This is a genomic window from Pseudomonas aestuarii (assembly GCF_027988105.1).
Taxonomy (GTDB): Bacteria; Pseudomonadota; Gammaproteobacteria; order Pseudomonadales; family Pseudomonadaceae; genus Aquipseudomonas; species Aquipseudomonas aestuarii.
In genome coordinates, this window is record NZ_JAQJZJ010000001.1 from 1 (window position 1) to 112,177 (window position 112,177).

The 112,177-nt window shown below is 62.1% G+C and carries 104 protein-coding genes and 1 tRNA gene (1 of these 105 cut by a window edge); 51 read left to right on the forward strand and 54 right to left on the reverse strand.

The window, feature by feature from the left end; genetic code table 11:
- Positions 1–80: 80 nt before the first annotated feature.
- The 4 genes from PH586_RS00005 to PH586_RS00020 form a co-directional block, all read right to left on the reverse strand.
- Positions 81–1,235 (reverse strand): tyrosine-type recombinase/integrase, encoded by a 1,155-nt coding sequence (locus tag PH586_RS00005; RefSeq protein ID WP_271345718.1) that lies wholly within the window; start codon positions 1,233–1,235, stop codon positions 81–83.
- Between the two features lie 255 nt (positions 1,236–1,490).
- Complete coding sequence (locus PH586_RS00010) at positions 1,491–1,871, reverse strand: hypothetical protein (protein ID WP_271345719.1); 381 nt, start codon at positions 1,869–1,871, stop codon at positions 1,491–1,493.
- A complete protein-coding gene (locus PH586_RS00015) occupies positions 1,849–2,379 on the reverse strand; it encodes a hypothetical protein (RefSeq protein WP_271345720.1) in 531 nt (176 codons plus the stop codon). Before PH586_RS00015 ends, PH586_RS00010 begins: the two co-directional genes overlap by 23 nt.
- A gap of 62 nt (positions 2,380–2,441) precedes the next feature.
- On the reverse strand, positions 2,442–2,726 hold the full coding sequence (locus PH586_RS00020; protein ID WP_271345721.1) for a hypothetical protein: 285 nt from the start codon (positions 2,724–2,726) through the stop codon (positions 2,442–2,444).
- A gap of 463 nt (positions 2,727–3,189) precedes the next feature.
- Between PH586_RS00020 and PH586_RS00025 the strand changes: the two genes are divergently transcribed.
- Positions 3,190–3,546 carry a hypothetical protein gene (locus tag PH586_RS00025; RefSeq protein WP_271345722.1) on the forward strand — a complete coding sequence of 119 codons (357 nt, stop codon included), beginning with the start codon at positions 3,190–3,192 and terminating at the stop codon, positions 3,544–3,546.
- Positions 3,547–3,731: 185 nt separating this feature from the next.
- On the opposite strand, the gene PH586_RS00030 is transcribed toward PH586_RS00025, so the two are convergent.
- The 9 genes from PH586_RS00030 to PH586_RS00070 form a co-directional block, all read right to left on the reverse strand.
- Positions 3,732–5,384: a hypothetical protein gene (locus PH586_RS00030; RefSeq protein ID WP_271345723.1), complete on the reverse strand. Its 1,653-nt coding sequence runs from the start codon at positions 5,382–5,384 to the stop codon at positions 3,732–3,734.
- Positions 5,385–5,562: 178 nt separating this feature from the next.
- Positions 5,563–7,506 (reverse strand): DUF3732 domain-containing protein, encoded by a 1,944-nt coding sequence (locus tag PH586_RS00035; protein ID WP_271345724.1) that lies wholly within the window; start codon positions 7,504–7,506, stop codon positions 5,563–5,565.
- Positions 7,503–7,988 carry a three component ABC system middle component gene (locus PH586_RS00040; RefSeq protein ID WP_271345725.1) on the reverse strand — a complete coding sequence of 162 codons (486 nt, stop codon included), beginning with the start codon at positions 7,986–7,988 and terminating at the stop codon, positions 7,503–7,505. The genes PH586_RS00035 and PH586_RS00040 overlap by 4 nt, the downstream gene beginning before the upstream one ends.
- 4 nt (positions 7,989–7,992) lie before the next feature.
- Positions 7,993–9,207, reverse strand: coding sequence for an ABC-three component system protein (locus tag PH586_RS00045; RefSeq protein WP_271345726.1), 1,215 nt, complete (start codon positions 9,205–9,207; stop codon positions 7,993–7,995).
- A 489-nt stretch (positions 9,208–9,696) separates the two neighbouring features.
- A tRNA-Phe gene (locus PH586_RS00050) sits at positions 9,697–9,772 on the reverse strand.
- Between the two features lie 206 nt (positions 9,773–9,978).
- Positions 9,979–10,251, reverse strand: coding sequence for an oxidative damage protection protein (locus PH586_RS00055; protein WP_271345727.1), 273 nt, complete (start codon positions 10,249–10,251; stop codon positions 9,979–9,981).
- Positions 10,248–11,327 carry an A/G-specific adenine glycosylase gene (mutY, locus tag PH586_RS00060; protein WP_271345728.1) on the reverse strand — a complete coding sequence of 360 codons (1,080 nt, stop codon included), beginning with the start codon at positions 11,325–11,327 and terminating at the stop codon, positions 10,248–10,250. The genes PH586_RS00055 and mutY overlap by 4 nt, the downstream gene beginning before the upstream one ends.
- Positions 11,324–13,555, reverse strand: a complete 2,232-nt coding sequence (locus tag PH586_RS00065; protein WP_271345729.1) for an AsmA family protein — start codon at positions 13,553–13,555, stop codon at positions 11,324–11,326. The genes mutY and PH586_RS00065 overlap by 4 nt, the downstream gene beginning before the upstream one ends.
- A 108-nt stretch (positions 13,556–13,663) precedes the next feature.
- Positions 13,664–14,770: an NAD(P)/FAD-dependent oxidoreductase gene (locus PH586_RS00070; RefSeq protein ID WP_271345730.1), complete on the reverse strand. Its 1,107-nt coding sequence runs from the start codon at positions 14,768–14,770 to the stop codon at positions 13,664–13,666.
- Positions 14,771–15,281: 511 nt separating this feature from the next.
- Between PH586_RS00070 and hisB the strand changes: the two genes are divergently transcribed.
- The 7 genes from hisB (at position 15,282) to PH586_RS00105 (ending at position 20,237) form a co-directional block, all read left to right on the forward strand.
- Complete coding sequence (gene hisB / locus PH586_RS00075) at positions 15,282–15,875, forward strand: imidazoleglycerol-phosphate dehydratase HisB (RefSeq protein ID WP_271345731.1); 594 nt, start codon at positions 15,282–15,284, stop codon at positions 15,873–15,875.
- Entirely contained in the window at positions 15,876–16,514 is a 639-nt protein-coding gene (gene hisH / locus PH586_RS00080) for an imidazole glycerol phosphate synthase subunit HisH (protein WP_271345732.1), read from the forward strand.
- Entirely contained in the window at positions 16,515–16,775 is a 261-nt protein-coding gene (locus PH586_RS00085) for a DUF2164 domain-containing protein (RefSeq protein WP_271345733.1), read from the forward strand.
- A gap of 37 nt (positions 16,776–16,812) precedes the next feature.
- Positions 16,813–17,550: a 1-(5-phosphoribosyl)-5-[(5-phosphoribosylamino)methylideneamino]imidazole-4-carboxamide isomerase gene (gene hisA / locus PH586_RS00090; RefSeq protein WP_271345734.1), complete on the forward strand. Its 738-nt coding sequence runs from the start codon at positions 16,813–16,815 to the stop codon at positions 17,548–17,550.
- 91 nt (positions 17,551–17,641) lie between these two features.
- Positions 17,642–18,412 carry an imidazole glycerol phosphate synthase subunit HisF gene (gene hisF / locus PH586_RS00095; protein ID WP_271345735.1) on the forward strand — a complete coding sequence of 257 codons (771 nt, stop codon included), beginning with the start codon at positions 17,642–17,644 and terminating at the stop codon, positions 18,410–18,412.
- A 238-nt stretch (positions 18,413–18,650) separates the two neighbouring features.
- Entirely contained in the window at positions 18,651–19,406 is a 756-nt protein-coding gene (locus tag PH586_RS00100; protein ID WP_271345736.1) for a substrate-binding periplasmic protein, read from the forward strand.
- A 75-nt stretch (positions 19,407–19,481) separates the two neighbouring features.
- Entirely contained in the window at positions 19,482–20,237 is a 756-nt protein-coding gene (locus PH586_RS00105; protein WP_271345737.1) for a substrate-binding periplasmic protein, read from the forward strand.
- Between the two features lie 217 nt (positions 20,238–20,454).
- On the opposite strand, the gene PH586_RS00110 is transcribed toward PH586_RS00105, so the two are convergent.
- From PH586_RS00110 to gpmI, 3 genes are all read right to left on the reverse strand, one after another.
- Positions 20,455–21,762: a S41 family peptidase gene (locus PH586_RS00110; protein ID WP_271345738.1), complete on the reverse strand. Its 1,308-nt coding sequence runs from the start codon at positions 21,760–21,762 to the stop codon at positions 20,455–20,457.
- Positions 21,763–21,796: 34 nt separating this feature from the next.
- Positions 21,797–23,047 (reverse strand): murein hydrolase activator EnvC family protein, encoded by a 1,251-nt coding sequence (locus PH586_RS00115; RefSeq protein WP_271345739.1) that lies wholly within the window; start codon positions 23,045–23,047, stop codon positions 21,797–21,799.
- A 137-nt stretch (positions 23,048–23,184) separates the two neighbouring features.
- Positions 23,185–24,720 carry a 2,3-bisphosphoglycerate-independent phosphoglycerate mutase gene (gpmI, locus tag PH586_RS00120; RefSeq protein ID WP_271345740.1) on the reverse strand — a complete coding sequence of 512 codons (1,536 nt, stop codon included), beginning with the start codon at positions 24,718–24,720 and terminating at the stop codon, positions 23,185–23,187.
- A gap of 139 nt (positions 24,721–24,859) precedes the next feature.
- On the opposite strand from gpmI, the gene PH586_RS00125 reads away from it, so the two are divergent.
- Genes PH586_RS00125 through secB form a run of 3 tightly spaced genes read left to right on the forward strand, consistent with a single transcriptional unit; the run spans position 24,860 to position 26,064 of the window.
- Entirely contained in the window at positions 24,860–25,273 is a 414-nt protein-coding gene (locus PH586_RS00125) for a rhodanese-like domain-containing protein (RefSeq protein ID WP_238040433.1), read from the forward strand.
- A 1-nt stretch (position 25,274) separates the two neighbouring features.
- A complete protein-coding gene (gene grxC, locus PH586_RS00130; protein ID WP_271345741.1) occupies positions 25,275–25,529 on the forward strand; it encodes a glutaredoxin 3 in 255 nt (84 codons plus the stop codon).
- Between the two features lie 43 nt (positions 25,530–25,572).
- A complete protein-coding gene (gene secB, locus PH586_RS00135) occupies positions 25,573–26,064 on the forward strand; it encodes a protein-export chaperone SecB (RefSeq protein ID WP_271345742.1) in 492 nt (163 codons plus the stop codon).
- A gap of 91 nt (positions 26,065–26,155) precedes the next feature.
- Here the strand turns inward: secB and trmL are convergent, their stop codons facing one another.
- Positions 26,156–26,617, reverse strand: a complete 462-nt coding sequence (gene trmL, locus PH586_RS00140) for a tRNA (uridine(34)/cytosine(34)/5-carboxymethylaminomethyluridine(34)-2'-O)-methyltransferase TrmL (protein ID WP_271345743.1) — start codon at positions 26,615–26,617, stop codon at positions 26,156–26,158.
- Between trmL and PH586_RS00145 the strand changes: the two genes are divergently transcribed.
- On the forward strand, positions 26,616–27,056 hold the full coding sequence (locus tag PH586_RS00145) for a hypothetical protein (protein WP_271345744.1): 441 nt from the start codon (positions 26,616–26,618) through the stop codon (positions 27,054–27,056). The genes trmL and PH586_RS00145 overlap by 2 nt on opposite strands.
- Before the next feature lie 360 nt (positions 27,057–27,416).
- Here the strand turns inward: PH586_RS00145 and ntrC are convergent, their stop codons facing one another.
- The 5 genes from ntrC to glnA form a co-directional block, all read right to left on the reverse strand.
- On the reverse strand, positions 27,417–28,853 hold the full coding sequence (gene ntrC / locus PH586_RS00150; protein WP_271345745.1) for a nitrogen regulation protein NR(I): 1,437 nt from the start codon (positions 28,851–28,853) through the stop codon (positions 27,417–27,419).
- On the reverse strand, positions 28,850–29,935 hold the full coding sequence (gene glnL / locus PH586_RS00155; RefSeq protein WP_271345746.1) for a nitrogen regulation protein NR(II): 1,086 nt from the start codon (positions 29,933–29,935) through the stop codon (positions 28,850–28,852). The genes ntrC and glnL overlap by 4 nt, the downstream gene beginning before the upstream one ends.
- A gap of 457 nt (positions 29,936–30,392) precedes the next feature.
- Entirely contained in the window at positions 30,393–31,007 is a 615-nt protein-coding gene (locus PH586_RS00160) for a DUF4124 domain-containing protein (protein ID WP_271345747.1), read from the reverse strand.
- A gap of 3 nt (positions 31,008–31,010) precedes the next feature.
- Positions 31,011–31,565, reverse strand: a complete 555-nt coding sequence (locus PH586_RS00165) for a DUF4124 domain-containing protein (protein WP_271345748.1) — start codon at positions 31,563–31,565, stop codon at positions 31,011–31,013.
- Between the two features lie 172 nt (positions 31,566–31,737).
- Positions 31,738–33,144, reverse strand: coding sequence for a glutamate--ammonia ligase (glnA, locus tag PH586_RS00170; protein WP_271345749.1), 1,407 nt, complete (start codon positions 33,142–33,144; stop codon positions 31,738–31,740).
- 329 nt (positions 33,145–33,473) lie between these two features.
- On the opposite strand from glnA, the gene thiI reads away from it, so the two are divergent.
- The 4 genes from thiI (at position 33,474) to PH586_RS00190 (ending at position 42,081) form a co-directional block, all read left to right on the forward strand.
- Positions 33,474–34,928 (forward strand): tRNA uracil 4-sulfurtransferase ThiI, encoded by a 1,455-nt coding sequence (gene thiI, locus PH586_RS00175; protein WP_271345750.1) that lies wholly within the window; start codon positions 33,474–33,476, stop codon positions 34,926–34,928.
- Positions 34,929–35,089: 161 nt separating this feature from the next.
- Positions 35,090–36,907 (forward strand): translational GTPase TypA, encoded by a 1,818-nt coding sequence (gene typA / locus PH586_RS00180; RefSeq protein WP_271345751.1) that lies wholly within the window; start codon positions 35,090–35,092, stop codon positions 36,905–36,907.
- A gap of 243 nt (positions 36,908–37,150) precedes the next feature.
- Complete coding sequence (locus PH586_RS00185; protein ID WP_271345752.1) at positions 37,151–40,720, forward strand: DUF2339 domain-containing protein; 3,570 nt, start codon at positions 37,151–37,153, stop codon at positions 40,718–40,720.
- Entirely contained in the window at positions 40,717–42,081 is a 1,365-nt protein-coding gene (locus PH586_RS00190) for a DUF3999 domain-containing protein (RefSeq protein ID WP_271345753.1), read from the forward strand. The genes PH586_RS00185 and PH586_RS00190 overlap by 4 nt, the downstream gene beginning before the upstream one ends.
- 52 nt (positions 42,082–42,133) lie before the next feature.
- Here PH586_RS00190 and PH586_RS00195 read toward each other — a convergent pair whose 3' ends face one another.
- Positions 42,134–42,535: a YkgJ family cysteine cluster protein gene (locus PH586_RS00195; protein ID WP_271345754.1), complete on the reverse strand. Its 402-nt coding sequence runs from the start codon at positions 42,533–42,535 to the stop codon at positions 42,134–42,136.
- A gap of 364 nt (positions 42,536–42,899) precedes the next feature.
- On the opposite strand from PH586_RS00195, the gene PH586_RS00200 reads away from it, so the two are divergent.
- From PH586_RS00200 to PH586_RS00220, 5 genes are all read left to right on the forward strand, one after another.
- Positions 42,900–44,549, forward strand: coding sequence for a histidine kinase N-terminal 7TM domain-containing diguanylate cyclase (locus PH586_RS00200; RefSeq protein ID WP_271345755.1), 1,650 nt, complete (start codon positions 42,900–42,902; stop codon positions 44,547–44,549).
- 106 nt (positions 44,550–44,655) lie between these two features.
- Entirely contained in the window at positions 44,656–45,663 is a 1,008-nt protein-coding gene (locus tag PH586_RS00205; protein ID WP_271345756.1) for a class 1 fructose-bisphosphatase, read from the forward strand.
- 3 nt (positions 45,664–45,666) lie between these two features.
- Positions 45,667–46,269, forward strand: coding sequence for a DUF924 family protein (locus tag PH586_RS00210; protein WP_271345757.1), 603 nt, complete (start codon positions 45,667–45,669; stop codon positions 46,267–46,269).
- Positions 46,270–46,340: 71 nt separating this feature from the next.
- On the forward strand, positions 46,341–46,595 hold the full coding sequence (locus PH586_RS00215) for an outer membrane protein assembly factor BamE (protein ID WP_271345758.1): 255 nt from the start codon (positions 46,341–46,343) through the stop codon (positions 46,593–46,595).
- A 10-nt stretch (positions 46,596–46,605) separates the two neighbouring features.
- Positions 46,606–47,166, forward strand: coding sequence for a lipocalin family protein (locus tag PH586_RS00220; RefSeq protein ID WP_271345759.1), 561 nt, complete (start codon positions 46,606–46,608; stop codon positions 47,164–47,166).
- A gap of 127 nt (positions 47,167–47,293) precedes the next feature.
- Here PH586_RS00220 and PH586_RS00225 read toward each other — a convergent pair whose 3' ends face one another.
- Positions 47,294–48,658, reverse strand: coding sequence for a formimidoylglutamate deiminase (locus tag PH586_RS00225; RefSeq protein ID WP_271345760.1), 1,365 nt, complete (start codon positions 48,656–48,658; stop codon positions 47,294–47,296).
- Between the two features lie 177 nt (positions 48,659–48,835).
- Here PH586_RS00225 and hutC point away from each other — a divergent pair, with 177 nt between their 5' ends.
- The 7 genes from hutC to PH586_RS00260 all read left to right on the forward strand — a co-directional run bounded on the left by hutC (position 48,836) and on the right by PH586_RS00260 (position 58,168).
- Complete coding sequence (gene hutC, locus PH586_RS00230) at positions 48,836–49,504, forward strand: histidine utilization repressor (protein WP_408636744.1); 669 nt, start codon at positions 48,836–48,838, stop codon at positions 49,502–49,504.
- Positions 49,501–50,091: a HutD/Ves family protein gene (locus tag PH586_RS00235; RefSeq protein WP_271345762.1), complete on the forward strand. Its 591-nt coding sequence runs from the start codon at positions 49,501–49,503 to the stop codon at positions 50,089–50,091. The genes hutC and PH586_RS00235 overlap by 4 nt, the downstream gene beginning before the upstream one ends.
- Before the next feature lie 488 nt (positions 50,092–50,579).
- Positions 50,580–52,265 carry a urocanate hydratase gene (hutU, locus tag PH586_RS00240; protein ID WP_271345763.1) on the forward strand — a complete coding sequence of 562 codons (1,686 nt, stop codon included), beginning with the start codon at positions 50,580–50,582 and terminating at the stop codon, positions 52,263–52,265.
- A gap of 2 nt (positions 52,266–52,267) precedes the next feature.
- Positions 52,268–53,803, forward strand: a complete 1,536-nt coding sequence (hutH, locus tag PH586_RS00245; RefSeq protein WP_271345764.1) for a histidine ammonia-lyase — start codon at positions 52,268–52,270, stop codon at positions 53,801–53,803.
- Positions 53,804–54,067: 264 nt separating this feature from the next.
- Positions 54,068–55,276: an imidazolonepropionase gene (hutI, locus tag PH586_RS00250; protein WP_271345765.1), complete on the forward strand. Its 1,209-nt coding sequence runs from the start codon at positions 54,068–54,070 to the stop codon at positions 55,274–55,276.
- Positions 55,269–56,072: an N-formylglutamate deformylase gene (gene hutG / locus PH586_RS00255; RefSeq protein ID WP_271345766.1), complete on the forward strand. Its 804-nt coding sequence runs from the start codon at positions 55,269–55,271 to the stop codon at positions 56,070–56,072. The genes hutI and hutG overlap by 8 nt, the downstream gene beginning before the upstream one ends.
- A gap of 173 nt (positions 56,073–56,245) precedes the next feature.
- Positions 56,246–58,168, forward strand: coding sequence for an autotransporter domain-containing SGNH/GDSL hydrolase family protein (locus tag PH586_RS00260; RefSeq protein WP_271345767.1), 1,923 nt, complete (start codon positions 56,246–56,248; stop codon positions 58,166–58,168).
- A 70-nt stretch (positions 58,169–58,238) separates the two neighbouring features.
- Here PH586_RS00260 and PH586_RS00265 read toward each other — a convergent pair whose 3' ends face one another.
- The gene (locus PH586_RS00265; protein ID WP_271345768.1) at positions 58,239–58,673 is read right to left on the reverse strand and encodes a hypothetical protein; all 435 of its coding nucleotides are present in this window, start codon (positions 58,671–58,673) and stop codon (positions 58,239–58,241) included.
- Positions 58,674–58,795: 122 nt separating this feature from the next.
- Between PH586_RS00265 and pip the strand changes: the two genes are divergently transcribed.
- The 4 genes from pip to PH586_RS00285 all read left to right on the forward strand — a co-directional run bounded on the left by pip (position 58,796) and on the right by PH586_RS00285 (position 62,327).
- Positions 58,796–59,767, forward strand: coding sequence for a prolyl aminopeptidase (gene pip / locus PH586_RS00270; RefSeq protein ID WP_271345769.1), 972 nt, complete (start codon positions 58,796–58,798; stop codon positions 59,765–59,767).
- Positions 59,764–60,201, forward strand: coding sequence for a D-aminoacyl-tRNA deacylase (dtd, locus tag PH586_RS00275; RefSeq protein ID WP_271345770.1), 438 nt, complete (start codon positions 59,764–59,766; stop codon positions 60,199–60,201). Before pip ends, dtd begins: the two co-directional genes overlap by 4 nt.
- Positions 60,202–60,329: 128 nt before the next feature.
- Entirely contained in the window at positions 60,330–61,679 is a 1,350-nt protein-coding gene (locus PH586_RS00280) for a cache domain-containing protein (RefSeq protein ID WP_271345771.1), read from the forward strand.
- A gap of 3 nt (positions 61,680–61,682) precedes the next feature.
- Positions 61,683–62,327, forward strand: coding sequence for a response regulator transcription factor (locus tag PH586_RS00285; RefSeq protein ID WP_271345772.1), 645 nt, complete (start codon positions 61,683–61,685; stop codon positions 62,325–62,327).
- A gap of 37 nt (positions 62,328–62,364) precedes the next feature.
- Here the strand turns inward: PH586_RS00285 and PH586_RS00290 are convergent, their stop codons facing one another.
- The 3 genes from PH586_RS00290 to PH586_RS00300 form a co-directional block, all read right to left on the reverse strand.
- A complete protein-coding gene (locus PH586_RS00290) occupies positions 62,365–62,781 on the reverse strand; it encodes a UPF0158 family protein (protein WP_271345773.1) in 417 nt (138 codons plus the stop codon).
- A gap of 93 nt (positions 62,782–62,874) precedes the next feature.
- Positions 62,875–63,468: a 2-hydroxychromene-2-carboxylate isomerase gene (locus PH586_RS00295; RefSeq protein WP_271345774.1), complete on the reverse strand. Its 594-nt coding sequence runs from the start codon at positions 63,466–63,468 to the stop codon at positions 62,875–62,877.
- Positions 63,469–63,531: 63 nt separating this feature from the next.
- The gene (locus PH586_RS00300; protein WP_271345775.1) at positions 63,532–64,260 is read right to left on the reverse strand and encodes an SDR family oxidoreductase; all 729 of its coding nucleotides are present in this window, start codon (positions 64,258–64,260) and stop codon (positions 63,532–63,534) included.
- A gap of 100 nt (positions 64,261–64,360) precedes the next feature.
- Between PH586_RS00300 and PH586_RS00305 the strand changes: the two genes are divergently transcribed.
- Complete coding sequence (locus PH586_RS00305; RefSeq protein ID WP_271345776.1) at positions 64,361–64,864, forward strand: winged helix-turn-helix transcriptional regulator; 504 nt, start codon at positions 64,361–64,363, stop codon at positions 64,862–64,864.
- Between the two features lie 233 nt (positions 64,865–65,097).
- Here the strand turns inward: PH586_RS00305 and PH586_RS00310 are convergent, their stop codons facing one another.
- From PH586_RS00310 to ubiE, 9 genes are all read right to left on the reverse strand, one after another.
- Entirely contained in the window at positions 65,098–65,805 is a 708-nt protein-coding gene (locus PH586_RS00310; RefSeq protein ID WP_271345777.1) for a 16S rRNA (uracil(1498)-N(3))-methyltransferase, read from the reverse strand.
- Entirely contained in the window at positions 65,802–66,614 is an 813-nt protein-coding gene (gene tatC, locus PH586_RS00315; RefSeq protein ID WP_271345778.1) for a twin-arginine translocase subunit TatC, read from the reverse strand. Before tatC ends, PH586_RS00310 begins: the two co-directional genes overlap by 4 nt.
- Complete coding sequence (gene tatB / locus PH586_RS00320; RefSeq protein ID WP_271345779.1) at positions 66,611–66,961, reverse strand: Sec-independent protein translocase protein TatB; 351 nt, start codon at positions 66,959–66,961, stop codon at positions 66,611–66,613. The genes tatC and tatB overlap by 4 nt, the downstream gene beginning before the upstream one ends.
- 3 nt (positions 66,962–66,964) lie before the next feature.
- Positions 66,965–67,198: a twin-arginine translocase TatA/TatE family subunit gene (gene tatA / locus PH586_RS00325; protein WP_271345780.1), complete on the reverse strand. Its 234-nt coding sequence runs from the start codon at positions 67,196–67,198 to the stop codon at positions 66,965–66,967.
- 27 nt (positions 67,199–67,225) lie between these two features.
- A complete protein-coding gene (locus PH586_RS00330) occupies positions 67,226–67,558 on the reverse strand; it encodes a phosphoribosyl-ATP diphosphatase (protein WP_238040391.1) in 333 nt (110 codons plus the stop codon).
- Positions 67,551–67,952, reverse strand: a complete 402-nt coding sequence (hisI, locus tag PH586_RS00335; RefSeq protein WP_271345782.1) for a phosphoribosyl-AMP cyclohydrolase — start codon at positions 67,950–67,952, stop codon at positions 67,551–67,553. The genes PH586_RS00330 and hisI overlap by 8 nt, the downstream gene beginning before the upstream one ends.
- 66 nt (positions 67,953–68,018) lie before the next feature.
- Positions 68,019–69,608, reverse strand: coding sequence for a ubiquinone biosynthesis regulatory protein kinase UbiB (gene ubiB / locus PH586_RS00340; RefSeq protein ID WP_271345783.1), 1,590 nt, complete (start codon positions 69,606–69,608; stop codon positions 68,019–68,021).
- Positions 69,605–70,222, reverse strand: a complete 618-nt coding sequence (locus PH586_RS00345) for a ubiquinone biosynthesis accessory factor UbiJ (protein ID WP_271345784.1) — start codon at positions 70,220–70,222, stop codon at positions 69,605–69,607. The genes ubiB and PH586_RS00345 overlap by 4 nt, the downstream gene beginning before the upstream one ends.
- Positions 70,222–70,992, reverse strand: a complete 771-nt coding sequence (gene ubiE, locus PH586_RS00350) for a bifunctional demethylmenaquinone methyltransferase/2-methoxy-6-polyprenyl-1,4-benzoquinol methylase UbiE (RefSeq protein ID WP_271345785.1) — start codon at positions 70,990–70,992, stop codon at positions 70,222–70,224. Before ubiE ends, PH586_RS00345 begins: the two co-directional genes overlap by 1 nt.
- Positions 70,993–71,220: 228 nt before the next feature.
- On the opposite strand from ubiE, the gene PH586_RS00355 reads away from it, so the two are divergent.
- From PH586_RS00355 to PH586_RS00365, 3 genes are all read left to right on the forward strand, one after another.
- Positions 71,221–71,499 carry a polyhydroxyalkanoic acid system family protein gene (locus tag PH586_RS00355; protein WP_271345786.1) on the forward strand — a complete coding sequence of 93 codons (279 nt, stop codon included), beginning with the start codon at positions 71,221–71,223 and terminating at the stop codon, positions 71,497–71,499.
- 186 nt (positions 71,500–71,685) lie between these two features.
- Complete coding sequence (locus tag PH586_RS00360) at positions 71,686–72,126, forward strand: phasin family protein (RefSeq protein ID WP_271345787.1); 441 nt, start codon at positions 71,686–71,688, stop codon at positions 72,124–72,126.
- A 10-nt stretch (positions 72,127–72,136) separates the two neighbouring features.
- Complete coding sequence (locus PH586_RS00365; RefSeq protein ID WP_271345788.1) at positions 72,137–72,847, forward strand: phasin family protein; 711 nt, start codon at positions 72,137–72,139, stop codon at positions 72,845–72,847.
- Positions 72,848–72,929: 82 nt separating this feature from the next.
- Here PH586_RS00365 and PH586_RS00370 read toward each other — a convergent pair whose 3' ends face one another.
- The 10 genes from PH586_RS00370 to PH586_RS00415 form a co-directional block, all read right to left on the reverse strand.
- Complete coding sequence (locus PH586_RS00370) at positions 72,930–73,544, reverse strand: TetR/AcrR family transcriptional regulator (protein ID WP_271345789.1); 615 nt, start codon at positions 73,542–73,544, stop codon at positions 72,930–72,932.
- A gap of 81 nt (positions 73,545–73,625) precedes the next feature.
- The gene (gene phaC / locus PH586_RS00375) at positions 73,626–75,308 is read right to left on the reverse strand and encodes a class II poly(R)-hydroxyalkanoic acid synthase (protein WP_271345790.1); all 1,683 of its coding nucleotides are present in this window, start codon (positions 75,306–75,308) and stop codon (positions 73,626–73,628) included.
- Between the two features lie 421 nt (positions 75,309–75,729).
- Entirely contained in the window at positions 75,730–76,587 is an 858-nt protein-coding gene (gene phaZ / locus PH586_RS00380) for a poly(3-hydroxyalkanoate) depolymerase (protein ID WP_271345791.1), read from the reverse strand.
- A gap of 145 nt (positions 76,588–76,732) precedes the next feature.
- Positions 76,733–78,412, reverse strand: a complete 1,680-nt coding sequence (gene phaC, locus PH586_RS00385) for a class II poly(R)-hydroxyalkanoic acid synthase (RefSeq protein WP_271345792.1) — start codon at positions 78,410–78,412, stop codon at positions 76,733–76,735.
- Between the two features lie 340 nt (positions 78,413–78,752).
- Positions 78,753–79,124: a DUF971 domain-containing protein gene (locus PH586_RS00390; protein ID WP_271345793.1), complete on the reverse strand. Its 372-nt coding sequence runs from the start codon at positions 79,122–79,124 to the stop codon at positions 78,753–78,755.
- A 74-nt stretch (positions 79,125–79,198) separates the two neighbouring features.
- Positions 79,199–80,539, reverse strand: a complete 1,341-nt coding sequence (gene hslU, locus PH586_RS00395; RefSeq protein WP_271345794.1) for an ATP-dependent protease ATPase subunit HslU — start codon at positions 80,537–80,539, stop codon at positions 79,199–79,201.
- A 27-nt stretch (positions 80,540–80,566) separates the two neighbouring features.
- Positions 80,567–81,100 (reverse strand): ATP-dependent protease subunit HslV, encoded by a 534-nt coding sequence (gene hslV / locus PH586_RS00400; protein WP_271345795.1) that lies wholly within the window; start codon positions 81,098–81,100, stop codon positions 80,567–80,569.
- 185 nt (positions 81,101–81,285) lie between these two features.
- The gene (locus tag PH586_RS00405; RefSeq protein ID WP_271345796.1) at positions 81,286–81,966 is read right to left on the reverse strand and encodes an SPOR domain-containing protein; all 681 of its coding nucleotides are present in this window, start codon (positions 81,964–81,966) and stop codon (positions 81,286–81,288) included.
- On the reverse strand, positions 81,967–83,700 hold the full coding sequence (argS, locus tag PH586_RS00410; protein WP_271345797.1) for an arginine--tRNA ligase: 1,734 nt from the start codon (positions 83,698–83,700) through the stop codon (positions 81,967–81,969).
- Positions 83,701–83,891: 191 nt separating this feature from the next.
- Complete coding sequence (locus PH586_RS00415; RefSeq protein ID WP_271345798.1) at positions 83,892–86,111, reverse strand: primosomal protein N'; 2,220 nt, start codon at positions 86,109–86,111, stop codon at positions 83,892–83,894.
- 168 nt (positions 86,112–86,279) lie between these two features.
- Here PH586_RS00415 and rpmE point away from each other — a divergent pair, with 168 nt between their 5' ends.
- The 4 genes from rpmE to PH586_RS00435 all read left to right on the forward strand — a co-directional run bounded on the left by rpmE (position 86,280) and on the right by PH586_RS00435 (position 90,133).
- Positions 86,280–86,495, forward strand: coding sequence for a 50S ribosomal protein L31 (gene rpmE / locus PH586_RS00420; protein ID WP_238040374.1), 216 nt, complete (start codon positions 86,280–86,282; stop codon positions 86,493–86,495).
- 26 nt (positions 86,496–86,521) lie between these two features.
- Positions 86,522–87,322 carry a thermonuclease family protein gene (locus PH586_RS00425; protein ID WP_271345799.1) on the forward strand — a complete coding sequence of 267 codons (801 nt, stop codon included), beginning with the start codon at positions 86,522–86,524 and terminating at the stop codon, positions 87,320–87,322.
- Positions 87,319–88,761: a M48 family metalloprotease gene (locus PH586_RS00430; RefSeq protein WP_271345800.1), complete on the forward strand. Its 1,443-nt coding sequence runs from the start codon at positions 87,319–87,321 to the stop codon at positions 88,759–88,761. The genes PH586_RS00425 and PH586_RS00430 overlap by 4 nt, the downstream gene beginning before the upstream one ends.
- Before the next feature lie 103 nt (positions 88,762–88,864).
- Positions 88,865–90,133, forward strand: coding sequence for a malic enzyme-like NAD(P)-binding protein (locus tag PH586_RS00435; protein ID WP_271345801.1), 1,269 nt, complete (start codon positions 88,865–88,867; stop codon positions 90,131–90,133).
- Between the two features lie 280 nt (positions 90,134–90,413).
- On the opposite strand, the gene PH586_RS00440 is transcribed toward PH586_RS00435, so the two are convergent.
- Positions 90,414–92,852, reverse strand: coding sequence for a penicillin-binding protein 1A (locus PH586_RS00440; RefSeq protein ID WP_271345802.1), 2,439 nt, complete (start codon positions 92,850–92,852; stop codon positions 90,414–90,416).
- Positions 92,853–93,033: 181 nt separating this feature from the next.
- Between PH586_RS00440 and PH586_RS00445 the strand changes: the two genes are divergently transcribed.
- The 11 genes from PH586_RS00445 (at position 93,034) to hemE (ending at position 108,720) form a co-directional block, all read left to right on the forward strand.
- Entirely contained in the window at positions 93,034–94,098 is a 1,065-nt protein-coding gene (locus tag PH586_RS00445) for a pilus assembly protein PilM (protein WP_271345803.1), read from the forward strand.
- Complete coding sequence (gene pilN, locus PH586_RS00450; protein WP_238040369.1) at positions 94,098–94,673, forward strand: type 4a pilus biogenesis protein PilN; 576 nt, start codon at positions 94,098–94,100, stop codon at positions 94,671–94,673. Before PH586_RS00445 ends, pilN begins: the two co-directional genes overlap by 1 nt.
- The gene (gene pilO, locus PH586_RS00455; protein WP_271345804.1) at positions 94,670–95,293 is read left to right on the forward strand and encodes a type 4a pilus biogenesis protein PilO; all 624 of its coding nucleotides are present in this window, start codon (positions 94,670–94,672) and stop codon (positions 95,291–95,293) included. Before pilN ends, pilO begins: the two co-directional genes overlap by 4 nt.
- Entirely contained in the window at positions 95,290–95,817 is a 528-nt protein-coding gene (pilP, locus tag PH586_RS00460; protein ID WP_271345805.1) for a type 4a pilus biogenesis lipoprotein PilP, read from the forward strand. Before pilO ends, pilP begins: the two co-directional genes overlap by 4 nt.
- A gap of 53 nt (positions 95,818–95,870) precedes the next feature.
- Positions 95,871–97,949, forward strand: a complete 2,079-nt coding sequence (gene pilQ, locus PH586_RS00465) for a type IV pilus secretin PilQ (RefSeq protein ID WP_271346435.1) — start codon at positions 95,871–95,873, stop codon at positions 97,947–97,949.
- A 5-nt stretch (positions 97,950–97,954) separates the two neighbouring features.
- Positions 97,955–98,473, forward strand: coding sequence for a shikimate kinase AroK (aroK, locus tag PH586_RS00470; protein WP_271345806.1), 519 nt, complete (start codon positions 97,955–97,957; stop codon positions 98,471–98,473).
- A 51-nt stretch (positions 98,474–98,524) separates the two neighbouring features.
- Complete coding sequence (gene aroB / locus PH586_RS00475) at positions 98,525–99,628, forward strand: 3-dehydroquinate synthase (protein ID WP_271345807.1); 1,104 nt, start codon at positions 98,525–98,527, stop codon at positions 99,626–99,628.
- 10 nt (positions 99,629–99,638) lie between these two features.
- Positions 99,639–101,210: an AAA family ATPase gene (locus PH586_RS00480; protein WP_271345808.1), complete on the forward strand. Its 1,572-nt coding sequence runs from the start codon at positions 99,639–99,641 to the stop codon at positions 101,208–101,210.
- A gap of 270 nt (positions 101,211–101,480) precedes the next feature.
- Positions 101,481–105,929 (forward strand): glutamate synthase large subunit, encoded by a 4,449-nt coding sequence (gene gltB, locus PH586_RS00485; RefSeq protein ID WP_271345809.1) that lies wholly within the window; start codon positions 101,481–101,483, stop codon positions 105,927–105,929.
- Between the two features lie 112 nt (positions 105,930–106,041).
- Entirely contained in the window at positions 106,042–107,460 is a 1,419-nt protein-coding gene (locus tag PH586_RS00490) for an FAD-dependent oxidoreductase (RefSeq protein ID WP_271345810.1), read from the forward strand.
- Positions 107,461–107,652: 192 nt separating this feature from the next.
- Positions 107,653–108,720: a uroporphyrinogen decarboxylase gene (gene hemE, locus PH586_RS00495; RefSeq protein ID WP_271345811.1), complete on the forward strand. Its 1,068-nt coding sequence runs from the start codon at positions 107,653–107,655 to the stop codon at positions 108,718–108,720.
- A gap of 60 nt (positions 108,721–108,780) precedes the next feature.
- Here the strand turns inward: hemE and PH586_RS00500 are convergent, their stop codons facing one another.
- The 6 genes from PH586_RS00500 to PH586_RS00525 form a co-directional block, all read right to left on the reverse strand.
- Positions 108,781–109,110 (reverse strand): c-type cytochrome, encoded by a 330-nt coding sequence (locus PH586_RS00500; protein WP_271345812.1) that lies wholly within the window; start codon positions 109,108–109,110, stop codon positions 108,781–108,783.
- Complete coding sequence (locus tag PH586_RS00505; protein WP_271345813.1) at positions 109,100–109,540, reverse strand: excinuclease; 441 nt, start codon at positions 109,538–109,540, stop codon at positions 109,100–109,102. Before PH586_RS00505 ends, PH586_RS00500 begins: the two co-directional genes overlap by 11 nt.
- A gap of 64 nt (positions 109,541–109,604) precedes the next feature.
- Entirely contained in the window at positions 109,605–110,837 is a 1,233-nt protein-coding gene (locus PH586_RS00510; protein ID WP_271345814.1) for a beta-ketoacyl-ACP synthase, read from the reverse strand.
- Positions 110,837–111,565 (reverse strand): 3-oxoacyl-ACP reductase FabG, encoded by a 729-nt coding sequence (gene fabG, locus PH586_RS00515; RefSeq protein ID WP_271345815.1) that lies wholly within the window; start codon positions 111,563–111,565, stop codon positions 110,837–110,839. Before fabG ends, PH586_RS00510 begins: the two co-directional genes overlap by 1 nt.
- Positions 111,562–112,026, reverse strand: a complete 465-nt coding sequence (locus PH586_RS00520) for a hotdog family protein (RefSeq protein WP_271345816.1) — start codon at positions 112,024–112,026, stop codon at positions 111,562–111,564. Before PH586_RS00520 ends, fabG begins: the two co-directional genes overlap by 4 nt.
- Positions 112,023–112,177, reverse strand: the 3' portion of a protein-coding gene (locus tag PH586_RS00525) for a beta-ketoacyl-[acyl-carrier-protein] synthase family protein (RefSeq protein ID WP_271345817.1). The gene runs 1,060 nt beyond the window's last position; the window shows 155 of its 1,215 coding nt (coding positions 1,061–1,215); the start codon falls outside the window, past its right edge; it ends in the stop codon at positions 112,023–112,025. The genes PH586_RS00520 and PH586_RS00525 overlap by 4 nt, the downstream gene beginning before the upstream one ends.

A 112,177-nucleotide genomic window follows, 5' to 3' on the forward strand; every position in this document is an offset into this window, starting at 1 on the left:
CCCGCGCACCGCGTGACATTGATGATCAACAAACTCCATGGAGCAGGAATGACCACTGGATGCAGTGGCCACTTTCCAGATCAGCCAGGAACAATCAAAGCACCTACTCTGCTGGAGGCATCTCGGAGATTGTCTGAGGCTAGATGGGCGTAACGCTGCGTAGTTTTATTGCTGGCGTGCCCGAGCAGGTGCTGGACCTCATAGAGTGTTGCCCCATTGTTGATGGCTAACGAGGCGAATGTGTGGCGAAGGTCGTGAATCCTGAACTGTACTACCCCGGCAGCTTTGAGTGCCCTCAGAAAGCATTTGCGTGCGTTGCTCAAGGGTTTACCTGGCTTGGTGCCTGGGAACAGATAATGGCCATTTCCTTCGTTGGGTAATTCGCTCAGCACGGCCAATGCCGTTTCACTTAGCATCACGAAACGCTGTCGACCGCTCTTGGTCATCGGCAGATGCCAAAGTTGCCTGTCGCGATCGATATGTTCCCACCGGGCCTGAAGGGCCTCTTCACGTCTTACGCCGGTCACCAGCATCAGTTTGATGGCTGTTGCTGCAATCTGGTTGTCATCTTTGCCCAATGCTTTCCATAGGCGTTGCGCTTCTTCTACGCTCAGAAACCTCTGTGATTGGTTGTTCTCCGTGTGCATACGAATGCCCTTGGCGGGGTTGTTTTCAAGGTGGCCCCAAAGGATGGCCAGGTTGAAACAGCGCTTGAGCAGCGCCAGATGACGATTAGCTGTGGCTGGGGCGCGCTTGCTGATTAGCTCGTCGTGATAGCGCTGAATTTCTTGTCGGGTAATGGTGTTCAGGGGTTTGTGGCCGAACACAGCGAAAAGGTGCGTTTTGAATTTCGATTCATCGCTGTTTGCGCTGCGTTTGCTGACTCGGGCATGAGGGACATAGTGATCATCGACGAAGCGTCGAAAGGTCATCCCTTGTTCCGTCTGATTGGCGTCTTGTGGGTCAATTCCTTTCGCCAGTAAAGCCCGATGCTGGAGAGCGAGAGAGCGGGCATCAGCAACATCTAAGTCACCATAATTCCCCAGCTTCATGCTTCGCTGGCGTCCAGCATGTCGGTAGCGCAGATAGAAGAATTTTCGGCCGTGTCGATTCACCAGGAGTTTGAGGCCTGCTACTTCTGTATCGGAGTACTCGTCTTCTCTGGCTTTAGCGGATGCGGGTTGCGGTGGCAGCGCGTCGATCACGCGCTTGGAAAAGCGAATGAGCTTGCTCATTGGACACCTTTGGGCGACACGAGGTTGGACAATCCCTGGGTCACTAAGAAGTGCGGACCCAGGGCAGTCATAGAGGCTCGTGGTTAGTGGGGGTATGGTGTGGTCGGTGGTGACCGGCGGATCGCGGCCACCTCTCCGGTTCATTTCCGGTTCTTTCGGCGACGTCTCCGGAAAGATCGTCGGGCTGTGTTGTGTGATTGGTCTGTGGCGAGACGTTGGGAAAGGGCAGGCAGTCGAAGGTGAGGGTGGCGGGAGTCAGCTGTCTTTGTCTGATCCACACGTCACCAGTCTCCGGTGTATTTCCGGGCTAAGGCTTACCTCTTTGGGAATGAGTACGGCAACGGAAGTAAGGTCGGAAAGCAGGAGTACGACTTCGTGAAAGCTGCCGTGATCTTCAACTACCTCGAATGAAGCGTCTGGATCATAGGGACTTTCCAGCAGACTTCTGACCCCCTGGAAAAGCCCCTTGTCATGCGGGTCGTCACCTACACCCCAGACAGCAAACCAGCCAAGTTCATCGGGTTGCCATTGAGTGCCGTACTCCCGATGTAACTCCTGAAATTGCTGGTGTACCCATTGGCGCATTTGAGGATCAGGAATCTGCTCGCACGCATCAATCTGACGAATCAGTAGCATCGCTCTGCTCCTCAGTTTGGGCTGTTGTTGTTTTTGGCATTGCGGTGATCGGCTTTCCGTCCAGGCGAACCTGAGCGAGTTTGCCTTTGAGGGACTGGATGCTTTTACGCCAAGCAGCGGCATCGCCCATTGCCCGCAGCTTGGTCTCGTGCTTCTCATCACGGCCGAGCAGTTTTTCTTCCAGTAATACAGCGGCAAGGAACGGAGCATTATTGCTGGACTTGCCCACGAAAGCTGGGCGGAACACTTTGCTGACGAAAGGCTCAGCCCGTTGCTGCAGTGGCTCCAGTATTTCGACGATAGCGTCCGCACTGATCCACTCGCGACTGAAATAGCCTTGGCTGCCGCTGTCTTGCAGTGCAACGTAGATCAGCTTCTTGTCAGGGGAGAGGGCCACTTGGTAGGTGATCTCGCCATCTGCGCCAACGCTAAGTTTCGGTGCTTTGCCTTGCTTCACGATCAGAAGATCCAGCAGGGTCGGTTCGGCGATGCTTTTGCTCTTGCTCATGTTGTTCTCCAAATGAAAAAGGTCACTGTCTGAGTGGCCTTTGTGCTCTGCAGGGATGTGGTTCAGTACTCATCAGGTAGCAGCATGGTTGTGCTTGATCGGTCAGCCTCGGTGATGATCCAGAATTTGGTTTTCCCCAGGTGGTAGCAGGAAAGAATCCTGGTCTCGTGATGGATTGCATACTGGTTGGCATCAATGTCGTTGGCGCAGAGGTCTCCGAAGTCGCCAGATTGATGGCGTGCCAGAAAGTCTGTGGGGTCAGTCATTTCAGCGGTGAACACCCTCAGCAGCGTGGGCGTTATGACCACATTGCCTAGTCTGAAAAGTGATGATTCTTTCGTGTCCATTAAGTACCCCAATGAAAAGGCCCCGAGATCGTCGAGATATCGGGGCCTTAAGCACGTTTAGTGATTGTTGCGTAGATTGGCGCAGCAAGATTATTTAGCCGCCTTAACTGCCTCAGTTTCGCTACAAAACTCACAAAGCAGGTCATAAGCACCAACCGCTACTTGAATTCGTGAGTCAGGGACTTTTCGGAAGATATCCACAGCGCTGGATACCCAGGGCTTTTTGCAAACACACATGGCGCTCTCCTTGATATGTCCAATTTTAGTATCGGGGCATAAAAAGAATATTTGCCGGAAAAGCCTCCAGATACAGGTCTGGTGAGTGCGTGGGTTGTTGGATGTTCAGTGTGTTTAGGGTTTCGAGTGATTCCCCTGTATTTCCTAGGCGTAATTTTATGGTCGTTATTTATTGAACAGTATTATAGGGGACTTAATCCCGGGTCCTGAATTTTTGGAGGCTCTCATGAGCTCAGTACTGTTTTTTTACGAGTTGGTTAATTCATTGGCGCGAGAAGAAGTAGATTTGATACGGCAGGAGAGGAGCATTGTCCTTAGTATTGGCCATGCTTTTCCTGAGGCGACAGGTATAGCTGTGTTTCGTAAGTTTTACGCTTTTTGCTTGCCGTCCGATGAGGCCGAGTGTTGTTCTGCAAGGCTCCAGCATCTTGGTCGATCATTGGCAAAGAAGATGCCAGGCTTGTGTCAGGAGGCTATGAAACACTATGAGTCAGAAGGTCATGCGGATAGCAATCAGTTGTTTCGAAGAGTAAAGGGGAAGAAGAGGCTTGCATTTTGTCGCGAGCAGTACAAAGACATATGATTTTTTGAATCTCCAGCATTATTGAGGTAAAGCAGACCATAGGACTCAAGTCCTATGGTCTGCTCCTGTAGTTTCAGCTTCTAGCAACCGCGCTATGAGCGGTATGTGTTGAGATGGGATGGGTGTGGCAGCGGCCCTTGAGGTCGGGATATATTATTCGTGGCAGACTGGAAGGCGTATTCGGCTTACTTAAAAAGACTCTTAAACCTAGCCAGTTGACTGCCGCGCCAAAAGTGGTTGTCTTGCACGAGTTCTAATAGCTTCGCTTGCGCCTCAGGCCGCATACCCACGATGAGATCAAATGCGTAGTATTGATCTAGGGTACGTTCAATGAGGCCAAGAAGATTTTCCTGTACGTGGTCCATGTCAATATCATTCCAAAGGTTGATCAACAGATGATCCCAAAACTCAGGGGTTTTAACATGCCCCTCATAGGCGTATGTTTCTTTGTCCGTGTATAGGTCGAGTATTAGCAGATGCCACTGCTGGCGGCGGGTGTTCCCAAACCGCTGATGTGGAGCGATCAGCTCACTTTCAAGAAAAGCCATCCCCGGTTTTACGTCAGAAAGTCTTCTATGTTCACTCCAGTTCACTTCGGAAAGTTTATCCACCAAAGAATTTAATTCTATTCCATTGCGCTCTGCTAATGAACTCAGCGCAACCTCCACGTCAGGCACGGTTCGAACCTCCCCTTCAGTACGAAAATACTTTTGTTCCAATCGGAATGTAAAGTATCTATGAGGGGTCAATCCTTCCTCCAATAATAAATAATTTCGGCTGTAGTCTGAAATGTAAAGTTTTGTCATTATGCTAGCAGATAAGATGTCGCCTTGTTTTCCTCGCTGACGCCATTCATGGCGGAGAAGATCCAAGCTCTCTGCGGTTAGAGAAAATTGAGCTATCTGGCAGTCGAGTAAGTTGAGCAAGGCTGTTGCCGAAATCGCTCCAAGCCATGACTGATCATTGAGTGATATGGTGTCAAATCCGTTATTAAGCAAGTACTGTGGAGCTAAAAGGCGCTCAAGGAAGCTGGGGTCGATTTCATATAGTGCTTGCAGTAATAATTTGCTTTCCTGTCTGGGGAGGCAATCACACCAAAGTTCCAAGACCGACTCAAACTCATTATTTTTTTTCATCAAGGGAGCAACGTGCTGGAACTGTTCATGCATTAATCTAGCAATGGAACGCCATGAGTCCAGGCCTAGACTGCTCTGAAGGGCTAGATATGAAAGTCCTTTGAATACTTTAACAACGGAGGGGTAGCTAACCATGCTTGAATTTATGGAGATCTCAGATCGTAAATTACGAAGCGTATTGTCGATAAGACGCAGAATACTTACCGGCGAGAGCTCGCATTTGCATCCAAGGATTCCATCATTGGGAAAACTAGGTTTCCAATAGGGCGCGGAGAAGGTAAAGCCGGCACCTTTCTCAATTAGTTGTGTAGTGACTTCAGATAGTGAATTCTCAAACCCAATCATTCCGTCTATTTCAAAAAATCGGCTTGCGTAGATATTTAACTTATTTAGAAATAGATCTGAACTGACGCAACGCGCTACGGGCAGCAAAAGGTTGCTCACCAAGAGAGCATGCGGGCACTGAGCAAGAAGTTTTTGAAAAAGTGAGTCTACTTGTCTCGCCCTTTGGGACTGTGGAGCTGTTTTGCTCGACAGACTTAATATCCCTGCGTGGCAAGACAATAGCTCCTCTAGCAACTGTCGCTGTTCGATATTCGGAATAGACACCGCACTAGGCGCAAGAAAGTAGTTCTCTAAGTCCCAAGCTTTAATGAAGAGCTCATAAAAGTTTGAAAAATTCAGCTCCGTATAATCAGTCACGCTTGCATTTCCCGGCAGTCTTGTTGTCACGATATCACCAGACAAAAGTAATGTTGAACTCTACAGCCTTAAATGCAGCATGGAGGATACGGGTTGATTCGATTCGCCTTCAGAAATGGTCTAAGTCATCCATTTTTAGGCAGTGGAGTGCCTAAAGTGTCGTAGGGCTCGCCGTGATTTAGCTTTCTGCTCTTTCCGGCCAGTCCAGGGGAATCAAGGCGTCGCCAGAAGCCCGGTTCCACCTTTCCCGTGTTGCTTGAACATAGCGCGGATCATCGGCAAAGAAAGCGTGTTCAATCAACAGAACCTGCAGGTCTTGCTGGGCATCGGTCTCCTTGAATAGATAATCAATGTGCTTGCGCATCGCAAGCACGTCTTCGTCTTCACTCTTCGAGGAAAGCAGGGTCTCGTCCTCGCCATGTGCGGGGTAATATGGGCGGCTTATCTGGTCGAAAACCAAGAAGCCTGGCACGGGAGACTTGGCTTCTTTGAAGTAACGCTGAAGCGCAAAAGACAGGGCGATGTGAATGGCTAGATAGTTCTGATCCGACCCCAGATCCGAGAGTCGCAGTACGACGCTTTGTCCCTTTTCGATCACTGCAATATCAGGCGGCCTGGAATAAAACTCCATTTCCACGTCGACGCATGGGGTGACTGTCGGGAGTTCGGCAATTGCCTTTGAGGCATATGCCGAGATCTTGCGGTGCGCACGATCCAGCAATACCTGGCGAGCCTCCCGGTCGACCCTGGCGTCCAACGCTTCAATTTCGTCACGAAGGACGTTGAGATCCACCGTCGCCTGACGCTCGGAAGAGCGCATTCCCAGCAGGATCGAAATTTTCCCGAGCAGATGAGCGCGGTAGCGGCCCAGCGTCTCCAGCCTCATATTCTCCTCGTTCTGTTTGATCCAGGTGCTGATACGTTCATCGACGCCCCGAAGCTGGGCATTCAACTCTGTCAGCTGGTTTTGTAGTTCCTGCTCATGCTCGACGAGGCGAGGCCTAACACCTTCCACGGCAGTGCTCTCCGATCGGATGATTGCCATCGTATTCTGCAAGGTATCGGCTATGTCGCGACCGCGGTCGGAGGGCGACTCGCAGACAGGGCAGACGTGCCCGACCTGTCGTATGTGGGAGGCAATATCAAGCTTTTCATACTGCCGGTGCACCGTCCCTTCGAAGTCGGACATTTCCAGTAGGGCGGTTTTTGCGCCCCGGGATTTTCGTCGCACAGCTTCTATGTTGGACAACAGCTCCTTACGCTGCGTGTACAGCGCAGGTAGCTCGTTTTCATTGGGATTGACCACCAAGCCGGCATTGCTGCGACGAGCCAAGCGCAGACTCTCCCTGAGGTCCTGCTCCGAGTTGGCAACAGGAAGGGCTTCAATCAATCCGCAACGCAGGGCATCCCGGAGCACCCTGGTGGCCATCTGATGAAAGTCGTCATCGGTTCCGGTCTGCTTCTGTTGCTTGCGCTCTTCGCGCTCATACTGCCGACGCAGCTCGCGCAGTCTTCGCTCGTCGATCACTGACTTTTCATTCAGGACTCGGAGGAAATAGGGCATGGTGTCGATGATGCCTTTCGCTTCGTCGGCCTGATCCAATCCGTGAAGAAGCGCCGTTTCGTTGTAAATCACATCCTTGGTTACGAACATATAAGCGGTTGCATGGCGAATCGTCGCTCGGCCCCGTTGGGCTTGACCGTCATTCGTATAGTCGATTGGATCACCAATCCCAAAGGCGCGCTCAATGAAGGCTTTACCTGCTTGTACGTTGGTAAGACCGTCGAACTTTTCCAGCGTGTTGGGTAGTCGCAGGTTGCGGCCACTTGTCACGTACATTCGAGTGCTGGTTCGCTGACCCACAGGTGGGATCACGCGACCGGTGATCATTTGAGACTCACCCGATACCCATTTGACGCCTACAGCAAAGCTGTGACGACGAACATGCGCGGGTAACTCGCATTGGCTGGAGCCGAGGCAGTAGTCGATGGCTTTGATTAAGGTCGACTTACCTGTTCCGGATGCCCCTGTGATGATGTTGACCCCAGGCAAGAGGGTAATTGTCCGGCGTCGACCTTCATTGCCTAGGAAGAAGATCTCAGAAATATTCCAGCGACTCATACAGTCAGTCCCATCATGTTGAGTGTTGTGCGTGCAGTTCCAGCGCTCGCAAGCCAAGCGCCCAGAAGCTTGGCTTGCTTGAACGCGGCTTGATTTTCCATGCTAAGCCGATTGATTGCGGCCTTGTTCGTTGCCTTTGTGCCGGTCTGCAGCTGGCCCTCTTCGGTAAGTGTCAGCAGCTGTGCGAAACAGCCGTATTGGATAGCTTCAGTGACAATGTCCATCGAGGAGTTGATGCGTATTGATAGCTCGATCTGGATCTCCGGATGTCGCTGTAACCACTCCAGCAGCCCAGTGGCCTTGTTGGTGCCATTAAATGTGTGTTCCAGATCCCCCGACAAGGCCAGAGGAAGGGCCGTATAACAGAGCACCATTTCTGGACTGACTGATTTCTCCTCCTCATAGGCCGATGTGAACGTTGCAAGGAGATAGGCGCAAAACGCCGGGTTTGTTTCTGCGTACAGGTCGTGTGCCACTTTCATCGCTTTACTCCTGTAGCAGCGTTCTGTAATCCGGATGCCAACCGACCTGGAGGTCTACAGCCAGCACCTGGTATGAGCCTCTAACGTAATAGTGTCCGGACCACCCTTGGGCTATAGGTTCAACATAGTTAGGCGCGTCATTGTGAGTCCAGCGAAGGAGGTCTAGGCCTTTCTTGCGCTTGAAATCGTCTTCCTTCTCGTGGCAATCCTCGACCAGCTGTTCATGTCGATCAGCCCAATGTTCAGTGAGCCGCACGTCATACTCGTTGATCCTAGACTTCATGCCAGGATTGCCCTTCACCCACCTCGAACGTTGCTGTTGGGCCCGCCACTGTTCTCGGATTGCCTTGGACAGATCTGTGCTGCTTCCCTCGACGAGTGAGATCTGGCGGCCCAGCATGCTGTGAGGTTGATAATCAGCTGGATGAACTGCGGACTGGAAGTCAGGCAGAAGCCGCTCCTCCTCGATTGCGCTATTGAAGACCGAAATTTCATGCTTCAACTCGGAAGCTGAGATTGCCCTCTCTCGCTTGTCACAGAGCGAATACACAACTTGCCTGCCCCACCACTCGATCAGTCGTTCAGCAACAGGCTGCCGGTGAGCAATCGGAAGCACATGAAGCTCATTAGCGACCAGCTCTTCAATTTTGGTGATATCAGGACTTTTCGGGTTGATTTGGATTCTCCGAATCAAATTCCGACAGTCCGACTCATCAAGCGCTAGAAAAGCTTTACAGCCGGGTGCACGATCTGCATGAGGCAGCTTCGTGCTGACAATTGCTGCGACTGCGCGCTCACTCATCACTCGCTCTGCTTCCTGCTTCAGCGCTTTGAGCAAGTCGGCTCGGTCGGATTGCTGATCGCACAGGGCGAGAAGGGGGGAGTTTGGGGGAATGGCACCGACTGCGACTAAGTGGAACGTTGTCTCTGCAAGCGATAGGTTTGGCAGAATGTCGATCCATACCTTGATCGTTTTCCAGAGAGCTACACAGCTCAAGGTGATGGTCGGAGGCTTCGGACTTATGGAGTGTTTGAGCTGGTAAAGCAAGTTGTGCCCATTCACCTGTAGCTCAACATCGTCGAGACGCTCTACTGCGACGGCAGCATCATCGGACCTCAGGGATATCAGGGATAGGAGCGCAAAGTGCGCCTGGTAGTAGAAACCGAGAGCTGATGCGCTGGCCTCGTGCACTCCTGTCAAATCTGGTTTGTCCGTCATTGTTCCATGCTCCTCCTGATGCGCTCAGAGACAATCCTTGGTGAAACGCCGCGGATGATACCCGAATGCCAGTGCGCTGCCGGAGCTTCGACAGAGCGGATAGTTTTCGCGGATCAATCCGGCGAGGGAGGAAGTGCTGTTTCGTGAAGGAGGCTCGCCGCGCATACCGCGTAACTTTTGCAGGGTAAATATTGCAGTAGGTACGGGTAGGCCAAATTGCCCCTCAGGAGTGCGCAGGTGAGACACGGCGGGATTTCGTGATCGGGCCGTACTTCCGCCCCCTTTTTTATCCTCTCTCGGGCGCGCCAGCTGCTCTCTGAGAGTGTTTCTTCTATTTCTGGCAGGCTGGGCTGGCAAGTAGGCAAACCCGTCTGGTGCGAGCTTGCAGGGCGGCAGAAGATTTGGTCCAGAAATGGTCCAGACGCCATAAAATCGCAGGCAATAAAAAACCCCAAGGAATCATCTTCTCTTGGGGTTTCTCGGTATTAGTGGTGCCCAGGGACGGAATCGAACCGCCGACACGGGGATTTTCAATCCCCTGCTCTACCGACTGAGCTACCTGGGCCAACGGGGCGCTATTAGACGGATTTGAAGGGTAGGTGTCAAGCGTGAGTTTGAAAAATATTTAATTATTACGGGCGCTTAGGTTCAGACGGGGATTTCGGGCGACGGGATTGCGGTCAGTCCTTAGGTGGGTATTGCTGCGCTCAACCCCCGCGGACCGACCCATCCTACGTTTCTATGCTTTGCCTGCGAGCGAGGCCTGGCGTTTTACTCGCTGGGCGGCACGTAGCCTTCGGCCTGGGCGTAGTCCTCGCCAGAGAGGAACTTGTCCATCTCGGCCTGGAGGAATTTGCGGTCCTCGGCGTTCATCATGTTCAGGCGGCGTTCGTTGATCAGCAGGGTCTGGTGCTTCTGCCATTCGTCCCAGGCTTGCTTGGAGACGTTGGTGTAGATGTCTTCGCCTTTGGCGCCCGGATAGGGTGGGCGGTCGAGGCCTGGCAGTTCTTTTTTGTGCTTGCGGCACATTACGGTGCGGGTCATGGCTGCTCTCCAGGGTTCTGTTCGGTCGCGAGTGCGTCGGCCGCGCGCTTCAGCAGTTTCTTCACCGGGGCGGCAAGGCCCAGGCGCGGCGGTGTGGCGAGGTTATACCAGAGCCAGTCGGCCTCGGCCACGGCCGATGGCGCGGCTTCGACGCGGATCAGCCAGGGTTCGATGGCCAGCTGGAAGTGGCTGAAGGTGTGGCTCAGGCCGGCCAGTTCGCGGCGCTCGCCCAGTTGCAGGGCATGGCGGTTGGCGAGCAGGTCGAGGCTGGGCAGGTCGTCCAGCTCCGGCAGGCTCCATAAGCCGCCCCAGAGGCCGCTGGAAGGCCGGCGATAGAGCAGGACCTCGCCAGCCCGGCTGGTGAGGATCGGCATCAGGGTGCGCCTCTGTGGCAGCGCCTTGCGCGGTTTGGCAATCGGGTAGCGAATCTCCAGGCCGAGCAGGTGAGCCTGGCAGCCGCTTTGCAGCGGGCAGAGCAGGCAGCTGGGTTTGCTGCGGGTGCAGAGGGTGGCGCCCAGATCCATCATCGCCTGGGTGTAGTGATTGACCCGTGTGTGCGGGGTCAGGCGTTCAGCCACCGCCCACAGTTGTTTGGCCACTTTCGGCTCGCCCGGGTAGCCCTCCTGGGCCACGTAGCGCGCCAGTACCCGCTTGACGTTGCCGTCGAGGATCGCTGCGCGCAGGCCCATGCTCAGGCTGGCAATGGCGCCGGCGGTGGAGCGGCCGATACCGGGTAGCTCGGTCAATTGCTCGACATCGAGGGGGAAGGCACCGGCATGTTCGCGCATGACGATCTGGGCGGTTTTCTGCAGGTTGCGCGCGCGGGTGTAGTAGCCCAGCCCGGTCCACAGGTGCAGCACTTCGTCCTCCGCCGCCGCGGCCAGGTCTTGCACGGTCGGCAGGGCGGCCATGAAGCGGTCGAAGTAGCCGAGTACGGTGCTGACCTGGGTCTGCTGCAGCATGATTTCCGAGACCCACACGCGGTAAGGATTGATCTCCTGCTGCCAGGGCAGGTCCTTGCGTCCGTGGCGGTCGTACCAGTCGAGGACCGCCACGGAGAACTGCTCGGGGCTCATTGCTTGAACAGGCCCTTGAGCGCGTCTTTCAGTTCGGGGCTGACCTTGTCGCCGAGCTTTTCCTCGAGCTTCTGGTTGATCTTGTCGCCGGCCAGCTTGGCGGCGACCTTGCCCATGCCGTCCTGGTCCAGGCGGCAGGCTTTGCCACCCATTTCCAGCGGGCCACGGCAGCGTATCGGCCACTCGATGCCCACATAGCGCTCGTTGACCTGGCAGGCCGGGTCGGGCATTTCACGTTGGTCGCCGATCAGGGTGATGCCGATGCGGTAGTCGAGGCCGAGTACGCGCAGGTCCAGGTCGCCATTGCCGCTGACCGCAAGGCCGGGAACCTGGACGTCGAGATCAGGGTTATGGGCTACGCCATTGCGCAAGGTCAGGTTGCCTTGCAGCGTGTCGAAGGGTGTGTCCTTGTTGCGCGGCTCGCTGCTCAGCGCCTTGCGGTTGAGGGCGGCAATGCCACGGCATAGTTGTTGTTCGAGGTCGGCGCCGACCAGGACGCCGTCACTGAGGGTGAAGCTGGCCGTGCCATTGAGTCCATCGATCCAGGCTTTCTGGCTGTTGCCGCTGGTACTCAGGTTGGCCTGCAGATCGAGCAGGCCTTTGACCGGCGAGGGCTGTTGTTCGCTCTTGAGGAAGGGCTCTACGCTGATCCGGTTCAGGTGCTTTTGCAGGCTCAGCAAGGGGATGGTCGGGCGCACATCGACTGTCGCCTTGGCGTCGAAATTGCCGCTGCCAAGCTTGCCGCGCAGCTCTTCCAGGCTCAGCAGGCCGGCCTTGCTCTTGGCCTTGAGGTTGAAGGCGCTGATGGCCTGCTGCTGGTAAATCAGCTGGTCGAGGGTCAGTGCCAGTTGCAGGTCGAGGCTGCGCAGGCGCTCGATCGGCAGCACCGTTGCGGCGCTCCAGGCGTGTTGGGTCGGGGCTTTGGGCAGCGGCGTGCTGCCGCTCTGGCCGGCGTTGGCGACGCTTTCCTTGACCTCGGCCTGGCGCGCGGCACCGGCATCCTGGCTGTCCTCGGTGGGCTTCGGCAGGTAGTGGTCGAGATCCAGGCTGTCGCCTTTCAATTGCACGCGCAGGGCTTGCTTGGCGAAGTCGGCGATGCCGATCTGGCCGCTGAAGCTGCTGTCATCGAGCTTCAGTTTCAGCTCTTGCAGAGTCAGGTTGGTCGGGCTGCCGCTGAGGCGGGTGACCATCTCGAACTGGCTCAGGGCCTTGTCATCGTTCAGCGGCGGCAGTGTCTGGCCGATGGTGGCGAGGAATTCACGCAGATTTACCGGCGCGATGGACAGGCCGCCAGTCAGTTTTGGCTGGGTATCCAGGTCGCGGATCTTCACTTCGCCGAGGGCGCGCAACTGGTTGGCTGAGAGTTTCAGACCGTTCCATTCGGCAACCTGTGCGGCCAGGTCGACCAGCAGTTGGCCTTGCAGGGAGTAGGTCAGGGTCTGGCCGTCGAAGGGCTCGCCGGAGGCTTCGCCGGAAATCTTGGCGTCTTCCAGTTGGTAGCGCTTGAGCGCGCGGTCGAAGCGCAGTTCGCCTTGCAGTTCGCTGCGCGCCCGCACGACCGGCTGATTGGTGCCGAAGAAGGCGCTGAGTTTGACCGGGATGGCTGCGCCTTCGCGGATCGCTCCGGTGGTCAGCTGGATGCTTTCGGCGCTGAATTGCTGGCCTTTCTGCGCGTCGTGGTAATTGATGCGCGCGCTGTTGACGATCAGGCTGTCGATATCCAGCTTGATCGGCTCGGCGCCTGATGGCGTGGTCGCGGGCTGGTCGGCGGCGGCAGGTGCAGGTGTTGCGCTGGCGGTTGTATTCGCGGCTGCGGCGGATTGAGCTGGGCGGCCGACATCTTCCCAGTTGCCGCGGCCTTTTTCGTCGCGCTGCAGGTTGAGGTTGAGGCCGTCGACGCGAATGTCGCTCATCTGCACTTCGCGGCGCAGCAGCGGCAGCACGCGCACCGACAGGCCGAGCAGGCGCAGGTCGGCAAAGGGCTGGTCGGGAGTGGTGGCGCTGGCCAGGGTGGCGTCGGTCAGCTCGAGGCCGAGCCAGGGGAACAGGCTCCAGCCGATGTCGCCCCTGAGGGTCAGTTCCAGGTTGGCCTTGTCGCGGGCCAGTTGGCGAATTTCGTCTTTGTAGTCGTTGGGATCGAACAGGTGGGTCAGGGCAAAGCCAAGGGCCACCAGGATCAGCAACAGCCCGAGAAAAAACAGACCCAGGATTTTGCCGAGCGCTTTCATGGACGATTCCTTGTTTCGGATAACTTGAATTGAGTCGGCGAGTATAGCGCCGACCGCCGTAATAGACCGGCGAAAGTCCGGCTTATGCATTGAATTTGCAAGCGCCTGTTACAGCGCTCGCGCCACGCGTTCGGCGATCGCCAGGCTGGCGGTCAGTCCGGGCGACTCGATGCCGAACAGGTTGACCAGCCCTGGCAGGCCGTGATCGCTGGCGGTTTGGATAAGGAAGTCGGCGGCGGGTTCCCCAGGGCCTGCGAGTTTCGGTCGGATGCCACTGTAGCCTGGCACCAGGCGCGTGCTGTCGAGGTGCGGAAAGTAGCGACGGATCGCGTTGGCAAAAGGCGCGCGCAGCTGTTCGTCGACCCGGTAATCGATGTGGTCGAGGTACTCGGTGTCCGGGCCGAAGCGCACCTGGCCGCCGAGGTCGAGGGTGGCGTGGATGCCCAGGCCTGAGGTGTTGGCCTCCGGCAGCGGATAGATCAGGTGCTGGAAGGGCGCGCGGCCGCTGTAGCCTAAATAGCGGCCGCGGCACAGGTGCAGGGGCGGGATCTGTGCGGGCGCCAGGCCGGCGGTGCGCCGCGCCAGTTGCTGGGCAAACAGGCCGCCGGCATTGACCACCCGCTGCGCCTCGAGCTGGAAGGCTTCGCCGCTGCTGGTGCCGCTGACGATCCAGCCGTCCGGGCCGGGTTCGAGGCGCTCGACGCGGGTCTGCAGGACCAGTTGAGCGCCCTGTTTCTCGGCGGCGGCGAGCAGCGATTGCAGGTAGGCATGGCTGTCGATAATGCCGGTGCTCGGCGACAGCAGCGCGGCAACGCCGTGCACGGCCGGCTCCAGTTCGGCGAGCCGGGCTTGCTCGATATATTCCAGGTCATACACGCCGCAGGCCTGGGCGTTGGCGGCCAGGGCGTCGAGCGTGTCGCGTTCGGCCGCGCTGACCGCCACCAGCAGCTTGCCGATACGCTTGTGTGCCACCTGATGCTGGGCGCACCAGGCATACAGGCGCTCGTGGCCTTCCAGGCACAGCTCGGCTTTCAGCGAGCTGGGGGCGTAGTAGAGGCCGGCGTGGATCACCTCGGAATTGCGGCTGGAGGTGTGGCTGCCGATCAGCTGTTCTGCCTCGACGATCAGGCAGCTCTGGCGCGCTCGGGTCAGGCGTTCGGCGCAGGCCAGGCCGAGGGCGCCGGCGCCGATAATCAGGGTGTCGATACTGTCCATGCGGGCTTCGTTGCCGGGGTTTGGCGGGTTTGCCTGTCGAGCATAGCAATATCCGTGAATCGGCTGGTTTGTACCTGCGGCGCTTTGGGGTGGCATCCAACGGCGGCCTCGCCGGCTAGCCGGTTCGCCCGCCTCGCGGCTAAAGCCCCTCCCGCGCTGACCGAGACAGGCCGCCGCATCGGCGCGCGCTGACGAGCCGTTTGTGGAGGGGCTTCAGCCGCGAAGGGTGTGCGCTTTTCGAGCGATCCTGGTGAGAAAATCCGCTTCGACAGGCGTATGGCATCATGCAGCAGGTGGTGGCTCATGGCCTTTTCAACGCGCGGTTAACCGGCTCTGGCTGGAGGGGGCTCGACAAAAACGGGCATGGGCTTGCCCCTGGACGCGGCGGCGCAGGCTAAGGCGTGGTTAATCATGCCAATAGCCTTGCTTGCCGACCGCCGCCGGTAGCCGCCCAGGCTCGGGGCCGCCTATAATGGCAGCCCTTTCGCACAACGATTTTGTGGAGTTGGTGATGGCCGAACGTACGGCATCCGTCGAGCGCAACACCCTGGAGACCCAGATCAAGGTCTCGATCAACCTGGATGGGACTGGCAAGGCCAAGTTCGCTATTGGCGTGCCATTTCTCGAGCACATGCTCGACCAGATTGCCCGTCACGGCCTGATCGACCTGGATATCCAGTGCACGGGCGACCTGCATATCGACGACCACCACACCGTCGAAGACGTCGGTATCACCCTCGGCCAGGCCTTTACCAAGGCGATTGGCGACAAGAAGGGCATGACCCGTTACGGCCATTCCTATGTGCCGCTTGATGAGGCGCTGTCGCGCGTGGTGATCGATTTCTCCGGTCGCCCGGGGCTGCAGATGCACGTGCCGTTCACTCGGGCGGTAGTCGGCGGCTTCGATGTCGACCTGTTTCAGGAGTTCTTCCAGGGCTTCGTCAACCATGCCCTGATCAGCCTGCACATCGACAACCTGCGTGGCACCAATACCCACCACCAGATCGAGACCGTGTTCAAGGCCTTCGGTCGCGCCTTGCGCATGGCCGTCGAGCTGGATCCGCGAATGGCCGGGCAGATGCCCTCGACCAAGGGCGTTCTCTAAATGCAGACGGTCGCTGTTATCGATTACGGCATGGGCAACCTGCACTCGGTGGCCAAGGCGCTGGAGCATGTCGGTGCCGGCAAGGTGCTGGTGACCAGCGATGCCCAGGTGATTCGCGAGGCCGACCGCGTGGTGTTCCCCGGCGTCGGGGCGATTCGCGATTGCATGGCCGAGATCAAGCGCCTGGGCTTCGATGAGCTGGTGCGGGAGGTCAGCGTCGATCGGCCGTTTCTGGGCATCTGCGTCGGCATGCAGGCCTTGCTTGAGCGCAGCGAGGAGAACGACGGTGTCGATTGCATCGGCCTGTTTCCCGGTCAGGTGCGCTTCTTCGGCAAGAATATGGTCGAGGATGGCGAGAAGCTGAAGGTGCCGCACATGGGCTGGAACGAAGTGGCGCAGACGGTCAAGCACCCGCTGTGGCACGACATTCCGGACCTGGCGCGCTTCTACTTCGTGCACAGCTACTACATCGAGGCCGGCAAGCCGCAGCAGGTGGTTGGCCGCGGCCATTACGGCAAGGATTTCGCCGCGGCGCTGGCCGAGGGTTCGCGCTTCGCCGTGCAGTTCCATCCGGAGAAGAGCCATACCCACGGCCTGCAGTTGCTGCAGAACTTCGCCGCCTGGGATGGGCGCTGGTAGATGGGCAAGGCCAAGAGCAAGCCGCCGATCCTCACTCTGACTCCGGAGCAGGAGCGTGAGGCGACCAGCGTGATCAAGCGCTTCATGGAGGTGCGTTTCGAGCTGCAGCTGGGTTCGTTCGAGGCCGCGGAAATCCTCGAGCTGTTTACCCGTGAGATAGCGCCGCACTATTACAATCGGGCGATTTTCGATGTGCAGACCGTCCTCAAGGACAGGTTCGAGAGCATCGAAAGCGACCTCTGGGCACTCGAGAAGAGCTGACCCTCACTGAATCCAATGACTTGAACAGGTTCAACCGATGCTGATTATTCCCGCTATCGATCTGAAAGACGGCGCCTGCGTGCGCCTGCGCCAGGGCCGCATGGACGATTCCACGGTGTTCTCCGACGACCCGGTGAGCATGGCGGCCAAGTGGGTTGAGGGTGGTTGCCGCCGTTTGCATCTGGTCGACCTGAATGGCGCCTTCGAAGGTCAGCCGGTCAATGGCGAGGTGGTTACCGCCATCGCTAAGCGCTACCCGCAGCTGCCGATCCAGATCGGCGGCGGCATTCGTTCGCTGGAAACCATCGAACATTACGTCAAGGCCGGCGTGAGCTACGTGATCATCGGCACCAAGGCGGTCAAGCAGCCTGAGTTCGTCGCCGAAGCGTGCAAGGCGTTTCCGGGCAAGGTCATCGTCGGCCTGGATGCCAAGGATGGTTTCGTCGCCACCGATGGCTGGGCCGAAGTCAGCACGGTGCAGGTGATCGACCTGGCCAAGCGCTTCGAGGCCGATGGCGTCTCGGCCATTGTCTACACCGACATCGCCAAGGACGGCATGATGCAGGGCTGCAACCTGCCCTTCACCGTGGCCCTGGCCAACGCCACGCGGATCCCGGTGATCGCGTCCGGCGGCATCCACAACCTCGGTGATATCCAGGCCCTGCTCGAGGCGCGCACTCCTGGCATCATCGGCGCCATCACCGGTCGGGCGATCTACGAAGGCACCCTGGACGTGGCCGAAGCCCAGGCCCTCTGCGACAGCTTCAATAAGTAACACGTAGGGCGTACTCGCCGTAGGCAGTACGCCATCGCCAACCGGCGGACTGTTCGCTTCGCTCCTGAGTCCGCCCTACGGGAACACTGCTATGGCACTGGCAAAACGCATCATCCCCTGCCTCGACGTGGACAACGGTCGGGTGGTCAAGGGCGTCCAGTTCGAGAACATCCGCGATGCCGGCGACCCGGTGGAAATCGCCCGCCGCTATGACGAGCAGGGCGCCGACGAGATTACCTTCCTCGACATCACCGCCAGCGTCGATGGCCGCGACACCACCCTGCATACGGTGGAGCGCATGGCCAGTCAGGTCTTCATTCCGCTGACCGTGGGCGGCGGCGTACGCAGCGTGCAGGACATTCGCAACCTGCTGAATGCCGGTGCGGACAAGGTCTCGATCAACACCGCGGCGGTGTTCACCCCGGAGTTCGTCGGCGAGGCGGCTGCGCGCTTTGGCTCGCAGTGCATCGTCGTCGCCATTGACGCCAAATGCGTTTCTTTGCCTGGCGAGAGCCCGCGCTGGGAAATCTTCACTCACGGCGGGCGCAAGCCGACCGGCCTGGATGCCGTGCTCTGGGCGAAGAAAATGGAAGACCTCGGCGCCGGTGAAATCCTCCTTACCAGCATGGACCAGGATGGCGTGAAGCGCGGTTACGACCTCGGTGTCACCCGTGCCATCAGCGAGATGGTCGGCATTCCGGTGATCGCCTCCGGTGGCGTCGGTAACCTGGAACACCTGGCCGCCGGTATCCTCGAAGGCAAGGCCGACGCGGTGCTGGCCGCCAGCATCTTCCACTTCGGCGAGTACACCGTGCCCGAGGCCAAGGCCTACCTGGCCAGTCGCGGCATCGTGGTGCGCTGATCGTTCGGCGTTGTCGAGCGAAGCTGGGAACGGGTCGATAGCGCGCGCCAGCGCGCTGGGTTAGGGTCTCGGCTGAAGTCTGCCGACACATACATAAATGCGTCATTGCAGGTCTTGCAAAGACCGAGTGAGCCGTATTCTCCGGGGTGCGGCTGGGCGCAGAAGGTCGGGCTGCGTATGCTGCGGCATACGGCTCTGAGCAAAATTTTTCCTGCCTTCCAGAATAAAGAGAATGTACATGTACAAGCGTCTGCTGTTTGCCCTGGCCGGTGTCGCATTCGGGCTGAGCGCTAGCGCTCACGCCGAGTTGGCGCCGGACTACCGCGTGGTTTTGCTCACCGAGAACTTCCCGCCCTACAACATGGCGAGCAATGGCAAGAACTTCGCGCAGGAAGACAACCTTGACGGTATCGCCGTGGACATCGTGCGCGAGATGTTCAAGCGTGCCGGGGTCAATTACAGCATGACCCTGCGCTTCCCCTGGGAGCGGATCTACAAGCTGGCGCTGGAAAAGCCGGGGTACGGCGTGTTCGTCACCGCGCGTCTGCCCGAGCGCGAAGCCCTGTTCAACTGGGTAGGACCGATCGGCCCGGATGACTGGGTGCTGCTCGGCAGAAGCGACAGCCCTATCAAGCTGGCCAACCTGGCGCAGGCCAAGCAATACAAGGTCGGGGCCTACAAGGGCGATGCCATCGCCGAGTACCTGATGGAGCAGGGGCTGCAGCCGGTCACCGCGTTGCGTGACCAGCAAAACGCCAAGAAGCTCATGGCCGGGCAGATCGACCTGTGGGCCACCGGCGATCCGGCCGGGCGTTACCTGGCGAAGCAGGAAGGGGTTTCCGGGCTGAAGACCATCCTGCGTTTCGACAGCGCCGAGTTGTACCTGGCGCTGAACAAGGCAGTGCCCGACGAGGTGGTACAGAAGCTGCAGGCTGAACTGGACAAGATGCGCAGCGAAGGATTCGTCGATGACATCCTCGGCCGCTATCTGTAAAACAGGACTCAGCAGGTTGGCCACGAGCCGAGCTGCCGCTAGCCATAATCACAACACATGCGAGCGGGAAGACTAATGTTGAAAATCATCAAAAGCAGTTTGTTGTTCGGCCTTCTACTCAGCGCCTGCGCGGCCCATGCCGAGTTGCCCTATGGCTACAAGGTGGTGCTGCTGACCGAGAACTTCCCGCCGTTCAATATGTCGGTCGACGACAAGAACTTTGCCCGTGACGACGGTATCGACGGCATCAGTGCCGAGATCGTCCGGGCCATGTTCAAGCGTGCCAAGATCGACTACAGCCTGAGCCTGCGTTTCCCCTGGGATCGGCTGTATCGGCTGACCCTGGATAAACCCAACTACGGGCTGTTCTCCACCACCTTTACCCCGGAGCGCCAGCCGCTGTTCAAGTGGGTGGGGCCGATCGCCAACACCGGCTGGGTGCTGCTTGCCGCGCCAGGCAACAACCTCAGCGTGGCGAGCTTGAAGGAGGCCGGGCAATACAAGATCGGCGCCTACAAGAACGATGCGGTCAGCCAGCATCTGGAAAGCCAGGGGCTGGAGCCCATCAACGCGCTACGCGACCAGCAGAACGTGCAGAAGCTGATCAAGGGGCAGATTGATCTGTGGGCCACCACCGACCCGGTTGGCCGCTACCTCGCCAAGCAGGAAGGTGTCGGTGGCCTGACCACCGTGCTGCGTTTCAATGAGGCCGAATTGTATCTGGCGCTGAACAAGGATACCCCCGACGAGGTGGTGCAGCGCTTGCAGAAGGCGTTGGAGGAGCTGCGCAGCGAAGGCTTCGTCGAGGACATGACCAACAGTTACCTGTAGGGGTTAATCGAGGCAGGCCGCAAAGAGCCCTGGGCCACTGGTGGGGTGCGAGGGTAAACCTGGGGCGGGCAGCAACCCGCTTCAGTCCAGCGGGTTCCAGCTTAGTGGTGGTGGGTGAGGCCTACTCAACCGTCGCGCCTTGCAGCCGCTGACCAGTTCAGCGCCCAGAAAAAAGCCCGGCATCCTGTCCGGGCTTTTTCGTGCCTGCGTCAGCGGGTCAATTGCCGCGCGTGATGCTCAGGCCCTTGAGCAGGCTCAGTGCCTGGCTCAGCTGATAATCATCATCCTGCGGCCGCGCTTGCTTGCTGGTTTTGCTCCGGCTGGGCTTGTCCGCGCCACCATTGCCGTTGCCCAGGTGCCCCAGCAGGTCGGCTTCCTTGATGTTGCGCTCCCCCTGTTCCTGGGTCAGTTTGGCCCGCGCGACTTCGATGTCCGGGACAATGCCTTGGGCCTGGATCGAGCGGCCGTTTGGGGTGTAGTACAGGGCGGTGGTGAGTTTCAGGGCGCTGTTGTTGTTCAGCGGCAGCACCGTCTGCACCGAGCCTTTGCCGAAGCTGTCGGTGCCCATCAGCACGCCGCGCTTGTGGTCTTGCAGGGCGCCGGCGACGATCTCCGAGGCCGAAGCGCTGCCGCCATTGATCAGCACCACCAGGGGCACGCCTTCGCTGGCATCTGCCGGGTCGGCGGAGAAGCGCAGCTCGGAGTTGGCGATGCGGCCTTCGGTGTAGACGATCAGGCCCTTCTTGAGGAAGTGATCGGTGACCTCGACCGCGGCCTGGAGCACGCCGCCAGGGTTGTTGCGCAGATCCAGCACCAGGCCGCGCAGCTTCTTGCCATTGTCCCTGCGCAGCTTGTTCAGGGCCTTGCCGACTTCTTCGCCGGTGTTGACCTGGAACTGGGTGATGCGCAGGTAGCCGTAGCTATCGTCGAGCAACTGGCTCTTGACGCTGCGGACCTTGATCACCGCACGGGTCAGTTCCACATCGAAGGGCTTGCCGCCCTCGCGCACCAGGGTCAGAAGGATCTTGCTGCCGGCTTCGCCGCGCATCCTGTCCACGGCTTCGATCATCGACAGGCCCTTGGTCGGCTGGCCGTCGATCTTGACGATCAGGTCGCCCGGCTGGATGCCGGCTTTCGAGGCCGGGGTGTCGTCGATCGGCGAGACCACTTTGATGAAACCGTCTTCCAGGCCGACTTCGATGCCCAGGCCGCCGAACTCGCCGCTGGTGCTTTCCTGCAGCTCGCGGAAGGCTTCGGGGTCGAGGTAGGCGGAGTGCGGGTCGAGGTTGCTGAGCATGCCCTTGATTGCGTTTTCCAGCAGGGTCTTGTCGCTGACCGGTTCGACATAGGCTGACTTGATGCGATCCATCACCTCGGCGAAGGTGCGCAGGTCGTCCAGCGGCAGCGGCGCCTTGTCATTCGCGATGGCAGGTACCGGTGGCGCTTCGGCGGCCTGCAGCAGCTGGGGGCCGCCAAGCAATGCAATGGCCAGGGCCAGAAAGGTGAGGCGAGACGGATGCGGCATGTCGAACTAACTCCTAGAGAGGTGAGCGCAGCGCTTATCCTTGCGTGCGGCACCATTGTGCAGGGTCGCTGGGGCGACCCTGCTGGCGAATCGCGAAATACAGCGCGGGAGTGTCTTGCCCGCCGCTGGTGCCGACTGTGGCGATGGGGTCGCCGGCGTTGACGACGTCGCCGGCGTCTTTGAGCAGGCTCTGGTTGTGTCCGTACAGGCTCAGGTAGCCATTGCCATGGTCGAGAATGACCAATAGCCCGGCACCGCGCAACCAGTCGGCGAACACCACGCGGCCGCCATGTACGGCGTGTACCTGGCTGCCGGCGCTGGCGCCGATCAGGACGCCGTCCCACTTGGTTCGGGCGTCAGTGCCGCGCGGGGTGCCGTAACGGGCGACCAGGCGGCCATTGACCGGCCAGGGCAACTTGCCGCGGGCCTTGGCAAAAGGTCCGCCATAAGTAGTGCCGGAGCTGACCAGCGGACCGTTGCTGGGGCTGCTGGCGGCCGCAGTGCTGCTGCGCTGTTGCTCGCGCGCGGCGACCAAGGCCCGTTGCCGCGCCTGTTCGGCTTCGCGCGCCTGGCGGGCCAGGGTCGCTTCGATGGTTTTCAGTACCCGGGCCAGTTGCGCCTGCTCTTGCTGGCGGGCCTTGAGTTTGTGGTCGCGGGCGGAATATTCCTGGTTCAGTTTGGCCAGGGCCAGTTGGCGTTCCTTGCGTGCCTGGGCGAGTTGCTCGGCGCGCGCGTCCAGGGTCTCTTTGTGTTCCAGCAACTGGTTCTGCTGGTTGGCGATGTCCAGCTCGACGTTGGCCAGCTGCCGCAGGGTTTCGTTGAACGTGGCCAACTGTTCCATGCGTGCTTCGCTGAGGTAGTCGTAATAGGTCAGGGTGCGCGAAAATTTTTCCGGATTCTGCTGGTTCAGCAGCAGCTTGAGGTATTCCTGGCGGCCGCTCTGGTAGGCGGCGCGGGCCTGAATGCCGATCAGCCGTTGTTGCTCGAGGCGAGCGTCATGGAGTTTTTTTTTCTCCTGATCGAGGCGCTGGATTTCCACCTCGCCGTCTTTCAGGCTTTTTTGCAGCTCCTTGACCTGATTTTCCAGCTCGCCCATTTCGGTTTCGGTCTTGCGCAGGTCTTTCTGCACGCCGGATTTGTCCTGCTGCAACTTCTCCAGCAGCTTTTTCAGCTCGGCCACGTCGCTGCGGGCCGCTTCCAGCTGTTTCTGGGCGTCGGCTTTCTCGTTGGCAAAGGCCGGCGTCAGCAGGCAGGCGAGGAATATCAGGGCAATGAGGCGAAACATGGTACTGGCGATACCTGGGCGGGAGACTGGCCTAGTATGCCTAAAAATCCAGCGGCAAGCTGCAAGTGGTAAATAGCAGGGGCGCGGCATGCCAACCGGGTGATGGTCGGCATTGCCGCGCGTGTTGCTTGCCGCCGTTAGCTCAGCTCGATAATGCTGGTGCCGGTCATTTCCGCCGGGATCGGCAGGCCCATCAGGGTCAGCATGGTCGGCGCCACGTCGGCCAGAACCCCGCCTTCGCGCATCTTCAGCTGGCGCTTGCCGACATAGATGAAGGGCACCGGCTCGCAGGTGTGGGCGGTGTGCGCCTGTCCCGTGCAGACATCCTCCATTTGCTCGACGTTGCCATGATCGGCGGTGATCAGGGCTTCGCCGCCGACCTTGTCCAGCGCCGCGGCGATACGTCCGACGCAGCTGTCCAGGCATTCCACGGCCTTGACCGCAGCGTCGAACACGCCGGTATGACCAACCATGTCGCCGTTGGCGTAGTTGACGATGATCACGTCATAACGCTGTTGCTCGATCGCCTCGACGATCCGGTCGGTGACTTGCGGCGCGTTCATCTCGGGCTGCAGGTCGTAGGTGGCGACATTCGGCGACGGGATCAGGATGCGCTCCTCGCCCTCGAACGGCTCTTCGCGGCCGCCGGAGAAGAAGAAGGTGACGTGGGCGTACTTCTCGGTCTCGGCGATGCGCAACTGGGTCTTGCCATTCTTCGCCAGGTATTCGCCAAGCACATTGGTCAGGCTGGCGGGAGCGAAAGCGCTGGGCGCCGGAATGTTCGCGGCGTACTGGGTCAGCATGACGAAGCCGGCCAGTTGCGGCAGGCGCGCGCGCGGGAAGTCCTGGAAGTCGGGTTCGACGAAGGCGCGGGTCAGTTCGCGGGCGCGGTCGGCGCGGAAGTTCATGAACACCACGGCGTCGCCGTCTTCTACCTTGACCGGCTCGCCGAGGGTGGTGGCCTTGACGAACTCGTCGTTTTCACCGCGGGCGTAGGCGGCCTGCAAGCCTTCAGTCGCGCTGGCGGCGTTGAACTGGCCCTGGCCGTTGACGATCAGGTTGTAGGCCTGCTCGACGCGGTCCCAGCGGTTGTCGCGGTCCATGGCGAAGTAGCGGCCGACCAGGCTGGCGATGCGGCCCTTGCCGAGCTTGGCGAAGGTCGTGTCGAGCAGTTCGATCGAGGCCTGGGCGCTTCTCGGCGGGGTGTCGCGGCCATCGAGGAAGGCGTGCAGGTAAATTTTCTCGGCGCCGCGCTGGGCGGCCAGTTCGGCCATGGCCACCAGGTGATCCTGATGGCTGTGCACGCCGCCGTCGGATAGCAGGCCGAGGATGTGCACCGCCTTGCCGGCACTCACGGCCTGATCAACCGCGCGAGTGATCGCCGGATTGTCGAAGAATTCGCCGTCGCGGATGGCCTTGGTCACCCGGGTGAAGTCCTGGTACACCACACGGCCGGCGCCGAGATTCATATGGCCGACCTCGGAATTGCCCATCTGGCCGTCCGGCAGGCCGACGTCCATGCCTGAGCCGGAGATCAGGCTATGCGGCTGGGTGGCACACAGGTGGTCGTAGACCGGCGTGTTGGCGGCATGGATGGCATTGTATTCGGTGCTGTCACTGTGACCGAAGCCATCGAGAATGATCAGGACCAAGGGTTTGGGCGTGGCACTCATTAATCTGGCTCGCTGTGCATGAGGGACAAAAGGCCGGGCATTTTAAGGCCTGGTAGCAGACCCGTCACCGCCGGGCGGGGTGTGGCCGACCTGTGGGGCTGTGTATACTGCCGGGATTTTACCGTCCCGGAACCACCTCATGCTTGCCAAACTGATTGAATTTGCCTCTACGCACTATGAATTGAGCGGATTGTTCGTTGTCCTGCTGGCGCTGCTGATCTTCACGGAACTGCGTAAAGGTGGGCAAAGCCTGAGCAGTCGCGAGCTGACTGCCTTGATCAACAGCGAGCAGGGCCTGGTCCTGGACGTGCGTGGGCAGAAGGATTTCTCTGCCGGTCATATCGTCGGCGCCCTGCATATTCCCTATGAAAAGATCACCAGCCGCATCGCGGAGCTGGAAAAGCACAAAGACAAGACCCTGATCGTGGTGGATGCCATGGGCCAGCATGCCGGTTCGGTCAGTCGCGACCTGAAAAAAGCCGGTTTCAACGCGGCCAAGCTGTCTGGCGGGATTGCCAGCTGGCGTGGCGACAACCTGCCATTGGTGAAGTGATATGTCTGCCGTCGTCATTTATTCCAGCGATTGGTGCCCCTACTGCATGCGTGCCAAGCAGCTGCTGGCCCGCAAGGGCGTGGACTTCGATGAAATCAAGGTCGACGGCAAGCCCGAGGTGCGCGCCGAGATGACGCGTAAGGCGCGGCAGACCTCGGTGCCGCAGATCTGGATCGGCAGCAGCCATGTTGGTGGCTGCGACGATCTGTATGACCTGGAGCGCGCGGGCGAGCTGGATGCGCTGCTCGAGGCTTAGTACCCCCTCATCTACCCAGTACCCACGACAAGAAGGCATTGCCATGACTGAACAAGCTAGCAACGGCGCGGGCGCCCAAGGCGAACAGAATCCGCAGTTTTCCCTGCAACGCATCTATGTCCGCGACCTGTCCTTCGAGGCGCCGAAGAGCCCGGAGATCTTCCGTCAGGAATGGAGCCCGAGCGTTGCCCTGGACCTGAATACCCGGCAGAAGCCGCTCGAAGGCGACTTCCACGAAGTGGTGCTGACCCTCTCGGTCACCGTGAAAAACGGCGAAGAAACCGCCTTCATCGCCGAGGTCCAGCAAGCCGGGATCTTCCTGGTCAAGGGGTTGGACGCCGCCTCCATGAGTCACACCCTGGGCGCGTTCTGCCCGAACATCCTGTTCCCGTATGCGCGCGAAACCCTCGACAGTCTGGTGGTGCGCGGCTCCTTCCCGGCACTGATGCTGGCGCCGGTGAACTTCGACGCCCTCTATGCCCAAGAACTGCAGCGCATTCAGCAGCAGGCCGGCGAGGCCGCTCCGGCCAATTGAGCCGTTGCCGCAGATAAAAAGCGCCCTCAGGGGCGCTTTTTTGTGCCGCGAGCGTGGGGGCAAGGCAGTCCGAGCCACCCGCCGGGGCCTGTCAAGGCGTGGCGAAGTCCTGTTGGCGCCAGGCCTCATAGACGGCCACCGCCACGGTATTGGACAAGTTCAGGCTGCGACAACCTTCGCGCATCGGCAGGCGCAGGCATTGTGCGGCGGGCAGAGCATCGCGTATGTCCTGGGGCAGGCCGCGGCTTTCCGGGCCGAACAGAAAGGCATCGCCGGGCGCGTAGTGCACCTGGTGATAGAGCTGAGAGCCTTTGGTGGTGAAGGCGAAGACGCGCGGCTGGCCGAGGCTCTCCAGGCAGCTGGGAAGATCGGCATGACGCTGCAGGGTGGCGTACTCGTGATAGTCGAGTCCGGCGCGGCGCAGGCGCTTGTCATCCAGTTCGAAGCCCAAGGGCTCGATCAGGTGCAGGTGGCAGCCGCTGTTGGCGCAGAGCCTGATAATGTTGCCGGTATTCGGTGGAATTTCCGGTTGAAAGAGGATCACGTGAAACATGCGCGGCTCCAAGCCTGAAGACGGCCGGTATTCTACTCCTGATCCGGGCGCGCGGCCGCGTCCTTGGGCGCGGGTGATCGGCTCCCTGGCGTTGTTCGGTTTTCTGATCGGCCTGATGATCGGCCGCATGTTTCACCCCGACCCGCTGCGGCTGGCGAGTGTCGACGTAGTGGATGAGGGGCTGCAGCTGTGGTTCAACGTCGAGCCGAAGGTGCGTAGCGGTCACCTGGACGGTGTATTTTTTCTGCGCGTCGAAAGCCTGGGTCGCGAGCGCCAGGGGCAGTTGCGCCTGCAGGGCAAGGTTGTCAATTGGCGGGTGCGGCGCGAGGGCCGGGAGTTGCTGCTGCGGGTGGTGGCGGCCCGTCCGTTGCGCGGCGAATGGCGCGCTGAGGAGCTGGACGGGCGGTGGCGGCTGACGGTCAGCCTGGCGTACGAATAAAAGAGGGGAATCCCCGGCCTGCCTGTACCAAGGCCCCCAAAACTGGAGTTGTTTAAGCATATGCAGGGGTTGTGCCAGTTTTATTACGGCGGCGCGAATCCCCGTTTTTGCTGGGCTGCAGCGCCGTCGCAGGGCGTCGGGGTGGCGGCTATGAGGGGGGGAATGTTCCTTGCCTGTGCATTCAGGTGCGCCCAGGCGCCGATTCGGAGCGCCGCATGCCAATTGGCCGTGGCGACCGCCGAGGGCGGTGCCTGTCGCGCCGCCCGCTGCACCGGCGGGGAGGCATTGCATGCGGGCTAGGGGCTGGCGGTTGCAGAAAAAAACGGGCCAGCGGCCCGTTTTTTTGTACCCGGATCGCGGTCAGGCGTCGTCGCTGTCGTCGTCTTCGGCACCGTCGACCTTCATGCCCAGTTCCTTGATCTTGCGGGTCAGGGTATTGCGGCCCCAGCCCAGCAGCAGGGCGGCGTCTCGGCGGCGGCCGGCGGTGTGCTTGAGCGCCGTTTCGATCATGATCCGCTCGAAGGCCGGTACGGCGCTGTCGAGCAGGTCCGACTGACCGCGGGCCAGGGCCTGGTCGGCCCATTGGCGCAGCGCCTGTTCCCAGTTGCTCGCCGGTGCACTGTCCTGTGGCTGGCTGAGCAGTTCCGGGGGCAGGTCGCCGACATGCACCTCGCGCCCGGAGGCCATCACGGTGATCCAGCGGCAGGTGTTTTCCAGCTGGCGCACGTTGCCCGGCCAGGGCAGGTGCTGCAGATAGTCCTCGGTCTCGCTCTTCAGCAACTTGGGTTCGACGGCCAGTTCCAGCGCGGCGCGGGCGAGGAAGTGGCGGGCCAGGGTCGGGATGTCTTCACGGCGGTCGGACAGTCGCGGGATGTGGATGCGGATCACGTTGAGGCGGTGAAACAGATCTTCGCGGAACTTGCCTTCCTGCACCAGGGTTTCCAGGTTCTGGTGGGTGGCGGCGATGATCCGTACATCCACCTTGACCGGCGTGTGGCCGCCGACCCGGTAGAACTCGCCATCGGCCAGCACGCGCAGCAGGCGGGTCTGGGTGTCGGCCGGCATGTCGCCGATTTCGTCGAGGAACAGGGTGCCGCCGTCGGCTTGTTCGAAGCGGCCGCGGCGCTGGTTGGCCGCTCCGGTGAAGGCGCCTTTTTCGTGGCCGAACAGCTCGGACTCCATCAGGTCTTTCGGGATCGCCGCCATGTTCAGCGCGATGAACGGCGAAGCCGCGCGCGGGCTGTGGCGGTGCAGGGCGTGGGCGACCAGTTCCTTGCCGGTGCCGGATTCGCCGTTGATCAAGACCGTGATGTTGGAGTGGGAGAGCCGGCCGATGGCGCGAAACACCTCCTGCATGGCCGGTGCTTCGCCGATGATTTCCGGGGTGCGCGGCTGCTCGATAGGCGCCTGCAGGCCTTGCTGCTCCTGCGCGTGCTGATAGGCGCGCTTGACCAGGGAGATCGCTTCATCGACGTCGAACGGCTTGGGCAGGTACTCGAAGGCGCCGCCCTGATAGGACGCCACCGCGCTGTCCAGGTCGGAGTGGGCGGTCATGATGATGACCGGCAGGCGTGGGTAGAGTTCGCGGATCTGCGCCAGCAGTTCCAGGCCGCTGGAGCCAGGCATGCGGATGTCCGAGACGATCACATCCGGTTGTTGCCGGCTGAGGTGGCTGAGCACGCCGTCGGCGCTGTCGAAACTCTGGGTGGTCATGCCTTCCTGTTGCAGGGCTTTTTCCAGTACCCAGCGGATGGAGCGGTCGTCATCGACGATCCATACGGTTTCACTGCGACTCATGACGGAGTTACTCCTTGTTCAAGCGGCAGGAAGATCGAGAACACGGTGTGGCCCGGATGGCTCTCGCACTCGATCAGACCCTGGTGCTGACTAATGATGTTCTGGGTTATCGCCAGGCCCAGCCCGGTGCCGTCGGCACGTCCGCTGACCATGGGATAGAAGATGGTGTCCTGCAGCTCCGCCGGGATGCCGGGGCCGTTGTCGATGATTTCCAGGCGTGCCACCAGGCGGTGGCGGATATGCCCGATAGTGAATTGACGCAGGGTGCGGGTGCGCAGGGTGATGCGGCCCAGGCGCATTTCGTTCTGCGCGCCGATGGCCTGCATGGCGTTGCGCACGATATTGAGCACGGCCTGGATCATCTGTTCGCGATCGATCAATACGTCGGGAATGCTCGGGTCGTAATCACGCACCAAAATGATGCTGCCCTGGCTTTCTGCTTCGATCAGGCTGCCGACCCGCTCCAGCACTTCGTGCACGTTGGTCATGGCCAGCATCGGCAGCTTGTTCGAGCCGAGCATGCGGTCGACCAGGTTTCTCAGGCGGTCGGCTTCTTCGATGATCACATTGGTGTAGTCCTTGAGGTCTTCATTCGGCAGCTCGCGGGCGAGCAACTGGGCGGCGCCGCGAATGCCGCCGAGCGGATTCTTGATCTCATGGGCCAGGCCGCGCACCAGCAGCTTGGTGGTTTCCTGCTTGGACAGCTGCGCTTCTTCCTTGGTGATGCGCAGCAGGCGGTCGCGCGGATGCACCTCCAGCAGCAGCAGGGTTGCGCCGCGGTTGAGGATCGGCGTGACCGCGTAATCGACTGTGAGGGTTTGGCCGGTGACGGCGGTGAGCACGGCTTCGCGCTTGTTGAACGGATGTGCCTGTTCGACGGCCTGGCGTAGCGAACTCAAGGCCTCGGCCGACTCGGTGAACAGTTCGCTGATGAATTGTCCATGGCTGCGCTGGCCGCTGACGGCCAGGAGCATTTCCGCCGCCGGGTTCATGTACTCAAGGCGCAGGTCGGCGTTGAGCAGCAGGGTGGCGGTGGTCAAGTTGTCCAGCAGCAGGCGGTGCAGTGCATCTTTGATCGTCATATATAGGCTCTGCTGAGGTTTCGCCGCGAGCCGCGTTGCGCTACCAGATAGTGCCAGGCAGCGCGCGGGGCGGCGGCAATGGGTGTTGCGTTGCCAGGTTGGCTAACGCCGACTGGCACTACTGGGCGCGCTGCCCAAAGGGAGTGAGCCGGTTTGGCATGGCCCGGTGTTTCTCGTCGGTCATTTGGCATAAACAGACTTCACTCCTATGCCTTGTGCTGCGCCAGGCGGGCCTTGGTCGCGGCCGCGACATACTGTCAGCAGACCCTAAGGCTTGCGGTGCTGCCACTGGAAAATGCAAGAAGCAAACCAAAGCCCCGAAAAGACGCGCGGAATCAGCATTGGCGACGACATGAGGGCGTATTGGTTCGGTGCTCGGGCGGACGAGTGAACCAAAACAGGGAAAGTATAGTTGCTGGTGCAGTGCGGCGCACCAATACGGTGCGTGCCGGGAGGGTCAGAAAAAGGGTACGAAGGGAATGTCTGTCTTTTCCGCGGGTTTGTCCCTGAGCGGGCATTCCAGGCGCACGCCGTAATCGTCTTTCTTGCAGGGGCTGGCCAGGCGTTTCTGGGTCAGGGGCATCCGCCGCATATGCAGCGGCTGGTTGGGGGTGCGTTCTAGGGTGCGGCCCTGGGCGTCGACGATTTCCACGGCCAGTTGGTGGGTACCACGGTCGATATTCTCCAGCGCAAAAACCGGGCTGCGTCCGCTCTCGCCTGTCGCTTGACCATCGACCAGCAAACGGTAGCCGTGGCCCGGATGCAGCGCCGGCTCGCTGGTGGCGGTGACGATCAGGTTGCCGGTGTTGTCGCGGATGGTCGCGTCGGGCTGCGGCACCAAGATCCGTAGCATCTGGTAGCTCAGCGGCGGTGCGCTGGGTGGTGTTGCTGCGGGCGGTGCTTCGTGGGTGTTGCTGTGCATGCCGTTGGTGGGCGCCAATTGGATGCGTTCGGCATTACCCTGCTGGGGCTTGTCAGTGAATACCCGATTACCCTCGGCATCTAGATAGGTATACACCTGGGCGGCTGCCGGCAGGCTCAGCAGCAGTAAACACAGCAGCAGATTACGCATGGTTCAGGGGGCCGGGTTGGGTTTTGCGGTTGGCGGGCGCAGCGCCGGGCTGCTGGTATTGACCCGCTGCACGGCGAAGGTGACGGCGGCGCTCTGTTGGATCGACTCATCGCCGCTGAGTACTTCGACCGCCAGGCTGTGTTCGCCGCGCGCGACATTGGTCAATTGCAGGCGCGGCACATTGCTGGGCTGGCCGTAAGGCTGGCCATCCAGCAGTAGGCGCAGGCGGTGATTGGCGGCCAGGCGTGGTTCGACTTCAATCCCGACGCTGAAGGTGCCGGCGTTGGCGCGCAGTGCGTCGGTGCTGGGCAGGCCGGTCACTTGCAGAAGTCGATAGGGGGATTCGGTCGTGGTTTCGCTGCCATTGCTGATCGTGGGTGTCGCCGGTGCTGGTGGTTCCACGGTGTTGGTCGGTGGCAGTTGCACGGGTTGCGCCGCCACGCCTTCTGGCGGCTGGTCGGTAAACACCGTATTGCCGTTGGCGTCGGTGTAAGTGTAGATCTGGGCGCTGGCCGGCAATGCCAAGCTCAGCAGCAGGCAGGTGAGTATCCGGCGCATGGTCAATCTCCCGATGGATGTACTGCTAAGACTTACATTGGCAGGTCGCGCTGGCAAGGGTGCTGGTGTGGCGATCGGGACTGGCGCAACAAATTGACGGTCGAGGCTAAGCGCTCGACATGCCGCCACAAAAAAGGCCACCCGTAGGTGGCCTCTTGTCTTGCTTGCCGGTTTAGACGCTGTAGTACAGGTCGTATTCCAGCGGGTGTACGAAGGTGCGGACCTTGATTTCTTCTTCGCTCTTCAGTTCCAGGTAAGCGTCGATGAAGTCGTCGGAGAACACGCCGCCCTTGGTCAGGAACGCGCGGCCCTTGTCCAGCTCTTCCAGGGCTTCTTTCAGGCTGCCGCAGACTTGCGGGATCAGCTTGCCTTCTTCCGGTGGCAGGTCATAGAGGTTCTTGTCGGCCGCATCGCCAGGGTGGATCTTGTTCTGGATGCCGTCCAGGCCAGCCATCAACAGGGCGGCGAAAGCCAGGTACGGGTTGGCAGCCGGATCCGGGAAGCGTGCTTCGATACGGCGGGCTTTCGGGCTGGACACGTAGGGGATGCGGATCGAGGCGGAGCGGTTGCGCGCCGAGTAGGCCAGCATGACCGGAGCTTCGAAGCCCGGGACCAGACGCTTGTAGGAGTTGGTCGACGGGTTGGTGAAGCCGTTCAGGGCCTTACCGTGCTTGATGATGCCGCCGATGAAGTACAGGGCGGTATCGGACAGGCCGGCATAGCCTTCACCGGAGAAGGTGTTCTTGCCATCTTTGGAGATGGACATGTGTACGTGCATGCCCGAACCGTTGTCGCCGTACAGCGGCTTCGGCATAAAGGTGGCGGTCTTGCCGTAGGCGTCGGCCACGTTGTGCACGCAGTACTTCAGGGTCTGAACTTCGTCAGCCTTGGCTACCAGGGTGTTGAACTGCACGCCGATTTCGTTCTGGCCGGCAGTCGCCACTTCGTGGTGGTGCACTTCGATAACCAGGCCCATTTCTTCCATGGCATTACACATGGCAGTACGGATTTCGTGGTCGTGGTCGAACGGTGGAACCGGGAAGTAGCCGCCTTTGACGCCTGGGCGGTGGCCCTTGTTGCCGCCTTCGACGTCCTGGTCGGACATCCAGGAACCCTGCTCGGAGTAGATCTTGAACATCGAGCCGGAGATGTCGGACTTGAATTTGACTTCGTCGAAGATGAAGAACTCAGGCTCCGGGCCGACGAATACGGTGTCACCGATGCCGGTGGACTTGAGGTATTCCTCGGCGCGCTTGGCAATCGAGCGCGGGTCGCGGTCATAGCCTTGCATGGTGCTCGGCTCGATGATGTCGCAGACCAGGATCAGGGTCGGCTCTTCGGTGAACGGGTCGAGCACGGCAGTTTCGTCGACCGGCAGCAGGATCATGTCGGAGGCTTCGATACCTTTCCAGCCATGAATGGAGGAGCCGTCGAACATCTTGCCGATTTCGAAGAAGTCTTCGTCGAGGGCATCACGTGCCGGCATGGTGATGTGGTGTTGCTTGCCCTTGGTGTCAGTGAAGCGCAGGTCAACCCACTTCACGTCGTGTTCTTTGATCAGTTGAATCGACTTCGACATGCTGTCCTCCAGGTGGATAAGGCTCGGAATGGTGAGCCCTCTATATAATTGGTGCGGCCGGGCGCGATAGTCCGCCAGGATAACCTGCCTCACAAGGGAGCAAATTGCGTGCCAGTGCACAGGAATGGGTTGAGCGGCTGAAACTCAAGCATGACGAGGCCTGCGGAAGATCAAAGAGAAATTTTGCGCACCAATATGGGTCGCTCATGTTTTCTGTGCGCCATTAAAGTGCACTGATATAGGGTGGTGGTATTTTTGGTCAAAGCTTGCTCAATTTCCGCTATAATCCGCGCCCCTGTTTTTTAGTCGTCTTGGCATGTGCTGTTTTAATGAAACTGATCGTTAAAGTCTTTCCAGAAATCACCATCAAAAGCCGGCCGGTGCGTAAGCACTTTATCCGGCAATTGGCGAAAAACATTCGTTCGGTGCTGCGCGATCTCGATCCGCAGCTGCTGGTCAGTGGTGTGTGGGACAACCTGGTAGTCGAGACTGCGATCAGCGAGGCGAAAACCCTGCAGGCGATGATCGAGCGGCTCAGTTGCACGCCGGGTATCACCCATTTTCTCCAGGTCGACGAGTATCCGCTGGGCGACTTCGACGACGTGCTGGCTAAATGCATGCACCACTTCGGCGACCGCTTGCCGGGCAAGATCTTCGCCGTGCGCTGCAAGCGTGCCGGCAAGCATGCATTCAGTTCCATGGACATCGAGCGCTACGTCGGCAGCCAATTGCGCCAGCAGTGTGGCGCCGCCGGGATCGACCTGAAGCAGCCCGAAGTCGAAGTGCGCATGGAGATCCGCGATCAGCGCCTGTTCGTTATTCATAATCAGCACCAGGGCCTGGGCGGTTATCCGCTGGGCTCACTGGAGCAGACCCTGGTGCTGATGTCCGGCGGTTTCGATTCCACGGTCGCGGCCTATCAGATGATGCGCCGCGGCCTGGTCACCCATTTCTGTTTCTTCAACCTGGGCGGCCGTGCCCACGAGTTGGGGGTGATGGAAGTCGCCCATTACCTGTGGCAGAAGTTCGGCAGTTCCCAGCGCGTGCTGTTTATCAGCGTGCCCTTCGAGGAAGTGCTTGGCGAGATTCTCGGCAAGGTCGACAACAGCCAGATGGGTGTGATCCTCAAGCGCATGATGCTGCGCGCCTCCACGCACATGGCCGAGAAGCTGCAGATCAATGCCCTGGTCACCGGCGAGGCGATTTCCCAGGTCTCCAGCCAGACCCTGCCCAACCTCTCGGTGATCGACTCGGCCACCGACATGCTGGTGCTGCGGCCGCTGATTGCCAGCCATAAGCAGGACATCATCGACACCGCTACCGCCATCGGCACCGCCGAGTTTGCCAAGCACATGCCAGAGTATTGCGGCGTGATCTCGGTGAACCCGACCACCCGGGCGAAGAAAGATCGTATCGACTATGAAGAGCGTCAGTTCGATATGGCAATTCTCGAGCGCGCCCTCGAGCGCGCGACATTGCTGCCGATCGACAAGGTAATCGACGAGCTGGGCAAGGACATCAAGGTCGAGGAAGTCAACGAAGCCCTGGCCAGTCATGTCATCATTGACATCCGTCACCCGGATAACGCCGAAGAGCAGCCACTCGAGCTGCCCGGTATCGAAGTGCAAACGCTGCCGTTCTATGCCTTGAACAGCCGCTTCAAAGAGCTGGATGCCAGTCGCCAATACCTGCTGTATTGCGACAAAGGCATCATGAGCCGTTTGCATGCCCACCACCTGCTTAGCGAGGGGTATGCCAATGTGCGCGTTTATCGTCCGGCATAAGACGCCCGGGTTGAATGGCGGCAGCATCCGCCATCGCCCTCCCGACCTGCAGGCGGGGTAAAAGCCGCTGCGCTTTTGCACCGTCTGGCCGAATTCGTATTTAGTTAATATCTGCCGCGTAGAATATGCGGCAAACCGAATCCTCTGATCGAGATACACAAGTGATCGAAAAACTACGCAACATCGCCATCATCGCTCACGTCGACCATGGCAAAACCACCTTGGTTGATGCCCTTCTGCGCCAATCCGGTACCCTCGAGCGCAACGAGCTCGACACCGAGCGCCTGATGGACAGCAACGACCAGGAAAAAGAGCGCGGCATTACCATTCTGGCGAAAAACACCGCCATCAACTGGAATGGCCACCACATCAACATCGTCGACACCCCCGGCCACGCCGACTTCGGCGGTGAAGTCGAGCGCGTGATGTCGATGGTTGACTCGGTGCTGCTGGTTGTCGACGCCCAAGACGGCCCGATGCCGCAAACCCGCTTCGTGACCCAGAAAGCCTTCCAGGCTGGCCTGCGTCCGATCGTGGTGGTGAACAAGGTCGACCGTCCGGGCGCGCGTCCGGATTGGGTTGTCGAGCAAATCTTCGACCTGTTCGACAACCTCGGCGCTACCGAAGAGCAGCTGGACTTCCCGATCGTGTTCGCTTCGGCGATCAACGGTGTTGCCGGTCTGGAACACACCGACATGGCGGAAGACCTGGTGCCGTTGTACCAGGCCATCGTCGATCACGTGCCGGCGCCGAAAGTCGACCGTGACGGCCCGTTCCAGATGCAGATTTCCGCGCTGGACTACAACAGCTTCCTCGGCATCATCGGCGTTGGCCGTATCGCCCGTGGCCGCGTCAAGCCGAACACCCAGGTGGTGGCGATCGACGTTCACGGCAAGCGCCGTAACGGTCGTATCCTCAAGCTGATGGGTCACCACGGTCTGCATCGCGTCGACGTGGACGAAGCCGCCGCTGGCGACATCGTTTGCATCAGCGGCTTCGATCAGCTGTTCATCTCCGACACCCTGTGCGATCCACAGAACGTCGAGGCCATGACCCCGCTGTCCGTGGACGAGCCGACCGTTGCCATGACCTTCCAGGTCAACGACTCGCCGTTCTGCGGTAAAGAAGGCAAGTTCGTCACCAGCCGCAACATCAAGGAGCGCCTGGAGAAGGAGCTGCTGTACAACGTGGCCCTGCGCGTCGAAGAAGGCGACACGGCTGACAAGTTCAAGGTCTCCGGTCGTGGCGAGCTGCACCTCTCGGTACTGATCGAAACCATGCGTCGCGAAGGCTTCGAGATGGGTGTCGGTCGTCCGGAAGTGATCATCAAGATGGTCGATGGCGTCAAGCACGAACCCTTTGAGAACGTCACCATCGACGTGCCGGAAGTTTCCCAGGGCGCGCTGATGGAGCAGATGGGTCTGCGCAAAGGCGACCTGACCAACATGGTTCCGGATGGCAAGGGGCGTGTGCGCCTCGAGTACAATATTCCGGCCCGTGGTCTGATCGGTTTCCGTAACGAGTTCCTGACCCTGACCTCCGGTGCCGGCATCATGACCAGCATCTTCGACCGTTACGACGTGATGAAGTCCGGCGACATGTCCGGCCGGCAGAACGGCGTACTGGTATCGGTAGCCACCGGCAAGGCGCTGACCTACTCGCTGGAAACCCTGCAGGCGCGCGGCAAGCTGTTCGTCGAGCATGGCCAGGACATCTTCGAAGGTCAGATCGTCGGTCTCAACAGCCGCGACAACGACATGGGCGTGAACCCGACCAAAGGCAAGAAGCTCGACAACATGCGTGCTTCCGGTAAAGACGAAACCATCGCCCTGGTTCCGCCGGTTCGCTTCACCCTGGAGCAGGCCCTGGAATTCATCCAGGACGACGAGCTGTGCGAAGTCACGCCGAAGTCGATTCGCCTGCGCAAGAAAATTCTTGGTGAAAGCGAGCGCAACCGCGCGGCCAAGAAAGGCAACTGATAACTCGGTTGCATGACTGAAAAGCCCCCGCCAACCTGAGTTGGCGGGGGCTTTTTGGTTTTGGCGCGCTGGCTTTTGCCCATGCAAGACGCCACCGCTGAATTCACTGTGCCTGTGAAGTGACCAGCATTCGTCTGTATTAAGGTGAGCAGGGGCGACCGATATACTGGTGGCCCGTTGCTTGAGGCGCAGGCGCGATTTGCCGCCGCGCAGTTTGAGTGCCATCGATTGGGAAGTCAGTGCATGCAATGGATCTTCATGCTGGTTGGGCTGGTGCTGGGGGCTCTGGTTGCAGAGTCGGCCACTGGCGCGGTATTGGGTGGCTTGGTCGGGCTGGGTATAGCTCAGGCGCTCAGGCTCAGGGGGCTGCAAGTCCAGAACGCCGAGTTGGCGCAGCAGCTGAAGAGTTTCGCCGAGCGCTTTGAACAGGACGCCCAGGCCATTCACGAGCGGTTGCTCAAGGTCGAACCCCGGCCTGCGGCGGCGGATGAGGCGCCAGCGGCCGCGATGGCCCACGCTGCACCCGAGCCCGAGCCCGAGCCCGAGCCCGAACTGAGCTGGGAGCTGCCGGCGGAGATTCTCGCGCCAGCCGAACCCGAGGCTGCGCCGGGCAGTCCCGACGCCTGGACCCAGGCGACGGAGCAACCGTATGACGCGACCGCTGCGCGCCAGCCGACCGAGCCGCGCGAACCTTCGCTGATCGAGCGCGCCATCGCCCTGGCCCGCGCCTGGCTGTTCGGCGGCAATACCGTGCTGCGCATCGGCGTGCTGCTGTTGTTCCTCGGTCTGGCCTTCCTCTTGCGCTACGCCACCGAAGGCATGGTGGTGCCGGTGCAGCTGCGTTACGCCGGGGTGGCGGCCAGCGCCATCGCCTTGCTCGGCCTGGGCTGGTGGTTGCGCCTGCGCAACCCGAACTACGGCCTGATGCTGCAAGGCGCGGGCATCGCCGTGCTGTACCTGACGATCTTCGCCGCCATGCGCCTGCATCCCTTGCTCGAGCCCGCGCAGGCGTTTGCCCTGCTGCTGATCGTGACCCTCTGCTCGGCGATTCTCGCGGTGACGCAGAATGCCCTGGGGCTGGCGGCCGCGGCTGCACTCGGTGGCTTTGCCGCGCCTATCCTGACCTCGACCGGTAGCGGCAACCATGTCGCGCTGTTCAGTTATTTCGTCCTGCTCAACAGCGCCATTCTGGCCATCGCCTGGTTCAAGACCTGGCGCCTGCTCAACCTGATCGGCTTCGTCGGCACCTTCGGTATCGGTTTCGCCTGGGGCCTGCGTGCCTACACCCCGGCGTTGCTGGGGAGTACCGAGCCGTTCCTGCTGCTGTTCTTCCTGATGTACGTGGCCATCGGCCTGTTGTTCGCCCGGCGCAAGCTGGCCGAGGCCGGGGCGGCGCCGCAGGCGCGCGAGGCCTTGCTGCGCTGGTCGGCGCGCCAGGGCGATTATGTCGACGCGACTGTACTGTTCGGTCCGCCACTGGTGGGCTTCGGCCTGCAGTTCGCGCTGGTGCAGCATCTCGAGTTCGCTGCCGCCTTCAGCGCGCTGGCGCTGGGCTTGTTCTACCTGGGCCTGGCGCTGCTGCTGGCCAGGCGCCCGGACGGTCGCGCCTTGCTGCTGGTGGAAACCTGTCTGGCGCTGGGGGTGGTGTTCGCCAGCCTGGCGATTCCCCTGGGCCTGGATGCGCGCTGGACCTCGGCCGCCTGGGCGGTGGAGGGTGCCGGTATCTTCTGGCTGGGATTGCGTCAGCGGCGCAGTCTGGCCCGCGCCTTCGCCCTGCTGTTGCAAGCGGGTGCGGCGCTGGCCTTTGTCGGCGAGCTGCGCCCGGGGCTGGATAGCCTGTTGGCCGGCCCGGCGCTGGGTGCGCTGATGCTCGGCGCGGCGCTGCTGTTCAGTTTCTACGCGCTGCGTCAGGCGGATGACGCTCAGGCTTCGGCCTGGGAGCGGCGTGGCTTGCCGCTATTGGCCTGCGCCGGTTTGACCTTTCTCTACCTGCTCGCGCCGCTGTGTTTCAACGCCGAAGTCACGGCGATCAGCTGGGCCTTGGCCGGCCTGGCCAGCGTGTTGGTTGGCCTGCGCCTGCAGTCGCGCGCCTTCTTGTTCAGCGCGTTCGCCGTGCAGTTGCTCGGTGGGGCGCTGTTCCTGTTGCAGCTGGATGCCGCCTCGGGCATCGGCAGTGGCGCCTTTGGCGCAGGTTGGCGCGGCTTGCTGACGGCCTCGGTGATCGGCCTGACCCTGATCGGCGGCATGCTGCTGGCGGCGCGCGATCGGCAGATCAGCAGCGATAGGCGGCTGATGCGTGGGCTGTCGGCAGTCTTGCTGGTCGGGCTGCTGTTTATCAATCTTGCGGTGCTGTTCGTCTTGCCCTGGCAGAGCGCCAGCGCGGTCTGGGGCGGCAGCGGTTTGCTGGTGGTCTGGCTCAGTCTGCAGTTACAGCAGCGCGCCGGTTTTGTCTTCGGCCTGTTGCTGCAGGTGTTCGGTGGTCTGTCCTTCCTGCTGGCCAGTCCGTTGCTGGTGGGTCAGCTCGCTAGCGAAGGTCTGCGCCCGCTGGCCCACGCCGGCTTCTGGACCCCGGCGGTGCTGGCCGTCGCCGCCTTGATTGGCGCCTGGCGTCTGCAGCAGGTGGCGCGCCTGGAACGGGACGCGACGCTGTCTGCCCGCAGCCTGCAGCGGTTGTCGCAGCTGTTGCTGGTCTGGGGCGCCGGCTGGTGGACGCTGGCACTGGTCAGCGAAATCGTCCGTTTCGCCGCGCCTGCGCTGCAGGCGTCGCTGTTGCTGCTGGGCGCCGCCTCGAGCGTGGCGCTGTGGTTGCTGGCTGCCGTGCGGGCGCAGTGGCGGAGCATGGCGTTGCTGTGCGCGCTGCTGGTGCCGGTCGCTGCGCTGATCCTGCTGTCTGCCTGGCACCTCGACTATCACCCGCTGGCGAACTTCGGTTGGCTTGGCTGGGGCGCGCTGCTCGCCGTGCATCTGCTGGTGTTGCGGCGCCTGAGCGGTCTGCTGCCGGCCGGCGCGCTGAGCGCCGTGCATGTGCTGGGCTGCTGGCTGTTCCTCGGGGTCTTGGCCCTTGAGTTGCGCTACCTGCTGTCTCTGCTGGCGGAGCACTACAATGCCTGGCGCTGGCTGGGCTGGGCGTTGTTGCCCAGCCTCTATCTGCTGCTGATGGCGGCGCCGCGGCAGTGGCCGTGGCCGGTGGCGGCGTATTCACGCGAGTACCGCCTGTTCGCGGCGGCGCCGTTGGCGTTGCTGATGCTGGCCTGGTTCTGGCTGGCCAATATCGCCAGCGATGGCGCCGCCGAGCCGCTGCCTTACCTGCCAGTGCTCAATCCGCTGGAGCTGGGGCTGCTGATCAGCCTGTTTGCGGTGTTCCAGTGGCTGCGCAGCGCCTTGACGCCACTCGGCCTAGCGACCGTGCTGCGCGGCCAATTGGCCCAGCTGCTGGCCGGTGTTTCGCTGTTTGCCCTGCTCACGGCGGCGGTGCTGCGTGCATCCCACCATTGGGGCGGGGTGCCTTACCAGTTGCATGGCCTGCTCGAGTCGATGCTGGTGCAGGCGGGGCTGTCCATTGTCTGGACCCTGATCGCCCTGCCGCTGATGATCGTCGGCCACCTGCGGGCGCGGCGCGAGCTGTGGCTGGTGGGGGCGGCCCTGATCGGTGTGGTGGTGGCCAAGCTGTTCTTCGTCGAGCTGGGCAACCAGGGTGGTCTGGAGCGCATCGTCTCCTTTATCGGCGTGGGCGTGCTGCTGTTGATCGTCGGCTATTTTGCACCGCTGCCGCCCCGGCAGCCGGTGCCTGAAACGGAGCAGGTGCAGGCATGAAAGGATATACCGGTGTGCGTGGGTGGCTGCTGGCGTTACTGGTCTTGGCCGCCCCCCTGGTGGTGGGGCAGGACAGCGCCCGCGACTATGCCGTTCAGCTACCACTGAGCCTGAGTGGCGAAGGCCCCTGGTATCGCCTGGAGCTGCCAATGGCTGTGCATATGGCCGCGCGTTACGCCGACCTGCGCGACCTGCGGGTATTCAATGGCGCAGGCGAGGTCCAGGCCTATGCCCTGACCCTGGGCAGTGCCCGACAGCACGAGACGCAGCAGGACACCGCGGTGAAGTGGTTCCCCTTGCGTGGCCCGCTGAATGCCGAGCAGAGCCCTGCTGTGCGTGTGCAGCGCAGCAGCGGCGGCACCCTGGTCGAGGTGTTGGCGGACGATGCGTCGCATGCCGATCAACAGGTTTTACGCGGCTGGTTGCTCGACGCCAGCGCCATCGAGGCGCCGCTGCAGCAGTTGACTCTCGATTGGCGCGCCGAGCATGAGGGCTTCCAGCGCTTCAGCATCGAGGCCAGCGATGACCTGCAGCACTGGCGTGCCTGGGGCGATGGGCAGATCGCCCGGCTGTCGTTTGCCGATGAGCGCATCGATCAGCGTGAAGTGAAGCTGCCGGACCAGTCTGCGCGCTACCTGCGCCTGCTCTGGAGCAGTCCCCGGCAGGCTCCGCAGCTATTGTCTGCGCGGCTGCTGAGTGCCCGCCGCGACAGGCTGGCGGCGCCCTTAAGCTGGTCGGCGGCCTTGTCGCCCAGTAGCGCCGAGGTCGGCGAATACCGCTGGGAGCTGCCCCTGGCCTTGCCGTTGCAGCGCTTGCGGGTCGAGCTGGCTGAGGCCAACAGCCTGGCGCCGGTGAGCGTCACGGGCCGGCGTGAGGGCAAGGTGCAGTGGCAGCCGCTGGCGCGCGGCCTGCTCTACCGCCTGCCACAGGATGGTCAGGAGGTGCTGCACAACGAGCTGGAGCTGCATGGCGCGCCGGTGCAGCAACTGCGTCTGCAGGTGGATGAGCGCGGCGGCGGCCTGGGCAGCGCCGCGCCGACCATCCGTGTGGCTATCCGCGCGACCCAGCTGGTGTTTCTCGCCCGCGGTAAGCCGCCCTATGTGCTGGCCATCGGCAAGGCTACTGGCGCCGCCGCGAGCCTGCCGCTGAGTACCCTGATACCCGGCTACGACGATAAGCGCTTGGCTGCACTGGGCGTTGCGACTGCGGCCGAGGCCCCGCTGCGCGAGGCGGCAGACGCCGGGCAGGTTGCAGGCTGGGACTGGAAGCGTCTGGGCCTATGGGCGGTGTTGCTCGCCGGGGTCGGCCTGCTGGTGCTGATGGCCTGGAGCCTGCTGCGGGCCAAGCCCGCCGCGCCCTGACGCAAAAAAGCCCCCGTCAGCCTGGCTGGCGGGGGCTTTTTGCTGGGCCGTTTCAGCTCAGCGCTTTTGGGATGTACGCGCAGTAGCCCGGCCGTGGACCGATCTTGGGATGGTTGCGGCAGGTGTCCGGGCGCTTGTCGTAGATGGTGCACAGGCGGGTCTTGCGATCCAGGTACAGGCAGTCGTTGTTGCTCATGCGGATCAGGGTGAAGATCCCCGACTTCTGGTTGAAGCGCTCGACGATGCCCTCTTTCTGCAGGCGTTTGGCGATATTCTTCGGTGGTTCGCCGCGCTCGAAGTCATCGACCACACCAATGCGGATCAGGTCGCCGATGCGCACCTCGACCGGCAGCGTGCAGCAGGTGGAATTGCAGCTGTGGCACATGTCGCTGGTGTATTTGGCCCAGGTGTCCAGGCGGTCGATTTCGGCGGCGGCGATCAGGTTGTTCTTCATGGGGCTATGGGCGCGTATTGGCTGGGCAGCGGGCGATGATAACGGCGTTGACGGATTTGTGAACCAACATCTGCCGGCTGGTCGGTTTTCTTGGCTGGCCTGGCCATGTTGCCTGGTTTCGGCGACAACCTGACTGGCTGTTGCGGCGACCGTGGGCCGGGGCAAGAAAACCCCTGCTAAAAATTGGCTGAAGTGCAGTATCTTTGGCGCTGACAGCAATTTTCTGGGATTTTCTCATCACCGTTTCAGGTCAGGATGGCCGCTTACACATGTCTCTTTGTCTCGCCCTGTCTGCCGTGAATCCGCTCGCACTGCTGTCGCCTCATGCATGGCCTGGTCAGGCGCAGGCTCCGTGGGTGCGGCCATGAGCATGTGTGCGGGTTCGGGCTGGGCGCTGACTGCGCCGGTAGTGCTGACCACTCTGATCTGCAGCGGCGTGTTGCTGTTGACGCGCTGGGTCAAGCAGCAGCGCTACTTCCCTGGTCGCGAGAGTTTTATCCTGCTGCATGCGGCGAGCCTCTGGTGGATGCTCGCCGCGGCCTTGGAAATGGCCGCGCAGGCCGCCGAGTGCAAGGTGTTCTGGGCGAGCATGGCCTGGCCCGGCATCCTCTCTGTGCCGGCCTTCTGGTCGATCTTTCTCTGGCAGTACGTCAATAGCGTGCGACAGCCTTTGCCGCTGCGTCACACGCTGGGCCTGGCCGTGGTGCCGCTGCTGGTCTGGCTGGTGGCTCTAAGCAACCCTTGGCATGGCTGGTTCTATGGTGCGGGGACGGCGGCGCTCTCGGCGCAGCCGGGTTCGCCGGTGCAGTACCAACACGGTCCGCTGTTCTATGCGGCGGCGGTCTACCTTTACCTGTTCATGGCCTTCAGCTTGGGCGTGGTCATCCATGCGGCTGCGTTCAGCCGCGGCGTCCATCGTCGGCATTATCTGGCCTTCGTGGTGCTCACTGCCGTGCCTTGGGCGGCCAACATCGGCTACATCGGCTTCGGCTGGACGGTTTTCGGCTTCGATCCGACGCCCTTCAGCTTTGCCTTTACCCTGGTGGCATTTGCCTGGCTGATCGTCGGCGTGCGTCTGTTCGATTTGTTGCCGGTGGCGCGGCATCTGCTGCTGGACGCGTTGCTTGACCCGGTGCTGGTGGTGGACCCGCAGATGCGGGTAATCGAGGCCAATCCGGAGGCGCTCAAACTGGCCGGCTTGAGCAAGGCCTGGCAGGGCCGCAAGTTGGGCGATTGGCCGGTGTTCGGCCGGGACTTGCGGGGGGTGATGCGGCGCCAGGATTCTGCGGGTCAGGATCAATTGCTCTCCCTGGCGAGTTCGCAGCGTTACTTTGAAGTACGCATCCGCGTGATCGAGCGTGAGGCCCGCCACGGCACCATCGTGCTCGGCCATATGCTCTACCTGCGCGATGTCACTCAGCGCCATCTCGGCGAGCTGGAGCTGGCCGAGGCGCTGGCCATCAGTGAGGACCGTCTGCGCACCATCTCCAGTCTGCATGAGCAGTTGCAAGAGCAGGCGCTGCGCGATCCGCTGACCGGTCTGTACAACCGGCGCTACCTCGACGAATTTTTCAGTCGCGAACTGTCCCGCGCGCAGCGTGAGCGGACGTCGGTGGCGCTGGCCTTGATCGACCTCGATCATTTCAAGCAGCTCAACGACGAATACGGCCATCTGGCCGGTGACGACGTGCTCAAGGGCGTGGCGCAGCACTTGCTGGATAATCTGCGCGCCTCGGATGCGGTGTTTCGAATCGGCGGCGAGGAGTTTTTGCTGATCCTGCCGGGTGTCGATCTGGCGGAAGCGCGCAAGCGCCTGGAGTCGATTTGTCTGGGGCTGGCCGCCAGCCCGCTGCCTACGCGCAGCGGTGAGCGTACGGTAACCCTGTCGGCTGGTCTGGCGCTGTGGCCCGAGCAAGGTCACGCGCTGGATGAGCTCCTGCATGCGGCCGATGTTGCACTCTATGAGGCCAAGCGGGCCGGACGTAACCGCGTGCAGGTATGCGCGCAGGCTTAGGCCGTGGCGAATACCGGGGTATGTGCTCCATCCATCCTCGGCTGGAGGCGCTACCGCTCGTATAGGGTTAAACTGCACAGGATTTCTTTCCTTCCCGGAGCTGTCCATGTCCCGCATTACCCTGAGCCGCTATCTGATCGAACAGACTCGCAGCCACAACACTCCTGCCGATCTGCGTTTCCTTATCGAAGTGGTAGCGCGGGCCTGCAAGGCGATCAGCCATGCGGTATCCAAGGGCGCCCTGGATGACGTGCTCGGCAGCATGGGCACCGAGAACGTGCAAGGCGAAGTGCAGAAAAAGCTTGATGTAATGTCCAACGAAATCCTCCTCGAGGCCAACGAGTGGGGCGGTCACCTGGCCGGCATGGCGTCGGAAGAAATGGATCAGGCCTACCAGATTCCCGGGCGCTATCCGAAAGGCGCTTACCTGCTGGTGTTCGACCCGCTGGACGGCTCATCCAACATCGATGTCAACGTATCGGTAGGCACCATCTTCTCGGTCCTGCGTTGCCCCGAACGTAATGGCGCCACCGGCGATCTTGGCGAAGAGGCCTTTCTCCAGCCGGGCACCGAGCAAGTCGCCGCCGGTTATGCGATCTATGGCCCGCAGACCATGCTGCTGCTGACCCTGGGCAACGGCGTCAAGGGCTTCACCCTGGACCGCGAGCTGGGCAGCTTCGTGCTGACCCACGATGACATCAAGGTGCCGGAAACCACCCAGGAATTCGCCGTCAACATGTCTAACCAGCGCCATTGGGAAGCGCCGGTGCAGCGTTATGTCAGCGAGTTGCTGGCCGGCGAAAGCGGGCCACTGGAAAAGAACTACAACATGCGCTGGATCGCCTCCATGGTTGCCGACGTGCACCGCATCCTCACCCGCGGCGGCGTGTTCATGTACCCGCGCGATGGTCGCGACCCGGCGATGCCCGGCAAGTTGCGTCTGATGTACGAAGCCAATCCGATGTCCTTCATCATCGAGCAGGCGGGCGGTGCTGCAACCAACGGCACCCAGCGCATTCTCGATATCCAGCCGACTTCCCTGCACCAGCGCGTGCCGGTCTTCCTTGGCTCCAAGGAAGAAGTCGAGCGCGTGACGGCCTACCACCAGGAGTGAGTCATGAGTAAACCTTGGCAGCCGTTGCTCGACTGGTGGTTCGGTACCGGGACAACGGCCGCCGAGGTGGCGGCGACGCGCTCCAAGCTGTGGTTCGGCAAGCAGGATGGCCAGGACGCCGAGGCGCGTGAGCGATTCGGCGAGCTGGTGGAGCGGGCCCTGGAAGGCAAGTTGGATGGCTGGGCCGACTCGCCGCAGGGCTGGCTGGCGCTGGTTCTGCTGCTGGACCAGTTGCCGCGGATGATCTTCCGCGATAGCCCGCGGGCCTTTGCCGGCGACGGCAGAGCCCGGCAGCTGGTGCTCGAGGGGGTGGGCGGGGAGAAAGAAGAGGGGCTGACGCCGATTCAGCGGGTGTTCGTCTACCTGGCCCTGGAGCATGCCGAAGATCTGCTCCTGCAGGACGAAGCGGTGCGCCGCTTCACTCAGCTAGTGTCCATCGCGTCGCCTGCCGAGCGCGCCTTGTTTGCCGATTATCTGGATTTCGCCGAGCGTCATCAGTGGGTAATTGACCGCTTTTCTCGCTTTCCCCACCGTAATGCCGTGCTGGGTCGGCCCTCGACCCCGGAAGAATTGGCTTTCATGCAGGAACCCGGCTCGCGTTTCTGACGTCCAATCGGGCAGCTGCTGCGGCACTGTGGCAAACTTTCTCCCCCTTTTTCCTTTCTGGAGCCTGCGCCATGTCGTTGCGCTATTTCGCCGTGTTGTCGTGCTGTGTGCTGCTGGCTGCCTGCAGCAAGGTCAATCAGGACAATTATTCCAAGCTCAAGTCCGGGATGACCAAGCCGGAGGTCGAGCAGTTGCTCGGTGCACCCAGCGAATGCGCAGGTGCCTTGGGCCTCACCAGCTGCACCTGGGGTGACGAGAAGAGTTTTGTCAGCGTGCAGTTCGCCGGCGACAAGGTGGTGATGTTCTCGGGCAAAGGTCTGAAATAAGGAGCCGAACGTGCGCGTATTCGCAGGGTTGTTAGTCGTTGCAGTGCTGGCAGGTTGCGCCAACTCGGGCACCGGAGCGGTGCCACCGAAAACCGTCGACCAGGTCGATCTGCAGCGTTATCAGGGCACCTGGTATGAGCTGGCGCGACTGCCCATGTTCTTCCAGCGTAACTGCGTGCAATCCGAGGCGCATTATCAGCTACAGGACGATGGCAGTATCGCGGTGAGCAACCGTTGTCGCACCCTCGACGGGGAGTGGCAGGAGGCCGAGGGGCAGGCGGTGCCGCAGGTGGCGGGCCAGACCGACAAGCTGTGGGTGCGCTTCGATAACTGGTTCAGCCGTCTGCTGCCAAGCGTCGCCAAGGGCGAGTACTGGGTGCTGTACCTGGATGATGACTACCAGACGGCGCTGGTTGGCCACCCGGACCGCGACTATCTCTGGTTGCTGGCGCGCACCCCGCAAGTGGCGCCGGCCATGCGCGATCAGTTGCTCGAAGTCGCGCAAGGGCAAGGCTATGACACCGATGCGCTGATCTGGCGCACGCCGGACGAGCAGTTGCCGCAACCCTGATAATCGCCCTTGAGGGGTCGTGCCGCGCACTGCAGAACCTTGCCGCTTGCCCTGGTCGGGACGGCGGCATGGTTCGGCGGCTAGCGCGCCATGTGGTGCTGGCCGGTATCCCCACGAGCTGGCGGCGTTAACCCAGCAGTTCGCGCAGCACTGCGGCAAAGGCTCTGGCGCTTTCCAGTTCGCCGGCATGCTGCCGGTCACGCACCACCCAGCACCCGCCGACCATGACATCGCTGATTTGTCGCTCGCTGCCGGCGAACAACCAGCGATTGAGCAGGGCGTCGTCGCTGGCGGTGGCGATATAGGGGTCGTCACCATCGAGCACCAGCCAGTCGGCGCGTTTGCCGACCGCCAGCACCCCCACCGGCTGGCCGAGCGCCTGGGCGCCGCCGGCCAGGGCGGCGTCGTACAGGCTGCGGCCGATCAGCGGCTGATCGCTGCGGTAGAGCCGGTTGCGGCGCTGGTCGCGCAGGCGTTGGCCATATTCCAGCCAGCGTAATTCTTCGGCCATGTGGATCGAGACATGGCTGTCCGAGCCGATGCCCAGGCGACCGCCCTGGCTGAGGAAATCCGCCGCCGGAAAGATGCCGTCGCCGAGGTTGGCCTCGGTGCTGGGGCACAGCCCGGCCACGGCGCCGCTGCGTGCCATCAGGCTGACTTCGTCGGCCTGGGCATGGGTGGCGTGCACCAGGCACCAGCGTTGATCGACCGGCGCCTGTTCATACAGCCATTGCAGGGGGCGGCGACCGCTCCAGGCCAGGCAGTCGTCGACTTCCTTCTGTTGTTCGGCAATGTGGATGTGCACCGGGCAATCGCCGGCAGCCGCGCCCAGTACGGTCTGGATCTGTTCGGGGGTGACCGCGCGCAGCGAATGAAAGCACAGGCCCAGGCGCTGTGTCGGGTGCTGCGCGATCAGGGGCTGCAGGCGCTGCTGCAGGGCCAGGTAGCTGTCGCTGCTGTGGATAAAGCGTCGCTGGCCCTGATTCGCCGGTTGGCCGCCGAAGCCGGAGTGGCTGTAGAGCACCGGCAGCAGTGTCAGGCCGATGCCGGCATCCAGGGCCGCTTGGCTGATGCGCAGGGCCAGTTCGCCCGGGTCGGCATAGGCCTGGCCCTGCGGGTCGTGATGGACGTAGTGGAATTCGGCCACCGAGGTGTAGCCGGCCTTGAGCATCTCGATATACAGCTGGCGGGCGATCACCTCGATCTGCTCGGGGCTGAGCTGGCCGACCAGACGGTACATCAGTTCGCGCCAGGTCCAGAAGCTGTCGTTGGGGTTGCCGGCGACTTCGGCGAGGCCGGCCATGGCGCGCTGGAAGGCGTGCGAATGCAGGTTGGGCATGCCCGGCAGCAGCGGGCCGCGCAGGCGCTCGGCACCCTCGCTCGAGCCGTCGACGGTGATGCTGTCCAGGCTGCCGGAGGCGCTAACTTCCAGGCGGACGTTCTGTGCCCAGCCGTGGGCGAGCAGGGCGCGAGGGGCGAAGAATGCAGGCATAATGCTTGTCCACTTGCTGGTATTTATTTGTATATACATATACAGGTGTTTGTGGCGAAGGTAAACTGCCGGTCAGGCGACAAGGAGAGACACGTGACAAAAGCATTCTCGAAGCCATCCGCGCTTGCCGGTCAGCTCAGTGAAGCACCGGCGCCGCTGTATGCCCAGGTCAAGCAGATGATCGTCCAGCAGATCCATAGCGGTGCCTGGCCGGCGCACCACCGGGTGCCCTCGGAAAGCGAGCTGGTGGAGGCCCTGGGTTTCAGTCGCATGACCATCAACCGCGCCTTGCGCGAGTTGACCAATGACGGCCTGCTGCTGCGCATGCAGGGCGTGGGCACCTTCGTGGCCGAGCCCAAGGGGCGTTCGGCGCTGTTCGCGGTGAACAACATCGCCGATGAGATCGCCGCCCGTGGCCATCGCCATCAGAGCAAGCTGATTCGCCTGAGCGAGGAGCTGGCCAGTCCGGAGCGGGCCATGGCGCTGGACCTGCGCGAAGGCCAGAAGGTCTTCCATTCGTTGATCGTGCATTACGAAAACGAGGTGCCGGTGCAGTTGGAGGATCGCTACGTCAATGCGGCGTTGGCCCCCGACTACCTCAAGCAGGATTTCACCCAGCTGACCCCCTATGCCTATCTGACCCGGGTCGCGCCGCTGACCGAGGGCGAGCACGTGGTCGAGGCGATCCTGGCCGAGCCCGAGGAGTGCCGGCTGTTGCAGATCGAGCGCGGCGAACCCTGCCTGCTGATTCGTCGGCGCACCTGGTCTGGGTCGCAGGCCGTTACCTCGGCGCGCCTGCTGCATCCGGGCTCGCGCCACCGGCTGGAGGGGCGTTTCAGTTCATGAGTCAGATGCAGCTCCTGCGCGCGGCCGACTATCCGCGCATGCCCTGGAAGAACGGCGCCGGCAGCACCCTGGAAATCGCCCGCGACCAGGGTGAAGGGCTGGAGGGGTTCGGCTGGCGCCTGTCGATCGCCGATATCGATCAGTCGGGCGGCTTTTCCGCCTTTGCCGGCTACCAGCGCGTCATCACCGTGCTGGAGGGTGAGGGCATGTGCCTGCAGGTCGACGGGGTGGCGTCGCGTCCGTTGTTGCCGTTCGATCCGTTTGCCTTCGCCGGTGACAGTCGGGTGGCGTGCCAGCTGCTGGCCGGCGCCATCCGTGACTTCAACCTGATTTATGCCCCGCAGCGCTACAGCGCGCGCGTGCAGTGGCTGGCCCTGGAGCGCTCACAGCGCCTGTTCACCTCGGCAGCCACGCTGCTGCTGTTCTGTGCAGGCGAGGCCCTGCAGGTGCGCCTGGGTGATGCCGATTGTGCGCTGCTGGGGCGCCACGACTGTCTGCAGGTCGAGCGCGGCACCGACCTGGTCGAGTTGCAACTGCAGGGTAGTGCTGCCGGCGTTTGTTGTTTGATCGAACTGACCCCGCGGTAAACCCCTCGCTTCAGATTCCTTGAGCGGACATTGTCCGCTATCGCCATGGGCACACCTTCGTCAGGGCGGCCTGTGCCTCTTCGCAGGAGGCTCGCGCCGGCGCGCTGCTTGTGCTGCTGGTCCGGCTATTTTTGCGCGGTTGGCGAGCATGTCGTCGCTTTATTTGCATATACATTGAGGGGGGTATGTTGCGGGGCGAACGGCCAAGCTCCGCCCTGGAAGGTGTCTTTTTCCGTCTGGCCGGTGCCGGGTGAAGGCTTCTATGCTGATAGGGCGTCAGGCGGTTTCCTCTAGTGCCGTGTGCCTCTGTAACGCTGCAGGGGATGCGGCGAATAGTCGAGCAGTGAATTGGCCGTGGGGCGAAGTGCGCGAGGCACGGCAATTTTCACTTGATCGTACTTGTATATACATGTTTAGATCTGCGCATGCCCAGCCGTAGTGCATGAAAATAGTCAGGCTGACGGCGGTCTTTCCCTGGAGGATTTCTTGTGAGCAACTCGACCCGTTTCCGTGATATCGAAATCCGCGCCCCGCGTGGTAATCAGCTGACCGCCAAGAGCTGGCTGACCGAAGCGCCGCTGCGCATGCTGATGAACAACCTCGATCCCGAAGTGGCCGAGAATCCCAAGGAACTGGTGGTGTATGGCGGCATCGGCCGTGCCGCGCGCAATTGGGAGTGCTACGACAAGATCGTCGAGTGCCTGACCAATCTGAATGACGACGAGACCCTGCTGGTGCAATCCGGCAAGCCGGTCGGCGTGTTCAGGACCCACAGCAACGCGCCGCGTGTGCTGATCGCCAACTCCAACCTGGTGCCGCACTGGGCGACCTGGGAACACTTCAACGAGCTGGATGCCAAGGGCCTGGCCATGTACGGCCAGATGACCGCCGGCAGCTGGATCTATATCGGCAGCCAGGGCATCGTCCAGGGCACTTATGAAACCTTCGTCGAGGCCGGCCGCCAGCACTACGCCGGCAACCTGACCGGCAAGTGGGTGCTGACCGCCGGCCTCGGCGGCATGGGCGGCGCCCAGCCGCTGGCCGCGACCCTGGCCGGTGCCTGCTCGCTGAACATCGAATGCCAGCAGAGCCGCATCGACTTCCGCCTGAGCAGCCGTTATGTCGATGAGCAGGCCAGGGATCTCGACGACGCCTTGGCGCGCATCGCTCAGTACACCCGTGAAGGCAAGGCCATCTCCGTTGCCCTGCTGGGTAACGCCGCCGAAATCCTCCCGGAGTTGGTCAAGCGTGGCGTGCGCCCGGACCTGGTCACCGACCAGACCAGCGCCCACGACCCGCTCAACGGCTACCTGCCGATTGGCTGGAGCTGGGATGAATACCGCGCGCGTGCCCAGCGTGAGCCGGCGGTGGTGGTCAAGGCCGCCAAGCAGTCGATGGCCGTGCACGTGCGCGCCATGCTCGACTTCCAGAAGCTCGGCGTGCCGACTTTCGACTACGGCAACAACATCCGCCAGATGGCCAAGGAAGAGGGCGTGAGCAACGCCTTCGACTTCCCCGGATTCGTCCCGGCCTATATACGCCCGCTGTTCTGTCGTGGTGTCGGTCCGTTCCGCTGGGCCGCGCTGTCCGGTGATCCGCAGGACATCTACAAGACCGACGCCAAGGTCAAGGAACTGATCCCCGATGACGCCCACCTGCACCACTGGCTGGAGATGGCCCGCGAGCGCATCGCCTTCCAGGGCCTGCCGGCGCGTATCTGCTGGGTCGGCCTGGGTCAGCGCGCCAAGCTCGGTTTGGCGTTCAACGAGATGGTGCGCAGTGGCGAACTGTCCGCGCCGATCGTGATCGGCCGCGACCACCTCGACTCCGGTTCGGTGGCCAGCCCCAACCGCGAAACCGAAGCCATGCAGGACGGCTCCGATGCCGTGTCCGACTGGCCGCTGCTCAACGCCCTGCTGAATACCGCCAGTGGCGCCACCTGGGTCTCGCTGCACCACGGTGGCGGGGTGGGCATGGGCTTCTCCCAGCATTCCGGCATGGTCGTGGTCTGCGACGGCAGCGATGAAGCCGCCGAACGCATCGCCCGTGTATTGCACAACGATCCGGCCACCGGGGTGATGCGTCACGCCGATGCCGGCTACCCGATCGCCATCGACTGTGCCCACGAGCAGGGCCTCAACCTGCCGATGATCAAGCCGGTCAAAGGAGCCTGAACATGAACCACCTGAATATTCTGCCCGGCCAACTGACCCTGGCCCAACTGCGTGAGGTCCATCAGGCTGCGCTGACCGTGAGCCTGGATGAGAGCGCCGCCGCGGCGATCGAGGCCAGTGTCGCCTGCGTCGAGCAGATTCTCGCCGAGAACCGCACCGCCTACGGCATCAACACCGGTTTCGGTCTGCTGGCCTCGACCCGCATCGCCAGCGCGGACCTGGAGAACCTGCAGCGCTCGTTGGTGCTGAGCCACGCCGCCGGCGTCGGCCAGCCGCTCGACGATGCGCTGGTGCGGCTGATCATGCTGCTCAAGGTCAACAGCCTGTCCCGCGGTTTCTCCGGCATCCGCCGGGTGGTGATCGACGCGCTGCTCGCCCTGATCAACGCCGAGGTCTACCCGCATATCCCGCTCAAGGGCTCGGTCGGCGCGTCCGGCGACCTGGCGCCGCTGGCGCACATGTCGCTGGTCCTGCTCGGCGAGGGCAAGGCGCGTTACCGCGGCGAGTGGCTGCCGGCGCGCGAGGCGCTGGCGGTCGCCGGTCTCGAGCCGCTGACCCTGGCGGCCAAGGAAGGTCTGGCGCTGCTCAACGGCACCCAGGTCTCCACCGCCTATGCCTTGCGCGGCCTGTTCGCCGCCGAGGACTTGTTCGCCGCGGCGCTGGTCTGCGGCGGCCTCAGCGTCGAGGCCATGCTCGGTTCGCGAGCGCCCTTCGATGCGCGCATTCACGCGGCCCGTGGCCAGCGTGGGCAGATCGACGCGGCGGCGGCTTACCGCGACCTGCTGACCGCCAGCAGCGAGATCTCCCGCTCCCATGAACAGTGCGACAAGGTCCAGGATCCCTACTCGCTGCGCTGCCAGCCCCAGGTGATGGGCGCCTGCCTGACCCAGATCCGTCACGTTGCCGAGGTGCTGCAGGTCGAGGCCAACGCGGTATCGGACAACCCGCTGGTGTTCGCCGCCGAGGGCGATGTGATCTCCGGTGGCAACTTCCACGCCGAGCCGGTGGCCATGGTCGCCGACAACCTGGCCCTGGCCATTGCCGAAATCGGCGCGCTGTCCGAGCGGCGCATCTCGCTGATGATGGACAAGCACATGTCGCAGCTGCCGCCATTCCTGGTGGCCAATGGTGGGGTCAACTCCGGCTTTATGATCGCCCAGGTTACCGCCGCCGCGCTGGCCAGCGAGAACAAGGCGCTGGCCCATCCGCACAGCGTCGACAGCCTGCCGACCTCGGCCAACCAGGAAGACCATGTGTCGATGGCCCCGGCCGCCGGCAAGCGCCTGTGGGAAATGGCCGACAACGTGCGCGGCATCCTCGCCATCGAGTGGCTCGGCGCCTGCCAGGGCCTGGACTTTCGCGAAGGGCTAAAGAGCTCGGTCAAGCTGGAACAGGCGCGCCAGGTTCTGCGCGCCAGGGTGGCGCATTACCAGCAGGATCGCTTCTTCGCCCCGGACATCGAGGCGGCCAGTGAACTGCTGGAATCCCGTTGCCTGAGCGACTTGCTGCCGGCGCAACTGCTGCCGTCCCAGGCCTAAGGCCACCCTGCCGCGCGCCCCTGCTCCGTCGCGTGCGATGGGGCAGGGGCACGCTGTGGCTATTACGCAGGATCGACAGGTCGCGCTCATGCATTCAGTCGGGCTCACGGAGCCAGTTTTGCCCGCATTACAAACGGGCAGCGATTGCCTTTGCCGAGGTGGCGGCCATGCTTGTGGTAAAGGTCATCCCGGTTCGGGTGATTGCCAGTGCACCAGGCTGCAGGCCGCCAGGCCTGATCTGTACTGCGAGGAGGAACACCCTTTATGCAACGCCTATGGCTCAACTGCCACGCCGCCACCATGGCCGGCGGGCGCTACTCGATCATTGAGGACGCCGCCCTGGTCAGCGAGGGCGCGCACATCGCCTGGATCGGCCCGCGCGCCGAGCTGCCCGCGGCCGACTACGCCGAAACCATCGACCTTGAAGGCGCCTGGCTCACCCCCGGCCTGATCGATTGCCACACCCATCTGGTGTTCGCTGGCGACCGCAGTGGCGAGTTCGAGCAGCGCCTCGAGGGCGTCAGCTATGCCGAGATCGCCGCGGCCGGCGGCGGCATCGCCAGCACCGTGCGTGCCACCCGCGAGACCAGCGAGGGCGAGTTGCTGAGCGGCGCGCTGCAGCGTGCGCGGCAGTTGTTGCGCGAGGGTGTCACCACCCTGGAGGTCAAGTCCGGCTACGGCCTGGATCTGGCCAGCGAGCGCAAGATGCTGCGGGTGATCCGCCGGCTCGGCGAGATGCTGCCGCTGACCGTGCGCGCTACCTGCCTGGCCGCCCACGCCCTGCCACCCGAATTTGCCGGCCGCGCCGACGCCTATATCGAGCTGGTCTGCAACGAGATCCTGCCGGAGTTGGCCGCCGAAGGGCTGGTGGACGCGGTGGATGCCTTCTGCGAGCACCTGGGCTTCTCCCCATCCCAGGTCGAGCGGGTGTTCCGCGTCGCGCAGGCGCTGGGCCTGCCGGTCAAGTTGCATGCCGAACAGCTGTCTTCGCTGCATGGCTCCAGCCTCGCGGCGCGCTATCAGGCGCTGTCGGCCGATCACCTGGAATTCATGGACGAGACGGATGTGATCGCCATGGCCAAGGCCGGCAGCGTGGCGGTGTTGCTGCCCGGCGCCTTCTACTTCCTGCGCGAGACCCAGCTGCCGCCGATCGAGTTGCTGCGCCGCCACGGCGTGGCGATGGCGGTGGCCAGCGACCTCAACCCCGGCACCTCGCCGGCGCTGTCGCTGCGGCTTATGCTGAATATGGCCTGTACCTCGTTCCGCCTGACCCCCGAAGAGGCCCTGGCCGGGGTCACCCTGCATGCCGCCAAGGCCTTGGGCCTGGCGGCCAGTCGCGGTAGCCTTGAGGTGGGCAAGGTCGCCGACTTCGTCGCCTGGCAGATCCGCCGACCGGCGGAGCTGGCCTATTGGTTGGGCGGCGATCTGCGCAAAAGGGTCATTCGTCATGGCGAGGAGATCACCCATGGATAACGTACTCAGCTTCAAGCGTGGGCGCTTGCCGTTGCTGATCAGCATGCCGCACCCCGGCATTCTGCTGACCCCGGTTGTGGAGGCCGGGCTGGTGGAGGAGGCGAAGGAGCGTCCGGATACCGACTGGCATATCCCCCTGCTGTATGATTTTGCCGCCGAGCTGGGCGCCAGTACCCTGGAAGCCTGCTACTCGCGCTATGTCATCGACCTCAACCGCCCGGAGGACGACGCACCGCTGTATGCCAGCGCCACCACCGGCCTGTATCCAGCCGTGCTGTTCGATGGCGAGCCGCTGTTTCGTGCCGGCATGCAGCCCAGCGCCGAGGAGCGCGCCCGCTACCTGGAGGAAATCTGGCGGCCCTACCACCAGACCCTGGCCGACGAGTTGGCCCGGCTGAAGGCCGAGTTTGGCTATGCGCTGCTGTTCGACGCCCATTCGATCCGCTCCTGTGTGCCACGCTTGTTCGAGGGCCTGTTGCCGGACTTCAACCTCGGCACCAATGCCGGCGCCAGTTGCGACCCGCAGCTGAGCGAGCGCCTGCTGGCGGTCTGTGCCAAGGCCAAGGACTACAGTCACGTGCTCAACGGCCGCTTCAAGGGCGGACACATCACCCGCCACTATGGCCAGCCCGAGCAGCAGGTGCATGCCGTGCAGCTGGAGCTGGCGCAGTGCACCTACATGGAGGAACAGCTGCCCTTCGACTACCGCCAAGACCTCGCCGAGCCGACCCAGGAGGTGCTTCGCGACCTGCTGGAGGCGATGCTGGCCTGGGGGCGCGAGCGTTACGGACGCTAGCTGCCATGCTGTGATGGAAAGCCACTTCGCGGGTTTCCCACGCGGCGTCAGGTATGAGCCGCGGCTGATGGGTGGATGCACGCGCCTCACCCATTTGGGTGGCTGTTTCGCTCGATCGGTGTGGATATTCTTTCGGGCTTGTCCGCAGGCAAGCCTAATAAGAAGGAGCATCCATGACCCCCAGCCTGAAAGTCCTGACCGCCGCCGTGTTGTTCGCCGGCCTGCCCGCCGCGACCCACGCCATGCCTTATTCACAACTGGTCATCTTCGGTGACTCGCTGAGCGACAGCGGCCAGTTCCCCGATATCGGCAGCCCTTTGCTCGGCGGTAACCCGACGGGCGGTTTGCGTTTCACCAACCGCACCGGGCCGACGTACCTGAGCAACAACAGCGAATACTTCGACGCCGTCGCCACCCAACGCCTGGCCGCGTTGCTTGGCCTGCAGGCATTGCCCTCGACGCCTATTCTGCCGCAACTGCTTACCGGCAACGCCGATGGCACCAACTATGCGGTGGGCGGCTACCGCACCGATCAGATCCTCGCCTCGATCACCGCCGCCAATGGTTCGGTGGTGAACGCCGGTGGCGGCACCATTCGTACCCGCAATGGTTATCTGCTGGATGTGCCGCGAGTCGATCCCAACGCATTGTTCTACATCAACGGCGGCGGCAACGACGTGCTGCAGTTCGTGGTCACCGACCAGGCCAGTGCTGCCGCGGCGGCAGCGGATCTGGTGGCGGGCGTCGCCGCGCTGCAACAGGCTGGCGCACGCACCATCATCGTCTCCGACCTGCCCGATGTCGGCCTGACCCCGGCGGGCTTCGTTAGCGGCTTTCGCACGGCCTGGTCGAATGCCTCGGGCCTGCTCAACGCCGAACTGGGCAACCAGCTTTCGGCCCTCGGCGGCAATGTCATTCGCCTCAACTTTCGCGGCCTGTTGAGCGAAGTGAAAAGCGACCTGGCGGCCTTCGGCTTCGACCCGCTGGTGAGCCAGACCGATGTCTGCTTCAGCGGCGCCAGTTGCCTGGCCGACCCGACCTGGGGGCTGGGCGGGCTCACGCCGAACCCCGACCGTTTGATGTTCAACGATGGTGTGCACCCGACCGCCGCGGTGCAGCAGATCAGCGCCGATTACATCTATTCGATTCTCGGCGCACCCTGGGAAGTGTCCTTGCTGCCGGAAATGGCCATGGCCAGCCTCAACGGTCATCAGCAACAGCTGCGCAGTGAGTGGCAGGCCGACCGCGGTGCCTGGCAGGCCGTCGGCCAGTGGCGCAGCTTCGTCGGCGCCAGTGGTCAGCGCCAGCAGTTCGAGCGCGGCGAGGCGGTGGCCAGCGGCGACAGCACGGGCCTGGGCGTGAATCTGGGCAGCAGCTACCGGCTGAGCGAGCAATGGCGCCTGGGCCTGGCCTTGGGCCTGCAGCAGCAGAGCCTCGAGGTGGGCGAGGCCGACTCCGAGTACGACCTGCGTAGCTACCTGCTCAGTGCCTTTGCCCAGTACCAGCAGGATCGCCTGTGGGCGGACGCCAGTCTCAGCCTGGGTCATCTGGATTACAGCGACCTCAATCGGCAGTTTGCCCTGGGCGTCAGCGAGCGCAGCGAGAAAGGCGATACCGATGGTCAGCTCTGGGCCCTGTCCGGGCGCCTGGGCTATGACCTGGCCAATGCCGATACGGGCTGGCGGGTCAGTCCGTTCATCAGCGCCGACTATGCCCGTGTGGATGTGGACGGTTATCGCGAGCGCGGTGCCAGTTCGACGGCGCTCAACTACGGCGATCAGCAGCGCGACAGCACGCGGTTGGGCCTGGGCCTGCAAGCCAATTACCAGCTATCCCCGGCGACCCAGGTGTTTGCCGAGATCGCCCGCGAGCGTGAGTTCGAGGATGATCGCCGCGACTTGCGCATGGGCCTCAACTCGGTAGCCGGCAACCGTTTCGAGCTGCAGGGGCATACCCCGGCCAGCGGCCAGACCCTGGCCGGGCTGGGCATCAGTCATGCCTTGGCCGAGGAGCTGCAACTGCGCGCGGCCTATCAGTTCCGCGGCACCGACGACCGCCAACATGGCGTCAACCTGTCCCTCAACTGGGATTGGTAAGCACCTGCCTCGGCTGGCATAAGGTTGCGCCTGCAACCTTATGCCAGCGCGGTGCCAGTTTCGACTGGCGTCATTCCCAGCGCAAACGCGCCAGCTGCCATTCATCGCCTTCCCTCCACCACTCCAGCCTGACCGCATAGTGCCGTGCGCTGTCGGGGATCAGGCCTGCGGCACCGGTCAGGGCGACTTGCGCCTGACTGTGGCCTTTGTCGCGGTAAATCGGGTCCAGGCGGCTATTCTTGCTGAGGGCGATCACCTTGACGTGCTTGTATCGCAGAAACAGCACGGCCATGGTGCGCCTGGCCCAGTCGCGGTCGTATTCCTGCTGGGCGGAGAATTGCGGGTGCAGTTGTGCGAGGACGGCGCCGGTGTCTTTCGCTTCCAGGTTGTCCTGCAGCTGCTGGACCGCCGCTTCCAGGCGCGCTTGTGGATCATCCGCGGCGCCGCAACCCGTCAGCAGGATGAAAGGCATCACTAAAAGTAAGGCAAATCGCCGCGCTGGCATGCCGAATTCCTTTTACATGGTTATGATGCGAGGCAGAGCGGGAGACGCCAGTGGCAGCAAACCAGCGGGGCGTTTGCACACGAGTTGGCGCCGTACCCTACGTATACATCCAGGAGTGCACCATGCAGACTTTGTATCCGGAGATCAAACCCTACGCCCGCCATGAGCTGGCCGTAGCGGCGCCGCACGTGCTCTATGTGGATGAGAGTGGTACCCCGGATGGTCTGCCGGTGGTGTTCATCCATGGCGGCCCGGGCGCGGGTTGCGATGCCATGAGCCGGCGCTTCTTCGACCCCAACCTGTACCGTATCGTCACCTTCGATCAGCGCGGCTGCGGCCGCTCGACGCCCCACGCGAGCCTGGAGAACAACACCACCTGGGATCTGGTCGCCGACCTCGAGCGCATCCGCGAGCACCTGGGTATCGACAAATGGGTGCTGTTCGGCGGCTCCTGGGGCTCGACGCTGGCGCTGGCCTACGCCCAGAGCCACCCCGAACGGGTGCACGCGCTGATCCTGCGCGGCATCTTCCTGTGCCGTCCGCAGGAATTCCACTGGTTCTACCAGGAAGGCGCCAGCCGCCTGTTCCCCGACTACTGGCATGACTACCTGGCGCCGATTCCAGTCGAGGAGCGTGGCGAGTTGATGAAGGCGTTCTACAAGCGCCTGACCGGGCCCGATCAGATCGCCCAGATGCACGCGGCCAAGGCCTGGTCGAACTGGGAAGGGCGTACTGCCACGCTGCGGCCGAACTCGCAGGTGGTCGACCGTTTCAATGACTCGCACCGGGCGCTGTCGATTGCCCGGATCGAGTGCCACTACTTCGTCAACAACGCCTTTCTCGAAGCCGACCAGTTGCTCCGTGATATGCCGAAAATCGCCCACCTGCCGGGAGTGATCGTGCACGGCCGCTATGACGTGATCTGCCCCCTGGACAATGCCTGGGAACTGCATCAGGCCTGGCCCAACAGCGAGCTGCAGATCATCCGCGATGCCGGCCATGCCGCCTCCGAAGTGGGCATCACCGACGCCCTGGTGCGTGCGGCCAACCAGATCGCCCGGCGCCTGCTCGACCTGTCGCCCGACGAAGCATGAAGGCGCTGATCCAGCGGGTCAGCGGTGCGCGGGTCGAGGTGGCCGGCGAGGTCGTCGGTGCCATCGACCAGGGCTTGCTGGCCCTGGTCGCGGTCGAACCACGGGACGATCCGGCCAGCGTCGCCAAACTGCTGCACAAACTGCTCAACTACCGGGTGTTCAGCGACGCCGACGGCAAGATGAACCTGTCGCTCGGCGATGTTGGGGGCGGCTTGCTGCTGGTCTCGCAGTTCACCCTGGCGGCCGACACCCGCAACGGTCTGCGCCCGAGTTTTTCCAGCGCCGCGCCGCCGGCCCTGGGCGCTGCGTTGTTCGAACTGCTGGTCGAGCAGGCGCGGCTCAAACATGCCCAGGTTGCCTGCGGCCGTTTTGGTGCCGATATGCAGGTGCACCTGGTCAACGATGGACCGGTGACCTTTCTCCTGGAAGTCTGACGGCATCCTGCGCCGATACGCCAAGGGATGGTCGGTTGCCGCTCTGGCGTGCGGGCTTTGTTAGAATCCAGTGAATTTCCCCCGCGCCTACGTCAGACAACGTAGCCGCGCTGCCACGATCGGTGCGCATGCAACTCAAACAAAAACTCGTCGCGCTGGCCATTCTGCCGCTCCTGCTGGCGATCTTCGTGATCGGCGCGCTGGTACTCTCGCATGCCAAAAGCTTGGGCGAGCAGCAGGAGTTGCTGATCGAAACCAGCATCATCGCCAGCAAGAAGACCGAGCTGCAAAACTACGTCGAACTGGGCTTGAGCGCGGTCGCGCCGCTGTATGCCAGCGGCCGCGATGATGGTGTCACCCAGCAGCAGGTGCTGAACATACTGCTCGGCCTCGACTATGGCAGCGATGGCTATTTCTTCGTCTACGACGGCAAGGGGCGCAGCCTGATGCACCCGCGTCAGCCGGAATTGATCGGCCGCGATCTGGTGAGCATGAGCAACCCGCACTGGGTCCAGGCGATCCAGGCGCTGCTGCTCAGCGCGCGCCGCGGCGATGGCTTCCAGCGCTATCAATGGGAGAAACCCTCCACCGGTCAACTGACCGAGAAGCTCGCTTACGTGGTGATGCTCGAGCGTTGGGACTGGATGATCGGTACCGGCCTCTATCTCGATGATGTCGAACAGGCTACCGCGCAGGCCCGGGCCAAGGTGGCGGAGAATATCCGCAGGACCATGTGGTCGCTGGCCGGCGTGGCGCTGGTGGCGGTACTGCTGGTGTCTGCCGGTGGCGTGACGCTCAACTTCAGTGAGCAGCGTCTGGCCGACCGCAAGCTGAAACTGTTGGCGCAGCGCATCGTCAGCTCCCAGGAGGACGAGCGTTCACGGGTATCGCGCGAGTTGCATGACGGTATCAGCCAGTTGCTGGTGTCGGTCAAGTTCCGTCTCGAGCTGGCCTGTCACGAGCTGGAAAACGGGCGCAGCCAGGCGCTGGAGACGCTGCGCGGCGGGCTGTCCCGGCTGGCTGGGGCGATTGCCGAGGTGCGGCGCATTTCCCATGATCTGCGTCCCTCGCTGCTGGACAGCTTTGGCCTGCCAGCGGCCATCGGCCAGTTGGCGGTCGAGTTCGAGCAGCGCAGCGGGCTGCTGGTCGAGTACCAGCAGAGCCTGGACATGGTCCGGCTGCCCGATGCCGAGTCGGTCGCGCTGTTTCGCATCGTGCAGGAGGCGCTGGCCAATATCGCGCGCCACTCCCAGGCCCGCCGGGTCAGCATCGCGCTGCTGCAGGATGGCTCGACGCTGCAGTTGAGGGTGCGCGATGATGGCATCGGCTTCGACATCGCCCGGATCGAACAGGCGCGCAGTAGTGGCATCGGCTTGCGCAACATGCGCGAGCGGGTCGAGCACCTGGGCGGTCGTTTTACCTTATCTTCAACGCCAGGCCGCACCGAGCTTATGGTGAGTCTGCCGCTACCAGGTTGAGCCATGTCCAACATATCCCAGCATCCCGAACCTATCCGTGTCGCCCTGGTGGATGACCACGAGCTGGTGCGCGACGGCCTGCGCGCGCTGTTGACGGCCATGCCGCAGCTGGAGGTGGTGGGCGAGGCCAGCAGCGGTGCCGAGGCGCTGATCCTGGTCGGCCAGGTCCGCCCCGATCTGCTGCTGGTCGACATCGGCATGAAAGACATGACCGGCCTGCAGTTGACCGAGATCCTCTGTCGTCAGTATCCGGGCATGCAGATCCTGATTCTGAGCATGTACGACCACGCCGAATATGTGACCAGCTCGATTCGTGCCGGCGCGCGCGGCTACGTGCTGAAGGACTCCGCCTCATGGGAAATAATCGCCGCCATCGATGCGATTGCCGCCGGCGGTAGCTACTACAGCGCCGATCTGCTGGAAAAAACCGTGAGTCCGCCACCGACCGACGACGAGCTGACCCCGCGTGAACGCGAGGTCTTGCAGATGCTGGTGCAGGGGCTGAGCAACAAGGCCATCGCGCGCATGCTCGAGATCAGCGTGCGCACCATCGAAACCCATAGGCTCAGCATTCGACGCAAGCTGGGCGTCGATACGCCGGCCGGGCTGGTGAAATATGCACTGGAGCGCGGCTGGTTAAGCATCTGAGTTGCCCGCTGCCATAGCGGGGCGCGCTCCCGTGTGGCTAGTCCGCGGCCGCAAGGCCATTGGCCTGGAGCCACTCGAGTACCCGCTCACGTGCTTGTTGGGCCTGGTAGGCCTGCCAGGTGCGCTGAAGTTGCGGCAACTTTTCCAGCTCATAGTCGAAGGTGCGCAAGGGCCTGCGTCCGTTCAGGGCATGGCTGAGCAGGGTATGGGCGTGCGGATCGTGCAGGCTGAACAGGAAGGCCTCGCGCATGGCCAGAAGTTCGTCCAGCCCCAAGGGATCTATGGCCAGGTAGCGGTCAGGCTGAACGGTGTATTTTTCTTCGCTTCCTGGTGCAGGCGCACCCGCGGCGATGCGCAGCACCGTGCCACTTTCAAGGTCGAGGTACTGCTCGGCATCGTCCTGGCTGAGCAGGGCCTGTTCGAGGCGCTGTAGATCGATGGTCAAGGGGCGCATGGCAGTTTGCTCCGGCTGGAAACTGCTTGACCATAACGCCGCGGCGACGCCATTGCACCATGTCGCGGTTCCCGCCCCGGCCCGGATAGGCGCTCAGGCTTGCCGGGCCAGAGCCTCGGCGACGAAGTCGAGACGGTCCTGGCCAAAAAACATCTCGCCGTCGACGAACAGTGTCGGGGCGCCGAACACGCCCCGCCGGATCGCCTCCTCCGTGTTGTCTTTGAGTCGCTGTTTGACCGCCTCGTCGCTGACCAGTTGCTTGAACTCGGCAGGGTTCAAACCGGCGCCACGCAGAACCTGCGCGACTACTTCGCGGTTGCCGAGGTTCTGCTGCTGCACCCAGATCGCTTCGAAGACCGCTCTGACATAGGGCTGGAAGGCCGCGCTGTCGAGGTAGCCGGCGGCGCCGCGCATCAGCTGCAGGGTATTGATCGGGAAGTACGGATTGAACGCCAGCGGCACGTCATAGCGTTGGGCGAAACGGGCCAGGTCCTGCAGCATGTAGCGGCCCTTGGCCGGGATGGCCACGGGCGACTGGTTGCCGCTGGCCTTGAATACGCCGCCGAGCAGCATCGGCCGCCAGGTGATCTGCGCTCCGGCTGCCGCGGTGATCCGTGGCAACTGGCTCCAGGCCAGATAGCTGGCCGGGCTGCCGAAGTCGAAGAAGAACTCTACCTGTTTGCTCATTGGTTTTTCCTGCTGGTTGGGGCTCTGGATAGGTCAGGGCTACTGGATGGCAGGCTCGGGCTATCAGAAGGTTTCCGTCCAGGGGCGAAGATCCAGTTCATGCACCCAGCAGTCGCGCGGCTGGCAATGGATCTGCCAGTAGGTCTCGGCGATATGCGCGGGGTTGAGGATGCCGTCCTGCTCCTTGCGCTGGTACAGCTCGGGGAAGCTCTCGCGGATAAAGGCGGTGTCGATGGCGCCGTCGATGATCGGGTGGGCGACGTGGATGCCCTGCGGCCCCAGTTCGCGGGCCATGCTCTGGGCCAAGGCGCGCAGGGCGAACTTGGCACCGGCGAAGGCGGAAAAATTGGCTCGGCCACGCAGGGAGGCGGTGGCGCCGGTGAAGATGATGCTGCCGCGAGCGCGTGGCAGCATGACTTTCGCCGCTTCGCGACCGGTGAGGAAGCCGGCCAGGGCGGCCATTTCCCAGACCTTGCGATAGACCCGCTCGGTCGTTTCGGTGATGGAAAACTGCACGTTGGCGCCGATATTGAACACCACGGCCTCCAGCGGGCCGACCTCGCGCTCGATACGGGCGAACAGTTCGATCACCTCGGTCTCTACCCGCGCATCGCAGCCGAAGGCGCGGGCTGTGCCGCCCTCGGCCTCGATAGCCTCAACCAGCGGCGCCAGCTTGTCCGCGTGGCGACGGGCCACGCAGGCGACATAGCCCTCGCGGGCGAAGCGCTTGGCGATGGCGCCGCCGGTGGCGTCGCCGGCACCCATCACCAGGATTGCTTTGCGTTCAGTCATTGCGCCTCTCCGTTAGTTCTGTTTCGGAACCTGGCTAGATAGTCGGTTCCATTTTGGAACTTGTCAAGCTAAGGTAGGCCATCGAACTTGGAGAACCGTCATGCGTTGGGAAGACCTCGAGCAACAACCCTGTTCCCTGGCCCGCACCCTGTCGGTGGTCGGCGACCGCTGGACCCTGCTGGTGCTGCGCGAATGTTTTCTCGGCATCCGGCGTTTCGACGAGTTCGAAAAACGCCTGGGCGTGACCCGCCATGTGCTGGCCGAACGCCTGAAAAAACTGGTTGAAGCCGGGGTGCTGGAGAAGGTGGCTTACCAGCAGCGGCCGCTGCGCGAGGAGTATCGGCTGACCACCAAAGGCCGTGATTTCTATCCGGCGCTTCTGGCCCTGGTCAACTGGGGCGATCGGCATATGAGCGGGGCCGAAGGTGCGCCGATCCGGCATATTCACCGCAGCTGCGGCAGCCCGATGCACGGCGTATCGGTGTGCTCGGAGTGTGGCGAAGCGCTGCTGCCGGGTGATGTAGTGCTGGAGGAGGCGCCGGGGTTCGAGGGCCAACTGCTGCCGGCGCACTGGCAGCTCAGACAGACCGGGGGAAAATCTTAGTCCAGAGCAATCTGGGTGTGGATTCGACAACGTAGGGCGGACTCAGGAGCGCAGCGAACAGTCCGCCATTTTCGCAAAGGTGGCGTACTGCTTCGCGAGTACGCCCTACGCACTGTTGGCGTCAGGGCCTCATCGTAGGGGCGGCCGGACGGCGCTACACTTCAGTCGCGAAATTCGCGGATAAATCCCCTACCCAAGAGCGATACCCATGCAACAGGTATCCGGGATAGATCCTAGAACAGGCGCGCCAGCAAGGCGGTAACCGCCGTTTCCACCCGCAGGATGCGTTCGCCCAGTTGCACCGGTTGCAGGCCGGCCTTGTGCAACATCTCGACTTCGTAGGGAATCCAGCCGCCTTCCGGACCGATGGCCAGGGTCACGGCTTGGTCGACCGCCCGCGGGCAGGGTGGGTAGGCGCCAGGGTGGCCGACCAGGCCGAGGCTGCCGGCAGCCAGCGCCGGCAGGCGGTCTTCGACGAAGGGCTTGAAGCGTTTCTCGATGATGATTTCCGGCAGCACGGTATCGCGCGCCTGCTCCAGGCCGAGGATGAGCTGCTCGCGAATAGCCAGCGACTCGAGAAAGGGGGTCTGCCAGAAGCTTTTTTCGACCCGGTAGCTGTTCAGCAACACCACCCTGGGCACGCCCATGGCGCTGATCGTCTGCACGATGCGGCGCAGCATCTTCGGTCGCGGCAGGGCCAGCAGCAGGGTGATGGGCAATTTGGCCGGGGCCGGCTGGTCGAGCGCGACGCTCAGCTCGGCCTCGCTGGCATCCAGGCGCAGCAACTGCCCAGTGCCCATCAGGCCATCGAGGCGGCCGACGCGCAGGCTGTCACCCGCTTCGGCACGGTGCACGTCATGCAGGTGTTTGAGGCGGCGGCCACGCAGCAGCGCACGGTCCGCGGCCACGAAGTCGTCGTCTTCCAGCAACAGCAGGTTCACGGCTGAGGGGCAGGCGGCTGGTCGTTGGGTTCTTGCTCGGCGGCCTCTGCTTCTGCTTCTGCGTCTGTCTCGTGTTCGCTGCGGCGCTTGACCAGGGTGCCGCAGAGCAAGCCCGCCTCGAACAGCAGCCACATGGGCACGGCCAGCAGGGTCTGCGAGAGCACGTCGGGCGGCGTCAGGACCATGCCCACGGCGAAGCAACCGACGATGACATAGGGCCGGCCCTTGCGCAGGGCGGCGACATCGACGATGCCGACCCAGATCAGCAGGAAGGTCGCCACCGGGATCTCGAAGGCCACGCCAAAGGCGAAGAACAGGGTGAGGACAAAGTCCAGGTATTGACCGATATCGGTCATCATCTCCACACCTTCCGGGGTCACGCTGGCGAAGAAGCCGAACATGATCGGGAACACCACGAAGTAGGCAAAGGCCATGCCGCCGTAAAACAGCAGGATGCTGGAAATCAGTAGCGGGATGGCGATACGTTTCTCGTGCTTGTACAGCCCCGGCGCGATGAAGCCCCAGACCTGGTGCAGGATGATCGGTATCGAGAGAAACAGGGCGACCATCATGGTCAGCTTGAACGGTGTCAGGAAGGGGGAGGCCACGCCCGTGGCGATCATGGTCGCGCCTTCCGGCAGGTAAGCCCGCAGCGGTGCGGCGACCAGGGCATAGATCTCCTGGGAAAAGTAGAACAGCCCGGAAAACAGCAGCAGCACGGCGCCGACAATACGCAGCAGGCGCGTGCGCAATTCAGTCAGGTGCGAGACCAGGGGCATTTCCTGATCGTTGTCGGAAACTTGGCTCATGGTTGCGGACTTTTATCCTGGCTGGTGCTGGTATCTGTCTCGGCCTTGGGGGCCGCTTCGCTGGCGGGGGCAGGGTCGACCAGGCTGCTGAGGGGGGCGTTGACGCTCTGCTTCATCGCATTCATTTCGCGTTCAAGGTCGAGAATTTGCTCGTTATGCAATTGCCGGCGGATTTCATCCGCGCCGATCTCGCGCTCGACTTCAGCCTTGATCGCACTGAAGCTGCGTTTGATCCGGCCGATCCACAGCCCGGCCGTGCGCACGGCACCGGGCAAGCGGTCAGGGCCAAGTACCACCAGGGCGACCACGCCAATCAGCAACAGCTCGGTAAAGCCTATGTCGAACATGGCTTAGTCTTTCTTCGTCGGTTCTTCGACCTTGCGCGCCTGGGCGTCGATGGTCTGGCCCTTGTGCTCATCCACCGCCGGTTTGTCGCCGTCGTCGTTACCCATCGATTTCTTGAAGCCCTTGATCGCGTCGCCAAGGTCGGAACCCAGGCCTTTCAGGCGCTTGGTGCCGAACAGCATGACCACGATCAGCAGGATGATCACGAGTTGCCAAATGCTTATGCCACCGAAACCCATGATGCGTACTCCTCAGTAAGTGGTGGTTCAGGATTGCGGGCGTGCGGCTTTTTCCGCGTGCCCGGACAGGCCGAAACGACGATCCAGTTCGTCCAGCACTGCTTGCGGATGCTGGCCGAGGGCGGCAAGCATGATCAAGCTGTGGAACCACAGGTCGGCGGTTTCGTAGATCAGGTCGCTGCAGTCACCGCTGACGGCCGCGTCCTTGGCCGCGAGAATGGTTTCCACCGATTCTTCGCCGACTTTTTCGAGGATCTTGTTCAGACCCTTGTGGTACAGGCTGGCGACGTAGGAGCTGTCGGGCGCGGCCCCTTTGCGTGCTTCCAGGACGTCGGCCAGGCGGCTCAGGGTGTCAGTCATGGCTGTGTCCTTTGGCGTAGATGGCGTGCGGGTCTTTGAGCACGGCGTCGACGGTTTTCCAGGTGCCGTTGTCGAGCACCCGATAAAAGCAGCTTTGCCGGCCGGTGTGACAGGCGATGCCACCCAATTGCTCGACTTTGAGGATGATCACGTCGGCGTCGCAATCCAGGCGCAGTTCATGCAATTTCTGCACATGGCCGGATTCCTCGCCCTTGCGCCACAATTTTCCGCGCGAGCGTGACCAGTAGATGGCGCGCTGTTCGGCGGCGGTCAGGGCCAGGGCTTCGCGGTTCATCCAGGCCATCATCAGCACGCGGCCGGTTTGGTGATCCTGGGCAATCGCCGGCACCAGGCCGTCGCTGTTCCAGTTGATTTCGTCGAGCCAGTCGGTCATCGCTGCTTCCGCCCGTCACGGGCCTGTGGGATAGGGTTCTAGTGTGCCAGCGTGGCTGCGGTGTGGCTATCGGCGCATGACCAGATACATGCCGCCCGCGAGCATCGCCCAGCTTGGCCAGGCACCGAGGCTGAGCAGCAGGCCCTGGGTGGCCGCGCCGCCAATCAGCACGGTGCCGAGCAGGCGCGCCGGCCAATGCCCGTTGCTGTTGGCGGCGACGGGATTGCCGCGCGGCTGCTGGTTGAGGCGTTCCAGGGTATCGCGGGCCATCTGCGACAGGTGCGGCACCTGCTCGGCCTGTTGTTGCAGGTTGCGCAGCAGGTGCAGCGGGCTGACCCGGTCACGCATCCAGCGCTCGAGAAAGGGTTGGGCGGTGGTCCACAGGTCCAAGTCCGGGTAGAGCTGGCGGCCCAGGCCTTCGATGTTGAGCAGGGTTTTCTGCAGGAGAACCAGCTGCGGCTGCACTTCCATGTTGAAACGGCGGGCGGTCTGGAACAGGCGCAGGAGCAATTGGCCAAAGGAAATATCCTTCAGCGGTCGCTCGAAGATCGGCTCGCAGACGGTGCGGATGGCCGCCTCGAAATCGTTGACCTTGGTGTCGGCCGGCACCCAGCCGGAGTCGATGTGCAGTTGCGCCACGCGGCGGTAATCGCGCTTGAAGAAGGCCAGCAGGTTGCGCGCCAGGTAGTCCTGGTCTTCCGCGGTCAGGCTGCCGATGATGCCGCAGTCGATCGCAATGTACTGCGGGTTCCAGGGGGTGCGGGTGCTGACGAAGATGTTGCCGGGGTGCATGTCGGCGTGGAAGAAGCTGTCGCGAAACACCTGGGTGAAGAAGATCTCCACGCCGCGCTCGGCCAGCAGCTTCATGTCGGTGCGCTGGTCGGCGAGGGTGGTCAGGTCGGTGACCTGGATGCCGTAGATGCGTTCCATCACCAGCACCTTGGGGCGACACAGCTCCCAGTAAACCAGGGGTACGTAGAGCAGCGGTGAACCCTCGAAGTTGCGCCGCAACTGGCTGGCGTTGGCCGCCTCGCGCAGCAGGTCGAGCTCGTCGTAGATGGTTTTTTCGTAGTCGCCGACCACGTCCACCGGACGCAGGCGACGCGCATCGGCGGAGGCCTTCTCGGCCAGTTTGGCGAGCAGGAACAGCCAGGCCAGGTCCTGGCGGATCACCGGTTCGAGACCGGGACGGATCACCTTGATCACCACCTCCTCACCGCTCTTCAGTTGCGCGCCATGCACCTGGGCGACCGAGGCTGAGGCCAGCGGCTGGGCGTCGAAGCGGGCGAACAGATCGCCGACCTTGGCGCCGAGTTGTGCTTCGATCAGCGCTCGCGACTGTTCCGGGTCGAACGGCGGCACCTGATCCTGCAGCTTGGCCAGCTCATCGGCGATATCCATTGGCAGCAGATCGCGGCGGGTAGACAGCAGTTGGCCGAACTTGATGAAGATCGGCCCCAGTTCTTCCAGGGCCAGGCGCAGACGGGCGCCGCGCGACAAGTGCAGGGCCTTGCGTGGCAGCCAGCGCCACGGCAGGGCATGGCGCAGAATGCGCAGCCAGAGCGGCAGGGCTTGGGCGAACAGCAGGTCATCCAGTTGGTAGCGGATGACCACGCGTTGAATACGCAGCAGACGACGGACGGCGAGCAGCTTCATGCGTTGGACTTATGCGGTTGGATGAGGCGTTCGATGCGGGCATCGAGACGGTCGAGGTCGAGCTTGAGCCGGTCGAGTTCGGCGAAGCGGGCTTCGGCTTCGCGTTGGCCGACCAGGCTACGCGATTCTTCGTTGAGGTAGTCGGCCAGATTCAGGCGCAGGCTGTCGAGGGTCTTGCCGGTCCAGTTGGCCCGGCTGCGTATATGGCTGCCGAGCAGCTGGCTGGCGAGCGGGCCAAGCCAGCGAGACAGTTCATACTGCCAGTCCAGTTCGAGGTCCTGAAGGATCCCGGCCAGTTCCAGCAGGGCGGCGCTGTCACCGTCCAATTCGACCTGCGGGCTATGCAGTACCGCCGTTTTGTCCGTGCTGGTGGCCAGGCGCAACAGGCTCGCGGCGGGAGCGCGCAGGCGGCAGTCAGCCTCGCCGGCCCATTGCCCGGCCAGTTGCAGGCCTTCGCCGCTGGGCAGGATGAACAGCTGCAACGCCGGCGCCGTACAGTCCACTGCAATCACCCGGCCGCTCAAGCGTGCCAGGCGTGGCAGCGCCGTGCTGTCCAGGGCCAGCACCCGGTTGAGGCCGTGTTCGACGCCGGCCAGCAGGGCGGTGCTGAGCATCAGGGTTTGATGCCGCGGTGCAGGGCGACGATGCCGCCGGTCATGTTGTGGTAGGTGACGCGCTCGAAGCCGGCCTCGATCATCATGGCCTTGAGGGTGTCCTGATCCGGGTGCATGCGGATCGACTCGGCCAGGTAGCGATAGCTCTCGGCATCGTTGGTGATCAGCTTGCCCATCAGCGGCATGAAGTTGAACGAGTAGGTGTCGTAGACCTTCGACAGCAGGCTGCTCGACGGCTTGGAAAACTCCAGCACCAGCAGACGCCCGCCGGGTTTGAGCACGCGCAGCATGGAGCGGATGGCGTCCTCTTTATGGGTGACGTTGCGCAGGCCGAAGGCGATGGTCACGCAATCGAAATGATTGTCCGGGAACGGCAGCTTCTCGGCGTCGGCCTGGACGAAGCGCACGTTGCCGGCCACGCCGCGGTCGAGCAGGCGGTCGCGGCCGACCTTGAGCATCGATTCGTTGATGTCGGCCAGCACCACTTCGCCGGTGGGCCCGACCAGGCTGGCGAACTTGCGCGCGAGGTCGCCAGTGCCGCCGGCAATATCCAGCACCCGGTTGCCCGTGCGCACGCCGGATAGCTCGATGGTGAAGCGCTTCCACAGGCGGTGCATGCCGCCCGAGAGCAGGTCGTTCATCAGGTCGTATTTGGCCGCCACCGAATGAAACACTTCGGCGACTTTATCCGCCTTCTGGCTTTCCGGTACATCCTGGAAGCCGAAGTGCGTGGTGGGTTCGCTGTCGCTGTGCTTGCGCGGGTCGTTCATCTCGCCCTTACCTGAATATATAGAGAGGCTGATCAAAGTGGCGGCCATTCTAAACCGAAAAGGCCGCGCTGAGCTGAAAGGGCCAAACTGCAAGTAGCGTCAATGTGAAATGCCTGGCCACTCTATGCAGTGTGCAGTGTGCAGTGTGCAGTGTGCAGCGAGCGGCGGCAGCTTATTGCTATAGTCGCGCGACTTAAGGTCGCAGTTGGTCTGCTCAGGAGAAACGCCATGGCCAGAATTGAAGTGCAACGCCCCCATTCGCTGGGTCGCGAGGTCGCCCGGGAAAAAGCCGAGCAATTGGCCGAGCGCCTGGCCCGCGAGTACGCCGTGCGTTACAGCTGGAACGGCGACACCCTGGAATTCAAGCGCAGCGGTGCCGATGGTCGTATCGAGGTCGGCGAGGATCAGGTACGTGTGCAACTCAACCTTGGTCTGCTGCTGTCTGCCATGAGCGGCAGCATCAAGCGGGAAATCGAAGAGGTGCTGGATAAGAGCCTCAAGGCCTGAGCGGCGGTGAAAAACGCGCGCCTATTGCGGCCACCTGCGCACGCTCCCTGCTGGCGTTGTGTATGCGCGCAGGCTCGGCTGATGTTTTTTCGCGACTAGTATGTGGTTTCTAATTTTCCTCGATATCGTGTGTTCAAGCCTGCATTCCGTGGGCGTTTCCTCAAACCACTGCGCGTGAGGTGCACCATGTCGAAAGCTATCGTGAAGAAGAAGGTTGAAGTCGAAGATAAAGCCACCGTGCTGACCGACGTCAAAGTCTATGCCCGCAAGATCTGGCTGGCTGGCCTGGGCGCCTATGCCAAGGCCGGGCAGGAAGGCTTCGAGTATTTCAAGGAGCTGGTCAAGAGCGGCGAAAGTGTCGAAGAGCAGGGCAAGAAGCTGGTCAGCGAGCAAGTCGAGGCAGCCAATAGCCAGATCGACCAAGTCAAGAGCAACGTGACCGGCAACGTCAGTAGCGTAAAAGGTAAAGTCGAAGTACAGCTCGATAAAATCGAGAAGGCTTTCGACGCTCGTGTGGCCAGTGCGCTCAACCGTATCGGCATCCCGTCCCGGCAGGACGTTGCAGCACTCTCTGCTAAGCTTGATGAGCTGAGCGCGTTGCTCGAGCAAGTCGCGCGTACCAAATAAGGAGAACAGCATGGCCGTCAAAAAGAAAACCGAAAAGCAGACCAGTTCCTGGATCGGCGAAGTTGAAAAATACTCGCGGCAGATCTGGTTGGCAGGTCTGGGTGCTTACTCCAAAGTCAGCAAGGACGGCACCAAGCTGTTCGATACGCTGGTCAAGGATGGCGAAAAGGCCGAGAAGCAGGCCAAGAGCGAAGTCGAGAAGCAGGTCGATGCAGTGAAGTCCACTGTCGAGTCGAAGGTGGGCAGCACCAAGTCCAGGGTCGACGAAGTCAAGGACCGTGCGATCGGCAAGTGGGGCGAGCTGGAGGAAGCGTTCGACAAGCGTCTGAACAATGCCATTTCGCGTCTCGGCGTACCCAGCCGCAATGAAGTGAAAGCACTCAACGCCAAGGTCGAAAGCCTGACCAAGCAGATCGAGCAATTGACCGGTGTCTCAGTCAAATCGGTCAAGCCGGCAGCCAAGCCGGCAGCCAAAGCCGCTGCGAAGCCTGCAGTCAAAGCTGCGGCCAAACCGGCCGCTAAGGCTGCCGCCAAGCCTGCGACCAAGGCAGTTGCGAAACCTGTAGCCAAGGCTGTGACCAAGCCCGCCGCCAAGCCCGCCGCAAAAGCAGTCGCCAAACCGGCGGTCAAGCCTGCTGCCGCACCAGTGGCCGCTGAGCCAGCGGCCACTCCGGCGCCAGCGCCTGCCGCTACTCCAGCAACACCGGTCAGCCAGTCCTAAAGACTGACAGCGGTAACCACAAACGCCCGGCCTAGTGCCGGGCGTTTGCGGTTGTGTCTACGCTGGATTCAGCTGTGCAGACTCAGGTTTCCAGGTAGCGCTGTGCCAGGTGTTCGGCAGCGAAGCGTGATTCGCTGGTCAGGTGTGGCGCCACCAGCATCATCACCTGATAGACCACCAGCCGACTCTCGCCCTCGCGGCCGATGATGCGCTGATAGTCGAGAGAGAACAGCAGGGTCATGGTGATCTGCTCGACCAGCTGGCCGAGGGCATTGGTATCGCTGACCAGCTGTTTTTCCGCCTTCAGGCGCGCCAGCAGCGATGCCAGGGTGCGCTTCAAGGCGTTCAGCCAGTTACGGATGCCGCGTGCCAGCTTTGGCAGGCGCCCGGCCAGGTTGGACAGGTCCTGGAACAGGAAACAGTAGTGCGCCATGCGCTCGACGATCAGGTGCAGGAACAGCCAGTAGTCTTCGACATCCAGGCGTACGTCCTCTGGAGGGTTGAGCAGCGGCGCCAGTTCTGCCTGGAAGCGCTCGAGAAGACCGAGTATCAGCGGTTCTTTACCGTGGAAATGGTAATACAGGTTGCCCGGACTGATGCCCAGTTCATTGGCGATTTCCAGGACGGAGACGTTTGGTTCGCCTTGCTGGTTGAACAGCATCAGCGCGCATTCGAGGATACGATCGCGGGTTTTCATCCGGTCTTCTTATGCTGACAGGGGCGGCTGGAAAATAACCGGCCGAAGTGAGCTTCGGCCGGTGCTCGGTAACGTGCGCTGTTAGCGCACATGCACATAGGTGCCGGGGGCCGCTTCCATTGCGGGGTAATGCGGATTGCCCAAGGCTACACGGGTATCGCGTTGCTCGCCGGCGTGCTCCTGGATCCAGTTCAGCCACTGCGGCCACCAGCTTCCGTCGTGCTTCTGGGCGTCATGGTACCAGGCGCGCGGGTCGCCGCTGAGCTTGCCGCTCTCGAGGTAGTTGGCCTTGGGGTTGCCCGGCGGGTTGAGGATGCTCTGGATGTGCCCGCTATTGGACAGGATGAAGCGCTTGTCGCCGCCGATCAGCAGGCTCGAGCGGTACACCGCGTCCCAGGGGGTGATGTGGTCGTTGATGCCGGCGACATTGAAACTGTCGACCGTGACCTTGCGCAGGTCGACCGGTGTGCCGCAGATTTCCAGGCCGCCGGCACGGATCAACGGGTTGTGTTGGAAGAAGTCGATCAGGTCGCCATGCAGGGCGGCGGGCAGGCGGGTACTGTCGTTGTTCCAGTAGAGAATGTCGAAGGCCGGCGGCTGCTTGCCGAGCAGGTAGTTGTTGATCCAGTAGTTCCAGATCAGGTCGTTGGGGCGCATCCAGGCGAACACCCGGGCCATGTCGCGACCGTCCAGCACGCCTTGCTGGTAGGAGCGGCGCTTGGCCGCTTCCAGGGTTTTTTCATCGGCGAAAAGCATAGCCGGGCTGTCCAGTTGACTGTCCAGCAGGCTGACCAGATAGGTGGCGCTGGCGACCTTGCGCAGCTGCCGCTTGGCTTGCAGGTGCCCCTGCAAGGCGGCGATGGTCAGGCCGCCGGCGCAGGCGCCGAGCAAGTTGACATCCTTGCTGGCGGTAATCGCCCGACAGACATCGATGGCCTCCTCGACCGCCTGCACATAGCTCGACAGGCCCCACTCGCGATGACGTGCGTCCGGGTTGCGCCAGCTCACCACGAAGACCTGCAAGCCGTTCTTCAGGGCGTACTGGACGAAGCTCTTGTCGGGTGACAGGTCGAAGATGTAGTACTTGTTGATCTGTGGCGGCACGATCAGCAGCGGCCGCGCGAACTGCTTCTCGCTCATCGGCTTGTACTGGATCAGCTCCAGCAGTTCATTACGGAACACCACCGCGCCGGGGGTGGCGGCCAGGCTGCGGCCGACTTCGAAGGCCTGCTTGTTGACCTGGCTGGGCAGGCCGTCGTTGTGCAGCAGGTCGTCAAACAGATGGCCCAGACCTTTGAGTACGCTGCTGCCGCCACTGTTGAACAGTTCCTTGAGCGCCAATGGGTTGAGCAGGGTGTTGGTGGGGGACAGGGCATCGCCGAGGATGCTGACGACGAAGCGCGCACGGGTGCGATCGTCGGCGCTCATGTCGCTTTCCTCTATCCAGTTATCCAGCTGATGCTGCCAGGCCAGGTAGGCTTGCAGGCCGCGCCGGTAAAACGGATTGAGTTGCCAGGTCGGATCGGCAAAGCGCGAATCCCTCGGGTTGACCTTGTGCGGCGTGTCGCCGAGCAGGACGCGCCCCAGCTGTCCGCCCAGGGCCAGTGCGTGTCGGGCGCTGTGAACCGGCTGGCGCAAGCCCTGCAAGGCCAGGCTGCGCAGGGTGGACAGCATGTCTCTGGCACGTAGGCCAGCGACCGCGCTCTGGGCGTTCATCGAGCCGGCCGAGGCCGGGAGGTTGCGTGTCGAAGGTTGTTTGCGCATTGGGGCGACACTCCAAAACTATCCGTGATCAGGGAGCAGTACAGCAAGGCTTGTACCAAGAGGCTGCGGGTTCGCCGTCTAGACTAGCTCAGCCTGTCTCCAGGCATGTGGCTGCGTGGACAACCTGGCGGCGGAATCCTCGGCTCTGCACCAAGATGGGGAGGCCAGGGATCGTGCGTGCCCCACTCGGCCCTGTGAGCGTGAACCTATTGGGCTCGGCGGGCGAGGGTTATTTGCCCGCTGATCTGCGATCGTGAAACTTTCGGCTGCCGTCGCGACGGCCGCGCCCAGGCGGCGGGCAACGCCAGCAGCGGCGTGAGTATTTTGCTGCATACCCCCGCTTTTCACGCAGCGCAAGCATGCTGCGGGCGTTCGTCGAGGACCGGAGTCGCGAGCAATTTTCAGCGTCTCTCGGTGCGGCTCAGTTCTGGCGAGCAGGGGCAGGTTGGGGGTGCATCACTGCCGGCTGGCGCTCTTCGGCGAGGAATTTCATGATCAGCGGTGCCACTACGCCGGCACGCGTCACCAGGAACAGGTGACCATCGTCGATTACATGCAGATCGGAGTTCGGGATGCGCCAGGCCAGCAGGCGCATGTTGATCAGCGGGATCAGCGGGTCGTCGTCGCCGGCCAGCACCAGGGTCGGTTGGCGGATCTTGTGCAGCCAGTGGATGCTGGTCCAGCCAAGGCCGGCGAACAGCTGCCAGTAGTAGCCCATCTTGCCGCCCGAACGCACCTTGCTGGCATGTGCCAGGGCCAGCTTGGGGTCGCGGCGGAAGGCGCCACCATAGATGTCCGGAGCGATCTGCACGCCATAGGATGGCTGCACATAGCGCCGCGGGCTGGCCATGCGCCAGAGCACTTTGGGCTTGCCCGGTACCATCACCGCACCGGCCGAGGTGGCCGCCAGCACCAGCTTCTTGCAGCGTTCCGGGTAGTCATGGGCGAACTGTTGTGCCAGGGCGCCGCCCCAGGACACGCCGATTACATTGACCTGACCGTAGTCCAGGTAATCCAGCATGCGTGCTGCCAGTTTGGCCAGTCCAGGGAAGCGGTACGGGGTGCTGGGAGTCGAGGAGCCCCCGACCCCTGGCACGTCGAAGGCGATCACTTCGAGATCGCTGTCGAGCGCTCGAACGAAGGGCATGACCAGTTCCAGGTTGGCGCCGATACCATTGAAAATCAGCAGCGGCGCCATCTTTCCACTGCCGGGACGAACGGCGGTACGGATGGTTTGACCATCCAGGTCAATGGTGCGGAATACAAATGGTAACGACATGCGCGCAAGCCCTATGAATGAAAACACTGGGTGAGACCGTCCCGGTCACGCCCAGAACAAACCTGGTCGCCCACGTGGCCAATATGACGGTTGGGCGAGCGGCACTTCCAGGTGCCGCGGGCAGCGGTGCGCAGGGCGCAGTCGATCAACGTTCGTGTACGTAGGTTCCAGGTGCTGGCTCGCCAGGCGGGAACTGTTTGTTGCCCAGCTTGGTCGGCGCTTTTTTGCTGGGGCCGGAGCGCTCGGTCAGCCACTTCTGCCAGTGCAGCCACCAGGAGTCGGTGTGTTTGGTTGCACTTGCCTGCCAGTCTTTCGGCTCGAAGGGCATTTCCGTGTTGGTCATGTAGCGCGACTTGGGATTGCCCGGCGGGTTGAGGATGCTCTGGATATGCCCGCTGCTGGACAGGACGAACTCGCATTTGCCGCCGAACAGGTGTACCGACCTGTAGCACGCCTCCCAGGGGGTGATGTGATCGGTGGTGCCGGCGAGGCAAAAGACGTCGCAGGTGACCTGCTTGAGGTCGATCGGCGTGCCACAGACTTCCAGCGCGCCGGCACGGATCAGCGGATTGGTCTTGAACATGTCGATGAACTCGCCATGCAGCGCGGCGGGCAGGCGGGTGGTGTCGTTGTTCCAGTGGAGGATGTCGAACACCGGCGGTTCGTTGCCGAGCAGGTAGTTGTTGACCCAGTAGTTCCAGATCAGGTCGTTGGGGCGCATCCAGGCAAACACCTTGGCCATGTCGCTGCCCTCGATAACGCCGGCCTGGTAGGAACGGCGCTTGGCCATCTCCAGGGTATTCTCGTCGGCGAACAGTGCGACCTGGGTGTCCAGTTTGTTGTCCAGCACGCTGACCAGCAGGGTCAGGGCGTGAACCTTGTGCTCGCCAAGCGCCGCATAGTGGCCGAGCAGCGAGGCAGTGGTCATGCCGCCGGAGCAGGCCCCGAGCATGTTGATGTCCTTGCTGCCGGTGATCGCGATGACCGCCTCGATGGCTTCCTTGAGCGCCTCGATATAGCTCGACAGGCCCCACTCGCGGTGTGCCTTGGTCGGGTTGCGCCAGCTGACCACGAAGGTCTGCACGCCGCTGCGCAACAGGAAGCGCGCCAGGCTCTTCTCTGGCGACAGGTCGAACACATAGAACTTGTTGATCTGCGGAGGCACCACCAGCAACGGGCGCTCATGCACCTGTTCGGTGGCCGAACTGTACTGGATCAGTTCCAGCACTTGATTGCGGAACACTACTGCGCCTTCGGTGGTCGCCAGGCTCTTGCCGACCTCGAAGGCCTTCATGTCGACCTGGCTGGGCATGCCGCCGTTATTGACAATGTCCTTGGCCAGGTGCGACAGGCCATCGAGCAGGCTCTTGCCGCCGGTCTCGAAGAAGCGCTTGACCGCTGCCGGGTTGGCCATGCTGTTGCTCGGCGCCATGGCGTCGATCATCAGGTTGATGACGAAGTGGCCACGGCTGGCGTCCTGTTCCGACAGATTGCTGTGCTCGACCCAGTCATGCAGCTCGTTGCGCCAGGCCAGGTAGGTTTGTAGATAGCGCTTGTACAGCGGATTCTGGCTCCAAGCCGGATCAGCGAAACGGCGGTCGCCACTCTCGGGCTGCAGCTCGGAATTGCCTAGCAGAACGTTCTTCAGCTCCACGGCGAAATGAGCGACGTGTTTGGCGCTGTGAAACGGTTGTCGGATGGCCTGGGTGAGCACCGTGCGTGCCGACGTAAGCAGGTCCTTGCTTTGGATGCCGACGATCGGGTTCAGGCCGAGAGTGTTCTCTGACGCTTGGCGTTTCAGATCATCATTGCTTTTTTCAGACATCTACGACGCTCCATTGTCCTGAGACGAATACCGGCGTGTTGCTGTGCAAGGCGACACGGGACGAGGGCCGGGTATTGCTCGGGTTACCGGGGGCGGAACTGATCCGCTTCTAAAATCTAAGCACCTGGCCTGGCCAAATGCAGGGAACCTGCCAGTTCCTTGGTTACCCGAGTTTGTTGATTTGCGCAAGCTTGCCGCGATACGGGCAAATGCGTGGTGAGTATGCCGAGATAGATTAGAAAGTGCGCTCTAACCTCGGCTAGCACGGTCTTGCAGGTGGACCCGACCGCCCGTTGCAGGCGGCTGGGTCCGGTGCAGAGGCTCTGGCTCGGCTGTTGGGCTAGAGCATCAGCTTGACCACGAACTCGTCGGGGTCGCGGGATTTTCCGGCAGCCGCGAGCGCGGCCAGGTAGTCGGCCCATAAACGATCCTTATGAGTGGCCAGTTCATACAGATAGTCCCAGCTGAACAGGCCACTGTCGTGGCCATCGTCGAAGCAGAGCTTCAGGGCGTAATTGCCGGCCGGCTCGACGCCGCTCAGGGCGACGTGCAGCTTGCCGGTCTGCAGGATCGGCTTGCCATGGCCTTGCACCTCGGCCGAGGGTGAGTGCACGCGCAGGAACTCGGCAGTCAGGCTGTAGCTTTCGCCGGCGTACTGCAGTTCCAGGGTGCGCGATGCTTTGTGCAGTTTGACGGCGCTGGGAATGTGCATCATTGATGCCCCGCTGTTGTAGGCGCCTGCTTGCGGTGATCCGGCAAGCAGGCGCCTACAGGTTGGCTGTTGAGTTAAAGAATATAACGCGAGAGGTCTTCATCCTCGGCCAGTTCGCCGAGGTGGCCATTGACGTAGTCGGCGTCGATGCAGATCGGCTTCTCGTCATGCTGGGCGGCCAGGTCACCGGCGCTGAAGGACACTTCTTCGAGCAGCCGTTCGAGCAGGGTGTGCAGGCGGCGCGCCCCGATATTCTCGGTCTTCTCGTTGACCTGCCAGGCGATCTCGGCGAGACGCTTGATGCCATCTGCGGCGAACTCGATCTTCAAACCCTCGGTATTCAGCAGGGCAATGTACTGCTCGGTCAGAGAGGCGTGCGGTTCGGTGAGAATGCGCTCGAAGTCTTCCGGCGACAGCGCCTTGAGTTCGACGCGGATCGGCAGGCGGCCTTGCAGTTCCGGCACCAGGTCGCTCGGCTTGCTCAGGTGGAAGGCGCCGCTGGCGATGAACAGGATGTGGTCGGTCTTGATCATGCCCAGCTTGGTGTTGACCGTGCAGCCTTCGATCAGCGGCAGCAGGTCGCGCTGCACGCCTTCGCGGGAGACGTCGGCACCCCCGACATTGCCACGCTTGGCGACCTTGTCGATCTCGTCGATGAAGACGATGCCGTTCTGCTCCACCGCTTCGAGGGCCATGGCTTTCAGCTCTTCCTCGTTGACCAGGCGCGCGGCCTCTTCGTCGCGAACCAGCTTCAGCGCTTCCTTGACCTTGAGCTTACGGCTCTTGGTCTTGCCCTTGCCCATGTTGGAAAACAGGTTCTGCAACTGGCTGGTCATCTCTTCCATGCCCGGCGGGGTCATGATCTCGATGCCGGCGGGACTGTCGGCCACCTCGATGTCGATGTCCTTGTCATCCAGCTGGCCTTCGCGCAGGCGCTTGCGGAACAGTTGACGGGTATTGGAGTCGCCGCTCGGCGTCGGGTCTTCATTGAAGCCGGCGCGCGGTGGCGGCAGCAGGGCATTGAGGATGCGCTCTTCGGCGGCGTCTTCGGCGCGGTGACGAACCTTGATCATCTCCTGCTCGCGCAGCATCTTGATCGCGGCATCGGCCAGGTCTCGGATGATCGACTCGACATCGCGGCCCACGTAGCCGACTTCGGTGAACTTGGTTGCTTCGACCTTGATGAATGGTGCGCCGGCCAGTTTGGCCAGGCGCCGAGCGATTTCGGTCTTGCCAACCCCCGTCGGGCCGATCATCAGGATGTTCTTCGGGGTCACTTCGGCACGCAACTCCAGCGGCAGCTGCATGCGCCGCCAGCGGTTGCGCAGGGCGATGGCCACGGCACGCTTGGCGTCATCCTGGCCAATGATGTGGCGGTTGAGTTCGTGAACGATTTCGCGGGGCGTCATGGGCATGGCAGGCGGCTCCGAACGGGACTCGGCTCAGATGGCCGAGTCCAGTTCCTCGATAGTCAGATTCTGATTGGTAAAGACACAAATGGAGGCGGCAATGTTCAACGCCTTTTCTGCGATTTCGTGGGCCGACAGCTGCTCGGTGTTCTGCAGCAAGGCCATGGCCGCCGCCTGGGCGAAGCCGCCGCCGGAGCCCATGGCGATCAGGCCGTGTTCCGGCTCCACCACATCGCCATTGCCGGTGATGATCAGCGAGGCATCCTTGTTGGCCACTGCGAGCATGGCTTCCAGACGGCTCAGCGAGCGATCGGTGCGCCAGTCCTTGGCCAGTTCGACGGCGGCGCGCACCAGGTGGCCCTGGTGTTTTTCCAGTTTGCCTTCGAAGCGTTCGAACAGGGTGAAGGCATCCGCGGTGGCGCCGGCAAAACCGGCCAATACCTGGCCGTGATAGAGCCGGCGAACCTTTTTCGCATTGCCTTTCATCACGGTGTTGCCGAGGGAAACCTGGCCGTCGCCGCCCATGACGACTTTGCCGTGGCGGCGTACTGAAACAATGGTGGTCAAGGGGAAGTCTCCACGCAGCGGGGCGAAAATGCCCAATGCTGATTCAAATGGGGGGGCGTGGGGGCGTTTTCAACCTGTGGTGGATGATTCTCGACCAAACACCGTGGTCGCGGCTGTAACAGCAGATTGCCGAGGTGCGGGCGTGGGGCCCCGACAGGCTCCCGGCGAGCCTGTCGGGGTGAGGGTCAGCGGCTCTGCCGTTGCTGCAGGAGCAGATTGCTGAAGCCGTTGGCCGACAGGGCTTTTTGCGAGGTGGCGAGTTGCTCGCGGTTGGCGAAGGGACCAACCAGCACGCGGTACCAGGTCTCCTTGCGCACCGTGCCGGACTCCACCCGCACGTCCTGGCCGAGCAGGATGATCTGCGCCCGAACGCCTTCCGCATCATCCTTGCGCCGGAACGAGCCGGCCTGGAGGAAAAACTGGGTGCTCACTGGCGCCTGGGCGACGGCGGGCGCTGGTGCTACGGGCGGTGCGGGTGGCGGCGTTTCGCCGTTGAGTGCGGCCAGGGCGCGCGCGGCGTCGATCTTCGCCGCCTGTTCCGGCGTCACCGCGGGTTGTGTGGGGGGCGGCAGGGCGTCTGGCGGCACTATGACTTCCGACTCGGGCAGCAGGGTGTAGAAGTCGTACTTGGGCTTGGTGGGCGCCTGCGTGCTGGGTTTCGGCTTGGGCTTGCTGCTGGCGCGCGCCGTCTCGGCCTTGTTGCGTTTGACCTCGTCGCCACCTGGCTGCAGGTTCATCAGCAGCATGACGAATACGCCGACGACCAGGCCGCAGGCCAGCCAGATCCAGCCCGGCACGGGTTTCTTCGCCGGTGCCTTGTAGCGGCTGGCGCCGCGTTTCACCGGGGGCTTCTTGCGCGCTGCCACTTACATGCGCTCCAGGGTTTCCAGGCCGAGCAGTTCCAGGCCCTGTTTGAGCGTGCGACCGGTCAGGGCGGCCAGGCGCAGGCGGCTCTGCTGGGTAGCCTGGTCCTCGGCGGTGAGGATCGGGCAATGTTCGTAGAAGCTGGAGAACAACCCGGCCACATCGTACAGATAGGCACAGAGCAGGTGTGGTACGCCTTTGTCGGCGACGTTGTTCAGTACTTCGCCGAATTGCGCCAGTTTGCCGGCCAGAGCCAGTTCCTGATCGGCTTCCAGGAGGATCTGCCCCTCGATGGTGCTGTTGCCCAGTTTGCGGAACACGCTGGCCACCCGGGTGTAGGCATACAGCAGGTAGGGTGCGGTGTTGCCCTCGAAACTGAGCATCTGCTCGAAGTTGAAGCTGTAGTCGCTGGTGCGGTGCTTGGACAGGTCGGCGTACTTCACCGCACCGATGCCAACGGCATGGGCGATGCTGCGCAACTCGCTTTCATCCAGCTCCGGGTTCTTGCCCTTGACCAGGCTGTAGGCGCGCTCTTCGGCCTCGTCGAGCAGGTCGATCAGTTTGACCGTGCCGCCATCGCGGGTCTTGAACGGCCGGCCATCGGCGCCGTTCATGGTGCCGAAGCCCATGTGTTCGAGCTGCATGCCTGCATGGACGAAGCCGGCGCGGCGCGCCACCTCGAAGGCCATCTGGAAATGCAGGGCCTGGCGCTGGTCGACGAAATACAGCGCGCGGTCGGCCTTGAGCGTCTCGCTGCGGTAGCGCATGGCGGCCAGGTCGGTGGTCGAATACAGGTAGCCGCCGCCGGCCTTCTGCACGATCACCGGCAGCGGTTTGCCTTCGGCATTCTTGTATTCGTCTAGGAATACGCACTGGGCACCGTCGCTCTCGCTGAGCAGGCCCTTGGCGCGCAGGGCCTCGATGATGTCCGGCAGCTCGGCGTTGTAGGCGCTCTCGCCCTTGACGTCGGCCGGGGTCAGCTTGACGCCCAGGCGGTCATAGGCTTTCTGGCAATGCGACAGGGAAATCGCGTTGAAGCGGTGCCACAGGCGCATGCATTCGGCGTCGCCGGCTTGCAGTTGCACCACCAGCTCGCGGGCGCGCTCGGCGAACTCGGCGGAGTCGTCGAAGCACTTCTTCGCCGCGCGGTAGAAACCTTCCAGGTCGGCCAGTTCGCTCTCGGCAGCGGCCGGGTTGGCCTCCATAAAGGCCAGCAGCATGCCGAACTGGGTGCCCCAGTCGCCGACGTGGTTTTGCCGAATCACCTGGTCGCCGAGAAATTCCAGGACCCGGGCCACGGCGTCGCCAATGATGGTCGAGCGCAGGTGGCCGACGTGCATTTCCTTGGCCAGGTTCGGCGAGGACAGGTCGACCACTACGGTCTGCGCGGCGCCGGCCTTGCGCACGCCGAGCTTGGCGTCGGCCAGCAGGGCGTCGAGGCGCCCGGCCAGGGCCTGGCTGTTCTGGTAGAAGTTGAGAAAGCCGGGGCCGGCGATTTCGACCTTGCTGATCTGTTCATCGCTGGGCAGCGCGGCGATCAGTTTTTCGGCCAGCTCGCGCGGCTTCAAACCGGCCGGCTTGGCCAGCATCATGGCGATATTGCTGGCGAAATCACCGTGGCTCTTGTCCTTGGTGTTCTCCACCTGGATCGTCGGGCTCAGGCCCTCGGGCAGCACGCCTTCGGTCGTCAGGCGGGTCAGGGCTTGCTGGATCAGGTGGCGAATGCTGTCTTTCATGGTCTGCTCGGTCGGCCGTTGAGGCGGCTGTGCCCTGAGGCGCTGGTTGAAAACGGGGCATTATCGGCGCCCTACGGCCGCTGCTTCAAGCTTTAAGCGGGTCGGCCGGGTTTCAGCTCGCGATGGATGGCGTGCACGGGACGCCGATGGATCGCTGTCCGCCCCGCCCTGCAAGGCTTGCGGCTTGCCGTTTAAAACAAATCTATCGGGTCGACATCCAGCGACCAGCGCACCGCGCGACCGCTGGGCATCTGCTCCAGCGCCAGCATCCAGGTGCTGAGCAGGTGGTGCAGTGGCGCGCGGGCGTTGGCTTGCACCAGGAGTTGGGCGCGGTAACGCCCGGCGCGGCGTTCCATCGGTGCCGGGACCGGGCCGAGCAGTTCGATGCCGCTCAGCTTGAGTTCATTCACGAGCAGTTCGGCTTCGCTGCAGGCCTCATCGAGAAAGCCTTCGGCCTGTCCCGGTTTGTGCGCCTCGGCGCGCAGCAGGGCCAGATGGCAGAACGGCGGCAGCCCGGCGCTGCGGCGCTCACTCAGGGCCTGCGCGGCGAAGGCGAAATAGCCCTGTTCGGTCAGTTGCACCAGTAAGGGATGGTCCGCCAGGTGGCTCTGGATGATCACCTTGCCGGGTTCTTCGGCGCGGCCGGCGCGGCCGGCGACTTGGACGATCAGCTGGGCCATGCGCTCGCTGGCGCGGAAGTCGGCGGAAAACAGCCCGCCGTCGGCATCCAGGATCGCCACCAGGGTCACGCGGGGGAAGTGGTGGCCCTTGGCAAGCATCTGGGTGCCGACCAGGATGCAGGGTTCGCCGCGCTGTACGGTATTGAACAGGCTGGTCATGGCCTCCTTGCGTGAGGTGCTGTCGCGATCCACGCGCAATACCGGCACCTGCGGAAAGAGAATGCCCAGGCGCTCTTCGGCACGCTCGGTGCCGGCGCCGACCGGGCGCAGGTCGACGTTGTTGCACTTCGGGCAGTTGCTCGGCTGGCGCTCGAGGTGTCCGCAGTGATGGCAGCGCAACTCGCCGGAGCGTTGGTGTACGGTCATCCGCGCATCGCAGCGCGGGCATTCCGACAGCCAGCCGCAGTCGTGGCAGAGCAGGGTCGGGGCGAAGCCGCGGCGGTTGAGAAACACCAGCACCTGCTGGCCTGCCGCCAGGGTCTGGGCGATGGCTTGCTGCATGGGGGCGGAAATGCCGGAGTCGAGCGGCCGGCTCTTCACGTCCAGGCGCAGAAAACGCGGTTGCTGGGCGCCGCCGGCGCGCTGGTGCAGGTGCAGCATGGCGTAGCGGCCGCTGTGGGCGTTCTGCAGGCTTTCCAGGGAGGGCGTGGCCGAGCCGAGCAGGATCGGAATGTTTTCCTGGTGCGCGCGCACCACGGCCAGGTCGCGGGCGTGGTAGCGCAGGCCTTCCTGCTGCTTGTAGGACGCGTCATGTTCCTCGTCGATGATGATCAGGCCGGGTCGCTGCATCGGTGTGAACAGTGCCGAACGGGTGCCGATGATGATGTCGGCCTCGCCGTCGCGGGCGGCCAGCCAGGCGTCCAGGCGCTCGCGGTCGTTGACCCCGGAGTGGAGCAGGGCAATTCGTGCGTTGAAGCGCCGCTCGAAGCGCGCCAGGGTCTGCGGGCCGAGGTTGATTTCCGGGATCAGCACCAGGGCCTGTTTGCCGGCTTCCAGGGTCTCGCGGATCAGCTGCAGGTAGACCTCGGTCTTGCCGCTACCGGTGACCCCGGCGAGCAGGTAGGCATTGAAACGGCCGAAGCCGGTGCGAACAGCTTCGGCTGCCGCGCGCTGCTCCGGGTTCAGGGGCAGCTCCGGCTCCGCCAGCCAGTTGAGGTGGCGTTCGCTGGCGGCATGCCGACGTATCTCGACGCGTACCAGGCCTTTATCGCGCAGCTGACCCAGGCTGTCCTTGTTCAGTTGCAGCTGGCTGAGCAGTTGATGAGCGACACCGTGGGGGTGCTGGGCGATGGTTTGCAGGGCCTCGCGCTGGCGCGGCGCGCGTCTCAGGCGCGGATCATCCAGCTGGGCGCCATCGACCAGGTGCCAGAAGCGTTCCTGGCGAACCTCCGCTGGCTCGCCCTGGCGCAGCAATACCGGCAGCGCCCAGCTGAGGGTGTCGCCCAGGCTGTGCTGGTAATACTGCGCCGTCCACAGGCACAACTTGAACAGCGCAGGCGGCAGCGGCGACTGGGCGTCGAGCAGTTGCAGGGCGGGCTTGAGCTTGCCGGCAGGAACCTCGCTGTGATCCGTCACCTCGATCAGAATGCCGATCAGCTCGCGCCGGCCAAAGGGTACGCGCAATCGTGCGCCCGGCTGCAGGGCGCTGTGCGGTACTCCGGGCGGCGCACGGTAGTCGAACAGGCGGCGCAGCGGCGAGGGCAGGGCAATGCGCAGAATGGCGTCGGGCACGCGGCGGGCTCCAGGTGGAAGGGCGCGATCTTAGCACGCGACCTGGCGACGGCCGGCGTCAGCAGTGGCTTGCGTCGTGGCCGGGCTCTGGTATCATCCCCGGCCTAATTCAGTGCGGTACTCGACAATAGTGTCGGGTGGCGGCATGTCAGCCCCGAGGAATACACCATGAAAGCCGATATCCATCCGAACTACGAAGCCCTCACTGCTACCTGCAGCTGCGGCAACGTGATCGAAACGCGTTCCACCCTGGCCAAGCCGCTGAGCCTGGACGTGTGCAATGAGTGCCACCCGTTCTACACCGGCAAGCAGAAAATGCTGGATACCGGCGGCCGTGTTGATCGCTTCAAGCAGCGTTTCGGCATGTTCGGCGCCAAGCAGTAAGTTTGCGCGCAGCGACGGGTACCCTGATGGGTGGTTCTTCGCTACTGAAAAAGGCGTCCCTTGTGGGCGCCTTTTTTGTGTCCGCGTTTTGCCTGGCCTCGGCCCAGGCGTTCTGTCCGGAGCCGAGCCAGTTACCGAGCTTCAGCGTGCAGCGCATCGTCGATGGCGACACCTTGCGCTTGCAGGATGGCCGCAGTGTGCGCTTGATCGGTCTGAACAGTCCCGAACTCGGGCGTAACGGGCGCAGCGCTGAAGCCTTTGCCGAGGCCGCGCGCCGCCGCTTGAGCGAGCTGGTGGCGGCCAATGACGGGCGTGTCGGTTTGCGGCTTGGCCGTGAGCCAAAGGATCACTACGGGCGCACCCTGGCGCATGCCTACGACGGCGAGGGCCGCAACCTCGAGGCGCAACTGTTGGCCGAAGGACTAGGCTATCTGGTGGCGATTGCGCCCAATGTGGCGTTGGTCGAATGCCTGCAGGCGGCCGAGCGTGTTGCCCGGCAAGCGCGCCTCGGTCTATGGCGGCGCTCTCCGGTGCAAACGCCCAGGCAGTTGAGTCGCGGCGGTTTTGCCCTGATCGAGGGGCGGGTCGGGCGGGTCGAGCGCAATCGCGGTGGGGTTTGGCTGGCGCTGGGTGATGCAGTGGTCCTGCGTGTGCCGCCGCAGGCGCTGGATGGCTTCGATATCGGTTGGTTGCACAGCTTGGCGGGGCGCCATGTCGCCGCCCGGGGCTGGGTGATTGATCGCTCCCGCCGCGCAGCGGTGAAGCCGGGCCAGGCCCGCTGGATGTTGCCGGTGACCCATGAATCGATGCTGGAGCTGTTGCCATGAACCTGTGTCATGTGGCGGTGGGATTGCTGATGCTCGGGCAGTTGGCGGGTTGTGCGGTCAATCCCGCCACCGGGCGCAGCAATTTCGTGATGATGAGTGAGCGCCAGGAGCTGGATCTTGGTCGGCGCTACAGCCAGGAAATCCTCAAGCAATACCCCCGGTATGCCGACGAGAAGCTGCAGGCTTATGTTCAGCAGGTCGGCGAACGAGTGGCCAGGCACAGTCATCGCAACCAGCTCAATTACCAGTTCACCGTGGTGGACAGCCCGGATATCAACGCCTTCGCCCTGCCGGGCGGCTATATCTATATCCACCGCGGGCTGCTCGCCTATCTCAACTCGGAAGCCGAGTTGGCTGCAGTATTGGGCCACGAGGTCGGGCATGTCACCGCGCGACATGGCGTGCAGCAGCAAAGTCAGTCGAGTGCCTGGGGTATGCTCGGTCAGGCCCTGGCAGTCGGCACCGGTGTCGGTGCAGCTGCCGACCTGACCAGTGTCCTGGGCAGTGCCTTCGTACGTGGCTACGGCCGCGACATGGAGCTGGAGGCCGATGGCTTGGGGGCCCAGTACCTGGCGCGCAGTGGCTACGACCCTCAGGCGATGATCGAAGTGGTCAAGGTGCTGAAAAATCAGGAAGACTTCACTCGTGAACAGGCGGTCAAGCGTGATCAGGCGCAGCCGGCGGGCGGCTATCACGGGGTATTCGATACCCATCCGGATAATGATCGGCGTCTGCAGCAGGTTCTGGGTTCGGCGCGGGCGCTGGCCACCGGGCAGCAAGAGATCAATCGCGCCGCCTTTATCAAACATTTGAATGGGCTGCCATTTGGCGATTCCGCCGCCAGCGGGGTGCGCCGCGGCCAGCATTTCTACCATGCCGGGCTGGGCTTGACCCTGGCGTTCCCCCAGGGCTGGGGTATGGTCAATCGGCCGGATGCGCTGATCGGGCACAGTGCCGATCAGCAGGCCTTTATCGCGATGACCCAGCAGGCCAATCCAAAGCACCTCTCAGCCGCTCAACTGTTGCGTCAGCGCACCGGCGGTCAGCGTTTGACGGCTGAAAGTGAATGGCATCAGGCCGGATTGTCAGGCTACAGCGCCATCATTCCCGGCACTGCCGCCAAGCGCGTCGCGGTGCTGGTGCAGGGGGCGCGGGCTTACCTGTTTGTTGCGGCGGTACGCGGACGTACGTCACTGGACGCACACGATGACAGCTTTCTCAAAGTAATCAGGAGCTTGCGTCCGCTTGCCGCGGCCGAGCAGCGCCTGGCGGAGCCCCTGCGACTGCACCTGATCAAGGTGCAAAGCGGGCAGGACATGGCGGCGCTGGCCAGACGAAGCAAGTTGCCGGGTGATGCCCAGGCGACCCTGCGCCTGCTCAATAATCTCTATCCCGCAGGTGAGCCAGCCCCTGGCAGCTGGCTCAAGGTCGTGCGTTAGTCAGGTCATCCGGGCAAGGCTCAACGGTCTTGTGCAGATGTATACAACTTGCGTATCCTCGGCCGCCTGCCTGTTCAACAGCCAAAAAAGCGGAAATGCCCCTATGTCTGATCTGAAAACCGCCGCTCTCGAATATCATGCCAAGCCCCGTCCGGGTAAGCTGAGCGTCGAGCTGACCAAGCCCACTGCCACTGCTCGTGATCTGGCACTGGCCTACAGCCCGGGTGTTGCCGAGCCAGTGCGTGAAATCGCCCGTGACCCTGAGTTGGCTTACCGCTATACCGGTAAGGGCAATCTGGTCGCGGTGATTTCCGACGGTACCGCGATTCTCGGCCTGGGTAACCTCGGTCCGTTGGCTTCCAAGCCGGTTATGGAAGGCAAGGGCGTGCTGTTCAAGCGTTTCGCCGGTATCGACGTATTCGACATCGAAGTCGACGCTGAAAGCCCGCAAGCCTTCATCGACACGGTCAAGCGCATTTCCATCACCTTTGGTGGCATCAATCTGGAAGACATCAAGGCACCAGAGTGCTTTGAGATTGAGCGTGCGTTGATCGAGCAGTGCGACATTCCGGTTTTCCACGATGACCAGCACGGTACCGCCATTGTCACCGCCGCCGGCATGCTCAATGCCCTGGAAATCGCCGGCAAGACCCTGGATCAGGCGAAGATCGTCTGCCTGGGCGCCGGCGCTGCGGCGACTTCCTGCATGAAGCTGCTGGTGAGCATGGGTGCCAAGGTCGAAAATATCTACATGATCGACCGTAAGGGTGTGATCCACGCGGGTCGTGACGATCTGAACCAGTACAAAGCAATATTTGCCACCGAGACCGACAAGCGCACGCTGTCCGAGGCGCTCGAGGGTGCCGACGTGTTCGTCGGTCTGTCCGGCGCCAATCTGCTCCCGGCGGAAGACCTCATGCGCATGGCGGCCAACCCGATCGTGTTCGCGTGCTCCAACCCGGATCCGGAAATTGCTCCGGAGTTGGCTCATGCCGCACGCAATGACGTGATCATGGCCACCGGTCGTTCGGATTACCCGAATCAGGTCAACAACGTGTTGGGCTTCCCGTTCATCTTCCGTGGCGCTCTGGATGTACGTGCCACTCGCATCAACGAAGAGATGAAGATCGCTGCGGCCCTGGCCCTGCGTGACCTGGCCAAGCTGCCGGTGTCGCAGGAAGTCTGCGATGCCTACGGTGGCATTGCGCTTTCGTTCGGTCGTGAGTACATCATTCCCAAGCCGATGGACCCACGCCTGATCACCGTGGTCTGCGATGCAGTGGCCAAGGCCGCCATCGAAAGCGGTGTGGCAACACTGCCCTACCCGAAACACTATCCGCTAACGTCGGTGGATGACGTGTTCAACGGCTAAGCCGCACACGTAAAAAAAACCCGCCTCGGCGGGTTTTTTTTACGGCTGCTATTCAAGAGTCTGGCCTGTGCCGAGCCGACAGTTGCCGCGATGCCAGGCACATAACTGGATTGCATCCTGGCGCGGCCCTGACAAATCGCCTGGCGCAGTACCGGCCGTTGACGGCCGCCCCAGCTGCGATGGCAGGCTCATCCGCGCCAAAGCCAAAGCATGGTGCCGGGGTGGCTCTCCGACACCATGCGGCGCGGAGATCTTGTGCTTGTTGGTGGATTCTCGTTGGCTAGAACAAATCGATCGGCGCCGACTCGTCAGCTGGCAGTGGGCTGCCCGGGGCGCGATAGCCTGGATCCAGTTCGCTCATCGGTGGCGGCGAGTCTTCGCTCTTGAACAGTTCGAAGTAGGCGTCAACGGTACCGGGCCCGGCAGCGCGACCGCTGTAGGGGTCGATGCGCAGGGTCAGCAGGCCTTTGGGTTCCGCGGGAGCATGGCTGGGGTTGTCTTTGAGGGCGCTGCCCATGTAGCTCATCCAGATCGGCAGGGCGACGGTGCCACCGTATTCGTGCCTGCCGAGGCTTTCCGGTTGGTCGAAACCGGCCCAGACGGTGGTCACATAATCGGCGTTATAGCCGGAGAACCAGCTGTCCTTGGACTCGTTGGTCGTGCCGGTTTTTCCGGCCAAATCATCACGCCCCAGGGCCAGGGCTCTGCGGCCGGTACCGCGCTTGATCACGTCCTGCAGCATGCTGGTCATGATGTAGGCAGTGCGTTCGTCGATGATGCGCTCTGCGGCGACGGGCTCGTGAGCCACGGGGGCTTGCTCAGGCATCTGCTCGGGGCTGTCGTTAGCGGCTACTGGGTCGGCTGCGGCGGCGGTTAAGGCGTTGATGGCCTTAGGCGTGCCGGCGGGGTTGGCGATAAACAGGGGGTCGCCGTGACGCCCATCGATACGCTCGATCAGGTAGGGCTGGGTTTTGTAACCGCCGTTGGCAAACGTGGACCAGCCGCGGGCAACTTCCAGTGGCGTCAGGTTGGCTGTGCCCAGTGCCAGCGACAAGTTGCGCGGGAGATCCTGTTTGTCGAAGCCAAAGCGCGTGACGTAGTCCAGGGCGTAGTCGATGCCGATAGCCTGCAGCAGGCGAATCGACACCAGGTTGCGTGATTTATACAGGGCTTCGCGCATGCGGATTGGGCCGAGGAAGGTGTTGTTGTCGTTCTTCGGTCGCCAGCCCTGGTCGAGGTATTCGTCGACAAACACGATCGGCGCATCGTTTACCAGGCTCGCGGCGGTATAGCCACGGTCCAGGGCGGCGCTGTAGATGAAGGGTTTGAAGCTGGAGCCCGGCTGACGCTTGGCTTGCGCTGCACGGTTATAGTTGCTTTGTTCGAATGAGAAGCCGCCGACCAGCGCGCGAATTGCGCCGTTGTTTGGGTCAAGCGAGACCAGGGCGCTCTGCGCCAGCGGTAGTTGGGCGAAGCTCAGGCTGCCGTCGCTCTGGCGTTGCACGCGGATCAGGTCGCCAACTTGGGTGACATCGCTGGGCTGTTGCGGGCGTGGGCCGAGGCTATTGGTGTTGAGGAATGGTCGCGCCCATTTCATGCTGTCCCAGGCGATCGCTTCTTCCTCGCCGCTGCGCAACAGGACGAGGATGCCGCTTTTTTCGATTTGGCTGACGATTGCGGGTTCTAGGCCACCCAGCGAGCTGCGTTTAGCAAGTTCATCCAGCCAGGCGTCTTTGTTCATTTCGGGTAGACGGCGTACTGGGCCTCGATAGCCGTGGCGCTGATCGTAGGCGATCAAGCCTTCGCGAACGGCGGTGTTGGCCGCGTTCTGCAGTTCGCTTGGGACGGTGGTGGTGACGCTGAAGCCTTCGGTGTAAGCCTCGCTGCCGTAGCGGCCGACCATTTCCGCGCGAACCATTTCCGCTATATAGGGGGCTGTGACTTCGGGGGCAGAGGCGTGGAGGCTGGCATCGCCAGGCTCGGCCAAGGCGGTTTCATAGCTCTGCTGGTCGATCCGGCCGAGCATGTGCATGCGTCCGAGAATCCAATCGCGGCGTTCTTTGGCGCGGCTGGGGTTGGCCACCGGATTGAAGCGTGAAGGTGCTTTCGGCAGGCCTGCAATCATCGCCAGTTGAGCCAGGCTGAGCTCCTTGATCGATTTGCCGTAATAGACTTGAGCGGCGGCTTCGATGCCGTAAGCGCGGTGGCCGAGGTAGATCTTGTTGACATAGAGCTCGAGGATTTCATCCTTGCTCAATTCACGTTCGATCTGCAGCGCGAGCAGAATTTCATTGATTTTGCGTGAGAAGCTACGCTCGCTGGTCAGGAAGTAATTCTTCGCCACCTGCATGGTGATGGTGCTGCCGCCACTCTGGATGTGCCCGCTTGTTAAAATTTGCGTGGCAGCGCGCATCAAGCTGGTAAGGTCGACGCCATAATGGTTCGCAAAGTTGTCATCTTCAGCGGCAAGCAGGGCGCCGATGAAATCAGGCGGGATGTCGTCGAATTTGATCGGTGAACGGCGCATTTCGCCAAATTCAGCAATCAGCTTGGCGTCACTGCTGTAAACCCGTAGCGGGATCTGCAGCTGGATGCTGCGCAGCGATTCAATGGACGGCAGGCTTGGGCTGAGATAGAGGAAGGCGCCACTGAAACTGAGTAACAGTGCACAAAAAGTGGCGACACCAGACCAGCAGATGAACTTCAACAAACGCATCAAGATTTTTGGATTTCCAGATAAAAGAATGAGTTAAGCGGAAGGCAATGCTCAAAGGGAAAAACTGATCACATTATAGGCGTTTTTTTTCCCGGGGATCCATTTGCGCTTCTGTCAAGACTGTTATTTAATGTGAAAAAACATAAATAGTCCGTAAGTCGCGGATGCCAATAGGAAATCGGTCGTGCTAGGGCTCTTCAATAAGAAAGCGAATACGCTGTTGGGGATCGATATCAGTTCGACCTCCGTCAAGCTCCTCGAATTGAGTCGCTCAGGAAGCCGCTACAAGGTAGAGGCTTACGCTGTCGAGCCGCTCCCGCCAAATGCGGTGGTCGAGAAAAACATTGCCGAACTTGAGGGGGTCGGGCAGGCGCTTGCGCGTGTGCTCGCCAAGGCCAAGACCGGTGTGAAATCTGTCGCTGTCGCTGTCGCTGGCTCCGCGGTGATCACCAAGACCATCGAGATGGAATCCGGACTTTCCGATGATGACCTCGAGAATCAGCTGAAGATCGAAGCCGATCAGTACATTCCTTATCCGCTTGAGGAAGTGGCTATCGACTTCGAGGTGCAAGGGGCTTCGCCGCGTAATTCCGAGCGGGTCGAGGTGCTTCTGGCCGCCTGCCGCAAGGAAAACGTAGAAGTTCGTGAGGCAGCCCTGGCCCTGGCCGGGCTGGTCGCCAAGGTGGTCGATGTCGAAGCCTATGCCCTGGAGCGTGCTTATGGTTTGCTCACGGAGCAGCTTGGGAGTGGGCATGACGAGCTGACGGTGGCTGTGGTCGATATTGGTGCAACCATGACCACCCTCAGCGTGCTGCACAATGGCCGGACCATCTACACGCGGGAACAGCTATTCGGTGGCAAACAACTCACCGAGGAAATTCAGCGCCGCTACGGCCTGTCCATGGAGGAGGCCGGTCTCGCGAAAAAACAGGGTGGTCTTCCTGATGACTACGACAGTGAAGTATTGCAGCCGTTCAAAGAAGCGGTAGTGCAGCAAGTTTCTCGCTCCCTGCAGTTTTTCTTTGCTGCAGGCCAGTTCAATGATGTCGATTACATCCTTCTGGCTGGCGGTACAGCTTCCATTCCCGACCTCGACCGCTTGATTCAGCAAAAGATCGGCACGCAAACCCTGGTTGCCAATCCCTTCGCGGACATGGCACTGAGCAGCAGGGTCAATGCTGGAGCGTTGGCCAGTGATGCCCCGGCATTGATGATTGCCTGTGGTCTGGCGATGAGGAGTTTCGATTAATGGCGCGGATTAACCTTCTTCCATGGCGCGAGCAGTTACGCGAGGAGCGCAAACAGCGCTTTCTGGTAACGCTCGCCGGTGTCGTGGTAGTCGCTGCCGGTACGGTGTTCCTTGGTGATCAGTATCTGAGCGGTGCAATCGAGCAGCAAAATTCACGCAACCAGTTCGTGCGCAAAGAAATTGCAGTCCTGGATGCCCGCATCAAGGAAATTAGCGAGCTGAAGACCCGGCGCCAGCAATTGCTGGAGCGGATGAAGATTATTCAGGACTTGCAGGGCAACAGGCCGATCATTGGCCGAGTATTCGACCAGTTGGTGCGGACTTTGCCGGATGGGGTGTATTTCACCAGCGTCAAAATGACAGGCAAGAATATCGCGATTGTAGGGGCGGCCGAGTCGAACAACAGGGTGTCGAATCTGATGCGTAATCTGGATGCGTCCGATTGGCTGGATGCGCCTAACTTGACGCAAGTCAAAGCTACCACCGCAGGTGCCCTGGATCAGGCTAATGTGTTCCAGCTGACGGTTAAGCAAACGCAGCCTGGCGTTGAGCCGAAAGAAGGTGACGAAAAATGAGCCTGGCTGAATCCATCGAAAACATGCGCAAGATTGAACTCAGCAATCTTGATCTGAATAACATCGGTTCATGGCCGGCAGTCATCAAGGGTGTCGTATTTGTTTTGTTTTTCGTGGTGCTGCTGGCGCTTGGTTATAACTTTCACCTGAAGGATTTACAGGCCAGCCTGGAGCGCTCGCAGGGGGAGGAGCAAACCCTCAAGCAGCAATTCTCCAGCAAGGCTTTCCAGGCTGCGAATCTTGAGGCCTATAAGGAACAGATGAAGGAGATGGAGATTTCCTTCGGGACTCTGTTGCGCCAGTTGCCAAGCGATACCGAAGTGCCGGGGCTGCTGGAGGATATTACGCGTACCGGTCTGGGCAGCGGTCTTGAGTTCGAAGAGATCAAGTTGCTTCCCGAAGTGACGCAGCCATTTTATATAGAACTGCCTATTCAGGTAGTGGTGGTGGGTAGTTACCATGACCTGGCGACTTTTGTCAGTGGTGTCGCCAGCCTGCCGCGAATTGTGACCTTGCATGATTTCGAAACTAAACCGGTTAGCACGGAGAGCGCTTCTGTCATTCGAATGAGTGTTATGGCGAAGACATATCGTTATAACGATAAAGGGATGGATAAATGAAGATTCTTCGTTTGGCTGTATCTGTCTGCTTGTTGTCGTTCTTACAGGGGTGTGGCTCGGAGGGCAATTTTTCCGACCTGCAGGCATTCATGGACGAGGTTCGCGCGAGGCCGAAAGGCGCCATCGAGCCTTTGCCAACATTTCAACCTTATGAAGCATTCACCTATGGAGCTTCTTCTCTGCGCAGTCCATTTCAGCCGCCGGTCAAGATCGACGTGGTGCGCCGTCAAAAGGGCTCGCAGGAAATTAAGCCAGATGAAGCACGGGTCAAACAGTTCCTCGAGAGTTTCAATATCGAGGTCTTCGAAATGGTCGGCACACTTGCCAATGCAAACGGTGTGTTTGCTTTGGTGAACGGGGCTGGCGGGGTTCATCGCGTCAAGGTTGGGGATTATTTGGGCCGTAATTACGGCCGCATCCTGGCGATAGATGAAGCCACAATCGAAGTGGTCGAGATTGTTCCAGACGGCGAGGGTGGCTGGCTTGAGCGGCCGCGCAGCCTCTCCCTCAAGGAGCGTTCTTGATGAGCGGAATGATCATGAAAAAAAATAACCGGTCTGCCCAACGGAACCCGAGAATGAATAGCCCCTTATCGCATCTAGGTATCTCTCTATTACTGCTGTTGCTATCGCCAGCATTGTTGGCCGCTGACCTGCAGGGGCTTGATGTTTCTGCCTTGCCGGGCGATCGCGTCGAGTTGAAATTGACATTCGATGAGCCGGTGCTTGCTCCGCGCGGCTATACGATAGAGCAGCCGGCGCGGATTGCCCTGGATTTTCCAGGCGTTTCCAGCAAATTGGGCGCGAAGAATCGAGAGCTGGGTGTGGGTAACGCGCGCAGCGTCACCGTGGTCGAAGCCAAGGATCGAACTCGGTTGATCATCAACCTGACCAGCCTGGCTCCATACAATACGCGCACTGATGGCAACAACCTTTATGTCGTGATTGGCGAGGGGGCATCCGGCTCCGCGTCAGCGCGGCCGGTAACTGCCGCGGCATTTGTCAGTACCGCTGCGCCGACCAAGAGCTACGCTGCACAAGGCAAGGCTATTCGCAATATTGATTTCCAGCGGGGCGAGCAAGGCGAAGGGAATGTTGTGATTACCCTGTCGGATGCTTCGGTAAGCCCTGATATTCAAGAGCAGGGTGGCAAGATTCGTCTGGACTTCGCCAAGACTCAGTTGCCTGAGGCACTACGTGTTCGCCTGGACGTCAAGGACTTTGCTACGCCGGTACAGTTCGTCAGTGCCACGGGCTCGGCTGACAAGGCAAGTATCGTAATCGAGCCGACCGGCTTCTACGATTACCTGGCCTATCAAACCGACAATACACTTACGCTCAGCATCAAACCGTTGACCCAGGACGAAGCTGATACGCGTAAAAGCGAGCGGTTTGCTTACAGTGGTGAGAAGTTGTCCCTGAACTTCCAGGATATCGATGTTCGCTCGGTGTTGCAGTTGATTGCGGACTTCACCGATCTGAACCTGGTGGCCAGTGATACGGTGCAGGGCAACATTACCTTGCGCTTGCAGAATGTGCCTTGGGACCAGGCGCTTGATCTGGTGCTGAAGACCAAGGGCCTGGACAAGCGCAAGGTGGGTAACGTCCTTATGGTTGCACCTGCCGACGAAATTGCGGCTCGTGAGCTGCAAGAGCTGGAGGCGCAAAAGCAGGTGGCGGAACTGGCGCCTCTGCGTAAGGATATAATTCAGCTTAATTATGCCAAGGCTTCAGACATAGCTAAACTCTATGAAGACGGTGCTGCAGGTGGAACTCTTAAAGATGATATGCGGGGGTCTGTCATATTTGACGATAGGACCAATAGTCTGATCGTCACGCTAACTCAGGAGCGCATTGATGAGCTTCGTCGAATTATTACGCAACTAGACATACCGGTTCGTCAGGTGATGGTCGAGGCGCGCATAGTCGAAGCCAATGTCGACTTCGACAAATCGCTGGGTGTCGAGTGGCGTGGGGTGAGTTTGGGCGATAACAACTTTATCGCCGGCGGAACCAATAGTCTGATCAAGGGAACGGATCCTCTCGAGATTCAGGCGGGTACTTTTGTCGATCTGGGCGCCACCGGTAGGAATGTGGGGCTGAACCTCGGCTTCATTACCAACAACACGCTGCTGGACCTTGAATTGTCTGCCATGGAAAAAACCGGCAACGGTGAGGTTATTTCCCAGCCCAAAGTGGTCACCTCGGACAAGGAAACTGCCAAGATTCTCAAGGGCTCAGAGATTCCCTATCAAGAGGCGAGCTCAAGCGGTGCCACCAGCACCTCCTTCAAGCAGGCAGCTCTGTCGCTTGAGGTCACCCCGCAGATTACCCCGGATAACCGCGTTATTATGGAGGTCAAGGTCACCAAGGACGCACCGGACTTCTCCAATGCTGCTGCGAGTAATGGGGTGCCTGCGATCACCAAAAACGAGGTGAATGCCAAGGTGCTGGTGGCTGACGGTGAAACCATCGTGATTGGTGGCGTGTTTACCAATACCCAGAGCAAGTCGGTAGACAAGGTGCCGTTCCTTGGCGATATTCCATACTTGGGATCCCTGTTCAGGCGTGACCTGGTCAAGGATAGCAAGTCGGAGCTGTTGATTTTCCTTACGCCGCGCATCATGAATACTCAGGCTGTAGCGGTAACTCGTTGAAATATATGCAAAATGTTATTCTTGTTGGCCCGATGGGCGCTGGTAAAAGCACCATCGGGCGGTTGCTGGCCAAAGAGTTGCGGTTGCTATTCAAGGACTCCGACAAGGAGATTGAGCAGCGTAGCGGCGCCGATATTCCCTGGATCTTCGATGTCGAGGGTGAACAGGGTTTTCGCGAGCGCGAGCGGGCAGTGATCGCCGAGCTCTGCGAGCTGGACGGTCTGGTGCTGGCCACTGGCGGCGGTGCGGTGCAGCATCCGGACAACCGTGCGGCACTGCGGCGTGGTGGTCGCGTGGTGTACCTGTATGCCTCGGTCGAGCAGCAGCTCGATCGCACTTCGCGTGACCGCAACCGCCCGCTGTTGCGCGCGGCCGACCCGGGCAAGGTGCTCACTGATCTGCTGGCGATTCGCGATCCGCTGTACCGCGAAATTGCCGATGTCATCGTGCAAACCGATGAGCGCCCACCACGGCTGGTTGTGCAGGAAATACTGGAGTGCCTGGAAGAGCTTTCTCCCCGTTAAAGCGTAGGCTGATCTGCGCTATCCTAGAGCCCTTTTGACGTCGGGGGCTCCATGCAAACTCTTCAGGTCGATCTCGCTGAGCGCAGCTATCCCATTTATATCGGTGCCGATCTGTTGCGTCGTGCGGATTTGCTGGCGCCGCACATCATTGGCCGCCAGGTTGCCATCGTCACCAATGAAACAGTCGCACCGCTCTATCTGGATGCCCTCAAGGCTGCCCTTGGCGCGTATGCGGTGACCGCGATTGTCTTGCCGGATGGCGAGGCGTTCAAAACCTGGGAAACGCTGCAGCAAATTTTCGATGGCCTGCTCGGCGCCCGGCATGATCGGCATACGACCGTGATTGCGCTTGGCGGTGGGGTAGTCGGGGATATGGCCGGTTTCGCTGCGGCCTGTTATCAGCGTGGGGTTAATTTCATCCAGATCCCGACCACGTTGCTGTCCCAGGTCGATTCTTCGGTGGGTGGCAAGACCGGGATCAACCACCCGCTCGGAAAAAACATGGTGGGGGCGTTCTATCAGCCGCAAGCCGTCTTGATCGATACGGCCAGCCTGGTCACTTTGCCGGCTCGCGAGTTGTCGGCGGGTCTGGCCGAAGTGATCAAGTATGGTTTGATCTGTGACGAGCCTTTTCTCGCCTGGCTGGAACAGCACATGCCTGCACTGCGGGCGCTCGATCAACAAGCGCTGACTGCAGCGATCGAGCGCTCCTGTGCAGCCAAGGCGCGGATTGTCGGCGCTGATGAACGGGAGGCGGGGCTGCGGGCCACGCTCAACCTGGGGCATACCTTTGGTCATGCCATCGAGACCCAGCAAGGCTATGGTGTTTGGTTGCACGGTGAGGCGGTTGCTGCGGGTACTGTCATGGCGCTGGAAATGTCGCAGCGCCTGGGCTGGATTTCGCGGGCCGAGCGCAATCGAGGCATTCGCCTGTTTCAGGCGGCGGGCTTGCCTGTTGTGCCGCCGCAAGACATGACTGCCGAGCAGTTTCTGGCGCATATGGCGGTTGATAAAAAGGTGCTCGATGGCCAGTTGCGACTGGTGTTATTGCGTCACATCGGCGAGGCGGTGGTGACCGGTGATTTTCCTCGCGAAATTTTGAATGCCACGCTGAGCGTAGATTACGCCGCGCTGGTGGATCAGCTTGACCATTAATGAGTGTCCAATGACCAGTTTGCATGCTGACGAGGCTTTTCTCGATCATTACCAGTTCAGCCACGACCCCTTTGCGGCGCGTGTGCCGGGGTTCAAGTTTTTCCCGGCCCAGCGCAAGCCGGTCTTGGGCCAGTTGCATCACCTGGCGCGTTACAGCCAGTTGCTGCTGCTGGTCTGCGGCCCTCTGGGCAGCGGTAAAACCCTGCTGCGCCAGGCGCTGGTGGCCAGTACCAACAAGCAGGCGGTGCATAGTGTGGTTGTTTCCGCCCAGGGTGCGGCGGATGCGGCGGGCATTCTGCGGCAGGTAGCCCAGGGCTTGCAGGTGCAGCAGGCCGAACCGCAGGCGATTCTGGCGCAGGTTGGCCAGTTGGCCTTGACGGGACAGGACGTCTACTTGCTGGTCGACGATGCGGAGCAGTTGACTGATGCAGCGCTTGCCAGCTTGCTGGCTCTGGCGGCTGGGAGCGGCGAGGGTCGGCCGCATGTATTCCTGTTTGGCGAGCCCGGGTTGATTGCGCGGCTTGAACTGCTGGCTGACGGTGAAGAGTGCTTCCATGCCATCGAGTTGCAGCCCTACAGTGAAGAGGAAACACGTGAGTACCTGGCCCAGCGGTTAGAGGGCGCGGGGCGGGGGCCTGATTTATTATCGGATACGCAGGTCGCGGCCATTCACGAACAGTCCGGGGGCTGGCCGGGGGCGATTAACCAGGTTGCCCGCGACACCTTGATCGAGGCCATGCTGGCACAGCGCGGTGCCGCCAAGCGCTCAGGCTTTGCATTCAACCTGCCGCGCAAGCATCTGTTGGCATTGGCGGTGGTTGGGCTTGGGGTCCTGGCGGCCTGGCTGATGCAGGGCCGTCCGGATGAAGCGCAAGCGATACCTGTCACCACGCAATTGCCCCTGGATCGGGCCGAACCACCAGTTGCCGGGGCGCCTGCTCCTGCTCCTGCTTCCGGCGCCCCGGCAATCGAGTTCGAGGGTGGCAATCAGCCCGTCCCGCTGCCCCTGGTTGGTGAGTCTCAGCCGGTTATGCGCGAGCCTTTGGCTCGCGCTGCTGGCTTGAGCGGGGTTGAGGAGGCCGATGTCGCGGATGTTGCTGGTTCGAGTGTCATTGGTGTGCTGGTGGATGAGCGTGAGGCACCGGTGGCGTCGGTGACCCCGACGCCGGTCGCACCTGTACCTGTACCTGTACCTGTACCTGCGCCGGTTGCGCCAGCCGTACAGCCCGCTGCGGCGGTGGCGCCTGCGTCGAAGCCGGTGGCGGCAGCAACTTCGCCGGCGAAAACTGTGGCAGTCGAGGATTGGTACGCGGCTCAGGCAGGTTCGCGCTATACCCTGCAAATACTCGGTGCGCGCGCAGAGGATAGTGCCCAGGCGTTCGTGCGTGAGTACGGCGCGCAGTACCACTATTTCAAGAAGCAGCATCAGGGGCAGCCGCTGTATGTTGTGACCTATGGTAGTTTTGCCACTCGCGAGGCGGCTCAGGTTGCCTTGAGCGGCTTGCCGGGCAAGGTGCAGGCAGGTAAGCCCTGGCCGCGGACGTTTGCCAGTATAAAGCACGAGATCGCCCAGCTCCGCTAGCGGGCGCTATCTGTCTGGCCGCGCGCCAGCCTCGGGTTGGGCTGTACCTGATGACCTGCAAGTCGGTAGCATGACTGCCTGGTCTGTTCCTTCGTTTTCGCGACATATGCTTGCTGTGGGTCGTCACGTCGATTTGTGACGGCCTTGGTGGGTATGTACAATGACCTCCGTTTTGCCTGCGCAAAGCTGGCGTTATGCCCTGCGCGCACGGTAAGTATTTGAATTAGAACGCAATTTGCCTTTTTGAGAGGCAGCCTGGTGAGAGTCCCTATGAAAGCAGGTTTGTACCGTCCTGATGAGTTCAAGGATAACTGTGGCTTCGGCCTGATCGCCCATATGCAGGGCGAGGCCAGCCATCACCTGCTGCAGACCGCTATCGAAGCGCTGACATGCATGACCCACCGCGGCGGGATCAACGCCGACGGCAAGACCGGGGACGGCTGCGGTCTGTTGATTCAGAAGCCCGATGCCTTTCTGCGCGCCGTGGCCCAGCAGCACTTCGCAGCCGAGCTGCCGAAGCAGTACGCCGTGGGCATGGTGTTCTTCAACCAGGACCCGGTCAAAGCCGAGGCTGCGCGCGAGAACATGAATCGGGAGATTCTGGCGGCCGGTTTGAACCTGGTTGGCTGGCGCAAGGTGCCGATCGACACCAGCGTGCTCGGTCGTCTGGCGCTTGATCGCCTGCCGCAGATCGAACAGGTCTTCATCGGTGGCGATGAGCTCAGCGATCAGGAGTTCGCGATCAAGTTGTTCAGTGCCCGCCGCCGTTCATCGGTGAGCAATGCGGCGGACAGCGATCACTACATCTGCAGCTTTTCGCACAAGACCATCATCTACAAAGGCCTGATGATGCCGGCCGACCTGCAGCAGTTCTACCCGGACCTGGGTGACGAGCGCCTGCAGACCGCTATCTGCGTATTCCACCAGCGCTTCTCCACCAACACGCTGCCGAAGTGGCCGCTGGCGCAACCGTTCCGTTTCCTTGCCCACAACGGCGAGATCAACACCATCACCGGTAACCGCAACTGGGCCCAGGCGCGGCGCAGCAAGTTCAGCAATGACCAGATCTTCGATCTGGAAGAGCTTGGCCCGCTGGTCAACCGTGTTGGTTCCGACTCATCGAGCATGGACAATATGCTCGAGCTGATGGTCACCGGCGGCATCGACCTGTTCCGCGGCGTGCGCATGATCATTCCGCCAGCCTGGCAGAACGTCGAAACCATGGACGCCGACCTGCGCGCGTTCTATGAGTACAACTCCATGCACATGGAGCCATGGGACGGTCCGGCTGGAGTGGTGCTGACCGACGGCCGCTATGCCGTCTGCCTGCTCGACCGAAACGGCCTGCGCCCGGCGCGCTGGGTCACCACCACCAATGGCTACATTACCCTGGCTTCGGAAATCGGCGTGTGGGACTACCAGCCCGAAGACGTGATCGCCAAGGGTCGCGTCGGTCCGGGACAGATCCTGGCCGTGGATACCGAAACCGGTCAGGTGCTCGGTACCGACGACATCGACAACCGTCTGAAGTCGCGCCACCCCTACAAGCAGTGGTTGCGCAAGAACGCCTTGCGTATCCAGGCGACCATGGAAGACAACGACCATGGTTCGGCGTTCTATGACGTCGATCAGCTCAAGCAGTACATGAAGATGTACCAGGTCACCTTCGAGGAGCGTGATCAGGTGCTGCGTCCGTTGGCCGAACAGGGTCAGGAAGCGGTCGGCTCGATGGGCGACGACACGCCTATGGCTGTGCTGTCGCAGCGTGTGCGCTCGCCGTTCGATTATTTCCGCCAGCAATTTGCCCAGGTTACCAACCCGCCGATCGATCCGCTGCGTGAAGCCATCGTCATGTCGCTGGAGATCTGCCTCGGTGCCGAGCGCAACATCTTCCAGGAGTCGCCGGAGCACGCCACCCGCGTGATCCTCAGCTCGCCGGTCATCTCCCCGGCCAAATGGCGCACTCTGATGACCCTGGAGCGTCCGGGTTTCGAGCGTCAGCTGATCGACATGAACTACGACGAGTCGCTCGGTCTTGAAGCGGCGGTGAGCAACATGGCCGATCAGGCCGAGGAAGCGGTACGCTCCGGCAAGGTGTTGCTGGTCCTGACCGACCGTCACATCGGCCCCGGCAAGCTGCCGGCCCATGCCGCGCTGGTGACCGGTGCCGTGCACCATCGCCTGACCGAGAAGGGCCTGCGTTGCGACTGCAACATCCTGGTCGAGACCGCTACCGCGCGTGACCCGCATCACTATGCGGTGCTGCTCGGCTTCGGCGCCTCGGCGGTCTATCCGTTCCTGGCCTATGAAGTGTTGGGCGACCTGATCCGTACCGGCGAAGTGCTGGGCGATCTCTACGAGGTGTTCAAGTACTACCGCAAGGGCATTTCCAAGGGGCTGCTGAAGATCCTGTCGAAGATGGGCATCTCCACCGTCGCCTCCTACCGCGGTGCACAGTTGTTCGAAGCGGTCGGCCTGGCCGATGAAGTCACCGACCTGTGCTTCCGTGGTGTGGCCAGCCGGATCAAGGGCGCACGCTTCGTCGATCTCGAAGCCGAGCAGAAATTGCTCGCGGCCGAGGCCTGGAACAAGCGCAAGCCGATCCAGCAGGGCGGCCTGCTCAAGTTCGTCCATGGCGGCGAATACCATGCCTACAACCCGGATGTGGTGAGCACCCTGCAAGTCGCCGTGCAGCAGGGCAGTTACGAGAAATACAAGGAATACAGCGCCCTGGTGGACACCCGCCCGGTGTCGATGATCCGCGATCTGCTGCAGCTGAAACTGGCCGAGCAGCCGTTGAGTCTCGATCAGGTCGAGCCGCTGGAAACCATCTTCAAGCGCTTCGACTCCGCCGGTATTTCCCTCGGCGCGCTGTCGCCCGAGGCGCATGAGGCGATTGCCGAGGCGATGAACCGCCTGGGCGCGCGCTCCAACTCCGGCGAAGGCGGCGAAGATCCGGCCCGCTATGGCACGGTGCGCAGCTCGAAGATCAAGCAGGTAGCCACCGGCCGTTTCGGCGTGACTCCGGAATACCTGGTCAACGCAGAAGTGCTGCAGATCAAGGTGGCCCAGGGCGCCAAGCCCGGCGAGGGTGGTCAGCTGCCGGGTGGCAAGGTCAACGGCCTGATCGCTCGCCTGCGCTACGCCGTGCCCGGTGTGACCCTGATCTCGCCGCCGCCGCACCACGACATCTACTCGATCGAAGACCTGGCGCAGCTGATCTATGACCTCAAGCAGGTCAACCCGGCCGCGCTGGTCTCGGTCAAGCTGGTGGCGGAAGCCGGCGTGGGCACCATCGCGGCCGGCGTGGCCAAGGCCTATGCCGACCTGATCACCATCTCCGGTTACGACGGTGGCACCGGTGCATCGCCACTGAGTTCGATCCGCTACGCCGGCGCGCCTTGGGAACTGGGCCTGGCGGAAACCCACCAGACCCTGCGCGGCAACGACTTGCGCGGCAAGGTGCGGGTGCAGACCGACGGTGGCCTGAAGACTGGTTTGGATGTGGTCAAGGCGGCCATCCTCGGCGCCGAGAGCTTCGGCTTCGGCACCGCGCCGATGATCGCCCTGGGCTGCAAGTACCTGCGCATCTGTCACCTGAACAACTGCGCCACCGGCGTCGCCACGCAAAACGACAAGCTGCGCAAGGATCACTTCATCGGCACCGTCGAGATGGTGATGAACTTCTTCACCTATGTCGCCGAAGAGACCCGCGAGTGGCTGGCCAAACTCGGCGTGCGCAGCCTCGAAGAGCTGATCGGGCGTACCGATCTGTTGGAGATTCTGCCCGGCGAGACCGCCAAGCAGAATCACCTGGACCTGAGCCCGTTGCTGGGTAGCGATCAGATCCCGGCCGACAAGCCGCAGTTCTGTCAGGTCGACAGGAATCCGCCGTTCGACCAGGGTCTGTTGGCCGAGAAGATGGTCGAGCTGGCCAAGCCGGCAATCGATGCCGCCAGCGGTGGCGAGTTCGCCCTGGATATCTGCAACTGCGACCGGTCCATCGGTGCCCGCGTATCCGGCGAAATCGCCCGTGTGCACGGCAACCAGGGCATGGCCAAGGCGCCAATCACCTTCCGCTTCAAGGGTACTGCGGGGCAGAGCTTCGGCGTGTGGAACGCCGGTGGCCTGAACCTGTACCTGGAAGGGGATGCCAACGACTACGTCGGCAAGGGCATGACGGCCGGCAAGCTGGTGATCGTGCCGCCGAAGGGCAGCCCGTTCAAGACCCAGGACAGCGCCATCATCGGCAACACCTGCCTGTACGGCGCCACCGGCGGCAAGCTGTACGCCGCCGGCACCGCGGGCGAGCGGTTCGCCGTGCGCAACTCCGGCGCGCATGCCGTGGTCGAGGGCACCGGCGATCACTGCTGCGAGTATATGACCGGCGGTTTCGTCTGCGTGCTGGGCAAGACCGGTTATAACTTCGGTTCCGGCATGACCGGCGGCTTCGCCTATGTCCTCGACCAGGACAACAGCTTCTACGACAAGGTCAACCATGAACTGGTTGAGATCCAGCGGATCAACAACGAATCGATGGAGGCCTATCGCAGCCATCTGCAGCGTGTGCTCGCCGAGTATGTGCAGGAGACCGCCAGCGAATGGGGGAGCAACCTGCTGGAAAACCTCGACGATTACCTGCGCAAGTTCTGGTTGGTCAAACCCAAGGCCGCGAGCCTGAAGTCGCTGCTCTCCAGCACCCGCGCCAACCCGCAGTAACGCAGTTTCAAGCTGCACGCCCGGCGCTATGAGTAGCACCAGGCGTGCAGCTAACATGATGAGTCTTGCAGCTTGCAACCTGTAGCTTGCAGCTGCTGTAAAGAGGTTTGCTATGACTGAACGTCTGAATAACGACTTCCAGTTCATCGATGTCGGGCGCAATGACCCGAAGAAGAAGCTGTTGCGTCAGCGCAAGAAGGAATTTGTCGAGATCTACGACAACTTCAAGCCGGCTCAGGCCTGCGAGCAGGCCCACCGTTGCCTGGGCTGTGGCAACCCCTATTGCGAGTGGAAGTGCCCGGTGCACAACTACATCCCCAATTGGCTGAAACTGGTGTCCGAGGGCAACATCCTCGCCGCCGCCGAGTTGTCGCACCAGACCAACACCTTGCCGGAAGTCTGCGGTCGCGTGTGTCCGCAGGATCGGCTGTGCGAGGGGGCTTGCACCCTCAACGACGGTTTTGGCGCGGTGACCATCGGTTCGGTGGAGAAGTACATCACCGATACCGCATTTGCCATGGGCTGGCGTCCGGACATGTCGGGTGTGGTGCCGACCGGCAAGCGCGTCGCCGTGATCGGCGCCGGTCCGGCGGGCCTGGGCTGCGCCGACGTATTGGCGCGCAACGGGGTGACCCCGGTGGTGTTCGACAAGAACCCGGAAATCGGTGGCTTGCTGACCTTCGGTATTCCCGAGTTCAAGCTGGAAAAGACCGTGCTGAGCCATCGCCGCGAAGTCTTTACCGGCATGGGCATCGAGTTCCGTCTGAATACCGAGATCGGTAAGGACGTGACCATGGAGGCCCTGCTCGCCGAGTACGATGCGGTGTTCATGGGCATGGGCACCTACACCTACATGAAGGGCGGCTTCCCCGGCGAGGACCTGCCTGGCGTGTACGACGCCCTGGATTTCCTGGTTGCCAACGTCAACCGTAACCTCGGCTTCGAGAAGAATGCCGAGGACTTCATCGACACCAAGGGCAAGCGCATCGTCGTGCTCGGCGGCGGCGACACCGCCATGGACTGCAACCGCACCGCGATCCGCCAGGGCGCCAAGAACGTGACCTGCGCCTATCGCCGTGACGAAGAAAACATGCCGGGTTCGCGCAAGGAAGTGAAGAACGCCAAGGAAGAGGGGGTTAAATTCCTCTTCAACCGCCAGCCGATCGCCATCGTTGGCGAGGACCGGGTCGAAGGCGTCAAGGTGGTCGAAACCCGTCTCGGCGAGCCGGATGCCCGTGGTCGCCGCAGCCCCGAGCCGATTCCCGGTTCCGAGGAAATTATCCCGGCCGACGCCGTGCTGATCGCCTTCGGCTTCCGCCCGAGCCCGGCGCCCTGGTTCGAGCAGTTCACCATTGCGACCGACAGTCAGGGTCGCGTAGTGGCTCCCGAGCAGAGCCAGTTCAAACACCAGACCAGCAACCCGAAGATCTTCGCCGGTGGCGACATGGTGCGTGGTTCCGACCTGGTGGTGACGGCGATCTTCGAGGGGCGTAACGCCGCCGAAGGCATTCTCGATTACCTCGGCGTCTAAGCTACTGCGCTGGGCCATGCGGCGTTGAAAACAGGCTCGCCTGACCTTTGCTCGTGACGCTTAGAAAATGAACGTTTGGCGAGACAAATCGTCGCAATGGACAAAAGGCACGGCACCCGCCGTGCCTTTTGTTTTGCGGTCTGCGAAAATGCCCGCACTTTTATGCCGACGACTTATTGCTCAGGAATTGCCATGACCGCCCTGAAGAACGACCGTTTCCTGCGTGCTCTGCTCAAGCAGCCCGTCGACGTCACCCCGGTGTGGATGATGCGTCAGGCCGGCCGTTATCTGCCGGAGTACCGTGCCAGCCGGGCCAAGGCCGGTGATTTCATGAAGCTGATGATGAACCCCGAGTTCGCCTGTGAAGTCACCCTGCAGCCGCTGGATCGCTACCCGCAACTGGACGCGGCGATTCTGTTCTCCGACATCCTGACCATCCCCCATGCCATGGGCCAGGGCCTGTACTTCGAGACGGGCGAAGGCCCGCGCTTCAAGAAAGTGATCAGCACTGCTGCCGATGTCGAGGCGCTGCCGATCCCCGACCCGGAACAAGACCTCGGCTACGTGATGGACGCCGTGCGCACCATCCGCCGCGAGCTGAACGGCCGTGTACCGTTGATCGGCTTCTCCGGCAGCCCCTGGACCCTGGCCACCTATATGGTCGAAGGCGGCTCGTCGAAGGACTTCCGCAAGTCCAAGGCGATGCTCTATGACAATCCGCAGGCCATGCATGCGCTGCTCGACAAGCTGACGCAGTCGGTCATCGGCTACCTCAACGGACAGATCCTGGCCGGTGCCCAGGCCGTACAGATTTTCGACACCTGGGGCGGCAACCTGTCGTCGGCGGCTTATCAGGAGTTCTCCCTGGCCTATATGCAGAAGATCGTCGACGGCCTGATCCGCGAGCATGATGGGCGCAAGGTGCCGGTGATCCTGTTCACCAAGAACGGCGGCATGTGGCTGGAGTCCATGGCGGCGACGGGCGCCGATGCCCTCGGCCTGGACTGGAGCTGTGACATCGGTGAGGCGCGTCGCCGCGTCGGTGGCCAGGTGGCCCTGCAAGGCAATATGGATCCGACCGTGCTCTATGCCCAACCGGCGGCCATTCGCGCCGAAGTGGCGCGCATCCTCGCCAGCTACGGCCAGGGCTCGGGGCATGTATTCAACCTCGGTCACGGCATCACCCCGGAGGTCGATCCGGCCCATGCCGGCGCCTTCCTCGAAGCGGTGCATGAGCTGTCGGCGCAGTACCACGGCTAGGCATCGACTCAGCCACACAAAAAAGGCCGCTCTAAGCGGCCTTTTTTACTGCAACAGACGCTACGGCTGGCGCAGTCCGCGCACCACCTGGACCAGGGCCTGCTGCTGCTCGAGGTTGAGCTTGCTGGCATAGCCCGACATCATCCGTGCGCCATTGCGGATTGCCGCGAGAATCTGAGCGTCCGAGGTGTGTTCCTGCCATTTGGCGTCGCCCAGGTCCTGGGCGAACAACAGCCGTCCGCGCATGTTGCTGGCGCGGCCATCGTCACCGTGGCATTTGGCGCAGTGCTGCTGGTACAGGGCCGGCCCGTCGACCTGGGCCTGGGCGGGGGCGGTGGCGAGGAGTGCGAGGCTGGCGAGCAGGCCGGCGCGGGCGATTCTATTGCACATTGGCGATGTTCCCCTTGAGGGCGACCCCCGCAATGAAGGTGCCGGCGTGGCATTCATAGTTCTGCGGGTCGCGGAACTCGTTGCGTTTGTAGTAGCTGACAATGTCGACCACGGCATTGGCCCCGGCGGTCTTGGCCGCATTCTGCAGGCTGATCAGCGCCGATTGCAGGACCCAGGTGCAGGCTTGCTGATCGCTCTTGTTGAAGGCATTGGTCTTCTTGTTGGTGACCGCGTTATTCAGCCGGCCGACCTTGCCGGGCAGCTCTTCGCCGGCCAGATAGAACTTCACGCTGCCGTCCAGGCGTCCGGCCTGGATCGCCTGCGCGACGACGGCAGCGAAGTCCAGGTGCAGCGTGGTGTCGCGCGCCTCGCTGATGGCGGGGATGGCCGCAAGCAGGAGGGCGGTTGCGGTCCAGGTTTTCAGTTGCATGGTCGTCTCCTTGACGGTGCCTTGGTGTTGGGCTCGGCGCCCCGTGCGCTCGGGCATGGATACGCTAGCTGCGCGGCCAGCGGCGGAAGATCAGCGAGGTGTTGACCCCACCGAAGGCGAAGTTGTTGTTCATCACGTAGTGGTTGCTCATGCTACGGAACTCGCCGCGCAGGTAGTCGAGTTCGCCGCAGGCTGGGTCGATATCGTCGAGGTTGAGGGTCGGCACGTAGCTGTCGCGGTTCATCATCTCGATGCTGAACCAGGATTCCAGCGCACCACAGGCGCCGAGGGTATGGCCGAGGAAGCTCTTCTGCGAGCTGATCGGCATCTGCGCGCCGAACAGGCTACTGGTGGCCAGGGACTCGGCGATGTCGCCCTGCTCGGTAGCGGTACCGTGGCCATTGACGTAGCCGATCGCCGCGGGCTCCAGGTTGGCGTCTGCCAGGGCCAGTTGCATGGCGCCACGCATGGTCACCAGTTCCGGCTTGGTGGCGTGCTGGCCGTCGGCATTGCTGCCGAAGCCGACGATCTCGGCGTGGATGTGGGCGCCGCGTGCCAATGCGTGCTCAAGTTCTTCCAGCACCAGCATGCCGGCGCCTTCGCCGATCACCAGGCCGTCGCGACCACTGTCGTAGGGGCGCGGCGAGCGCTGTGGGGTGTCGTTCTTCAGGCTGGTGGCGTAGAGCGCATCGAACACCATGGCTTCGGTCGGGCAGAGTTCCTCGGCGCCACCGGCGAGCATCAGCGGCAAGCGGCCGAACTTGATCGCCTCGTAGGCGTAGCCGATGCCCTGGCTGCCACTGGTGCAGGCGCTGGACGTCGGGATCAGGCGGCCCTTGAGGCCGAAGAAGATGCTGATATTGGCCGCCGTGGTGTGCGGCATCATGCGCACGTAGGAGTTGGCGTTGAGGCCATCGGCCACCGAGTTGAGCAGCATGTTGCCGAAGGCCTTGATCTCCTCGGTGCTGCCGGTGGAGGAGCCGCAGGCCACGCCCATGCGGCCATCGGTGATCGACTCGTCGCCGAGCAGGCCGGCATCGTCCAGCGCCTGCTCCGCCGCCCGGACTGCCAGCTTGGCCACCCGGCCCATGCTGCGCAGCTGCTTGCGGGTCCAGTGTTTGGGCACCGCAAAGTCATCGACCGGCCCGCCGAGGCGGGTATTCAGTTCAGTGAAGCGATCCCACTCGTGCATATAGCGGATGCCGCTCTTGCCGGCCCGCAAGTTCGCCTCGATGCTCGCCCAGTCGCTGCCCAGCGAGGTGATGCCGGCCATGCCGGTGACTACGACTCGTTTCATCAACACAACCCACCGTTTACCGAGAGGACCTGACGGGTAATGTAGGCCGCCTCCTCGGACATCAGAAAATTCACCGCCCCGGCCACTTCTGCCGGGGTACCCATGCGCGCGGCGGGGATCATCTTGAGGATGTCCTCCAGCGGCAGGTTGTCGTCGAGCATCTCGGTGTCGATCAGGCCCGGCGCCACGCAGTTGACCGTGATCCTGCGTTTGCCCAGCTCGATGGCCAGGGCCTTGGCCGCGCCTATGACGCCGGCCTTGGAGGCGCTGTAATTGACCTGGCCGCGGTTGCCGATCAGTCCGGACACCGAGGTGATGCAGACGATACGGCCCGGCTGGCGCCGACGGATCATCGGCATGGTGAGCGGATGCAGGACGTTGTAGAAACCGTCGAGATTGGTGCGCAGCACCTGATCCCAGTCGTCTTCGCTCAGCGCCGGAAAGGCGCCGTCGCGGGTCAGGCCGGCGTTGCACACCACCCCGTAGTAGGCGCCGTGCTGCTCCACATCGGCTTCGAGTACGGCCCGGCAGGCGGCACGCTCGGCGACGTCGAACTGGAGGATGCGCGCCTGGCGGCCGAGCGCCTGGATCTGCGCTTGCACCGCCTCGGCCTCATCGCGGCGCGCGCGGCAGTGCAGGACGATATCGAAGCCGGCCTGGGCCAGGCGCAGGGCGATGGCGCGACCGATGCCGCGGCTGGAACCGGTGACCAGAATTGGATCAGTCATGGCGTGGCTTCCTCGGGTTGTTCTTGCAGGTAGCTGGTCACCTGCGGGGGGCAGAAGACGTTGAGGCGCGCCTGGGCATGGATGCCCGGGCCGCGCAGGTGGCATTCGAATACGCCCATGCCGTTGTCGTCCTGCAGCGAGCGCTGCGCCTGGATATGCAGTTCGCTGCCGGCGGGGAAACGCTCGACGTTGCATTGGAAATTGCGCGTGCCGAGGAGGAAGCCCAGCGCCACCGGCACGCCGGCCTGGCGTGCCTGGCAGCCGGCGTAGGCGGCCACGCTTTGCGCCATCAGCTCGATTCCGACCCAGGCCGGCAGGCTGCCGTCGGCCTGGTTGAACAGGCCGCCGGGGCGCACGCTCAGGCGGGTTTCGACATCGTCTTCGGCGAAGCGCAGCACTTCGTCGAGCAGGATCATGTCGCCGGCATGCGGCAGTAATTCGGCGATGGGCCACAGGCTCATGGCAGGGCTCCGAGAATCAGCGAGAGGTTGCTGCCGCCAAAGGCAAACGAATTGCTCATCAGCCGCTGCGGGCGTCTGCCGAGCGTGGCCTGCATCTCGACCAGTTGCAGGCGCGGCAGTTGCGGATCGGCCTGGCCGTCCCACAGCTGGG

What these genes read in the sequence shown, in the direction of transcription:
- PH586_RS00005 (WP_271345718.1), bottom strand. Translation starts at nt 1,235, where the DNA reads ATGAGCAAGCTCATTCGCTTTTCCAAGCGCGTGATCGACGCGCTGCCA.
- PH586_RS00010 (WP_271345719.1), bottom strand. Translation starts at nt 1,871, where the DNA reads ATGCTACTGATTCGTCAGATTGATGCGTGCGAGCAGATTCCTGATCCT.
- PH586_RS00015 (WP_271345720.1), bottom strand. Translation starts at nt 2,379, where the DNA reads ATGAGCAAGAGCAAAAGCATCGCCGAACCGACCCTGCTGGATCTTCTG.
- PH586_RS00020 (WP_271345721.1), bottom strand. Translation starts at nt 2,726, where the DNA reads ATGGACACGAAAGAATCATCACTTTTCAGACTAGGCAATGTGGTCATA.
- PH586_RS00025 (WP_271345722.1), top strand. Translation starts at nt 3,190, where the DNA reads ATGAGCTCAGTACTGTTTTTTTACGAGTTGGTTAATTCATTGGCGCGA.
- PH586_RS00035 (WP_271345724.1), bottom strand. Translation starts at nt 7,506, where the DNA reads ATGAGTCGCTGGAATATTTCTGAGATCTTCTTCCTAGGCAATGAAGGT.
- PH586_RS00040 (WP_271345725.1), bottom strand. Translation starts at nt 7,988, where the DNA reads ATGAAAGTGGCACACGACCTGTACGCAGAAACAAACCCGGCGTTTTGC.
- PH586_RS00045 (WP_271345726.1), bottom strand. Translation starts at nt 9,207, where the DNA reads ATGACGGACAAACCAGATTTGACAGGAGTGCACGAGGCCAGCGCATCA.
- PH586_RS00055 (WP_271345727.1), bottom strand. Translation starts at nt 10,251, where the DNA reads ATGACCCGCACCGTAATGTGCCGCAAGCACAAAAAAGAACTGCCAGGC.
- mutY (WP_271345728.1), bottom strand. Translation starts at nt 11,327, where the DNA reads ATGAGCCCCGAGCAGTTCTCCGTGGCGGTCCTCGACTGGTACGACCGC.
- PH586_RS00065 (WP_271345729.1), bottom strand. Translation starts at nt 13,555, where the DNA reads ATGAAAGCGCTCGGCAAAATCCTGGGTCTGTTTTTTCTCGGGCTGTTG.
- PH586_RS00070 (WP_271345730.1), bottom strand. Translation starts at nt 14,770, where the DNA reads ATGGACAGTATCGACACCCTGATTATCGGCGCCGGCGCCCTCGGCCTG.
- hisB (WP_271345731.1), top strand. Translation starts at nt 15,282, where the DNA reads ATGGCCGAACGTACGGCATCCGTCGAGCGCAACACCCTGGAGACCCAG.
- hisH (WP_271345732.1), top strand. Translation starts at nt 15,876, where the DNA reads ATGCAGACGGTCGCTGTTATCGATTACGGCATGGGCAACCTGCACTCG.
- PH586_RS00085 (WP_271345733.1), top strand. Translation starts at nt 16,515, where the DNA reads ATGGGCAAGGCCAAGAGCAAGCCGCCGATCCTCACTCTGACTCCGGAG.
- hisA (WP_271345734.1), top strand. Translation starts at nt 16,813, where the DNA reads ATGCTGATTATTCCCGCTATCGATCTGAAAGACGGCGCCTGCGTGCGC.
- hisF (WP_271345735.1), top strand. Translation starts at nt 17,642, where the DNA reads ATGGCACTGGCAAAACGCATCATCCCCTGCCTCGACGTGGACAACGGT.
- PH586_RS00100 (WP_271345736.1), top strand. Translation starts at nt 18,651, where the DNA reads ATGTACAAGCGTCTGCTGTTTGCCCTGGCCGGTGTCGCATTCGGGCTG.
- PH586_RS00105 (WP_271345737.1), top strand. Translation starts at nt 19,482, where the DNA reads ATGTTGAAAATCATCAAAAGCAGTTTGTTGTTCGGCCTTCTACTCAGC.
- PH586_RS00110 (WP_271345738.1), bottom strand. Translation starts at nt 21,762, where the DNA reads ATGCCGCATCCGTCTCGCCTCACCTTTCTGGCCCTGGCCATTGCATTG.
- PH586_RS00115 (WP_271345739.1), bottom strand. Translation starts at nt 23,047, where the DNA reads ATGTTTCGCCTCATTGCCCTGATATTCCTCGCCTGCCTGCTGACGCCG.
- gpmI (WP_271345740.1), bottom strand. Translation starts at nt 24,720, where the DNA reads ATGAGTGCCACGCCCAAACCCTTGGTCCTGATCATTCTCGATGGCTTC.
- PH586_RS00125 (WP_238040433.1), top strand. Translation starts at nt 24,860, where the DNA reads ATGCTTGCCAAACTGATTGAATTTGCCTCTACGCACTATGAATTGAGC.
- grxC (WP_271345741.1), top strand. Translation starts at nt 25,275, where the DNA reads ATGTCTGCCGTCGTCATTTATTCCAGCGATTGGTGCCCCTACTGCATG.
- secB (WP_271345742.1), top strand. Translation starts at nt 25,573, where the DNA reads ATGACTGAACAAGCTAGCAACGGCGCGGGCGCCCAAGGCGAACAGAAT.
- PH586_RS00145 (WP_271345744.1), top strand. Translation starts at nt 26,616, where the DNA reads ATGCGCGGCTCCAAGCCTGAAGACGGCCGGTATTCTACTCCTGATCCG.
- trmL (WP_271345743.1), bottom strand. Translation starts at nt 26,617, where the DNA reads ATGTTTCACGTGATCCTCTTTCAACCGGAAATTCCACCGAATACCGGC.
- ntrC (WP_271345745.1), bottom strand. Translation starts at nt 28,853, where the DNA reads ATGAGTCGCAGTGAAACCGTATGGATCGTCGATGACGACCGCTCCATC.
- glnL (WP_271345746.1), bottom strand. Translation starts at nt 29,935, where the DNA reads ATGACGATCAAAGATGCACTGCACCGCCTGCTGCTGGACAACTTGACC.
- PH586_RS00160 (WP_271345747.1), bottom strand. Translation starts at nt 31,007, where the DNA reads ATGCGTAATCTGCTGCTGTGTTTACTGCTGCTGAGCCTGCCGGCAGCC.
- PH586_RS00165 (WP_271345748.1), bottom strand. Translation starts at nt 31,565, where the DNA reads ATGCGCCGGATACTCACCTGCCTGCTGCTGAGCTTGGCATTGCCGGCC.
- glnA (WP_271345749.1), bottom strand. Translation starts at nt 33,144, where the DNA reads ATGTCGAAGTCGATTCAACTGATCAAAGAACACGACGTGAAGTGGGTT.
- thiI (WP_271345750.1), top strand. Translation starts at nt 33,474, where the DNA reads ATGAAACTGATCGTTAAAGTCTTTCCAGAAATCACCATCAAAAGCCGG.
- PH586_RS00185 (WP_271345752.1), top strand. Translation starts at nt 37,151, where the DNA reads ATGCAATGGATCTTCATGCTGGTTGGGCTGGTGCTGGGGGCTCTGGTT.
- PH586_RS00190 (WP_271345753.1), top strand. Translation starts at nt 40,717, where the DNA reads ATGAAAGGATATACCGGTGTGCGTGGGTGGCTGCTGGCGTTACTGGTC.
- PH586_RS00195 (WP_271345754.1), bottom strand. Translation starts at nt 42,535, where the DNA reads ATGAAGAACAACCTGATCGCCGCCGCCGAAATCGACCGCCTGGACACC.
- PH586_RS00200 (WP_271345755.1), top strand. Translation starts at nt 42,900, where the DNA reads ATGAGCATGTGTGCGGGTTCGGGCTGGGCGCTGACTGCGCCGGTAGTG.
- PH586_RS00205 (WP_271345756.1), top strand. Translation starts at nt 44,656, where the DNA reads ATGTCCCGCATTACCCTGAGCCGCTATCTGATCGAACAGACTCGCAGC.
- PH586_RS00210 (WP_271345757.1), top strand. Translation starts at nt 45,667, where the DNA reads ATGAGTAAACCTTGGCAGCCGTTGCTCGACTGGTGGTTCGGTACCGGG.
- PH586_RS00215 (WP_271345758.1), top strand. Translation starts at nt 46,341, where the DNA reads ATGTCGTTGCGCTATTTCGCCGTGTTGTCGTGCTGTGTGCTGCTGGCT.
- PH586_RS00225 (WP_271345760.1), bottom strand. Translation starts at nt 48,658, where the DNA reads ATGCCTGCATTCTTCGCCCCTCGCGCCCTGCTCGCCCACGGCTGGGCA.
- hutC (WP_408636744.1), top strand. Translation starts at nt 48,836, where the DNA reads ATGATCGTCCAGCAGATCCATAGCGGTGCCTGGCCGGCGCACCACCGG.
- PH586_RS00235 (WP_271345762.1), top strand. Translation starts at nt 49,501, where the DNA reads ATGAGTCAGATGCAGCTCCTGCGCGCGGCCGACTATCCGCGCATGCCC.
- hutH (WP_271345764.1), top strand. Translation starts at nt 52,268, where the DNA reads ATGAACCACCTGAATATTCTGCCCGGCCAACTGACCCTGGCCCAACTG.
- hutI (WP_271345765.1), top strand. Translation starts at nt 54,068, where the DNA reads ATGCAACGCCTATGGCTCAACTGCCACGCCGCCACCATGGCCGGCGGG.
- hutG (WP_271345766.1), top strand. Translation starts at nt 55,269, where the DNA reads ATGGATAACGTACTCAGCTTCAAGCGTGGGCGCTTGCCGTTGCTGATC.
- PH586_RS00260 (WP_271345767.1), top strand. Translation starts at nt 56,246, where the DNA reads ATGACCCCCAGCCTGAAAGTCCTGACCGCCGCCGTGTTGTTCGCCGGC.
- PH586_RS00265 (WP_271345768.1), bottom strand. Translation starts at nt 58,673, where the DNA reads ATGCCAGCGCGGCGATTTGCCTTACTTTTAGTGATGCCTTTCATCCTG.
- pip (WP_271345769.1), top strand. Translation starts at nt 58,796, where the DNA reads ATGCAGACTTTGTATCCGGAGATCAAACCCTACGCCCGCCATGAGCTG.
- dtd (WP_271345770.1), top strand. Translation starts at nt 59,764, where the DNA reads ATGAAGGCGCTGATCCAGCGGGTCAGCGGTGCGCGGGTCGAGGTGGCC.
- PH586_RS00280 (WP_271345771.1), top strand. Translation starts at nt 60,330, where the DNA reads ATGCAACTCAAACAAAAACTCGTCGCGCTGGCCATTCTGCCGCTCCTG.
- PH586_RS00285 (WP_271345772.1), top strand. Translation starts at nt 61,683, where the DNA reads ATGTCCAACATATCCCAGCATCCCGAACCTATCCGTGTCGCCCTGGTG.
- PH586_RS00290 (WP_271345773.1), bottom strand. Translation starts at nt 62,781, where the DNA reads ATGCGCCCCTTGACCATCGATCTACAGCGCCTCGAACAGGCCCTGCTC.
- PH586_RS00295 (WP_271345774.1), bottom strand. Translation starts at nt 63,468, where the DNA reads ATGAGCAAACAGGTAGAGTTCTTCTTCGACTTCGGCAGCCCGGCCAGC.
- PH586_RS00300 (WP_271345775.1), bottom strand. Translation starts at nt 64,260, where the DNA reads ATGACTGAACGCAAAGCAATCCTGGTGATGGGTGCCGGCGACGCCACC.
- PH586_RS00305 (WP_271345776.1), top strand. Translation starts at nt 64,361, where the DNA reads ATGCGTTGGGAAGACCTCGAGCAACAACCCTGTTCCCTGGCCCGCACC.
- tatC (WP_271345778.1), bottom strand. Translation starts at nt 66,614, where the DNA reads ATGAGCCAAGTTTCCGACAACGATCAGGAAATGCCCCTGGTCTCGCAC.
- tatB (WP_271345779.1), bottom strand. Translation starts at nt 66,961, where the DNA reads ATGTTCGACATAGGCTTTACCGAGCTGTTGCTGATTGGCGTGGTCGCC.
- tatA (WP_271345780.1), bottom strand. Translation starts at nt 67,198, where the DNA reads ATGGGTTTCGGTGGCATAAGCATTTGGCAACTCGTGATCATCCTGCTG.
- PH586_RS00330 (WP_238040391.1), bottom strand. Translation starts at nt 67,558, where the DNA reads ATGACTGACACCCTGAGCCGCCTGGCCGACGTCCTGGAAGCACGCAAA.
- hisI (WP_271345782.1), bottom strand. Translation starts at nt 67,952, where the DNA reads ATGACCGACTGGCTCGACGAAATCAACTGGAACAGCGACGGCCTGGTG.
- ubiB (WP_271345783.1), bottom strand. Translation starts at nt 69,608, where the DNA reads ATGAAGCTGCTCGCCGTCCGTCGTCTGCTGCGTATTCAACGCGTGGTC.
- PH586_RS00345 (WP_271345784.1), bottom strand. Translation starts at nt 70,222, where the DNA reads ATGCTCAGCACCGCCCTGCTGGCCGGCGTCGAACACGGCCTCAACCGG.
- ubiE (WP_271345785.1), bottom strand. Translation starts at nt 70,992, where the DNA reads ATGAACGACCCGCGCAAGCACAGCGACAGCGAACCCACCACGCACTTC.
- PH586_RS00355 (WP_271345786.1), top strand. Translation starts at nt 71,221, where the DNA reads ATGGCCAGAATTGAAGTGCAACGCCCCCATTCGCTGGGTCGCGAGGTC.
- PH586_RS00360 (WP_271345787.1), top strand. Translation starts at nt 71,686, where the DNA reads ATGTCGAAAGCTATCGTGAAGAAGAAGGTTGAAGTCGAAGATAAAGCC.
- PH586_RS00365 (WP_271345788.1), top strand. Translation starts at nt 72,137, where the DNA reads ATGGCCGTCAAAAAGAAAACCGAAAAGCAGACCAGTTCCTGGATCGGC.
- PH586_RS00370 (WP_271345789.1), bottom strand. Translation starts at nt 73,544, where the DNA reads ATGAAAACCCGCGATCGTATCCTCGAATGCGCGCTGATGCTGTTCAAC.
- phaC (WP_271345790.1), bottom strand. Translation starts at nt 75,308, where the DNA reads ATGCGCAAACAACCTTCGACACGCAACCTCCCGGCCTCGGCCGGCTCG.
- phaZ (WP_271345791.1), bottom strand. Translation starts at nt 76,587, where the DNA reads ATGTCGTTACCATTTGTATTCCGCACCATTGACCTGGATGGTCAAACC.
- phaC (WP_271345792.1), bottom strand. Translation starts at nt 78,412, where the DNA reads ATGTCTGAAAAAAGCAATGATGATCTGAAACGCCAAGCGTCAGAGAAC.
- PH586_RS00390 (WP_271345793.1), bottom strand. Translation starts at nt 79,124, where the DNA reads ATGCACATTCCCAGCGCCGTCAAACTGCACAAAGCATCGCGCACCCTG.
- hslU (WP_271345794.1), bottom strand. Translation starts at nt 80,539, where the DNA reads ATGCCCATGACGCCCCGCGAAATCGTTCACGAACTCAACCGCCACATC.
- argS (WP_271345797.1), bottom strand. Translation starts at nt 83,700, where the DNA reads ATGAAAGACAGCATTCGCCACCTGATCCAGCAAGCCCTGACCCGCCTG.
- rpmE (WP_238040374.1), top strand. Translation starts at nt 86,280, where the DNA reads ATGAAAGCCGATATCCATCCGAACTACGAAGCCCTCACTGCTACCTGC.
- PH586_RS00425 (WP_271345799.1), top strand. Translation starts at nt 86,522, where the DNA reads ATGGGTGGTTCTTCGCTACTGAAAAAGGCGTCCCTTGTGGGCGCCTTT.
- PH586_RS00430 (WP_271345800.1), top strand. Translation starts at nt 87,319, where the DNA reads ATGAACCTGTGTCATGTGGCGGTGGGATTGCTGATGCTCGGGCAGTTG.
- PH586_RS00435 (WP_271345801.1), top strand. Translation starts at nt 88,865, where the DNA reads ATGTCTGATCTGAAAACCGCCGCTCTCGAATATCATGCCAAGCCCCGT.
- pilN (WP_238040369.1), top strand. Translation starts at nt 94,098, where the DNA reads ATGGCGCGGATTAACCTTCTTCCATGGCGCGAGCAGTTACGCGAGGAG.
- pilO (WP_271345804.1), top strand. Translation starts at nt 94,670, where the DNA reads ATGAGCCTGGCTGAATCCATCGAAAACATGCGCAAGATTGAACTCAGC.
- pilP (WP_271345805.1), top strand. Translation starts at nt 95,290, where the DNA reads ATGAAGATTCTTCGTTTGGCTGTATCTGTCTGCTTGTTGTCGTTCTTA.
- pilQ (WP_271346435.1), top strand. Translation starts at nt 95,871, where the DNA reads ATGAATAGCCCCTTATCGCATCTAGGTATCTCTCTATTACTGCTGTTG.
- aroK (WP_271345806.1), top strand. Translation starts at nt 97,955, where the DNA reads ATGCAAAATGTTATTCTTGTTGGCCCGATGGGCGCTGGTAAAAGCACC.
- aroB (WP_271345807.1), top strand. Translation starts at nt 98,525, where the DNA reads ATGCAAACTCTTCAGGTCGATCTCGCTGAGCGCAGCTATCCCATTTAT.
- PH586_RS00480 (WP_271345808.1), top strand. Translation starts at nt 99,639, where the DNA reads ATGACCAGTTTGCATGCTGACGAGGCTTTTCTCGATCATTACCAGTTC.
- gltB (WP_271345809.1), top strand. Translation starts at nt 101,481, where the DNA reads ATGAAAGCAGGTTTGTACCGTCCTGATGAGTTCAAGGATAACTGTGGC.
- PH586_RS00490 (WP_271345810.1), top strand. Translation starts at nt 106,042, where the DNA reads ATGACTGAACGTCTGAATAACGACTTCCAGTTCATCGATGTCGGGCGC.
- hemE (WP_271345811.1), top strand. Translation starts at nt 107,653, where the DNA reads ATGACCGCCCTGAAGAACGACCGTTTCCTGCGTGCTCTGCTCAAGCAG.
- PH586_RS00500 (WP_271345812.1), bottom strand. Translation starts at nt 109,110, where the DNA reads ATGTGCAATAGAATCGCCCGCGCCGGCCTGCTCGCCAGCCTCGCACTC.
- PH586_RS00505 (WP_271345813.1), bottom strand. Translation starts at nt 109,540, where the DNA reads ATGCAACTGAAAACCTGGACCGCAACCGCCCTCCTGCTTGCGGCCATC.
- PH586_RS00510 (WP_271345814.1), bottom strand. Translation starts at nt 110,837, where the DNA reads ATGAAACGAGTCGTAGTCACCGGCATGGCCGGCATCACCTCGCTGGGC.
- fabG (WP_271345815.1), bottom strand. Translation starts at nt 111,565, where the DNA reads ATGACTGATCCAATTCTGGTCACCGGTTCCAGCCGCGGCATCGGTCGC.
- PH586_RS00520 (WP_271345816.1), bottom strand. Translation starts at nt 112,026, where the DNA reads ATGAGCCTGTGGCCCATCGCCGAATTACTGCCGCATGCCGGCGACATG.